100 protein-coding genes, 1 rRNA gene and 1 pseudogene (1 of these 102 cut by a window edge) are annotated in these 114,367 nt (G+C 72.2%); 50 read left to right on the forward strand and 52 right to left on the reverse strand.

Features of this window, described 5'->3' with window-relative positions:
* Window positions 1-20 precede the first annotated feature (20 nt).
* Window positions 21-137: ribosomal RNA gene (gene rrf / locus AC1DUE_RS06290) — 5S ribosomal RNA — on the forward strand.
* Between the two features lie 46 nt (window positions 138-183).
* Here rrf and AC1DUE_RS06295 read toward each other — a convergent pair.
* The 8 genes from AC1DUE_RS06295 to AC1DUE_RS06330 all read right to left on the reverse strand — a co-directional run bounded on the left by AC1DUE_RS06295 (window position 184) and on the right by AC1DUE_RS06330 (window position 9,546).
* A complete protein-coding gene (locus tag AC1DUE_RS06295; RefSeq protein WP_477038547.1) occupies window positions 184-639 on the reverse strand; it encodes an AAA family ATPase in 456 nt (151 codons plus the stop codon).
* A 13-nt stretch (window positions 640-652) separates the two neighbouring features.
* Window positions 653-2,836: a 1,4-alpha-glucan branching protein GlgB gene (glgB, locus tag AC1DUE_RS06300; protein WP_477038548.1), complete on the reverse strand. Its 2,184-nt coding sequence runs from the start codon at window positions 2,834-2,836 to the stop codon at window positions 653-655.
* Between the two features lie 62 nt (window positions 2,837-2,898).
* Complete coding sequence (locus AC1DUE_RS06305; protein ID WP_477038549.1) at window positions 2,899-3,750, reverse strand: LacI family DNA-binding transcriptional regulator; 852 nt, start codon at window positions 3,748-3,750, stop codon at window positions 2,899-2,901.
* 10 nt (window positions 3,751-3,760) lie between these two features.
* Window positions 3,761-3,919 (reverse strand): hypothetical protein, encoded by a 159-nt coding sequence (locus AC1DUE_RS06310; protein WP_477038550.1) that lies wholly within the window; start codon window positions 3,917-3,919, stop codon window positions 3,761-3,763.
* The gene (locus AC1DUE_RS06315) at window positions 3,916-6,387 is read right to left on the reverse strand and encodes a glycoside hydrolase family 2 protein (RefSeq protein ID WP_477038551.1); all 2,472 of its coding nucleotides are present in this window, start codon (window positions 6,385-6,387) and stop codon (window positions 3,916-3,918) included. The genes AC1DUE_RS06310 and AC1DUE_RS06315 overlap by 4 nt, the downstream gene beginning before the upstream one ends.
* A 15-nt stretch (window positions 6,388-6,402) precedes the next feature.
* Entirely contained in the window at window positions 6,403-7,224 is an 822-nt protein-coding gene (locus tag AC1DUE_RS06320; RefSeq protein WP_477038552.1) for a carbohydrate ABC transporter permease, read from the reverse strand.
* On the reverse strand, window positions 7,221-8,174 hold the full coding sequence (locus AC1DUE_RS06325) for a carbohydrate ABC transporter permease (RefSeq protein WP_477038553.1): 954 nt from the start codon (window positions 8,172-8,174) through the stop codon (window positions 7,221-7,223). The genes AC1DUE_RS06320 and AC1DUE_RS06325 overlap by 4 nt, the downstream gene beginning before the upstream one ends.
* A 76-nt stretch (window positions 8,175-8,250) precedes the next feature.
* Window positions 8,251-9,546 (reverse strand): ABC transporter substrate-binding protein, encoded by a 1,296-nt coding sequence (locus AC1DUE_RS06330; RefSeq protein ID WP_477038554.1) that lies wholly within the window; start codon window positions 9,544-9,546, stop codon window positions 8,251-8,253.
* A 220-nt stretch (window positions 9,547-9,766) separates the two neighbouring features.
* Between AC1DUE_RS06330 and AC1DUE_RS06335 the strand changes: the two genes are divergently transcribed.
* Complete coding sequence (locus tag AC1DUE_RS06335; protein WP_477038555.1) at window positions 9,767-10,993, forward strand: ROK family transcriptional regulator; 1,227 nt, start codon at window positions 9,767-9,769, stop codon at window positions 10,991-10,993.
* Between the two features lie 28 nt (window positions 10,994-11,021).
* Window positions 11,022-12,434 (forward strand): glycoside hydrolase family 28 protein, encoded by a 1,413-nt coding sequence (locus AC1DUE_RS06340; protein WP_477038556.1) that lies wholly within the window; start codon window positions 11,022-11,024, stop codon window positions 12,432-12,434.
* Here AC1DUE_RS06340 and AC1DUE_RS06345 read toward each other — a convergent pair.
* The 5 genes from AC1DUE_RS06345 to glgX form a co-directional block, all read right to left on the reverse strand.
* On the reverse strand, window positions 12,424-13,650 hold the full coding sequence (locus AC1DUE_RS06345; RefSeq protein ID WP_477038557.1) for a maltokinase N-terminal cap-like domain-containing protein: 1,227 nt from the start codon (window positions 13,648-13,650) through the stop codon (window positions 12,424-12,426). The genes AC1DUE_RS06340 and AC1DUE_RS06345 overlap by 11 nt on opposite strands.
* Complete coding sequence (gene treS / locus AC1DUE_RS06350; protein WP_477038558.1) at window positions 13,647-15,401, reverse strand: maltose alpha-D-glucosyltransferase; 1,755 nt, start codon at window positions 15,399-15,401, stop codon at window positions 13,647-13,649. The genes AC1DUE_RS06345 and treS overlap by 4 nt, the downstream gene beginning before the upstream one ends.
* Window positions 15,398-17,407, reverse strand: coding sequence for an alpha-1,4-glucan--maltose-1-phosphate maltosyltransferase (locus AC1DUE_RS06355; RefSeq protein WP_477038559.1), 2,010 nt, complete (start codon window positions 17,405-17,407; stop codon window positions 15,398-15,400). Before AC1DUE_RS06355 ends, treS begins: the two co-directional genes overlap by 4 nt.
* Window positions 17,408-17,470: 63 nt before the next feature.
* A complete protein-coding gene (locus AC1DUE_RS06360) occupies window positions 17,471-19,117 on the reverse strand; it encodes an FAD-binding dehydrogenase (protein WP_477038560.1) in 1,647 nt (548 codons plus the stop codon).
* Window positions 19,118-19,155: 38 nt separating this feature from the next.
* Window positions 19,156-21,342, reverse strand: coding sequence for a glycogen debranching protein GlgX (gene glgX, locus AC1DUE_RS06365; RefSeq protein ID WP_477038561.1), 2,187 nt, complete (start codon window positions 21,340-21,342; stop codon window positions 19,156-19,158).
* Window positions 21,343-21,445: 103 nt separating this feature from the next.
* Between glgX and AC1DUE_RS06370 the strand changes: the two genes are divergently transcribed.
* Both AC1DUE_RS06370 and AC1DUE_RS06375 read left to right on the forward strand, forming a co-directional pair.
* Window positions 21,446-22,240, forward strand: coding sequence for an electron transfer flavoprotein subunit beta/FixA family protein (locus AC1DUE_RS06370; RefSeq protein ID WP_477038562.1), 795 nt, complete (start codon window positions 21,446-21,448; stop codon window positions 22,238-22,240).
* 23 nt (window positions 22,241-22,263) lie between these two features.
* Window positions 22,264-23,250 (forward strand): electron transfer flavoprotein subunit alpha/FixB family protein, encoded by a 987-nt coding sequence (locus tag AC1DUE_RS06375; protein ID WP_477038563.1) that lies wholly within the window; start codon window positions 22,264-22,266, stop codon window positions 23,248-23,250.
* Here the strand turns inward: AC1DUE_RS06375 and AC1DUE_RS06380 are convergent.
* Complete coding sequence (locus AC1DUE_RS06380; RefSeq protein WP_477038564.1) at window positions 23,240-24,685, reverse strand: outer membrane protein assembly factor BamB family protein; 1,446 nt, start codon at window positions 24,683-24,685, stop codon at window positions 23,240-23,242. The two genes, AC1DUE_RS06375 and AC1DUE_RS06380, sit on opposite strands and share 11 nt — an antisense overlap.
* A 98-nt stretch (window positions 24,686-24,783) precedes the next feature.
* Entirely contained in the window at window positions 24,784-25,776 is a 993-nt protein-coding gene (locus tag AC1DUE_RS06385) for a phosphotransferase family protein (RefSeq protein WP_477038565.1), read from the reverse strand.
* 94 nt (window positions 25,777-25,870) lie between these two features.
* Here AC1DUE_RS06385 and AC1DUE_RS06390 point away from each other — a divergent pair, with 94 nt between their 5' ends.
* The 7 genes from AC1DUE_RS06390 to AC1DUE_RS06420 are packed head-to-tail and all read left to right on the forward strand — an operon-like array spanning window position 25,871 to window position 33,621.
* Complete coding sequence (locus AC1DUE_RS06390) at window positions 25,871-27,046, forward strand: cysteine desulfurase family protein (protein WP_477038566.1); 1,176 nt, start codon at window positions 25,871-25,873, stop codon at window positions 27,044-27,046.
* Window positions 27,046-28,164, forward strand: a complete 1,119-nt coding sequence (gene mnmA / locus AC1DUE_RS06395) for a tRNA 2-thiouridine(34) synthase MnmA (RefSeq protein WP_477038567.1) — start codon at window positions 27,046-27,048, stop codon at window positions 28,162-28,164. The genes AC1DUE_RS06390 and mnmA overlap by 1 nt, the downstream gene beginning before the upstream one ends.
* Complete coding sequence (locus AC1DUE_RS06400) at window positions 28,161-29,189, forward strand: uroporphyrinogen decarboxylase/cobalamine-independent methonine synthase family protein (RefSeq protein ID WP_477038568.1); 1,029 nt, start codon at window positions 28,161-28,163, stop codon at window positions 29,187-29,189. The genes mnmA and AC1DUE_RS06400 overlap by 4 nt, the downstream gene beginning before the upstream one ends.
* On the forward strand, window positions 29,189-29,551 hold the full coding sequence (locus tag AC1DUE_RS06405) for a hypothetical protein (protein ID WP_477038569.1): 363 nt from the start codon (window positions 29,189-29,191) through the stop codon (window positions 29,549-29,551). Before AC1DUE_RS06400 ends, AC1DUE_RS06405 begins: the two co-directional genes overlap by 1 nt.
* 46 nt (window positions 29,552-29,597) lie before the next feature.
* The gene (gene ligA, locus AC1DUE_RS06410) at window positions 29,598-31,817 is read left to right on the forward strand and encodes an NAD-dependent DNA ligase LigA (RefSeq protein ID WP_477038570.1); all 2,220 of its coding nucleotides are present in this window, start codon (window positions 29,598-29,600) and stop codon (window positions 31,815-31,817) included.
* 46 nt (window positions 31,818-31,863) lie between these two features.
* Entirely contained in the window at window positions 31,864-33,165 is a 1,302-nt protein-coding gene (locus AC1DUE_RS06415) for a GNAT family N-acetyltransferase (RefSeq protein ID WP_477038571.1), read from the forward strand.
* A 42-nt stretch (window positions 33,166-33,207) separates the two neighbouring features.
* Window positions 33,208-33,621, forward strand: a complete 414-nt coding sequence (locus tag AC1DUE_RS06420) for a hypothetical protein (protein WP_477038572.1) — start codon at window positions 33,208-33,210, stop codon at window positions 33,619-33,621.
* A 6-nt stretch (window positions 33,622-33,627) separates the two neighbouring features.
* Here AC1DUE_RS06420 and AC1DUE_RS06425 read toward each other — a convergent pair whose 3' ends face one another.
* Window positions 33,628-34,293, reverse strand: coding sequence for a ThuA domain-containing protein (locus AC1DUE_RS06425; protein WP_477038573.1), 666 nt, complete (start codon window positions 34,291-34,293; stop codon window positions 33,628-33,630).
* Window positions 34,294-34,303: 10 nt separating this feature from the next.
* Window positions 34,304-35,488: an ROK family protein gene (locus AC1DUE_RS06430; protein WP_477038574.1), complete on the reverse strand. Its 1,185-nt coding sequence runs from the start codon at window positions 35,486-35,488 to the stop codon at window positions 34,304-34,306.
* Window positions 35,489-35,597: 109 nt separating this feature from the next.
* Between AC1DUE_RS06430 and AC1DUE_RS06435 the strand changes: the two genes are divergently transcribed.
* The 14 genes from AC1DUE_RS06435 to AC1DUE_RS06500 all read left to right on the forward strand — a co-directional run bounded on the left by AC1DUE_RS06435 (window position 35,598) and on the right by AC1DUE_RS06500 (window position 56,791).
* Window positions 35,598-37,127 carry a sugar ABC transporter ATP-binding protein gene (locus AC1DUE_RS06435; protein ID WP_477038575.1) on the forward strand — a complete coding sequence of 510 codons (1,530 nt, stop codon included), beginning with the start codon at window positions 35,598-35,600 and terminating at the stop codon, window positions 37,125-37,127.
* Window positions 37,124-38,191, forward strand: a complete 1,068-nt coding sequence (locus AC1DUE_RS06440; RefSeq protein ID WP_477038576.1) for an ABC transporter permease — start codon at window positions 37,124-37,126, stop codon at window positions 38,189-38,191. Before AC1DUE_RS06435 ends, AC1DUE_RS06440 begins: the two co-directional genes overlap by 4 nt.
* 62 nt (window positions 38,192-38,253) lie before the next feature.
* Window positions 38,254-39,309: a substrate-binding domain-containing protein gene (locus AC1DUE_RS06445; protein ID WP_477038577.1), complete on the forward strand. Its 1,056-nt coding sequence runs from the start codon at window positions 38,254-38,256 to the stop codon at window positions 39,307-39,309.
* A 70-nt stretch (window positions 39,310-39,379) separates the two neighbouring features.
* Entirely contained in the window at window positions 39,380-40,552 is a 1,173-nt protein-coding gene (locus tag AC1DUE_RS06450) for a Gfo/Idh/MocA family protein (protein ID WP_477038578.1), read from the forward strand.
* Between the two features lie 2 nt (window positions 40,553-40,554).
* Window positions 40,555-41,556, forward strand: coding sequence for a sugar phosphate isomerase/epimerase family protein (locus tag AC1DUE_RS06455; RefSeq protein WP_477038579.1), 1,002 nt, complete (start codon window positions 40,555-40,557; stop codon window positions 41,554-41,556).
* A 304-nt stretch (window positions 41,557-41,860) separates the two neighbouring features.
* Window positions 41,861-50,566 carry a hypothetical protein gene (locus AC1DUE_RS06460; protein ID WP_477038580.1) on the forward strand — a complete coding sequence of 2,902 codons (8,706 nt, stop codon included), beginning with the start codon at window positions 41,861-41,863 and terminating at the stop codon, window positions 50,564-50,566.
* The gene (locus AC1DUE_RS06465) at window positions 50,563-50,973 is read left to right on the forward strand and encodes a pilus assembly protein CpaE (RefSeq protein WP_477038581.1); all 411 of its coding nucleotides are present in this window, start codon (window positions 50,563-50,565) and stop codon (window positions 50,971-50,973) included. Before AC1DUE_RS06460 ends, AC1DUE_RS06465 begins: the two co-directional genes overlap by 4 nt.
* Before the next feature lie 112 nt (window positions 50,974-51,085).
* Window positions 51,086-51,601, forward strand: coding sequence for a VOC family protein (locus tag AC1DUE_RS06470; protein ID WP_477038582.1), 516 nt, complete (start codon window positions 51,086-51,088; stop codon window positions 51,599-51,601).
* 44 nt (window positions 51,602-51,645) lie between these two features.
* Window positions 51,646-51,945 carry an Asp-tRNA(Asn)/Glu-tRNA(Gln) amidotransferase subunit GatC gene (gene gatC, locus AC1DUE_RS06475; RefSeq protein ID WP_477038583.1) on the forward strand — a complete coding sequence of 100 codons (300 nt, stop codon included), beginning with the start codon at window positions 51,646-51,648 and terminating at the stop codon, window positions 51,943-51,945.
* A complete protein-coding gene (gene gatA, locus AC1DUE_RS06480) occupies window positions 51,942-53,459 on the forward strand; it encodes an Asp-tRNA(Asn)/Glu-tRNA(Gln) amidotransferase subunit GatA (RefSeq protein WP_477038584.1) in 1,518 nt (505 codons plus the stop codon). The genes gatC and gatA overlap by 4 nt, the downstream gene beginning before the upstream one ends.
* Window positions 53,456-54,952, forward strand: a complete 1,497-nt coding sequence (gene gatB / locus AC1DUE_RS06485; RefSeq protein ID WP_477038585.1) for an Asp-tRNA(Asn)/Glu-tRNA(Gln) amidotransferase subunit GatB — start codon at window positions 53,456-53,458, stop codon at window positions 54,950-54,952. The genes gatA and gatB overlap by 4 nt, the downstream gene beginning before the upstream one ends.
* 52 nt (window positions 54,953-55,004) lie before the next feature.
* Window positions 55,005-55,553, forward strand: coding sequence for a GNAT family N-acetyltransferase (locus AC1DUE_RS06490; protein WP_477038586.1), 549 nt, complete (start codon window positions 55,005-55,007; stop codon window positions 55,551-55,553).
* Window positions 55,554-55,735: 182 nt separating this feature from the next.
* Complete coding sequence (locus AC1DUE_RS06495; RefSeq protein ID WP_477038587.1) at window positions 55,736-56,296, forward strand: TetR/AcrR family transcriptional regulator; 561 nt, start codon at window positions 55,736-55,738, stop codon at window positions 56,294-56,296.
* Between the two features lie 33 nt (window positions 56,297-56,329).
* Entirely contained in the window at window positions 56,330-56,791 is a 462-nt protein-coding gene (locus AC1DUE_RS06500) for an ester cyclase (RefSeq protein WP_477038588.1), read from the forward strand.
* 61 nt (window positions 56,792-56,852) lie between these two features.
* Here the strand turns inward: AC1DUE_RS06500 and AC1DUE_RS06505 are convergent, their stop codons facing one another.
* Window positions 56,853-58,175 (reverse strand): cryptochrome/photolyase family protein, encoded by a 1,323-nt coding sequence (locus AC1DUE_RS06505; protein ID WP_477038589.1) that lies wholly within the window; start codon window positions 58,173-58,175, stop codon window positions 56,853-56,855.
* A gap of 74 nt (window positions 58,176-58,249) precedes the next feature.
* Here AC1DUE_RS06505 and AC1DUE_RS06510 point away from each other — a divergent pair, with 74 nt between their 5' ends.
* Together AC1DUE_RS06510 and AC1DUE_RS06515 are read left to right on the forward strand one after the other, a co-directional pair.
* Window positions 58,250-59,770 (forward strand): peptide MFS transporter, encoded by a 1,521-nt coding sequence (locus tag AC1DUE_RS06510; RefSeq protein WP_477038590.1) that lies wholly within the window; start codon window positions 58,250-58,252, stop codon window positions 59,768-59,770.
* A gap of 37 nt (window positions 59,771-59,807) precedes the next feature.
* Window positions 59,808-60,473: a 4a-hydroxytetrahydrobiopterin dehydratase gene (locus tag AC1DUE_RS06515; protein WP_477038591.1), complete on the forward strand. Its 666-nt coding sequence runs from the start codon at window positions 59,808-59,810 to the stop codon at window positions 60,471-60,473.
* On the opposite strand, the gene AC1DUE_RS06520 is transcribed toward AC1DUE_RS06515, so the two are convergent.
* Genes AC1DUE_RS06520 through AC1DUE_RS06530 form a run of 3 tightly spaced genes read right to left on the reverse strand, consistent with a single transcriptional unit; the run spans window position 60,470 to window position 62,624 of the window.
* Window positions 60,470-60,991: an AAA family ATPase gene (locus AC1DUE_RS06520; protein ID WP_477038592.1), complete on the reverse strand. Its 522-nt coding sequence runs from the start codon at window positions 60,989-60,991 to the stop codon at window positions 60,470-60,472. The two genes, AC1DUE_RS06515 and AC1DUE_RS06520, sit on opposite strands and share 4 nt — an antisense overlap.
* 38 nt (window positions 60,992-61,029) lie before the next feature.
* Window positions 61,030-61,644: a polysaccharide deacetylase family protein gene (locus tag AC1DUE_RS06525; RefSeq protein WP_477038593.1), complete on the reverse strand. Its 615-nt coding sequence runs from the start codon at window positions 61,642-61,644 to the stop codon at window positions 61,030-61,032.
* On the reverse strand, window positions 61,641-62,624 hold the full coding sequence (locus AC1DUE_RS06530) for a LacI family DNA-binding transcriptional regulator (protein ID WP_477038826.1): 984 nt from the start codon (window positions 62,622-62,624) through the stop codon (window positions 61,641-61,643). Before AC1DUE_RS06530 ends, AC1DUE_RS06525 begins: the two co-directional genes overlap by 4 nt.
* A 191-nt stretch (window positions 62,625-62,815) precedes the next feature.
* Between AC1DUE_RS06530 and ilvD the strand changes: the two genes are divergently transcribed.
* Window positions 62,816-64,549, forward strand: a complete 1,734-nt coding sequence (gene ilvD, locus AC1DUE_RS06535) for a dihydroxy-acid dehydratase (RefSeq protein ID WP_477038594.1) — start codon at window positions 62,816-62,818, stop codon at window positions 64,547-64,549.
* A 43-nt stretch (window positions 64,550-64,592) separates the two neighbouring features.
* On the opposite strand, the gene AC1DUE_RS06540 is transcribed toward ilvD, so the two are convergent.
* Together AC1DUE_RS06540 and AC1DUE_RS06545 are read right to left on the reverse strand one after the other, a co-directional pair.
* The gene (locus AC1DUE_RS06540; RefSeq protein WP_477038595.1) at window positions 64,593-65,687 is read right to left on the reverse strand and encodes a TolB family protein; all 1,095 of its coding nucleotides are present in this window, start codon (window positions 65,685-65,687) and stop codon (window positions 64,593-64,595) included.
* 67 nt (window positions 65,688-65,754) lie between these two features.
* Window positions 65,755-66,261, reverse strand: a complete 507-nt coding sequence (locus AC1DUE_RS06545; RefSeq protein WP_477038596.1) for a hypothetical protein — start codon at window positions 66,259-66,261, stop codon at window positions 65,755-65,757.
* Between the two features lie 59 nt (window positions 66,262-66,320).
* Here AC1DUE_RS06545 and AC1DUE_RS06550 point away from each other — a divergent pair, with 59 nt between their 5' ends.
* From AC1DUE_RS06550 to AC1DUE_RS06590, 9 genes are all read left to right on the forward strand, one after another.
* Window positions 66,321-68,000: a glycoside hydrolase family 13 protein gene (locus tag AC1DUE_RS06550; RefSeq protein ID WP_477038597.1), complete on the forward strand. Its 1,680-nt coding sequence runs from the start codon at window positions 66,321-66,323 to the stop codon at window positions 67,998-68,000.
* Window positions 68,001-68,053: 53 nt separating this feature from the next.
* Window positions 68,054-68,773, forward strand: a complete 720-nt coding sequence (locus tag AC1DUE_RS06555) for a DUF2306 domain-containing protein (RefSeq protein ID WP_477038598.1) — start codon at window positions 68,054-68,056, stop codon at window positions 68,771-68,773.
* A gap of 50 nt (window positions 68,774-68,823) precedes the next feature.
* Window positions 68,824-69,414: a pyridoxamine 5'-phosphate oxidase family protein gene (locus AC1DUE_RS06560; protein WP_477038599.1), complete on the forward strand. Its 591-nt coding sequence runs from the start codon at window positions 68,824-68,826 to the stop codon at window positions 69,412-69,414.
* Window positions 69,415-69,653: 239 nt separating this feature from the next.
* Window positions 69,654-71,516, forward strand: a complete 1,863-nt coding sequence (locus tag AC1DUE_RS06565) for an acetolactate synthase large subunit (RefSeq protein ID WP_477038600.1) — start codon at window positions 69,654-69,656, stop codon at window positions 71,514-71,516.
* Window positions 71,517-71,518: 2 nt separating this feature from the next.
* A complete protein-coding gene (gene ilvN / locus AC1DUE_RS06570) occupies window positions 71,519-72,043 on the forward strand; it encodes an acetolactate synthase small subunit (protein ID WP_477038601.1) in 525 nt (174 codons plus the stop codon).
* A 47-nt stretch (window positions 72,044-72,090) separates the two neighbouring features.
* Window positions 72,091-73,119, forward strand: a complete 1,029-nt coding sequence (gene ilvC / locus AC1DUE_RS06575; protein WP_477038602.1) for a ketol-acid reductoisomerase — start codon at window positions 72,091-72,093, stop codon at window positions 73,117-73,119.
* Window positions 73,120-73,435: 316 nt separating this feature from the next.
* Window positions 73,436-73,984 carry an ASCH domain-containing protein gene (locus AC1DUE_RS06580; RefSeq protein WP_477038603.1) on the forward strand — a complete coding sequence of 183 codons (549 nt, stop codon included), beginning with the start codon at window positions 73,436-73,438 and terminating at the stop codon, window positions 73,982-73,984.
* 53 nt (window positions 73,985-74,037) lie between these two features.
* Window positions 74,038-75,102 (forward strand): 3-isopropylmalate dehydrogenase, encoded by a 1,065-nt coding sequence (locus AC1DUE_RS06585; RefSeq protein WP_477038604.1) that lies wholly within the window; start codon window positions 74,038-74,040, stop codon window positions 75,100-75,102.
* A gap of 110 nt (window positions 75,103-75,212) precedes the next feature.
* Window positions 75,213-76,322 (forward strand): branched-chain amino acid aminotransferase, encoded by a 1,110-nt coding sequence (locus AC1DUE_RS06590; protein WP_477038605.1) that lies wholly within the window; start codon window positions 75,213-75,215, stop codon window positions 76,320-76,322.
* A 64-nt stretch (window positions 76,323-76,386) separates the two neighbouring features.
* Here the strand turns inward: AC1DUE_RS06590 and AC1DUE_RS06595 are convergent, their stop codons facing one another.
* Entirely contained in the window at window positions 76,387-77,046 is a 660-nt protein-coding gene (locus AC1DUE_RS06595; protein ID WP_477038606.1) for a DUF6069 family protein, read from the reverse strand.
* A gap of 374 nt (window positions 77,047-77,420) precedes the next feature.
* On the opposite strand from AC1DUE_RS06595, the gene cimA reads away from it, so the two are divergent.
* From cimA to AC1DUE_RS06610, 3 genes are all read left to right on the forward strand, one after another.
* Window positions 77,421-79,046, forward strand: a complete 1,626-nt coding sequence (gene cimA, locus AC1DUE_RS06600; protein ID WP_477038827.1) for a citramalate synthase — start codon at window positions 77,421-77,423, stop codon at window positions 79,044-79,046.
* 91 nt (window positions 79,047-79,137) lie between these two features.
* Window positions 79,138-80,013, forward strand: a complete 876-nt coding sequence (locus AC1DUE_RS06605) for a hypothetical protein (RefSeq protein ID WP_477038607.1) — start codon at window positions 79,138-79,140, stop codon at window positions 80,011-80,013.
* Window positions 80,014-80,039: 26 nt separating this feature from the next.
* Window positions 80,040-81,098 carry a lipoate--protein ligase family protein gene (locus AC1DUE_RS06610; protein ID WP_477038608.1) on the forward strand — a complete coding sequence of 353 codons (1,059 nt, stop codon included), beginning with the start codon at window positions 80,040-80,042 and terminating at the stop codon, window positions 81,096-81,098.
* On the opposite strand, the gene AC1DUE_RS06615 is transcribed toward AC1DUE_RS06610, so the two are convergent.
* From AC1DUE_RS06615 to AC1DUE_RS06635, 5 genes are read right to left on the reverse strand one after another with little or no spacing between them, the layout of a single operon-like run.
* Complete coding sequence (locus AC1DUE_RS06615; protein WP_477038609.1) at window positions 81,095-81,397, reverse strand: DUF202 domain-containing protein; 303 nt, start codon at window positions 81,395-81,397, stop codon at window positions 81,095-81,097. The genes AC1DUE_RS06610 and AC1DUE_RS06615 overlap by 4 nt on opposite strands.
* Window positions 81,394-81,768 (reverse strand): YidH family protein, encoded by a 375-nt coding sequence (locus AC1DUE_RS06620; protein WP_477038610.1) that lies wholly within the window; start codon window positions 81,766-81,768, stop codon window positions 81,394-81,396. Before AC1DUE_RS06620 ends, AC1DUE_RS06615 begins: the two co-directional genes overlap by 4 nt.
* A 7-nt stretch (window positions 81,769-81,775) precedes the next feature.
* Window positions 81,776-82,201, reverse strand: a complete 426-nt coding sequence (locus tag AC1DUE_RS06625; RefSeq protein ID WP_477038611.1) for a hypothetical protein — start codon at window positions 82,199-82,201, stop codon at window positions 81,776-81,778.
* Window positions 82,188-82,382: a helix-turn-helix transcriptional regulator gene (locus AC1DUE_RS06630; protein WP_477038612.1), complete on the reverse strand. Its 195-nt coding sequence runs from the start codon at window positions 82,380-82,382 to the stop codon at window positions 82,188-82,190. The genes AC1DUE_RS06625 and AC1DUE_RS06630 overlap by 14 nt, the downstream gene beginning before the upstream one ends.
* Complete coding sequence (locus AC1DUE_RS06635; protein ID WP_477038613.1) at window positions 82,379-83,128, reverse strand: CPBP family intramembrane glutamic endopeptidase; 750 nt, start codon at window positions 83,126-83,128, stop codon at window positions 82,379-82,381. The genes AC1DUE_RS06630 and AC1DUE_RS06635 overlap by 4 nt, the downstream gene beginning before the upstream one ends.
* 137 nt (window positions 83,129-83,265) lie before the next feature.
* Between AC1DUE_RS06635 and AC1DUE_RS06640 the strand changes: the two genes are divergently transcribed.
* On the forward strand, window positions 83,266-83,430 hold the full coding sequence (locus AC1DUE_RS06640; RefSeq protein ID WP_477038614.1) for a hypothetical protein: 165 nt from the start codon (window positions 83,266-83,268) through the stop codon (window positions 83,428-83,430).
* On the opposite strand, the gene AC1DUE_RS06645 is transcribed toward AC1DUE_RS06640, so the two are convergent.
* Entirely contained in the window at window positions 83,427-84,140 is a 714-nt protein-coding gene (locus AC1DUE_RS06645) for a YggS family pyridoxal phosphate-dependent enzyme (protein WP_477038615.1), read from the reverse strand. The two genes, AC1DUE_RS06640 and AC1DUE_RS06645, sit on opposite strands and share 4 nt — an antisense overlap.
* Before the next feature lie 41 nt (window positions 84,141-84,181).
* Here AC1DUE_RS06645 and AC1DUE_RS06650 point away from each other — a divergent pair, with 41 nt between their 5' ends.
* On the forward strand, window positions 84,182-84,580 hold the full coding sequence (locus AC1DUE_RS06650; protein WP_477038616.1) for a YccF domain-containing protein: 399 nt from the start codon (window positions 84,182-84,184) through the stop codon (window positions 84,578-84,580).
* Here AC1DUE_RS06650 and AC1DUE_RS06655 read toward each other — a convergent pair.
* The 4 genes from AC1DUE_RS06655 to AC1DUE_RS06670 form a co-directional block, all read right to left on the reverse strand.
* A complete protein-coding gene (locus AC1DUE_RS06655; protein ID WP_477038617.1) occupies window positions 84,577-84,963 on the reverse strand; it encodes an MmcQ/YjbR family DNA-binding protein in 387 nt (128 codons plus the stop codon). The two genes, AC1DUE_RS06650 and AC1DUE_RS06655, sit on opposite strands and share 4 nt — an antisense overlap.
* Window positions 84,963-85,463, reverse strand: coding sequence for a Cys-tRNA(Pro) deacylase (ybaK, locus tag AC1DUE_RS06660; RefSeq protein ID WP_477038828.1), 501 nt, complete (start codon window positions 85,461-85,463; stop codon window positions 84,963-84,965). Before ybaK ends, AC1DUE_RS06655 begins: the two co-directional genes overlap by 1 nt.
* 4 nt (window positions 85,464-85,467) lie before the next feature.
* Complete coding sequence (locus AC1DUE_RS06665) at window positions 85,468-88,020, reverse strand: DEAD/DEAH box helicase (RefSeq protein WP_477038618.1); 2,553 nt, start codon at window positions 88,018-88,020, stop codon at window positions 85,468-85,470.
* Between the two features lie 208 nt (window positions 88,021-88,228).
* Window positions 88,229-88,999, reverse strand: a complete 771-nt coding sequence (locus AC1DUE_RS06670; RefSeq protein ID WP_477038619.1) for an MBL fold metallo-hydrolase — start codon at window positions 88,997-88,999, stop codon at window positions 88,229-88,231.
* A 201-nt stretch (window positions 89,000-89,200) separates the two neighbouring features.
* Between AC1DUE_RS06670 and AC1DUE_RS06675 the strand changes: the two genes are divergently transcribed.
* A complete protein-coding gene (locus tag AC1DUE_RS06675) occupies window positions 89,201-90,076 on the forward strand; it encodes an oxygenase MpaB family protein (RefSeq protein ID WP_477038620.1) in 876 nt (291 codons plus the stop codon).
* On the opposite strand, the gene AC1DUE_RS06680 is transcribed toward AC1DUE_RS06675, so the two are convergent.
* The 10 genes from AC1DUE_RS06680 to AC1DUE_RS06725 all read right to left on the reverse strand — a co-directional run bounded on the left by AC1DUE_RS06680 (window position 90,073) and on the right by AC1DUE_RS06725 (window position 101,195).
* Entirely contained in the window at window positions 90,073-91,236 is a 1,164-nt protein-coding gene (locus tag AC1DUE_RS06680) for a VWA domain-containing protein (RefSeq protein WP_477038621.1), read from the reverse strand. The two genes, AC1DUE_RS06675 and AC1DUE_RS06680, sit on opposite strands and share 4 nt — an antisense overlap.
* A complete protein-coding gene (locus AC1DUE_RS06685; RefSeq protein ID WP_477038622.1) occupies window positions 91,233-93,452 on the reverse strand; it encodes a DUF5682 family protein in 2,220 nt (739 codons plus the stop codon). Before AC1DUE_RS06685 ends, AC1DUE_RS06680 begins: the two co-directional genes overlap by 4 nt.
* Window positions 93,449-94,546 (reverse strand): ATP-binding protein, encoded by a 1,098-nt coding sequence (locus AC1DUE_RS06690; protein WP_477038623.1) that lies wholly within the window; start codon window positions 94,544-94,546, stop codon window positions 93,449-93,451. The genes AC1DUE_RS06685 and AC1DUE_RS06690 overlap by 4 nt, the downstream gene beginning before the upstream one ends.
* Window positions 94,543-95,934, reverse strand: a complete 1,392-nt coding sequence (locus AC1DUE_RS06695) for a DUF5691 domain-containing protein (RefSeq protein WP_477038624.1) — start codon at window positions 95,932-95,934, stop codon at window positions 94,543-94,545. The genes AC1DUE_RS06690 and AC1DUE_RS06695 overlap by 4 nt, the downstream gene beginning before the upstream one ends.
* A complete protein-coding gene (locus AC1DUE_RS06700) occupies window positions 95,931-97,232 on the reverse strand; it encodes an SWIM zinc finger family protein (protein WP_477038625.1) in 1,302 nt (433 codons plus the stop codon). Before AC1DUE_RS06700 ends, AC1DUE_RS06695 begins: the two co-directional genes overlap by 4 nt.
* 42 nt (window positions 97,233-97,274) lie before the next feature.
* Window positions 97,275-97,460, reverse strand: coding sequence for a hypothetical protein (locus tag AC1DUE_RS06705; RefSeq protein ID WP_477038626.1), 186 nt, complete (start codon window positions 97,458-97,460; stop codon window positions 97,275-97,277).
* Between the two features lie 163 nt (window positions 97,461-97,623).
* Entirely contained in the window at window positions 97,624-98,289 is a 666-nt protein-coding gene (locus tag AC1DUE_RS06710; RefSeq protein ID WP_477038627.1) for an NUDIX hydrolase, read from the reverse strand.
* Window positions 98,286-99,365: an AAA family ATPase gene (locus AC1DUE_RS06715; RefSeq protein WP_477038628.1), complete on the reverse strand. Its 1,080-nt coding sequence runs from the start codon at window positions 99,363-99,365 to the stop codon at window positions 98,286-98,288. The genes AC1DUE_RS06710 and AC1DUE_RS06715 overlap by 4 nt, the downstream gene beginning before the upstream one ends.
* On the reverse strand, window positions 99,362-100,063 hold the full coding sequence (gene pnuC / locus AC1DUE_RS06720; RefSeq protein WP_477038629.1) for a nicotinamide riboside transporter PnuC: 702 nt from the start codon (window positions 100,061-100,063) through the stop codon (window positions 99,362-99,364). Before pnuC ends, AC1DUE_RS06715 begins: the two co-directional genes overlap by 4 nt.
* Before the next feature lie 88 nt (window positions 100,064-100,151).
* The gene (locus AC1DUE_RS06725) at window positions 100,152-101,195 is read right to left on the reverse strand and encodes a 3-methyladenine DNA glycosylase (protein ID WP_477038630.1); all 1,044 of its coding nucleotides are present in this window, start codon (window positions 101,193-101,195) and stop codon (window positions 100,152-100,154) included.
* A gap of 26 nt (window positions 101,196-101,221) precedes the next feature.
* Here AC1DUE_RS06725 and AC1DUE_RS06730 point away from each other — a divergent pair, with 26 nt between their 5' ends.
* Window positions 101,222-101,605: a DUF1304 domain-containing protein gene (locus AC1DUE_RS06730; protein ID WP_477038631.1), complete on the forward strand. Its 384-nt coding sequence runs from the start codon at window positions 101,222-101,224 to the stop codon at window positions 101,603-101,605.
* A 529-nt stretch (window positions 101,606-102,134) separates the two neighbouring features.
* Here the strand turns inward: AC1DUE_RS06730 and AC1DUE_RS06735 are convergent.
* Window positions 102,135-102,623 (reverse strand): annotated as a pseudogene (locus AC1DUE_RS06735) (heparan-alpha-glucosaminide N-acetyltransferase domain-containing protein); the annotation flags it as partial.
* Window positions 102,624-102,726: 103 nt separating this feature from the next.
* On the opposite strand from AC1DUE_RS06735, the gene AC1DUE_RS06740 reads away from it, so the two are divergent.
* Window positions 102,727-103,548 carry a methyltransferase domain-containing protein gene (locus AC1DUE_RS06740; protein WP_477038632.1) on the forward strand — a complete coding sequence of 274 codons (822 nt, stop codon included), beginning with the start codon at window positions 102,727-102,729 and terminating at the stop codon, window positions 103,546-103,548.
* A 10-nt stretch (window positions 103,549-103,558) separates the two neighbouring features.
* Here the strand turns inward: AC1DUE_RS06740 and AC1DUE_RS06745 are convergent, their stop codons facing one another.
* Complete coding sequence (locus AC1DUE_RS06745) at window positions 103,559-105,658, reverse strand: DUF7507 domain-containing protein (protein ID WP_477038633.1); 2,100 nt, start codon at window positions 105,656-105,658, stop codon at window positions 103,559-103,561.
* Window positions 105,659-105,817: 159 nt separating this feature from the next.
* On the opposite strand from AC1DUE_RS06745, the gene AC1DUE_RS06750 reads away from it, so the two are divergent.
* The 4 genes from AC1DUE_RS06750 to AC1DUE_RS06765 all read left to right on the forward strand — a co-directional run bounded on the left by AC1DUE_RS06750 (window position 105,818) and on the right by AC1DUE_RS06765 (window position 109,770).
* Entirely contained in the window at window positions 105,818-106,603 is a 786-nt protein-coding gene (locus AC1DUE_RS06750) for a fumarylacetoacetate hydrolase family protein (RefSeq protein ID WP_477038634.1), read from the forward strand.
* Window positions 106,604-106,885: 282 nt separating this feature from the next.
* Complete coding sequence (locus AC1DUE_RS06755; protein WP_477038635.1) at window positions 106,886-107,437, forward strand: DUF2510 domain-containing protein; 552 nt, start codon at window positions 106,886-106,888, stop codon at window positions 107,435-107,437.
* 52 nt (window positions 107,438-107,489) lie between these two features.
* Window positions 107,490-109,004, forward strand: a complete 1,515-nt coding sequence (gltX, locus tag AC1DUE_RS06760; RefSeq protein WP_477038636.1) for a glutamate--tRNA ligase — start codon at window positions 107,490-107,492, stop codon at window positions 109,002-109,004.
* Between the two features lie 13 nt (window positions 109,005-109,017).
* Entirely contained in the window at window positions 109,018-109,770 is a 753-nt protein-coding gene (locus AC1DUE_RS06765) for an HAD family hydrolase (protein WP_477038637.1), read from the forward strand.
* Between the two features lie 50 nt (window positions 109,771-109,820).
* Here AC1DUE_RS06765 and AC1DUE_RS06770 read toward each other — a convergent pair whose 3' ends face one another.
* The 6 genes in view from AC1DUE_RS06770 to AC1DUE_RS06795 are tightly spaced (at most 35 nt apart) and all read right to left on the reverse strand, a layout consistent with a single transcriptional unit that may run on beyond the window.
* Window positions 109,821-110,567 (reverse strand): class I SAM-dependent methyltransferase, encoded by a 747-nt coding sequence (locus tag AC1DUE_RS06770; RefSeq protein ID WP_477038638.1) that lies wholly within the window; start codon window positions 110,565-110,567, stop codon window positions 109,821-109,823.
* Window positions 110,568-110,571: 4 nt separating this feature from the next.
* Window positions 110,572-111,375, reverse strand: a complete 804-nt coding sequence (gene hisN, locus AC1DUE_RS06775) for a histidinol-phosphatase (protein WP_477038639.1) — start codon at window positions 111,373-111,375, stop codon at window positions 110,572-110,574.
* A 35-nt stretch (window positions 111,376-111,410) separates the two neighbouring features.
* Window positions 111,411-112,478 (reverse strand): ribosome small subunit-dependent GTPase A, encoded by a 1,068-nt coding sequence (gene rsgA, locus AC1DUE_RS06780; protein ID WP_477038640.1) that lies wholly within the window; start codon window positions 112,476-112,478, stop codon window positions 111,411-111,413.
* Window positions 112,478-113,779, reverse strand: coding sequence for a 3-phosphoshikimate 1-carboxyvinyltransferase (gene aroA, locus AC1DUE_RS06785; protein WP_477038641.1), 1,302 nt, complete (start codon window positions 113,777-113,779; stop codon window positions 112,478-112,480). Before aroA ends, rsgA begins: the two co-directional genes overlap by 1 nt.
* A 10-nt stretch (window positions 113,780-113,789) precedes the next feature.
* Window positions 113,790-114,290 (reverse strand): DoxX family protein, encoded by a 501-nt coding sequence (locus tag AC1DUE_RS06790; protein ID WP_477038642.1) that lies wholly within the window; start codon window positions 114,288-114,290, stop codon window positions 113,790-113,792.
* Between the two features lie 13 nt (window positions 114,291-114,303).
* A protein-coding gene (locus AC1DUE_RS06795; protein ID WP_477038643.1) for a ferritin crosses the window boundary here: on the reverse strand, window positions 114,304-114,367 show its 3' end. Its footprint extends 482 nt past the window's final position; the window shows 64 of its 546 coding nt (coding positions 483-546); its start codon lies beyond the right edge, outside the window — the gene reads right to left on this strand; it ends in the stop codon at window positions 114,304-114,306.

Raw genomic sequence — 114,367 nt, forward strand, 5'->3', positions numbered from 1 at the left:
GTTTGACAACTCGACAACGTTACGGCGGTCATAGCGAAGGGGAAACGCCCGGTCCCATTCCGAACCCGGAAGCTAAGCCCTTCAGCGCCGATGGTACTGCACTCGCCAGGGTGTGGGAGAGTAGGACGCCGCCGGACATCATTCAGGAAAGCCCACCCCTTCGGGGGTGGGCTTTTCCTGTTTCTACGGGTGTTTGTCGCCCAGCAGAAGCGCCTCGACCTCGTCGGCAAGGGACTCCACCGGACGCCGGCCGTCCAGCTCCAGGTTGGCGCCGTTGCGCAGGAGCGGTTCGACGGTCGCGGTGTAGTGCGCGATCTCGGCACGGTCGGCACTCGTCGAGCCGTACGGGTTGTTCGTGCGCGAGCCCACCCGCTCCAGAAGGACGTCCAGCGGTGCGCTGAGCAGGATGACGTGCTCGAAGCGGTCGTAGAAGCGGCCCTGGTTCTCGACTGTCCCGTCGACGACGATGTCGGGGTACTCGTCGAGAAGCCGGGCTACCCTCGGCTCGTCCCAGGTGCCGTCGGCGAGGATCCAGCCGTCGACGTCGGTGTCGACCGTGCGGTGGCCTCGCCGGCGCAGCTCCTCGAGCAGGGTCGTCTTGCCCGCGCCCGACATCCCGGTGATCAGGATGCGCGGCACGGGCGGTCCGGCCTCAGGACGTGGCTTCGAAGACCACGACGCCCAGCGGGGGGACGCGGATCGAGGCGGAGGCCGGGCGACCGTAGTGCTCGACGTCCTCGGCGTGGATCTCTCCGAGGTTGCCGACGCCGGAGCCGCCGTAGGCCACGGAGTCCGAGTTGTAGATCTCGCGCCACGTGCCGCTCTTGGGCAGCGCGAGCCGGTACTCCTCGTGCGGGACGCCGGCGAAGTTGACGACGACCGCCACCGGGGGCACGTCGACGCCCTTGCGCAGGTAGGCGAGGGTGTTGCGGAACGCGTCGTCGGATTCGATCCACTCGAACCCGTCGGGGCTGTGGTCGAGCTGCCAGAGCGCCGGCGTCTCGCGGTACACGCGGTTGAGGTCGGTGACCGAGCGCATGACGCCCTGGTGCGCCGGGTCGTTCAGGGCGTGCCAGTCGAGGGAGCGAGACTCGGCCCACTCGGTCTGCTGGGCGAACTCGCTGCCCATGAAGAGCAGCTGCTTGCCGGGGTGGGTCCACTGGTAGCCGAGCAGCAGTCGGACGCCGGCGAGCTTCTGCCAGTGGTCGCCGGGCATCCGCTCGTAGAGGGAACCCTTGCCGTGCACGACCTCGTCGTGGCTGATGGGCAGGACGAACCGCTCGGAGTACGCGTAGACCATCGAGAAGGTGATCTCGTTGTGGTGGTAGCGCCGGTGGATCGGCTCCTCCGTCAGGTAGCGGAGGGTGTCGTTCATCCAGCCCATGTTCCACTTCAGGCCGAAGCCGAGGCCGTTGCCGTCGGTGGGGGCCGTGACACCGGGCCAGGCGGTGGACTCCTCCGCGATCATCATGATCCCCGGGGTCCGCCGGTAGGCCGTGGCGTTGGCCTCCTGCAGGAACGAGATGGCGTCCAGGTTCTCGCGGCCGCCGAACTGGTTGGGCCGCCACTGGCCGGCCTTGCGGGAGTAGTCGAGGTAGAGCATCGAGGCGACGGCGTCCACACGCAGCCCGTCGACGTGGAACTCCTCGAGCCAGAACGTGGCGTTGGCGACGAGGAAGTTGCGCACCTCGGCACGGCCGAAGTTGAAGACGTACGTGCCCCAGTCGGGGTGCTCGCCCAGCAGCGGGTCCGGGTGCTCGTAGAGCGAGGTGCCGTCGAACTGCGCCAGGGACCACTCGTCCTTGGGGAAGTGCGCGGGCACCCAGTCGACGATGACGCCGACGCCGGCGCGGTGCAGGGTGTCGACGAGGTAGCGGAAGTCGTCGGGGTGGCCGAACCGGGAGGTCGGCGCGAAGTAGGAGGACACCTGGTAGCCCCACGAGCCGCCGAACGGGTGCTCGGCGACGGGCAGCAGCTCGACGTGCGTGAACCCGAGGGCCAGGACGTGCTCGGTGAGCTGGTGCGCGAGGTCGCGGTAGGACAGGCCGACGCGCCAGGAGCCGAGGTGGACCTCGTAGACGCTCATGGCCGCGGTGTGCGGGTCGCGGGCGGTGCGTCCGGCGATCCAGTCCTGGTCGCTCCAGACGAAGCCCTCCTCGACGACGACGGACGCGGTGGCGGGCGGGACCTCGGTGCCGCGGGCCAGCGGGTCGGCCTTCTGCCGCCAGGAGCCGTCCTGGCCGAGGACCTCGAACTTGTAGCGGGCACCGGCGCGGACGCCCGGGGCGAAGATCTCCCAGACACCGCTGTCGCCGAGCGAGCGCATCGCGTGCGACGCACCCTGCCAGTAGTTGAAGTCACCGACGACGCGCACCGCGCGGGCGTTCGGCGCCCAGACGGCGAACGACGTGCCGCTGACCTCGCCGAGCTCGCCGGGGTAGTGGCGCACGTTGGCGCCCAGCACGGTCCACAGCTGCTCGTGCCGACCCTCGCGCACCAGGTGGCGGTCCAGCTCCTGCACGGTGGGCAGGAAGCGGTAGGGGTCGTCGGCGGTCGTGGTCAGGGCGTTGTACGTGACCTCGAGGCGGTAGTCGGGCACGTCGGCGACCGGGAGGACGGCCACCCAGATGCCGTCCTGCTCGTGCCGCGCGGGGATCCGACCGGTCGCGGTGACCACCACGACGGCGTCCGCGAGCGGCCGCAGGGTGCGGATGGTGATGCCACTGCCGCCGGCGTGTGGACCCAGCACGTCGTGCGGCGCGTACGACGTGCCATGCGCGACGCTGCGGAGCACGTCTGTGTCGACAGGGACCGGGGACGGTGCGGCCGGGCTCATCCCCCTACCCAACCACCCGGGAGACGTTTGCGCAGGTCCGTCGCCTGAGTGACCTGTGACACCTACGCGCTGATCGGGGCCCGGGAGGTCGAGCGGCGGGCCTGCAGGCGGGGCAGGGGAGCCATGTAGGCGGTGACCGGACCCCCCGCGAGCATGTTGAGCAGGCAGTCCGCCACCTGCATGCCCATGGCCTGGACGTCGAGGCTCATCGCGGAGATCGTCGGGTTGGCCAGCCGGCACAGCGCGGAGTCGTCCCAGGCGAGCAGCGAGAGCTGGTCGGGGACGGCGACGCCCATCTCGGCGGCGACCCCGACGGCGGCGACTGCCATGACGTCGTTGTCGAACACGATGGCAGTCGGGTTGGCGCCCCGGCCCAGGAGAGCGCGGGTGCAGCGCTCGCCGGACGTGTCGGTGTAGTCGCCCTCGACGATCGTGCCGTCGACGCCGAAGCGGGCGCACTCCTCGACGAAGGCCCCGCTGCGCAGCCGGGTGTGCTCGAACGCGGCCGGTCCGCTGACGCGGGCCAGGCGGCGGTGCCCGAGGTCGACCAGGTACCCGACCGCGTCGCGCATCGCCTGGGCGTCGTCGATCCACACGTTGGAGAAGCCGAAACCGCTGCGCGGGCCGCCGACCACGACGGCGGGCAGCCCGAGCTCTTCGACGACGGCCAGCCGGGGATCGTTCTCGGTGAGGTTGACGATCACCACGGCGTCGACCATCCCGCCCGCGGACCAGCGGCGGTAGGCGGCGATCTCGGCGTCCATGTCCTTCACGACGTGCAGCAGCAGGGACCGGCCGTCGGTGGCCAGGACCTCCTCCATGCCCGCGATGAGCTCCATGAAGAAGGGCTCGAGGCCGAGCATCCGCGCCGGCCGCGCGAGCACGAGCCCGACGGCGTCCGCGCGATGAGTCATGCGCGCGAGCCTAGCCGCTGACCCGCGCGACCAGGGCCGCCCGCGACGCGTGGACCAGCGAGCCCACGCATCGGAGCGCCAGGTGCGCGACGAGGCCGGCCGGGTCGGGCGGCCGCTCGGTCCGCACGACGAACCGGTGCTGCTCGCCGGGCAGGCGGGTCGTGCTCACGAGGCCGCGGCCCGGGTGCGCGACGCCTCGTTGGCCGAGCGCAGGACCGGCGCGCGGGTCAGCGACTCGGCGAGGTCGGTCCGGTCCGTGCGCACGAGGAACGTGGTGGACGCACCCGCGGGGAGCGTGACTAGGGCCTCGTCGACGGTCGCGGCGGCGTCCGCACGGTCCGCGAGGAGGGTCACGTCGCGGGCGAGCGAGGTCGCGGTCACCGTCACCTCGTAGCCGTCGGCGACCTTCTCGACGTGCGTCCGCACGGGGTTCGGGTCGAGGTCCAGCTCGACGTCGTCGAGCCAGGTGTGCGCGGTGCGGATGTCGTCGAGCTCCGCGACGAGCACCTCGGCCCGCGGGTCGAGCGGCGCACGGACGTCGGTGGGGAGGGACAGCAGCGCGACCGACCGCGGCATGACGTCGACCGCGAGCACGGCGTCGGCGAGCAGCGTCCCGTCGAACCGCTCACGGCGGACGGACACGGATCCGGACCAGCGCCGGTCGGAGTCGTTGACCACGGAAAGCACCTCGAGGCCGTCGCGCACCTGCACCGTGAGGATCCGGTCGGCGAACGAGGCGCGCAGCGCGTGCCACAGCGGCTTGCGCCGCTCGTCGCCGTCGACGGCGGCCCAGGACGTCACCGGCCAGCAGTCGTTGAGCTGCCAGACGATCGCGCCGGCCGTGCGCGGCCACCACGAGCGGTAGTGCGTCACCGCGTACGCGACCGCGCGCGCCTGGTTGAGCTGCGTCGTCCAGTGCCAGTCGGAGAAGTCGGCGGGCACCCCGAGGTGGGGCGCCATGCCCCGGTCGAGCTTGCCGTTGCCGTCCTCGGCCTTCTGGTGCAGCAGGAAGACCGGGTCCTCCTTCTCGAGCGGCGACCCGTCGGCGTTGCGGACCGCCCGCGCGAGGGTTGCCCAGGCGGGCGGGCCCTGGAAGCCGAACTCGGAGCAGAATCGGGGGATGTCGGCGCGGTAGGCGGTGTAGTCGACGCGGTTCCACACCTCCCACTCGTGGTGCGTGCCGTGGTCGGGGTCGTTGGGGTGGATGCCGACCGGCGAGGACGGGCTGCCGGGGGAGTAGGGGCGTGTGGGGTCCAGCTCGGCGACGATCGACGGGAACAGCTCGTCGTAGTAGCCGGACCCCCAGGTCCGTCCCTCGAGGTCGTCCTTCCACCCCCAGTCCTCGAAGCCCCAGAGGTTCTCGTTCCCGCCGTTCCAGATCACCAGCGACGGGTGGGCGGACAGGCGAGCGACGTGCTCGCGGGCCTCCGCCTCGAACTCCGAGCGGTGCGGCTCCTCCTCCGGGTACGCCGCGCAGGCCAGCGGGAAGTCCTGCCAGACCATGATGCCCGCGGCGTCGCACACGTCGTAGAAGTCCTCGGACTCGTAGACGCCGCCGCCCCAGACGCGCAGGAGGTTGAGGTTGGCGCCGACGGCCTGGTCGATCCGACGGGCCAACCGCTCGCGCGTGATGCGGGTGAGCAGGTGGTCGTCGGGGATCCAGTTGGCACCGCGGGCGAACACCGGCGTGCCGTTGACGCTCAGGACGAAGGCGGAGCCGGACTCGTCGGCGGACGTGTCCAGCTCGACGGTCCGCAGGCCGATGCGGCGGTGCCAGCTGTCCAGGCGCTCGACGCCGGCGGTCAGCTCGACGTCGATCTCGTACAGCGGCTGCTCGCCGTAGCCCACTGGCCACCAGAGCTTGGCGTCGGGGACCTCGGCCACGAGCACCGCGCTCGTCGTGCCGGGCGGCAGCGTGCCGGTCACGACGACGTCGCCCACGCGTGCGCGCAGCCCGAGCGCGCTCTCGGACGCCTCGAGACCGGAGCGCTCGACGTCCACGTGCACCGACACCGTGGCCTCGGTCCCGGCCACCGTGACGAGCGGGCGGACCGAGGACAGCCGGGCGGTGCGCCACCGCTGGACCGACGCGGGCTTCCAGAGACCGGCCGTCTGCAGGTCGGGTCCCCAGTCCCAGCCGAAGCTGCACGCCATCTTGCGGACCATGTTCAGGGGAGCAGGGTAGGCGCCGGGGCGGCCGCCGATGCGCAGCGCCTCCTGCTCGGCGTGGGTCAGGGCGCTGGCGAAGTCGACGGCGAGCGTCGTGTCACCGGTGGCGAGCGCACGGACGTCGAACCGATAGCTGCGGTGCATGTTCGCGGTGCGCGCGACCTCGACACCGCCCAGCGTGATCGTCGCGACCGTGTCCAGGCCTTCCAGGACGAGGTCGACCCGCTCGTCGGGCTCGGCGGGGTCGAGCGTCAGCGGACGCTCGTAGCGCCAGTCGACGCGGTGCATCCAGGCGAGCTCGGCCTCGGCGAGGTCGACGTACGGGTCGACGATCAGGCCGGCCGTCAGCAGGTCCGTGTGCACCGTGCCGGGCACCTGTGCGGGCACGACCTGGCCGACGAGGTTGTCGGGCACGGGACCGGCCGTCGCACGCAGCGTCCAGCCCTGGTCGAGGGTGGTGATGAACATTGAGAAAGCTCCTAGTTACTTGACCGCGCCGGCGGACAGGCCGTTGTAGATGAACCGCTGCAGCAGCAGGAAGACGATCAGGGTCGGGATGATCACAATGATCGCGCCGGCCGACAGCACCTCCCACTGGGTCCCGAACGGTCCCTTGAAGCGGAACAGGGAGGTCGAGACGACGCCGAGCTGCTGGGACGGCATGTAGAGGAACGGGATGTAGAACTCGTTGTAGATCGCGATGCCCTTGATGATCACGACGGTCGCGATCGCGGGCTTCAGCAGGGGGAAGATGATGCGCCGGTAGATGGTGAAGTGGTTGGCGCCGTCGAGCGTGGCCGCCTCGTCCAGCGACACCGGGATCGAGCGCATGAACTGCACGAAGATGTAGATAGACACGATGTCGGTGCCCATGAACAGCGCGATCGGCGCGAGCCGGGTGTTGTACAGCCCGAGGGTGTTGACCACCTGGAACGTCGCGACCTGCGTGGTCACGGCCGGCACCAGGGTGGCCAGCAGGAACAGCGCCACGATGAGCTTCTTGAACCGGAACTCGAACCGGTCGATGGCGTACGCGGCCATGGTGCCGATCACGATCGTCCCGAACACCGAGACGACCAGGATGATCGTCGTGTTCACGAACGCGGTCGCCATCCCCGCCTCGGTGAACGCCTTCGTGAAGTTCGAGAACGTGATGCTCGTCGGCAGGTCCAGCGGGCCGCTCGTCGCGTAGTCCTGCGCCGTCTTCAGGGAGGTCAGCAGGAGCACGACGAGCGGGATGAGAGCCGCCGCGCAGGCCACCACCAGGCTCGTGTACTTGCCGGTCCCGGCGAGTGCAGCCTTCATGTCAGGTCCACCTTCTCGTCGGGCACCAGCACGCGTTGCAGCCAGGTGATCAGCAGGATGAGGATCAGCAGGATCACGGCCATGGCCGACGCGAGGCCGACCTTGTTGAAGTTGAACGCCGTCTTGATCGTCTGGATCACGAACGTGGCCGAGCCGTTGGCGCCGTCGAGCATCACGAACGGGATCTCGAAGACCCCGAGGCTGCCCGCGATCGCGAGGATGAACGACAGGCTGATGATCGGCTTGATGCCCGGCGCGATGATGTAGCGGAACATGTGCCAGCGGCTCGCACCGTCGAGCTCGGCGGCCTCGTAGATGCCCCGCGGGATCGACTGGATCGCGCCCAGGAAGAGCACGAAGTTCAGGCCCATGTACCGCCAGACCGACGTGCTGGCCAACGAGTAGTTGACGAGGTCCGGGTTGCCGAGCCACTGCGGGGTGGAGTCGATGCCGACCACCCCGAGCAGCGAGTCGAGCGTGCCGCCGGGCCGGAAGAAGTACAGGAACACGAACGAGACGGCGACCCCGTTGATGAGGTTGGGGAAGAAGAGCACGCCCTTGAACACGCCCTTGAACCTCGTCCTGAAGGTCAGGAGCGTCGCGAAGTACAGGGCGAGCGCGATCTGCACGACCGAGGCGACGATGTAGTAGAGGCTGACGAAGAAGACCTTGAACAGCTCGGGCCGCGTGAAGAACTCGACGTAGTTGTCGAGGCCGACGAAGTTCTTCGTCTTGCTCAGGCCGTTCCAGTCGGTGACCGAGTACCAGAACATGTTCACGACGGGGATGTACGTGAACACGACCAGGAACAGGATCGGGACGATCAGGAACAGCCACGGCGTGATGCGCCAGCCGTGGGACGTCGCGGCCTGCTTCGGTGCACGCTCCTGACGGAGCTTGAGGCGCGGGCGTCGCGCGGGCGGCGCGGGTGCGTCGACCATGCCGGTCATGGGGACTCCTCGGGTGCTGCGGGCAGGAGGGGGCAGGTGCCGGGCGGCGCGAGGGGCCGCGCCGCCCGGCGTCTTCTCACATGGCCCCGTTGGCCCACTTCGAGTTGAGCTGCTCGAAGATCTGCTCCTTGGTCTGGCCCGAGGCGCCGCGGGCGGCGTCGATCAGCTCGCGGTAGTAGTCGGGCTGGTCGATGCCGACCTCGGAGTTCTTGCTGCGGTCCGACAGCTCGGGCGACGGCGTCATCTCGAGGTACTCGACACCGGTGGCCTCGAAGTCCTTGAGGTTGTCGGACGGCGGGTCGGCCTTGACCGTCGGCAGTCCGCCGGCCACCTGGTAGAAGCCCGACTCGTCGATGAACCAGTCGAACCACGCGCGAGCAGCGGCCTTGTGCTTCGAGTTCACGTTGATCGCGAGCTGGCGGTCACCGCCCACGGGGGAGTGCAGCTTGCCGTCGACCTCGACGGGCGCCGGCATGAAGCCGATGTCCGCGGGGTCGGTGCCGGCGGTCGTGGCGGCGTCCTGCATCTGCGGGACGGCCCAGGAACCGAGCACCATCGCGCCGATCTTGCCCGTGGCCAGGAGGTTCTTGGAGTCCTCCCAGTTGGTCGTCGTGGGGTCGTCCTCGATGAGGCCGGCTGCGGCGATGTCGTAGAGGAGGGAGTCGACCTCGTACTTCTCGCTGCCCTCGGTCCACGGCGCGTCGTCCTTGGCCATCTTGACCAGGGCGTCCTTGTCGCCGGAGTACGCGCCCATGAGGCCCTGCGGCCAGGTGAGCGGCCAGCCGTCCTTGTAGTTGGTGTAGAGCGGCACGGCGTCGCCCTTGTCCTTGATCGCCTGCAGGTCGTCCATGAACTCCTTGGTCGACGTCGGCTCGCCTGTGATGCCCGCGTCGGCGAAGACCTTCTTGTTGTAGACGATGCCGTTGGCGTTGCCGAAGGTGGCCAGCGCGTAGACCTCGCCGTCGGCGGCCTGCTCGTTGACGAACCGGTACTTCTGGCCGAGCTCGTCGGTGGTGCCGAGAGGCTCGAAGAAGGACGACAGGTCGGCGTTCGCCACGCCCGTGGGCATGATGAGGACGTCGCCGTAGTCGTCGGTGTTCATGCGGGTCTTGACCTCACCGTCGTAGTCGGTGACGGCCTCGAACGTGACCTTGACGTCCGGGTACTTGGCCTCGAACGTCTTCTTGTAGTCGGCGAACGTCGTGTCGACGAGGTCCGTGCGGTTGGTCAGGACCGTGATGTCGCCGGACGGCGTGCCGTCGTCGGCGGAGGAGTCGTCGCTGCTGGAGCCGCTGGAGCAGGCGGCGGTGAGGGCGAGGAGCGTTGCGGTGGCCGCGGCGGCCATGATCTTCCTGCGTCGGAAGGGGGACATCGATGTTCCTCTCGGCTGGACGGCACGTCTGCGTGCCGGCGCGGGGTGGGGAGGGCCCCGGGGGGTTCGGCGCTGCTCCCTTGCCACATTCTTAGTTCGGTGAATAAAGTAAGTCAAGAGCGCACGGCGAACCCGTTGACCGTGGCTCGACCGCTACCGTGTGAGGCGTCCGTGACCTGGGGAGCTCTCCGCGAAACGGCCCAGGCGACAAGGAGGACCCGTGAGTCACCCCGCAGGTGTGGGCACTCCTCACGTCTCCAGCCGCGCCGCGCTCCTCGACGTGATCCGGGCCGCTGGACAGATCAGCCGCGTGGACCTCGCCCGGGAGACCGGCCTCACGGGAGCGACCGTCTCCACCGTGGTCCGACGTCTGATCGACGACGGCCTCGTGGTGGAGGTGGGCCGAGCGGAGTCGACCGGTGGCAAGCCCGCCGTGCTGCTCTCGCTCGAGCCGGAGGCGCGGTACGCCGTCGGCGTGCACCTCGACCACGGTGGCATCACGTACGTCATCGCCGACCTCGGCGGCGCCGTGGTCAGCCGCTGGCGTCGACCCGGGGCCGGCGCGGACGCGCCGGAGGCCGTGGTCGAGCGGGTGGCGGCCGAGCTGCGCGCGCTCGTGTCGCAGGCGGGCATCGACCCCGACCGGATCCTCGGGCTCGGCGTCGTGTCGCCGGGTCCGATCACGCAGGCCACAGCGGTCGCGCTCACGCCGCCGGTCATGCAGGCGTGGACGGACTTCCCGCTCGCCGACGCCCTGCAGACCGCCGTCGGCCTGCCCGTGCTGCTCGAGAACGACGCGACCGCAGCCGCCGTCGGGGAGTACTGGGGCGGTCAGATCGACGCGTCCAGCTGCTTCGCCGCGCTCTACATGGGCACCGGCGTCGGCGCGGGGGTCATCGTGAACGGCGACGTCTTCCGTGGGTCCAGCGGCAACACGGCCGAGATCGGGCACATCTGCCTCGACGTCGACGGTCCGCCGTGCTGGTGCGGCGCCGTCGGCTGCGTCGAGGTGCTGGCCGGTCCCGCGGCGGTGGTCGCCAAGGCCCGTGCCGCCGGGATCGAGCTTCCTGGGGTGGGGGTCGCGGAGGACTTCGCGGCCGTGTCCCGGGCCGCGATGCGGGAGGAGGGGGTCGCGCGGGACATCGTGCAGTCCTCGGCCCGCTACCTCGCCGTGGCGGCGCAGGCCCTCGCGAACATCCTCGACCTCGATCAGATCGTCCTGACCGGGCCGTCCCTGGCCATCGCGGGCTCGCTGTACGTCCCCGCCATCCGCGACCACCTGAACCGCACGTTCTTCGGTCGGGCGAGCCACCCGGTCGACGTGGTCATCTCCCCGCACGCCTCCGAAGCGGCCGCCATCGGTGGCGCCGCGCTGGTGCTCAAGAGCGAGCTCGCTCCGCGGCACTCCTTCCAGCGGGCAGCAAGCGCCACGGCGCGGCTCGCCTGAACGTTCCCTCGAGGAAGAGGACTTTGCCATGCCTGTTTACGACATCCGCGAGCACGGCGCCGTCGGTGACGGCACGACCAACGACGCGGCGGCGATCCAGTCGGCGATCGACGCGTGCCACGGCGCGGGCGGAGGGACCGTCCTGGTCCCGGCCGGCGCGACCTTCCTGACAGGCTCGATCGAGCTGCGGTCGAACGTCGAGCTGCACGTCGAGCGCGGGGCAACCCTGGCGGGCAGCGGCGACGTGGCCGACTACACGGCCAGGCTCGAGGTCGGGGCACTCTCGGGCGGCGTGGTCGACGACGAGAACGACGCCGCGCTCATGCTCATCACCGCCCGCGACGCGACGAACATCGCGATCACCGGCGCAGGCACGATCAACGGCGCGGGTCGGCACTTCATCCGCGAGGACCTGGGCACCATCTACCGCTGCCCGAACCAGCGTCCGTTCACGCTCTTCCTGATGGGCTGCGACCGCCTGGTGATCCGGGACGTGCGCATCGAGGACGCGGCCCTGTGGTGCGTGCGCCTCAGTGGATGCGAAGACGTGCTCATCCACGGGGTCACCATCGACACGGACCTGAAGTACCCGAACGCCGACGGGATCGACCTCGACCGCTGCCGCCGCGTGCGGATCAGCGACTGCGAGATCTCCTCCGGCGACGACGCCATCTCGCTCAAGACCTGCGAGGAGTTCCCCGACTACGGGATCACGTCCGACGTCGTCATCACCAACTGCACGCTCCAGTCGACGTCCAGCGCCGTCGTCGTCGGGGTCGACGCCGTGGCGGACATCCGCAACGTCATCGTCACCGGCTGCGTCATCCGCTCGTCGCACCGCGGCCTGGCCGTCAACCTCGGCCAGGAGGGCAACTTCGAGAACATCCTGTTCTCCGACTGCGTCGTGGAGACCCGGCACTTCGCCGGCGGCTGGTGGGGGCACGGCGAACCGATCTACGTCAACGTCGGCGCCTGGCACGACGCGGTCGGACGGCTGCGCAACGTGCGGTTCCGCAACATCTTGGCCCGCGCCGAGAACAGCGCGTACATCGGCTCGGACGCGCCGGGACTCATCGAGGGTGTCGTGCTCGACGGTGTGCGGATCGAGCTGGACCGCTGGTCGAGCTGGCCGGCCGGCGAGTACGACCGGCGCCCGACCACCGACGGCCCGCAGGTCTACGCGCACCCCACGTCGGGCATCCATATCGACACGGCAACGGACGTGACGCTGCGCAACTGCGAGGTGGTGTGGGCCGGCACCGACGAGCACTTCGCGCACGCGGTCGAGGCGATCGACGTCGACGGCCTGGTCATCGAGGGTCTGCGCGGGGCAGCGGCCCGGCCAGGGCTCGAGGCGGTGGCGATCCGCCGCCGCGAGCCCGGCGAGGTGCGCTACCCCGTCGCCGTACCCGTGCCGGTGATGATCCCCGCTAGCTCGTGAGGCGCTCGAGGCCGGCCACCGCGATCGGCAGCCAGTCGGGGCGGTTGCGGGACTCGTACACGGCCTCGTAGAGGGTCTTGTCCAGCTCGAGCGCGCGCACCAGCGTCGCGTGCTCGTCGAGGCCGTAGCCCGCGAGCAGGCCGTCGCGCGCCGCCGTCGTCCACTCCCGCGCGGGCGGCCCGGTCAGGCCGCCGACCGCCGCCGCGTAGTCGATGGACCGCAGGAGCCCGGCCACGTCGCGCACGGCGAGGTCGGGCTTCGTGCGCTGCGCGAGCGGGGCCAGCGGCTCGCCCTCGAAGTCGGTGATGTACCAGGTCCCGTGCGAGCGCAGCACCTGGCCGAGGTGCAGGTCACCGTGCACGCGCTGGCGCGGCGGAGCCGCACCCAGCGACCGGACCTCGGCGGCCACGGCGGCGACCCCGTCGGCGAACCGCGCGAGCGACGGCACGGCGGACAGGGCCCAGGAGAACCGGTTCTCGACGGCCCGGGCCACCTCCTCGGTGCCCGACGAGGTGACGCCGTACGACGACACGAGCGCCTCGTGCATCCCGCGCGTGACGGCACCGAGGTCGGTCGCGGGAGCTGCGAACGACTCACCCCGGCCGGCATAGGCGCAGGCCAGCTCGAACCCGTCCTCGGCCTGGTCGACGAAGGCGGCGATCACGCCGAGGTACCCGGGCTCGTCGGCACCCGGCCAGGTCGCCTGGAGCCAGGCCAGCGGTGCGGGGACGTTCTGCCAGCCGACCGAGACGAGGTGGCGTGGCACGTCGACGTCGGGGTTCTCGCCGGGCGCCACGGCCCGCAGGACCTTGAGGATCCCGGTGCCGAGGATCACGGAGGTGTTCGACTGCTCGCCGGTGATCATCCGGGCGGTCGAGACGTCCGCCTGCAGACCCGGCCCGTCGGCCGCAGCGAGCCACGCCCTCAGGAACGCCGGGTGCGCCGCGCCGTCGCAGACCGGACGGCCGTCGAACGACCCGATGACGTCGCCCTCGGACGAGCCCAGGACCAGCGGCACCTGCAGGACCACGTCGATCGACCCGGCGTGCACGCGCACCAGCAGGATGCGCACGTCGTCGGCAAGATCGATGCTTCCGACCACCGACAGGTCGGCCGCGACGCCCTTGGCCGGGTACCAGCGCCGCCCCGGCAACCACCCCCGGACCACCTCCAGGAGGCGGTCGTCGTCGGAGGAGGTGCGGGCGGTCAACGTCACGGGGCGGTCAGCTCCAACCAGTAGAAGTCGCGCGAGCCGAGCGTGAACGAGCAGATGCCGTCCGGGCCGACGGGGAGGAAGTCCGCGCCGCCGAACACGTCGTGCATGCCCCAGCCCTCACGGCCGGGCAGGCTGATCGTGGCGGCGCGCGCGGTGGAGGCCATGTTGGCCACGACGAGCAGGGTCTCCGACGGGGTCCGTCGGCAGAACGCCAGCACCGAGTCGTTGTCGCAGGTCAGCACCTCGAACTCGCCGGCGCCGAGGGCCGGGTGCTGGCGCCGGACGGTCAGCATGCCGCGCACCCAGTGCAGCAGCGAGGTCGGCTGGGCCAGCTGCGCCTCGACGTTGGTGTGGCTGTAGTGGTGCACGAGCGACTGGACCAGCGGGAGGTAGAGCTTGCCCGGGTCGGCGGTGCTGAACCCCGCGTTGCGGTCGGGCGTCCACTGCATCGGGGTGCGGACCGAGTCGCGGTCGGGCAGCCAGATGTTGTCGCCCATGCCGATCTCGTCGCCGTAGTAGAGGCACGGGCTGCCGGGCAGGGACAGCAGGAGCGCGTGCGCGAGCTCGATCTCCTTGCGCGAGTTGTCCAGCAGGGGGGCGAGGCGTCGTCGGATCCCCACGTTGGCGCGCATCCGGGAGTCCGGCGCGTACCAGCCGTACATCGACGCGCGCTCCTCGGTGGACACCATCTCGAGCGTGAGCTCGTCGTGGTTGCGCAGGAACGTGCTCCACTGCGCACCGTTCTTCGGGATCGGCGGGGTGTCGGCAAGGATGTCGATGATCTGCGTCGCGCGCTGGTCCCGGATGCCGTAGTAGATGCGCGGCATCACAGGGAAGTGGAAGCACATGTGGCACTCGGGCTCGGCCTCGGAGCCGAAGTAGTGCACGACGTCCTCGGGCCACTGGTTGGCCTCGGCCAGCATGATCCGGCCGGGGAACTCCGTGTCGATCATCTTGCGGACCGTGCGCAGGAACGCGTGCGTCTCGGGCAGGTTCTCGCAGTTGGTGCCCTCGGCCTCGAACAGGTACGGCACCGCGTCCAGCCGGAACCCGTCGACGCCGATGCCCAGCCAGAACCGGCCCACGTCGAGCATCGCCTCGACGACGCGCGGGTTCTCGAAGTTCAGGTCCGGCTGGTGGCTGAAGAACCGGTGCCAGAAGTACTGCCGGCGCACCGGGTCGAAGGTCCAGTTGGACGTCTCGGTGTCGACGAAGATGATGCGCGCGTCCTGGTAGCGCGTGTTGTCGTCGGACCACACGTAGAAGTCGCCGTAGGGGCCCTCGGGGTCGGACCGGGACGCCTGGAACCAGGGGTGCTGGTCGCTCGTGTGGTTCATGACGAGGTCGACGACGATCCGCATCCCGCGGGCGTGCACCTGCTCGATGAGCTCCGTGAAGTCGGCCATGGTGCCGTACTGGCCGGCGATCGCGGTGTAGTCGGCCACGTCGTAGCCGCCGTCGCGCAGCGGGCTCGGGTAGAACGGCGGCAGCCACAGGCAGTCGATGCCCAGCCACTGCAGGTAGTCGAGCCTGTCGATCAGCCCGCGCAGGTCGCCGCTGCCCGCGCCCGAGGAGTCGGAGAACGTGCGGAGCATGACCTCGTAGAACACCGCGGTCCGGTACCACTCCGAGTCCTCGACCAGGCCCGTCTGCTCCGACGAGGCGGGCACGGACGGCTGGCGTCGGCTCGGCAGGGAGAGCTGCGCCGTCGTGGGCGCAGGCTCGCGGGAGTGCCGGCCGACGGCGGTCACGGCGAGACCAGACGGATCACGTGCGCGGCGCGGACCACGGGATCGAGCCGGACGAACGCGGGCGACGACCACTCGTACGCGTCGTCGGACAGCACGTCGTGCGCGACGACCGGCCTGCCGTGCTCCAGCCCGAGGGCGTCGAGGTCCAGCTCGACCCACCCCTCCCGCGCGTTCGCCGTGTCCAGGTTGACGATGACGAGGATCGTGTCGTCGCGCCCGGTCGGGGAGTTCTCGGCCGACAGGTGCCGGGAGAACGCGATGAGCGCGTCGTCGGACGTCGGGTGGATGTGCAGGTTGCGCAGCTGCTGCAGGGCGGGGTGGTTGCGCCGGATCTCGTTCAGCCGCCCGAGCAGCCGGTTGATGCCGATCGGGTCCGCGACGGCCCACATCCGGGGCTTGAACTCGTACTTCTCGTTGTCGATCTGCTCGTCGACACCCGGCCTCGGCACGTTCTCGACCAGCTCGTAGCCGGAGTAGATGCCCCAGGTCGGTGCCCCGAGCGCCGCCAGGACAGCGCGCACCGCGAAGCCCCGCACGCCCGTGGCCTGCAGGTACGGCGGGAGGATGTCGTGCGTCGTCGGCCAGAAGCTGGGGCGCATCCAGGAGCCCTGCTCGCCGGACACCTCGGACAGGTACTCCGCGATCTCGTCCTTGGTGTTGCGCCAGGTGAAGTACGTGTACGACTGGTGGAACCCGACCTTGGCCAGCGTCTGCATCATGGCCGGCCGCGTGAACGCCTCGGACAGGAAGATGACGTCGGGGTGGTCGGCCCGGACCGAGGCCAGGATCCGCTCCCAGAAGTCGAGCGGCTTGGTGTGCGGGTTGTCCACGCGGAACAGGGTCACGCCGTGGTCGATCCACACCTGCAGGACCCGACGGATCTCGTGGTAGATGCCCTCGGGGTCGTTGTCGAAGTTCAGCGGGTAGATGTCCTGGTACTTCTTGGGCGGGTTCTCCGCGTAGGCGATCGTGCCGTCCGCGCGCGTGGTGAACCACTCCGGGTGCGCCGAGACCCACGGGTGGTCCGGCGAGCACTGAAGCGCGATGTCGAGCGCGACCTCCATGCCGAGCGCACGGCTCTGCGCGACGAAGAAGTCGAAGTCGTCGAAGGTGCCCAGCGACGGCTCGATCGCGTCGTGGCCGCCGTCCTTCGAGCCGATGGCGTACGGGGAGCCCGGGTCGCCCGGCTCGGCGTGCAAGGAGTTGTTGCGGCCCTTGCGGTACGTGGTGCCGATCGGGTGCACGGGCGTCAGGTAGACGACGTCGAACCCCATGCCCGCGATCCGCGGCAGGTCGAGGGCAGCGGTGCGCAGCGTGCCGGTGGTCCACTCGTTCGTGTAGTAGTCGTACGTCGCGCCCGAGGAGCGGGGGAAGAGCTCGTACCAGGAGCCCGCGAGCGCGAGCGGCCGGTCCACGACCAGCGGGTAGGACGGCGACCTCGTGACCACGTCGCGGATGGGGTGCTCGTCGAGCGCGGCCCGCACCTCGCGGGTCAGGCCCGCGGCCAGCCGGTCGTTGGGTGGGCGGGTGTGGTCGCGCAGGCCCTCGACGGCCTCCTTCAGCACGGGTGCGACGCCCTTGGTGCCCTTGCGACGGGCCGCCTTCTCCAGCAGGAGCGCGCCCTCGGTGAGCATGAGCTCGACGTCGACGCCGGCCTCGACCTTGATCGACGCGTCGTGCGCCCAGGTGCCGTACGGGTCGGACCAGCCCTCGACGCGGAACGTCCAGGTCCCGGTGCTGGTCGGCACCACGCGCGCCTCGAACCGGTCGAGACCGGGGGCGATGTCGACCATGCGCGCGCTGGCGCGGTCGACGCCTGACGGGTCGGTGAGCACGGCGGTCGCGCCGACGGCGTCGTGCCCCTCACGGAACACCGTCGCGCGGATCGGGACGGCTTCGCCGACCACCGCCTTCGCCGGGAACCGCCCGGCCTCGGCGACGGGGGAGACGTCGACGACGGGGATGCGGCCGATGGTCGGGCTTGTCTCGCCCGGGGAAGTCGTCACAGTCCCGAACCTAGCCGTAGGTCCAGGTGGCGGGCATCTGGAGGCGAGATGTGGGACGGATGTTCAGCGCAGCGTCGTCGCCAGTGCACGTCCGGTGGTGCGTCCGGTGAAGAGGCAACCGCCCAGGAAGGTGCCCTCGAGGGCGCGGTGGCCGTGCACGCCGCCGCCGCCGAAGCCGGCGGCCTCGCCCACGGCCCACAGCCCCGGCAGGACCTGGCCGTCGGGTCGCAGGACGCGGCCCTCGAGGTCGGTGTGCAGGCCGCCGAGGGTCTTGCGCGTGAGCACGGACAGGCGCACCGCGAGGAGCGGGCCGTGCGCCGGGTCGAGCAGGCGGTGCGGCTTGGCCACGCGGATCAGGCGGTCGACGACGAAGCGGCGGGCCATGGCGGTCGCGACGACCTGCGGGTCCTTGCCCAGACCGGTGGCGACCTGCTGGTCGCGGGCCTCGATGGTCTGGGCCAGTGCCTCCGCGGAGATCCGGGACGTGCCCGAGAGGGCGTTCATCTTCGCCGCCAGCTCGGCCGGGGTGTCCGCCCAGAGGAACTCGTCGGACTTCTCCGCGAACTTCTCCACGGGACCGACCGCGCCCGGCTTGACGCGTTCGAGCAGCAGGCGCAGGTCCTTGCCGGTCAGGTCCGGGTTCTGCTCCGAGCCGGACAGCGCGAACTCCGCGCCGAGGATCGTCTTGTCGAGCACGAACCACGAGTGGTCGTCGCCACGCGACGTGATGTGCTGCAGCGCGCCGAGGGCGTCGAAGCCGGGGAACAGGGGTGCGGGCAGCCGGTTGCCGTCCGCGTCGAGCCACAGGCTGCTCGGGCCCGCGAGGATGCGGATGCCGTGCCGGCTCCAGACCGGCGAGTGGTTGGTGATGCCCTCGGGGTAGTGCCACATGCGGTCCTCGTGCACCACGGCGGCACCGCCCGCGCGCGCGGCCTCGATGCCGGAGCCGTCCACGTGGTCGGGCACGCCGGACAGCATCCGCGCGGGCAGGGTGCCGGCCTCGGACGGCCAGGTCGCGCGCACGCGGTCGTGGTCGGCGCCGATGCCGCCGGTCGCGATCACGACTGACTCCGCCGCCAGTTCGAACGGGCGCACGACGGTCCGGGTGCTCGGCACGGCGCGGTCGACGCCGTCGGAGGCCAGCACGTCGCCGCGCACGCCGGTCACGACCCCGTCGGTGGTGACCAGGCCGGTGACGCGGTGCCGGAACCGCACGTCGACCTGGCCGGCGCGGCGGGCGTCGAGCAGGGCGCGGACGAACGGCTCGAGGATCCCCGGGCCGGTGCCCCACGTGACGTGGAACCGGGGGACCGAGTTGCCGTGCCCGCCGGCCTCGTAGCCGCCGCGCTCGGCCCACTGCACCAGCGGGAACCACTTCACGCCCTGCCCGGCGAGCCAGGGGCGCATCTCGCCGGCGGCGAACGACACGAACCCCTCGGCCCAGGCCCGGCCCCAGCGGTCGTCGGGGCCGAACTGCGCGGAACCCAGCCAGTCGGCGAGCGCCAGCTCGGCGGAGTCCTTGACGCCGAGGCGCCGCTGCTCGGGCGAGTCGACGAGGAACAGGCCGCCGAACGACCAGAACGCCTGACCACCGAGGCTCGCCCCGTTCTCGGCGTCCAGGAGGGTCACGTGGCGGCCCGCGGCGAGCAGCTCGGCGGTGGCGACGAGCCCGGCCAGGCCCGCGCCGACGACAACGACGGTGTTGTTCATGCCCGTACGGTACGCCTGCTGGACATGTGTCCAGAAGGTCAGACCAGCACGTACACCCGCATGCTCATCGGCTCGATCACGGACGCCTCGCCGGGCTCGGCGTGCAGCCCGCCCTCGATCGCCACCGCGGACTCCTCGTTCGGGTGCTCCCAGACCGAGTCCCACGCCAGGCGCCACTTGCCGCCGTGGTCGTCGGCCAGCACCAGGTGCATGGCGTCGAGCGAGCCGTTGATGACCAGCAGGACGGTGTCCTTCTCCGGCAGCGCCGCGGTGCGGACCATCTGGAGGGTGCGCACCGACGGGTCGTGCCAGCGGTCGTGGTCGAACGGGACGCCGAGGGCGTCGAACCAGGCGAGGTCCGGCCGCTTGTCCTGCTTGACCGGCCGGCCCGTGTAGAACTGCTCGGTCCGCAGCGCCGGGTGGTCGCGGCGCAGGGTCAACAGCCACCGGGCGGTCGCGAGCATGTCCTTGCGCCACGGGCTCAGGTCCCAGCGCATCCACGAGATCTCGGAGTCCTGGCAGTAGGCGTTGTTGTTGCCCTTCTGCGACCGCCCCATCTCGTCGCCCGCGGTGATCATCGGCACGCCCGCCGAGAGCACGAGGGTGGCGAACAGGTTGCGGATGGAACGCCGGCGCAGCGGCACGAGGTCGACCGCGGGGGACTCCCACGTGACCGGTCCCTCGATGCCGTGGTTCCAGGACCGGTTGTCGTCGGACCCGTCGCGGTTCTGCTCGCCGTTGGCCGCGTTGTGCTTGTGGTCGTACGCGACGAGGTCGGCCATGGTGAAGCCGTCGTGCGCGGTGACGTAGTTGACCGACGCGATGGGGCCGCGGACCAGCGGGGGGTCGCTGTGCCCGAACAGGTCGACCGAGCCGGACAGGCGTGTGGCCAGGTCGCGCACGCGGTGCCCCGGCAGGCCGTGCGCGGCGCGCGCCGGGTCGGCCAGCCAGAACGAGCGCACCGCGTTGCGGAACCGGTCGTTCCACTCGCCGAACGGCTCGGGGAACTGGCCCGTGCGCCAGCCGCCGGGACCGACGTCCCACGGTTCGGCGATGAGCTTGAGGCCGTGCAGGCTCGGGTCGATCGACATCGCGACGAGCGCGGGGTGGTCGGGGGAGTAGCCGCCGCCGTCGCGCCCCAGGGTCACCGCGAGGTCGAACCGGAAGCCGTCGACCCCCACGACGTCGGCCCAGTAGCGCAGGGAGTCCATCGTCATCCGGACCACCTCGGGGCGCCGGAAGTCGAGCGTGTTGCCCGTGCCCGTGACGTCGTCCAGCGCGGCCGGCGCACCGCCGTTGTGCCGGTAGTAGGAGGCGTTGTCCAGGCCGCGCCACGAGAGGTGCTGACCCGGCAGGCCGCCCTCGCACGTGTGGTTGTAGACGACGTCGAGGAGCACCTCGAGCCCCGCCTCGTGCAGCGCGTGGACCGCCGTGCGCAGCTCGTCGAGGACCGCCGCCGGACCCGCCTCGCGAGCGGCGGCCGTGGCGAACTCCGCGTGCGGGGCGAAGAACCCGAGCGTGCTGTAGCCCCAGTAGTTGGTGAGGCCCTTCTCGACGAGGTGCGGCTCCGACGCGAAGGCGTGCACCGGCAGCAGCTCGATCGCCGTGACGCCCAGCCCGAGCAGGTGGTCGACCACCGACGGGTGCGCGAGCCCGGCGTAGGTGCCGCGCAGCTCTGGCGGCATCCGCTCGTTGAGCAGGGTCAGCCCGCGCACGTGCGCCTCGTAGACCACCGAGTGCGACCAGGGCACCCAGGGGCGGTTGGTCGTGGGGTCGGGGCTGCCGAGGTTCTCGGTGTCGACGACCACGGAGTGCGGGACGAACCGCGCCGAGTCGGCGGTGCTCGCCGGACCGTACGGGTCGCCCGCCAGCAGCTCGTCGACCACGTGGCCGTACGTCTCCGGCCCGTAGCCGAGCTCGCCCACGAGGCCGCGCGCGTAGGGGTCGACCAGCAGCTTCGCCGGGTTGTAGCGGTGACCCGCGGCGGGCTCCCACGGGCCGTGCGCCCGGAACCCGTACTCCTGCCCGGCCTGCACGTCCGGCACGCTCGCGCTGAACACCCCGTGCACCGGGCCGTCGAGGCGGACCCGGCGTTCCTTGCGTCCGTCGAACAGGCACAGGTCCACGGCGGTGGCGTGGGCGGCGTACACGGCGACGTCCGCACCGTGGTCGGTCAGGTGCACGCCGAGACGCGGGGCGCGACGGCGTGGGTTGGTCGAGGTCACCTCGACATTGTGGGGGAACGTGCGCGCTCCTGTGCGAACGGCGTGTTTCCGGCTGGCGACACAGGCGTCGGTCGGGGGCGCTGCGGCGGGTAACCTTCCGCGGGTGAGGATCGTCGTGTGCGTGAAGCATGTCCCGGACATCCAGTCGGAGCGGGCCATCGGCCCGGACCACCGCGTGGTGCGGGACGGGGGTGACGGCACCATCAACGAGCTCGACGAGAACGCGCTCGAGGCGGCCATCGCGCTCGTCGAGGCCTCGGAGGGTTCCGTGGTGGCCCTGACGGTGGGTCCGTCCGACGCCGCCGACGCGGTGCGCCGCGGCCTGCAGCTGGGCGCGCAGGAGGCCGTGCACGTGGTCGACGACGCGATCGGCGGCTCCGACGCGATCGGCACCGCGCGCGTGCTCGCGGCCGCGATCCGGCACCTGGACGCGCAGGAGCCGGTGGACCTGGTCCTCACCGGCATGGCCGGCCTCGACGCGCTCACGTCGCTGCTGCCGACGGCGATCGCCGAGCTGCTCGACCTGCCCGCGCTGCCGCTCGCCGCGGAGCTCACGGTCGACGCCGATGCCCGCACGGTCCGCGTCCGGCGCAACCTTGACCACTCCTCCGAGGTGCTCGAGGCGTCGCTGCCCGCGCTCGTCTCCGTGACCGACCAGGCCAACGAGCCGCGCTACCCGGGCTTCAAGGGCATCATGGCGGCCCGCAAGATCCCCATCACGACCCTGACGCTCGCGGACCTCGGCCTGGACGCCACGCGCGTCGGCGCCGCCGGGGCCCGGACCGAGGTGCTCGAGGCCGCCGCGCGCCCGACGCGCGAGAACCGCGTGCTGATCAACGACACCGGCGACGCCGGCGCTCGTCTGGCCGCGTTCCTCGTCGACAACCAGCTCGTCTGACTTCCAGCAGAGGACTTCCTGCCGTGACTGCATCTGCACCCGTGCTCGTCCTGCTCGACCACACCGAGGCCGGCGCCCTGCGCGCGCCCGTCCGCGAGCTGCTGACCCTGGCCCGCTCGCTCGCCGGCGACGAGGCCGTGCACGCCGCCTGGCCGCTCGACGGCGTCGAGCCGTCCGCCGCGGTCATCGACGAGCTCGCCTCGCTCGGCGTCACGCACGTCCACCGGCTCTCGGCCGACGCCGACCTGCACCTGTCGGCCGTGCTGGCCGAGTCGCTCGCGTCGCTGCTCGACGCGACCGGCGCCGGGCTGCTCCTGCTGGAGTCGTCGTTCGAGAACAAGGAGGCGGCCGCGCGCCTCGCCGTCGCCACGGGGGCCGGCGTCATCACGGACGCCGACACGCTCTCGCTCGTGGACGGCCGGTTCGTCGCCGCCAAGACTGTCTTTGCCGGCACGTGGAACACGGCGTGCGCGATCACCGCGCCGCTCGCGATCGTCACGGTCAAGCCGAACAGCGTGGTCGTCTCGACGGTTCCCCCGGTCGCGCCGATCGTGTCCGAGCACGCCGTGTCGGTCAGCGACAAGGCGCGCAGGGTCACGCTGGTCGAGCGGACCGTGCGCCCCGAGAGCGGCCGCCCCGACCTGTCCAGCGCGTCGGTCGTCGTGGCCGGCGGCCGCGGCACCGAGGGCGACTTCTCGCTCGTCGAGGAGCTCGCCGACGTCATCGGCGGCGCCGTCGGAGCCACGCGCGTGGCCACCGACGAGGGCTGGATCGGCCACGACGCCCAGATCGGCCAGACCGGCGTGACGATCGCCCCGAAGCTCTACGTGGGCGTCGGCGTCTCCGGCGCGGTGCACCACCGCGGCGGCATGCAGGCCGCCGGCACGATCGTCGCGATCAACTCCGACCCCGACGCCCCGATCTTCGAGATCGCCGACTTCGGCGTGGTCGGCGACCTGTTCACGGTCCTCCCGCAGGCCGTCGCAGAGCTGCGCCGCCTCAAGGGCTGACGAGCGCGACGAGGGACTGGTCCGCCCGCTCGCCGTACAGGCGACCGCCGATCTGCTCGATCGTGCGGACGTCGAGCGGGTACGGCACCGACCACCGGGGTCGGCCGGTGGACATCTCGTACGCCGCGAGCGTGCGCGTCGCCGACGACGCGACGAGCACCAGCCGGCCGTCGGTCGCCAGCAGGTCGGGCGACGACAAGGCGCTCTCCCAGAGCGTCCGGCCGGAGCGTCCGTCGACCGCGACGACGCCCGAGGCCGTCGGCACGTACACCGTGCCGTCGAGAACGACCCCTGCGGCGTGGCCCGGGCGGACGCCGTCGGCCCGCCACCGTGGCGTGCCGGTGCCGGCGTCCCAGGCGCGCAGGCCCGCTCCGGCCGTGAGCACGATGTCCGGCAGGCTGCCGTCGTCGACGTCGCCGATCCGCACCGGGACGCCCGCCACGGTGACGTCGGCCGGCTCGTCCGCGGCGACCAGGGTGGTCGTCGCCCAGGAGCCGGCACCGTCCTGGAGCTGGAGGAGGTGGTCCCGGACCGCGAAGCCGCCGTCCGTCGACCCGCGCCCCACGTCGTCGCGGACCAGCCTCCCGTGCCCGTCCAGGACGACCCTCGTGCCGAACGTCTCCACCGCGATGTCCGACCCCGACCGGACCAGGCTCGTGGTCCTGCCGCGCAGGCTCCCGGGCTCGGGGACGGCGAGCGGGATGCCGAGGGTCCAGCGCGGATCCCCGTCGAGGCTGTAGGCGGACACCTCGAGACGGCTCGACGTGCTCCCGGCGACGACGACCTGGCCCCGGCCGGACAGCAGCAGGGCCGAACCCCCGACGGGCCACTGCGCCGCGATCGAACCGTCCTCGCCGTCGATGACCTCCACGTGCGTGCGGGTCGGGGTCGTGGTGATCGACTGGCTCGCAGCCGCGACGCCGAGCTGCGGGTTGAGCCGCATGAACCCGTCGGTGACGAGGCAGACGACCTCCGGTGGTGCGCCGGAGCCGCCTGGCGAGACCGCACAGGTGCTGTCGCCGAAGATCCGTGCGCCCGTGGCGCGCGCCGCGGCCGACGCCGGTGAGGGGTCGGTCAGCGTCGAGGTCCACAGCGGCTCTCCGGTCGTCGCGCTCCTCGCCGAGAGCTGCTGCGAACCGTCGTCGACGATCCGGAGCTCCACGAGGCGCTCGTCCTCGAGCGGCCCCCGCCACAAGGGCGAGCCCTGGGCGGAGTCCGCCCACAGGACGTGTGGCGGCGACGCGAGGTCGTCGAGCAGCCCGGCGACCCCGGCCGTGGCGGCGCGCTCCCGGGCGTCCACCACGAGCTGTCCGCCGACCAGGGCGACGACGGCGGCGACGCCGACCGCGATGAGGAGGCGGGTGTGCCGGCGACGGGGTGGACCGGCCGGCACCGCCGGGGTGTCGTCGAGCTCCACCTCGCGCATCGCGCCCATCCAACGAACGTACCCAACCCCGTTCGGCCGGAGGGGTGAAACCACCCACCGCCGCTGCGCGAGCGTGAGGCGAAGCTGAAGGAGAAGGACGAACCGCCTCAGGACAGGTCGCGCAGCCAGCGCAGCGTCGCCACGGCCTGCGCTGCCTGGAAGCGGCGCAGGTTCGGGATGCCGAGCGGGGGCGGCTGTCGCGAGCCCCACGCGAAGTAGCCCGCGAGCCCGGCCAGGCCCGCGCGCAGGTCGTCGTCGTGCACGCCCTCGGAGACGGCGTGGCCGCGGAAGTTCGTCGCGGCGTCGCCGCCGCCCTGCAGGGCGACGCTCGGGAGCATGAACGCGAGGTCGAGCCAGGGCGCCCCGACGCTCGCGTGCGGCCAGTCGATGAGCCAGACGCGGTGGTCGTGGTCCGGGTCGATGAGCACGTTGTCGGCGCGCAGGTCGCCGTGCACGAGCGCGTCGCCGGAGCAGACGCGCAGGGCCTCCTGCTCCCAGAGCACGAGCTGCTCGCGGTTGTCGTACGCCCACCGGCCGAGGTCGCCGGCCACCTCGGCGTACCGCTCCTGGTCCGAGTCGTCCAGCGCCGTCAGCCTGCGCCAGCCCGTGAAGTCGTCGGCCAGCAGGTCGTCCGTGCGGGGCAGCTGGTGACCGGGCAGGGGCTCCGCGTCCGCGAGCGCGCCGAGCGCGTCGGCGACCGCGTCCAGGTCCGCACGCTTCCACGGCAGCTCGGGCGAGCGGCCGTGGATCACCTCGAAGCCGAGGATCACCCAGTCGTCGTCGTCCGACGACCACAGCAGCCGGGGCGCCGGCACCTGCGGCGGCAGGCTGCGGGCCACGCGGATCTCGGCGCGGGCCAGGTCGGGGGACAGCGGGTTCTGCTCGCCGGAGACCGCCTTGACGAAGACGCCGCGCCCGTCGGCCAGCTCGAGGACCGCCGCGAAACCGGGGCTGAAGCCGCTGGTCGCGCTGATCTCGGCGGTGACCTGGGAGCCGGCCAGCTCGGCGATCCGGGTCCGGATGTGCCGCGGCAGGTCACGCCAGTCCAGCCGCTGGCCGCTGAAGGCGAGCGGGAGGGCAATGACGTCGTCGGCACTCACGCGGCACATCCTGCCAGGGAATGTCGAGACCCTGACGGGTGATCCCACGGACCGGCGGACGGATGCGCTCTCATCGGTTCGTAGACTGGGCCGGGTGAGCGTGTATCTCGACCATGCGGCGACCACGCCCATGCTCCCGGAGGCCTCGCGAGTGCTCGTCGAGCACCTCGCGCGCACCGGCAACCCCTCGTCGCTGCACGCGTCCGGTCGGGCTGCGCGACGGGTCGTCGAGGAGTCGCGCGAGCAGCTCGCCGCGTCGCTCGGCGCACGGCCCAGCGAGGTCCTGTTCACCGGCGGCGGGACCGAGGCGGACAACCTCGCCGTCAAGGGTCTCTTCTGGGCACGACGGACGCACGACCTGCGACGACGCCGGATCCTGGTGTCGGCCGTCGAGCACCACGCGGTCCTCGACCCGGCCTTCTGGATGGCCGAGCACGCGGGCGCCGAGCTGGTGCTCCTGCCGGTGGACTCGGACGGCGTGCTCGTCGTCGAGGCGCTCGCGGAGGAGCTGGCGCAGCACGGCGACGAGGCGGCGCTCCTGTCGGTCATGTGGGCCAACAACGAGGTCGGGGCCCTGCAGCCGATCTCCGAGGTCGTCGCGCTCGCGCACCAGCACGGGGTCCCCGTGCACGCCGACGCGGTCCAGGCCGTGGGGCAGGTGCCGGTCGACTTCGGTGCGTCCGGGCTGGACGCCCTCACGATCTCGGGGCACAAGGTCGGCGGCCCGGGCGGTGTCGGGGCGCTCCTCGCGCGCCGGGGGCTCGAGCTGACGCCCGTGCAGCACGGCGGCGGCCAGGAGCGTGGGGTGCGGTCCGGGACGCTCGACGCGGCCCTGCTCGCCTCCTTCTCGACGGCGGTCTCCTCGGCCGTGTCGTCGCAGGCCTCCTTCGCCTCGCGCGTCGGTGCCCTGCGGGACTCCCTGATCGACGGCGTCCTCGCGGCCGTCCCCGGCGCGGTGCTGCGCGGTCCGCGGTCGGATCGGCTGGCCGCGAACGCGCACTTCACTTTCGGGGGCTGCGAGGGCGACTCGCTGCTGTACCTGCTCGACTCGGCGGGTGTCGAGGCGTCGACCGGTTCCGCGTGCCAGGCCGGCGTGCCGCGGCCCAGCCACGTCCTGCTGGCCATGGGCGTCGACGAGCTCGAGGCGCGGGGCGCGCTGCGGTTCAGCCTGGGCCACACGTCCGTCCCGTCGGACGTGTCCACCCTGCTCGAGGTCCTCCCCGGGGTCGTCGACCGCGCCCGCGCCGCCGGCCTGGCGGCGGTGTCCTGATGCGCGTCCTGGCAGCTCTCTCCGGTGGCGTCGACTCGGCGGTCGCGGCCGCGCGCGCGGTCGACGCCGGGCACGACGTCGTCGGCGTGCACATGGCCCTGTCGCGCACGCGGGACCAGTTCCGCACCGGCTCGCGCGGCTGCTGCTCGATCGAGGACGCCGGCGACGCCCGACGCGCCGCCGACGTGCTGGGCATCCCGTACTACGTATGGGACCTCTCGGAGAAGTTCGAGGACACCGTCGTCGCCGACTTCGTCGCCGAGTACGAGGCCGGCCGCACCCCTAACCCGTGCGTGCGCTGCAACGAGCACATCAAGTTCGCGACGCTGTTGGACAAGGCCGTCGCTCTCGGCTTCGACGCGGTGGCCACCGGGCACTACGCGCGCATCGCGCTCTCCGACGACGGCACGCGCGAGCTGCACCGGTCCGTCGACCCCGCCAAGGACCAGTCCTACGTCCTCGCGGTCATGGGGCCCGCCCGCCTCGAGCGGTCGCTGTTCCCGCTCGGCGACGTCGTCTCCAAGGAGGAGACCCGTCGGGAGGCGGCCGCACGCGGGCTGTCGGTGTCGGCCAAGCCCGACTCCTACGACATCTGCTTCGTCGCCGACGGGGACACCCAGGGGTTCCTGCGCTCGCGGCTCGGGTCGCAGCCGGGAGAGATCGTCGACGAGTCCGGCGCGGTGCTCGGCACGCACGACGGCGCGTACGCGTACACCGTCGGGCAGCGTCGGGGGCTCGCCATCGGCAGGCCCGCGCCCGACGGGAAGCCGAGGTACGTGCTGTCGGTGGAGCCGGTCAACAACCGGGTGGTCGTCGGATCGGCGGTCGACCTCGCCGTCGACGTCGTGCAGGCCGACCGGGCCGTCTGGTTCGCTCCGGTCTCGTCGACCTTCGAGTGCTCGCTGCAGGTCCGGGCGCACGGTGCGGCCGTGCCTGCGCGCGCCTCCGTGCTGCCCGACGGGTCGGTGTCCGTCGCGGTCGACGGCGCGCTGCGCGGCGTCGCGCCGGGGCAGTCCGCGGTGCTCTACGACGGCACCCGCGTGCTCGGTCAGGCGACCGTGACCGCGGCCGTGCGTTCCGCCGCCTCCGCCGCAGCTCCTGTCGGCGTCTCCCGGTGAGCGGCAGACCGTCCGTCACCGGGACCGGGCCGTGGCCGGGCACCGACGTGCTCGAGGCGCAGACCGTCGTCGTCGGCGACCTGCTCGACACGCCGTCCGAGGTGGCCGGGGTGCCGTTCACGGTGTCCTTGGCGGCACGCGGGCCGTGGGGAGATCCGGTGGGGCGGGCGTCGTCGTTGCTCGCCGACCTGCCCACCGAGCTCGGCGCCCACGGCTGGAAGCTCGCGGACCGTCCGGGCCGGGACCTGGCGCGCGCGCAGGCGCTCGGGCGCGAGGACCTCGACGCGCTCGCGGTCGCCGCGCACGGGTACGCCGGGCCGCTCGTCGTGCCCGTGCTCGGGCCGCTCACGCTCGCCGCGTCGCTCTACCTGGCACGCGGTGACCGGGTCCTGTCCGACACGGGAGCCGTGCGCGAGCTGGCCGCGTCCTTGTCCGACGGGCTCGCCGAGCACCTCGCCGCGCTCGGCCGTGCCGTGCCGGGGGCGGTGCCGACCGTGCTCCTGCACGAGCCGCTGCTCGCCCAGGTGATGGCCGGGGTGCTGCCGTCCTTCTCGGGCTACTCGGCGCTGCGCTCGGTCCCGGGCCCCGTCGCGGCGTCGCACCTCGCGACCGTGGCTTCCGCCCTGCGCGCCGCCGGAGCGGCGTCCGTGGTCGTGCACGGCGGGACGGCGTGGTCGTCGATCGGCGCGATCCGGGCGTCCGAGGCCGACGGGTTCGCGCTCGCCGTCACGGCGCTGGACGACCGGTCCTGGGAGCGCGTCGCCGAGACCGTCGAGGGCGGGCTGGCGTTCTGGCCCGAGCTGCCCCCGCAGGCGTCGTCGCAGTGCGCCGGACCTGATGTCGCCGGGCAGGCCGACCTCCTCCTGCGGCCGTGGCGCTCGGTCGGCCTGCCGTCGGTGGGGCTGCGCGACGTGGTCCTCCTGGCCGGCGACGCCACGGGCGTCGGCTCGCCCGACGACGCGCGCGCGGTCCTCGGCGGGCTGGTGCGCGCCGCGCGGCTCGTCGCCGAGCGGGCGGAGTCCTGATGCGTCGCCCGCTGGTCCTGCTGATCGCCTCCGCCGCCGCTCTCGTGGGCCTGGTGATGCTCGCGGCCGCCTTCATCGGCCTCGGCACCAAGACGCTCGAGGTCTCGGAGACCGGCGACTCGCCCTGCCTCCAGGCGGTCGCGCAGGAGCTGCCGGGATCGAAGATCCACTACACGGTCGTCCCGCCGCAGAGCATCTGCACCTTCGAGGACTCCGGGACGTCGACCTCCGTGGTCGTCGCAGCCGCGTCGCCCGGCACCGCCGGCCTCGGCGCGGCCCTCGCGGTCGGCGGCGCGGCCGTGTGCGTCGGCGTGCTCCTCGCACCCCGGTTCCGTCGGGAGCGTGACCGGTCACGCGAGTGACGCGGCGGAGCGTTCGCGTGTGGGCGGCGCACGCCATGATGGGACCGTGAGCGAAGAGATCGACGACGCCCCCGCACCTGTGAGCGCCTCCGCGGACCGGGAGATCCCGGCCGAGGCCCGGCACCGGTGGACCGAGCTGGCAGACCTGATCGACGCGGACCAGTTCGCGTACTACATCCGCGACGCCCCGGTGTCGTCGGACAAGGAGTACGACGAGCGGCTGCGCGAGCTCCAGGCGCTCGAGGACGAGCACCCCGGCCTGCGGACGCCGGACTCCCCGACGCAGCGGGTGGGCGGCACGTTCTCCACGGAGTTCGCCTCCGTCAGCCACGTGGAGAGGATGCTCTCGCTCGACAACGCCTTCTCCGACGAGGACATCGCCGCCTGGGCGGACCGGGTGCACCGCGACCTGGAGGCGGACGCGCAGCTGCACTACCTGTGCGAGCTGAAGATCGACGGGCTCGCCATCGCGCTGCTGTACGAGAAGGGCCGGCTGACGCGGGCCGCGACGCGGGGGGACGGTCGCACGGGGGAGGACGTGACGCTGAACGTCCGGACCATCTCGACGATCCCGGACACGCTGGGCGGAGACCTGGCGACGCACCCGGAGCTGATCGAGATCCGCGGCGAGGTGTTCCTGCCCGTCGAGGCGTTCGCGCAGCTCAACGCCTCGCAGGTCGCGGCGGGCAAGGCGCCGTTCGCCAACCCCCGCAACGCGGCCGCGGGCTCGCTGCGGCAGAAGGACCCGCGGGTGACGGCGTCGCGTGACCTGCGGATGTACGCGCACGGGATCGGCGCCCTGCGGTGGGCCCCGGGCGGCGGCGTCGGGATCGAGCGTCAGTCGCAGGTGTACGACCTGCTCGCGTCCTGGGGTGTCCCCGTCTCCGGCCACACGAAGGTCGTGCAGGGTCTGCCCGGGGTGCGGGAGATGATCGCCTACAACGGCGAGCACCGGCACGACGTCGAGCACGAGATCGACGGCATCGTCGTCAAGGTCGACGAGATCGCGCTGCAGCGACGCCTCGGCGCGACGAGCCGCGCACCCCGGTGGGCGATCGCCTACAAGTACCCGCCGGAAGAGGTGAACACCAAGCTGCTCGACATCCGCGTGAACGTCGGACGCACGGGCCGGGTCACGCCCTTCGGCGTGATGGAGCCGGTGTTCGTGTCGGGTTCCACGGTCGAGATGGCGACGCTGCACAACGCCAGCGAGGTGAAGCGCAAGGGCGTCCTGATCGGGGACACCGTGGTGCTGCGCAAGGCGGGCGACGTCATCCCCGAGATCGTCGGGCCCGTGGTGGACCTGCGGGACGGCACCGAGGTCGAGTTCGTCATGCCGACGCAGTGCCCGTCGTGCGGGACGACGCTCGCGCCGAGCAAGGAGGGCGACGTCGACATCCGCTGCCCCAACACCCGCTCCTGCCCCGCCCAGCTGCGCGAACGCCTCTACCACGTGGCCTCGCGCGGCGCGTTCGACATCGAGGCGCTCGGCGAGCAGGCCGCCAACAGCCTGCTGGCGGCGGGCGTCGTGACGGACGAGGGCGACCTGTTCGCCCTGGGTGCCGACGACCTGCGCAAGGTCCCGCAGTTCACGCTCTCGACCAGCTCGAAGGTGGCGGGCCGGCAGCGCGAGGCGGGAGACCTGAACGCGATCGGTCAGGCGCTGCTCACCAACCTCGAGAAGGCCAAGGAGCAGCCGCTGTGGCGGGTCATCGTCGCCCTCTCGATCCGGCACGTGGGACCGAGCGCCGCCCGCGAGCTGGCCAAGCACTTCGCGACGCTGGACGCGATCCGCGAGGCCGGCCAGGACGAGCTGGCCTCCGTCGAGGGTGTCGGGCCGACCATCGCGACGGCCGTCCGCGCGTGGTTCGACCAGCCCGAGGACGACGACAAGTGGCACGCGGAGATCGTCCGGAAGTGGAAGGACGCGGGCGTCCGGATGCAGGACGAGCGCGACGAGTCGATGCCCCGCACCCTCGAGGGCCTGACCGTCGTGGTCACCGGCGGGCTCGAGCGGCTCAACCGCGACGAGGCCAAGGAGGCGATCCTGGCGCGCGGTGGCAAGACGTCGAGCAGCGTCTCCAAGAAGACGGACTACGTGGTGGTCGGGGAGAACGCGGGGTCGAAGGAGACCAGGGCGCGCGAGCTCGGCCTGCGGATCCTCGACGAGGCCGGCTTCGAGCGTCTGCTCGCGGAGGGCCCCGCCGGGGTCGGGGAGGCGCCGGCCGACGAGAGCGACGGCGCACCGGACGAGGCGGGCGAATGAGCAGGGGCCCCACCCACCCGGTGGCGGTGCCGTGAAGGTGGCACAGGTGACCGGGCCGACCGTCCGGCCGGCGCGGCACGACGAGATCGCGGGCGCCGGGGCACTGACCGCCGAGGCGTACCTGGCGGACCGGCTGCTGGACGAGGACGACGAGTACGAGGCCCAGCTGCGGGACGCCACGCGGCGAGCCCGCGAGGCGATGCTGCTGGTCGCGACGATCCCGTGCGAGGAGGCGGACGGCAGCGAGACGGTCGTCGGCACGGTCACGCTCGCGCCGTACGGCACGGAGTACGCCGAGATCGCGGAGCCCGGCGAGCTCGAGGTGCGCATGCTCGCAGTCGCCCCGCGCGCACGTGGCCGTGGCATCGCGGAGGCTCTGATGCGTGCGGCGCTCGGCTACGCGGTCGCGTCCGGCGCCCGGCGGGTGGTGCTCTCGACGCTGGACTCGATGGTCACCGCGCACCGGCTCTACGCCCGGCTCGGCTTCGTCGCTGTCCCGGAGCGCGACTGGGGCCACGAGTACGTCCACCTGCGGGTCCAGACCTGGACCCCGCCCGAGGCGCCGGGTGCGCTGGCGGAGACGCGGACGTGGCCGCCGCTGCGGGTCGTCGAGGTCGACGGGTGGCGCGTGGGCGTCTCCGACGGGCTGACGCGGCGCGGCAACAGCGCCCTGCTGACCGGCAGGCCGACCGATCCGGTAGCCGCGCTGGACCAGGTCGAGCAGGTCTACGCGGACGCGGGTCTGCTCAGCACCGTGCGTGCGCCGCGCCCGCGGCTGGTGGAGGCCGGCGGGACCGATCGGGTCGATGCGGAGCGCACGTGCACGGAGGTCGCCGGCCTGCTCGACGCCCGCGGCTACCGCAGCGTCTCGGAGACCGACGTGCTGGTCCGGTCCCTCGTCGACGAACCTGCGCTCCCCGGCCGGCTCGCCCTCCCGGGCCTGCAGATCACCGCCCGCGACGAGCCCGACGACGACTGGCTGGCCCTCTGGCTCGGAACCAAGGACGACACCGCAGACCGCGAGACGGGCCGGGCGATCCTCACGGGCGCCCCGGCGAGCTACCTGTCGATGACGTCGACCTACGACACCACGCCGGTCGCGGTGGTCCGGGTGGCGCGCGTCGACGACTGGGCTGCCCTGTCGTGCCTCGTGGTGCACGGCTCAGCCCGCCGTCGTGGCCTGGCGCGGGCCGTCACGCTGAGCGCGCTGCACGACGGTCGTGAGGCCGGGGCGCGGCGCGCGTTCCTTCAGGTGGAGGCGCACAACGCGGCCGCGGCGGCGCTCTACTGGGGCCTGGGCTTCCAGCCCGCCGACCGCTATTCCTACCGGGTGCGCGACCCGCGCTGACCGGCCCCTCAGCGCGGCGCCCTTCTGATCGATAGAAGGGGTGTGACCCACCGCCCGACACCCTCCGCCAGCAGCCCGGCCCGCAGCGCATCCGCGCGCAGACGCCGGGTCGCGGGAGTCGCCCTCGCCGCGGTCCTCACGGTCGCGGCCCTCGCGGGCGCGGCTGCGACCGGCGTCATCGCCGTGGCACCGGGCGGGGCGACCGGCCCAGTGCCGACGCACGCGACGACGACCCACGACGCGGTCCCGGCACCGGCGACGAGCGCGCCGCGGGGGACCCAGACGATCGTCGTCACTGTCCCCGACCTCCAGCAGGAGGTGCGAGAGATGGGCGCGGCAGCGCCGTACGGCCTTCGTCGGGCCGCGTGCCACCAGGAGACCGCGATGGATGACGAGAGCAAGGAGCCGCTCGCGACGTGCCTCGCGGACATCCCGCAGGACGCCCCGCGCCCCTGAGGCCGGTCAGGCGCTCGGTCGGGCCGCCCAGAGCAGTCCGCGCTCGATGATCGTGCGGACGGCCGGCAGCTCGAGGTCCGCCAGCTGGTGCCCAGGCGCGCAGACGAACACCCGCCCCTGACCCCAGCGACGCGTCCAGACCGCTGGCGAGACCACCGGGCCGTGCCAGTGGTCGTCGGGACCGGGGGAGATGGTGGTGGTCGCGAGCACGTCGTTCAGGTCGTCGGCGAGCAGCCAGTACTGCTCGGACCGGAGGGCGAAGTCGGAGATCCCCGCGACGAGCGGGTCGTCCGCGCGCGACGGGAGGATGTTGACGGTGTGGTCCACGATCCCGCCGGGGTGCGCCGCGAACTGGGCACCGACGAGCTGCAGGTAGTCGGTGGCCATCCGGAACGAGTCGACGATCCCGCCGTGCCACCCGGCGAACCCGGTCCCGGCGGCGACGGCGTCGCGCAGCCCGTGCAGCTCGTCGGCGAGGATCTCGCCCATGGTCCAGCACTGCACGATCAGATCGGTCGCAGCCATCGTCGAGGCGTCGGCGTAGACCTCGAGCGACCCCTCGACGGTGACGTCGAAACCGCTGTCGCGCAGGAAGGGCAGGAAGAGGTCGACGGCCTCAGCGGGGGCGTGCCCGTCCCATCCGCCGCGGACGACTAGGGCGTTCTGGGTCACAACACTCTCCTCAGGAGATCAGGGAGTCGATGGCGGCGGCGGACAGGACGTGGTCGGACGCCATCGCCGACGCGCCGAGCACGCCGGCGCGGCCCTTGGTGCGGGACGCGACGATGCGCAGGTGCTGCGTCGCCAGCGGCAGAGATCGACGGTAGACGACCTCGCGTATGCCGGCCAGCAGGTGCTCCCCGGCTTCGGCAACGATGCCACCGATCACGATCACGGACGGGTTCAACATGCTCACGCAGGCGGCGAGCACGTCGCCGATGCGCCGGCCGGCCTCGCGGACCTCACGGCTGGCGTCGGGGTCGCCGGCCCGCACGAGGGCGACCACGTCGGCGCTCGTCGTGGCGTCCACGCCGAGCGCCCGCAGCGCGTCGGCGATCGCCGGCCCGCTCGAGACGGCCTCCAGGCAGCCGAAGTTCCCGCAGCGGCAGGGCAGGTCGGGCCCGCCGGGGACGGCGATGTGCCCGAGGTCCCCGGCCGCGCCCTGGGCCCCGCGGCGGATCTGGGCGTCGGAGATGATCCCTGCGCCGATCCCGGTGGCCACCTTGACGAACAGGAGGTGGTCGACGTTGGGCCACTGCGACGTGTGCTCGCCGAGGGCCATGACGTTGACGTCGTTGTCGACCAGGACGGGCACGTGCAGCAGCCGCCGCGACAGGTGGCCGGGCACGTCGGCGTCGTCCCAGCCGGGCATGATCGGCGGGTTGATCGGCTTTCCGGAGGAGTGCTCGACGGGCCCGGGCAGCCCGACCCCGACGCTCACGAGGTCGGTCAGGGGGCGACCGGCGTCCTCGAGCAGCTGGTGGCCGAGCGACACGACGCGGTCGAGCACGACGGTCGGACCCTCGGCGATCGCGATCGGTTCCCCGATCTCGGCGAGCACGGTCCCGACGAGGTCGGTCAGCGCGAGACGCGCGTGCGTGGCGCCGAGGTCGACCGCGAGGACGACACGAGCGGCGGGGTTGAACGCGAACGTGGCAGGCGGCCTGCCTCCGGTCGAGGTGGCCTCTCCAGCCGGCGCGACGAACCCCGAGGAGAGCAGGAGCTCGACGCGCGCAGCGATCGTGGAGCGGGCCTGACCGGTGAGAGTTGCCAGGTCGGAGCGGGTGCGCGGCTGCCCGTCGCGCAGGAGCTGGAACATCTCCCCGGCGCCGGTCGGCTTGGGGGCGAACTTGAGGAGCTCGTCCATGCGCACAGTGAATCATCTCGCCTTGTGTAGGTCACGTTCGCGTAACTCTGACACATAATCGTCGACTTTTGCTTGACGGACGACAGAAGTCAGTCCTACGTTTTCCGACATGGTCAGTGCAGACCCCACGCCCGACACCCCAGTGCTTCTGCAGATGCGCGGCATCGTGAAGCAGTTCCCCGGCGCCCGGGCGCTCGACGGCGTCGACCTCGAGATCCGTGCCGGCGAGGTCCACTGCCTGCTCGGTCAGAACGGTGCCGGCAAGTCCACCCTCATCAAGGTCCTGGCGGGCGCCCACCAGCCCGACGAGGGCGAGATCCTCGTCGACGGTCGGCCCGTCACGATCCCGCACCCGGTCGCCGGCCTGAAGCTCGGCATCGCGACGATGTACCAGGAGCTCGACGTCGTCGACGGCCTGACGGTCGCCGAGAACATCTACCTCGGCCACGAGCTCTCGGTCGGCGGCTTCTCGCAGCGACGCGCGGTGACGGCGAGCACGCGGGCGATCCTCAAGCGGCTCGGCCACGGCGACATCTCGCCCCACCGCGAGGTGGGCCAGCTGTCCGCCGCCGGCAAGCAGATCGTCAGCATGGCCCGCGCCCTGTCGCACGACGCCCGGGTGATCGTGATGGACGAGCCGTCGGCCGTACTCGACTCGGAGGAGGTGGAGAACCTGTTCCGGGTGGTCCACGAGCTCACGAGCTCGGGCGTCGCCATCGTCTACATCTCCCACCGGCTCGACGAGATCCGGCAGATCGGTGACCGGATCACAGTGCTCAAGGACGGCCGGACGGTCGCGACGAGCCTGTCCGTCGCCGAGACCCCGACGACCGACCTCATCCGGCTGATGACCGGCCGCAACGTCGAGTACGCGATCCCCCCGCGGCCGCAGGTCCCCGACGACGCGGCGACGCTCCTGCACGTCGAGGGTCTCAGCCTCGCAGGCTCGTTCAGGGACGTCTCGTTCGACGTGCGCGCCGGTGAGGTCGTCGGCCTCGCCGGGCTCGTCGGCTCCGGCCGCACGGAGATCCTCGAGACGATCTTCGGTGCGCGCAAGAGGACCGCGGGCACCGTCTCGGTCGGGACCGAGACGCTGCGAGCGGGCTCGGTGAGCGGGGCGGTCAAGGCGGGCATCGGGCTCTGCCCCGAAGAGCGCAAGAGCCAGGGCCTGATCCTCGACGAGCCCGTCTACCGGAACATCACCCTCTCCACCTTCGCGCGCACGGCGAACGCGTCGTTCCTCGACGAGGCCTCGGAGCGCCGGGTCGCCAAGGAGCAGATCGACGCGCTCGACGTCCGGCCGTCCGACCCCGCTCGCGCTGCGCGGACGCTGTCCGGTGGCAACCAGCAGAAGGTGCTCCTCGCGCGCTGGCTGGTGCACGGCTGCCGGGTCCTGCTCCTGGACGAGCCCACCCGGGGCGTCGACGTCGGCGCCCGGTCCGAGATCTACGGCCTGATCGCGGAGCTCGCGAAGGGCGGCGCCGCGGTCGTCGTGGTGTCGAGCGAGATCGCGGAGGTGATCGGTCTGTCCGACCGGATCCTGGTGGTCTCCGAGGGTCGCGTGGTCCACGACGGGCCGGCGGCCAGCATCGACGAGCACCGCGTGCTCGACCTCGTCATGGAAGGAAGTGCCGCGTGAGTGAGCAGACGACCCCGGGGGCAGCCGTTCCGGGCCGCTCCATGACCGACGCCGTCGACGCGCCCGCGCCGGCCGACGGTCCCGCGAAGCCGCCCCGCAGAGGGATCCTGCACGGCCCGGCCGGACGGAACCTCGGCCTGGTGATCGCCCTCCTCGCCATCTGCATCTTCGGTGTCGCGACGGCGGGCGAGCGGTTCGCGAGCGTCGAGAACGCGCTGACCATCCTGCGCCTCGCGTCGGTCACCGGCGTCGTGAGCATCGGGATGACGTTCGTCATCATCGGCGCGGGTATCGACCTCTCGGTCGGCTCGGTGATCGGGCTGGCGTCCGTCTGGGCGTCCACGCTGGCGACCCAGACGATGGCGCAGAACCTCAACTGGGGCGTGATGGTCATCACCGCGCTCGCGGTGGGCCTCGCAGCAGGTCTGATCAACGGGGTGCTCATCGCCTACGGCAAGGTGGTCGCGTTCATCGCGACGCTCGCCATGATGGTCTCCGCCCGCGGCCTCGCCGAGATCATCGCCCAGCGCAAGACGCAGGTGGTCTCGGTCCAGGGGTTCCTCGACTTCTTCCGCGGCGACCTCATCGGTATCCCGACGCTCGTCTGGATCTTCGTCCTGGTCTCCGTGGCCGGGTGGATCCTGCTCAACCGGACCACGTTCGGGCGCCGCACCATCGCTGTCGGTGGCAACCCTGAGGCGGCCCGCCTGGCGGGCATCAAGGTCAAGCGCCACACGATGTACCTCTACGCCCTCTCCGGCCTCGGGGCAGGCATCGGCGGCGTGATGATGCTCGGCCGCACCACGGCGGGCAGCTCCACGAACGGCTTGTTCCTCGAGCTCGACGTCATCGCTGCCGTCGTCGTCGGCGGCACGCTCCTGGTCGGCGGCCGCGGCACGATCGTCGGCACCGTCCTCGGCGTCCTGATCTTCACGACGCTCTCCAACGTCTTCACGCAGAACAACTTGTCCAGCTCGGCCCAGGCCGTGGCCAAGGGCGTGATCATCGTCGTCGCCGTGCTGCTCCAGCAGCGCATCGCAAGTCGCTCCCCAGCAAGAACCTGACGACACCCCCGTCGTCGACAAGCAGCACCTCACCCCGCACGTCCGATCAAGGAGGATCAGTCATGTCCGCACCTCTGCGTCACCGGTGGCTCGCCATTGCCGGCGCCACCGCAGCCATCGCGCTCATCGCCGCGGGTTGTACGTCCAACACGCCCGAGGAGACCGAGGACACCGGCGCCGCGGAGGCGCCCGCCGCTGCCCCGGGTGGGAACGACGAACCGGGCGACCAGGTCACCATCGCGTTCTCCGGCCCCGCGGCCGACCACGGCTGGCTCGGCGCGATCAACTCTGCCGCCAAGGCCGAGGCCGAGAAGTACTCCGACGTCGACTTCGTCATGGCCGAGGGCACCAACGACGTCAGCGTGCAGATCAGCCAGATCGAGCAGTTCATCAACGACGGCGTCGACGCGATCGTGCTCCTGCCGAGCGACGGCGCGGCACTGACCGAGGTCGCCACGAAGGCGATGAAGGCGGGGATCCCCGTGGTCAACGTCGACCGCGAGTTCAGCGACCCGAACGCGGCCCGCACCACGGTGCTCGGCGACAACTACGGCATGGGCGTCAGCGCCGGCGAGTACATCTGCGAGCAGATCGGCGGCACGGCCGGTGCCAAGGTCGCCGAGATCGCGGGCATCGACTCGCTGCCGCTGACGCAGGACCGCAGCCGGGGCTTCAAGGACGCACTCACCAAGTGCGGTCTGAAGGTCGACGCCCGCGTCGCCGCGGACTTCACCGTCCAGGGTGGCGAGGAGGCGGCCGCCGAGCTGCTGCAGGCTCAGCCGAAGCTCGACGCCATCTGGAACCACGACGACGACCAGGGCATCGGCGTGCTGGCGGCGATCGACGCCGCCGGTCGTGACGAGTTCTTCATGGTCGGCGGTGCCGGCTCGAAGAACGCGATGGACGCCATCAAGGCGGACAACACCGTGCTCAAGGCGACGGTCATCTACCCGTCGACGCAGGGTGCCGACGGCGTCAAGCTCGCGCGGCTCCTCGCCCAGGGCAAGGGCATGAGCGACCTGGTGGACGGCGAGGCTCCCCGCACGGTCCAGCTGTACGCGCCCATCGTCACCAAGGAGAACGTGGACCAGTACCTGCCCATCGGCTTCGCGTCCTGACCTCCGACCAGTCTCTGCCGGGCGGGCCGTCCGCGGTCCGCCCGGCAGCACCGACAGAAAGGCAAGAGACATGACAGACCGTCTCGGCGTCGGCATGGTCGGCTACGCCTTCATGGGCGTCGCGCACTCGCAGGCCTGGCGCAACGCACCGCACTTCTTCGACCTGCCGCTGCATCCGGACATGGCGGCGATCGCCGGTCGCGACGAGGCCGCGGTGACCGCTGCGGCGACGCGGCTCGGATGGTCGAGCGTGGAGACGGACTGGAAGGCGCTCGTCATCCGCGACGACATCGACCTGGTCGACATCTGCACGCCCGGCGACACGCACGCCGAGATCGCCATCGCGGCGCTCGAGGCCGGCAAGCACGTGCTCTGCGAGAAGCCGCTGGCCAACAGCGTGGCCGAGGCCGCGGCGATGGCGGAGGCGGCCGAGGCTGCCCGCGCCAACGGTCAGCTCGCGATGGTCGGCTTCACCTACCGGCGCGTGCCGGCGATCCAGCTGGCCCGCCAGCTCGTGGCCGACGGCCGGATCGGCACGGTGCGGCACGTGCGCGCGCAGTACCTGCAGGACTGGATCGCGGACGCCGACGCACCGCTGTCCTGGCGCCTGGACAAGCAGAAGGCCGGCTCGGGGGCACTGGGAGACATCGGCGCGCACATCGTCGACCTCGCGCAGTTCGTCACCGGCGAGCGGGTGACCGGGGTGTCGGCGATCCTCGAGACGTTCGTGCACGAGCGGCCCGTCGCCGCCGCGCACAGCGGCCTGCACGGCACGGCCGGCACCTCGATGGGTCCCGTGACGGTGGACGACGCCGCGATCTTCCTGGGCCGGATGTCCGGCGGGGGAGTGGCGACGTTCGAGGCGACCCGGTTCGCGTGGGGCCGCAAGAACGCGATCCGACTCGAGATCAACGGCTCGGCCGGCTCGCTCGCGTTCGACTTCGAGGACATGAACGTCCTGCACTTCTTCGATGTCGCGCAGCCCGCCGTCGAGGCCGGCTTCCGGCGCATCGTCGTGACCGAGCCCGAGCACCCCTACGTGGGAGCGTGGTGGCCCGCGGGGCACGGGCTCGGGTACGAGCACGCATTCACGCACCAGGCCGTCGACCTGGTGACCGCGATCGCGGAGCGGCGCCAGCCGGAGCCGAGCTTCGCGGACGGCCTGCGCATCCAGCGCGTGCTCGACGCCGTCGAGCGGTCGGCTGCTGACCGCAGCACCTGGACCCCGGTAGAGGAGAGCTGACGATGTCCCGACCGATCACGCTGTTCACCGGCCAGTGGGCAGACCTGCCCTTCGAGGAGGTCGCACGGCTCGCCTCCGGCTGGGGCTACGACGGCCTCGAGATCGCCTGCTGGGGAGACCACCTGGACCCCTGGCGCTGGGACGACGACGAGTACGTGGCCGGCAAGCTCGCGCTGCTGGAGAAGTACAACCTCAAGGTGTGGGCGATCTCGAACCACCTCAAGGGCCAGGCCGTCTGCGACGACCCGATCGACCAGCGGCACCGGGACATCGTCTCGGACCGCGTCTGGGGCGACGGTGACCCCGAGGGCGTCCGGCAGCGGGCGGCCGAGGAGATGAAGCACACCGCGCGGCTGGCGGCGAAGCTCGGCGTCGACACCGTCGTCGGCTTCACCGGGTCGAGCATCTGGAAGTACGTCGCGATGTTCCCGCCCGTCGGCGCGGACACCATCGAGGCGGGCTATCAGGACTTCGCCGACCGCTGGAACCCGATCCTCGACGTGTTCGACGAGGTCGGCGTCCGGTTCGCGCACGAGGTGCACCCCAGCGAGATCGCCTACGACTACTGGACCACCGTGCGCACGCTCGAGGCGATCGGGCACCGGCCCGCGTTCGGGCTGAACTGGGACCCCAGCCACTTCGTCTGGCAGGACCTGGACCCGGTGGGCTTCCTCTGGGAGTTCCGGGACCGGATCTACCACGTGGACTGCAAGGACACGAAGAAGCGTCTGGGCAACGGCCGCAACGGCCGCCTGTCCAGCCACCTGCCGTGGGGCGACCCGCGGCGCGGGTGGGACTTCGTGTCCACCGGCAACGGGGACGTGCCGTGGCAGGACTCCTTCCGGGTGCTCAACTCGATCGGCTACTCAGGACCGATCTCCGTGGAGTGGGAGGACGCCGGGATGGACCGGCTCGTCGGGGCGCCGCAGGCCCTGGAGTTCGTCCGTCGCAACGCGTTCGACGCGCCGGCTGCGTCGTTCGACGCGGCCTTCAGCAACCGCTGACGACCGGCGGAAGAACAGCTGAAGACCCACTGAACAGACCCGCTCAGGCGGGGCCGCGCGCGTATGGGAGCACGCGCGCAGCTCGGGGGAGACGGAGCGAGCGTCGTCCGGGACCGTGGTTGAGGGGCCACGACGGACGATGCTCGCTTCGTGCGTGTTCGCGTCGGGTCGGACCCTGACCCTGTCGGATCGTGTCCGATCGTGAATGAATGATGGGTCACGTGTGACGGGTGAGGCAGGTGTTGTCGCGGGTGAGATCCGGTCAAATGGGGCCGAACAGCACGGAATCAGGCACCATACGAGGATGACTGGCGCCCACGCGGTCCAGGACGTACGTGCTCCGTGGGTGCGTGCGTCGGTGCTGACCTGCGTTCTCGCGCTCGTCGCGGTGCTGTTCGGGCCGATCACTGCGGCCGTCGCGGCACCCGGGATCCTGCTGTCCAAGGACGCACCCGGCGAGGTCCTGGCGGGGCAGCCGATCACCTTCACGCTCACGGCCACGAACCCGCCGAGCAACCCGGACGCGGCGCCGGAGTACAACCTCGCGTTCCGTGACGTCATCCCGTCGGACGTGACCTACGTCGGCGGCTCGACGACTCCAGCGGGCGCCGGCGACCCGGTGCAGTGGACCGACCCCGACACCGGCATGACGACGCTGACGTGGACCAACGTCACGGACCTGTCGGTGAACGGCGCGACGACCCTGACGTTCCAGGTGATGCCCGACCCGGTGGTCTACCCGGTGGGCACCACCGTCGAGAACACGGCCGACGTCTACAGCAGCACCGATCCGTTCGTCGCGCCGGAGTTCGACGAGCTCGGCGTTCTCGTGCCCGGCACCGCGACCGAGACCGCGACCTCCAACCCGACGACGACCCTCATCTCGGCGCTCCAGATCACCAAGGACGAACCGAGCCCCGAGGGCGAGCTGCTGCGCGGGGTTCACGACAACGACACCGTGTACTCGCTCACGATCGAGTCCGCCCCGGCGGCGGGCAGCACCGGGCTCGTCGTGACCGACTACATCCCCGCGCGGCTGGAGTACCTCGGCTGCGGTGGCGTGGACAACTCGGCGACCCCGGAGTTCCCGGGTGCGCCCTCGCTGACCGCGACGCCGACGCCGGCCGACTGCCTGACCCCGACGTCGGTGACGACGGTCCAGGACCCGCCGCCGAACGGCACGACCACCTACCCGCCGGGCGTCTACACGCGCGTGGAGTGGTCGATCCCGGACATCGCGGCGTCGAGCACCTTCACGCTCCGGTACGCGGCCGGAGTCCCGCTGCGCGCCAACGTCATGTTCCCGGACCCGGCTCCGGGCGGGCTGCTCCAGACCGCCAACCTCGACAACAACACGGGCGCGTCGACCCGCGAGACCGCCACGGAGCTCGGCGCGACGAACGTCGCCCAGGTGACCGGCACCTTCCAGGGCACGACGGCACCCGGCGTCCCGGCGACGGTCTCGGCCTCCGACACGCTGACGGTCTCGATCGAGGACGTCCGGATGCGCAAGACCGCCGACCGCTCGGAGTTCCTCTCCGGCGGCACGGTGCGCTACACCCTCACCGTCGAGTCCAGCGAGTACGTGAGCGCCGCCGACATCGTCCTGGCCGACACGCTTCCCAACGGCACCTGCCCGCTCGGCGGTCCGGGGACGAACTACTCGCCCGGCGCCAACCCCTTGTGCGACGGCGGGCGCGCACCGGCGCCGTCCGTGCCGATCGCGACGGCCACGTTCAACGTCGACGGCACCTTCGACATCACGTTCGACGCGCTGGCCGAGGGGCCTGACGCGACGACGACGGTCTCCTACTCGGCCGCGATGCTGCCCACCTACCTGGGTGGCGCGCTGGTCGGGCAGGCGACGGCGACGGGCGACTCGTTCACCAACGACGCGTCCCTCACGGCGACGACCACCCCGGTCGCCGGCACGGGCGAGACGGGCACCGTGACGGTGGAGGACGAGTCCGAGTGGACCCTGACCACCGGCTCGGAGTCGATCGACAAGCTCATCGCGCCGCGCTCGATCTCGGGTGGCACGTGCCCGACGGACGCCGGCGTCTACGGCGAGCCGGCAGCGTTCGCGCCCGAGGAGACCCTGTTCCTCAAGGGTGACCGCGTGTGCTACCTGCTGACGGCCAACTTCTCGCCCCTGACCGAGACGCGCAATCCTCAGGTCACGGACTTCCTGCCCCCCGGCATGACGTACGTGAACGGGTCGGCGACCGCCGCGGCCACGAACGCCGATGCTCCGTTCACGGTGACCTCGAGCACGAGCGCGGTGCAGTTCCTGATCGGCACGCCCGGACCGGCGGGCAACCGGTTCGTCGACCCGGGCGCCGTGTTCGCGGTGGTGATCCAGGCGAACGTGACGAGGGCCGCGCCGGGCACGACGGCGCTGACCCGGTCGAACCTCATGAAGCTGCGGGCGGAGAACTCCGCGGGCATCACCGAGACGCTCCGCGACAGCCTCGTCATGCAGGGGGCGCCGGTCCCGCCCGTCCAGGTGGTCAAGGGCGTCGAGTCGGTCGACGCACCCGCCAGCGGCCCGAACCCCGCGAACAGCAACGTCGACGGCTCCGAGGTGCGTGCCGGCTCCGTCGCCACCTTCCGGATCGACCTGACCAACGGCGGCGTTGCGGGTACCGCCAACGGCTACGAGGTCGGCGCGCTGGACGTCTGGGACAAGCTGCCCGTCCAGCTCACCTGCGACGACATCGACGAGAGCACGGTGCGGTACGAGCCTGCGCAGGCCGTGCCGCCGACCGTCGTCTGCACCGACCCGGGCGAGCCCGGGCACCCCGCGTTCCTGGGTTCGGCCGACCTGAGCCTGCTGCGAGTCACGTTCCCGATCGACGGCACGCAGCCGGACCTGTCGGGCCAGGGCATCGGGCCGGGCGCGACGCAGTCGATCCTCTACGACACCACGATCCCCGACCCGGCGGGCGTCGGGACGGTCTACACCGACACGGCCTACGTGAGCAGCTACCAGGCGCTGACCAACGTCCCGGGTGGCGGCACGGTCACGTTCTACCCCCGGCAGAACGTGAACCTGGCGGTCCTCCCGACACAGTGGGACGCCCCGGCCGCCTCCGACCCGTCGAACGTGCGGGTCCCCGGGCCCGAGGTCGACAAGTCCGCGACGACGTCGGTCGTCGAGACGAACAACGACCTCGAGAACGAGGCGACGATCGGGGAGCTCGTCACCTACACCTACGGGGTGCGGATCCTCGCGGGTACGGCGGCGTACGACGGTGTGCTGCAGGACCCGCTGCCGACGGGCTTCGTGCAGGTCGGACCGGCCACGCTGACGTACCACCCGGACGCCGACAGCGCGGCGACCGCGCCGGTCCCGGCGGGGGTCACGATCGACCCGGACACGGGCACGGTGACGTTCCCGTCCACGTACAACAACGCGACCGCGGTGGACCAGCGGTTCGAGGTGGTCCTGCCGGCCCAGGTCACGGGCGCCGCGATGAGCACGGCGCAGAACAACCTGCAGGTGATCAACACCGCCCGGTTCGTCAGCCTGGAGACCCTCGGCGGCTCGGCACTGCCGCCGGCCACGGCGTCGTGGACCATCACGGTCCGCCAGCCGCGCCCGGACGTGACGAAGGCGAACGACTCCGACGGGCCTGTCCCCGGCGGCACCACCGTCGCATACACGGTGAGTGCGCGGAACGTGAACACGGACGGCTCGGGCGCCACGCGCACGCCGCTGCACGACACGTTCCTCGTCGACTGCCTGCCCGCGGGAATGATCTTCGACGCCTACGGCGCCGACCCCGGTGCGGCGCCGGCGGCGGGTGGTACGGCCAACGGCTGCGTCGCGGGCACGACCGCGCTCGTCTGGAACGTCGGCACGATCGAGCCCGGGGCCACGGCGACGCGCACCTACACGGCGATCGTGCCGCTCGACGCGATCGCCGGGACGACGTACGTCAACAACGTGACGCTCTCGGGGTCCACGCTCGACGACGGCAAGGCGAGCCCGACCGACCCCGACAACCCGGACGAGCGCGTGGTCACCGACACCGCGTCGTCGACGGTGCCGATCGTCGGTGCGGACATCACCAAGTCGGTCACCCCGGACCGGGCGACCATCGGCCAGGAGGTCACCTGGCGGGTGGACGTCGAGATCTCACCGAACACCACCTACTTCGACGCCACCCTCGTCGACCACCTGCCGGCGGGTGTGGACGACGTCGCCATCACGGACTACGGGTGCCAGGTGCTGACCACCCCGGCGACGGACTGCACGATCGTGCCGGTCCGGCTGAACGACGCCGCCGGGCCGGGAGGCTCGACCCTCGTCGCCTGGAACTACGGCGACCTCCCGCCGAGCGTCGACATCCGCATCGTCTCGGTCACCTACACCGGCAAGATCGCCGACGTGCCGGGGAACGTCGCCGGCGTCACCCTGACCAACACGGCGCACACCGCGTGGAACGTCAGCCCCGACAGCCCGAACGACGACCCGCAGTCGGCCGACGCGCCGTTCGACACGACCGGGCCGTCGGCGAGCGCGACGGTGACCGTCATCGAGCCGCAGGTGACGGTCGACAAGGCGGTCAGCGACGCGACGCCCGGTCCGGCCGACTCGTTCGAGTACACGATCACCGCGCACAACTCGCCCGACCCCACCTCGAGCGACTCGTGGAACGGGGTCCTGCAGGACGTCGTGCCCGTGGGCGTCGTGGTCGACCCCGACAGCATCGCGTTCGGCGGCGTGCTGACCGGGGACGACCCGGTCCGTGGTGGTGGCCTGATCACGTGGGACACGCGCGGCCTGGCCATCGCCTACCCCCCCGGCGCCGACGTCACGGTGACCTACGAGGCGACGCTCGCGCCGTCCGAGGACATCGACGCGACACCGCTGGTGAACACGGTGACCGTCACCAACTACGAGTCGCTCGAGTCGGGCGGGCGTGTCTACAGCGGACCCAGCGCGACCGCGCAGGTCGTGCCCGCGTTCCCGCAGCTGACGACCGTCAAGACCGCCGTGTCGCCGGCCCCCGCCTACATCGGCTCGCCCTTCACCTGGCGCGTCGCGACCACGAACACCGGGACGGCGCCGGCGTTCGGCATCGACATCACCGACACGCTCCCGGCGGGCTGGGAGTACGTCCCGGGCAGCTCGCAGCTGACGGCCGCGACAGGCACCACGTCCGCGCACGCCGACCCGCTGGTCGCCCTCGGGGTCGCGGTGTGGTCGGACCTGGGCACCCTGCAGCCGGGTCAGAGCGCCAGCATGACGTTCCAGCTGCGGCCCACGACCGCGGTCCTGCCCAACGTCGGTTCGACGGTGCCGCAGCTCAACCAGGCCCGCACGATCGGTGAGGACGCCACCGGTGCCACGGGGAACCTCGACGGCCCGTACGACAACGGCCAGGTGACCGCCCAGACGCGCATCGACTCGGCCGACGTCCAGGTCACCAAGACGCACGCGTCGCCGGTCGTGGCGGGCGCCAACGCCCGATGGACCCTGACCGTGCGCAACAACGGCGCGGATCCCGCCGTCGGCCCGTTCACGGTGACCGACACCCTGCCCCCGGGCACGGGCTTCGTCTCCGCGTCGGGAACCGGCTGGACCTGCGGTGCGCCCGTCTCGGGCGTCGTCAGCTGTGCGCGGACGACCCCGCCGGGGACCCTGGCCTCGGGCGCGTCCTTCCCGGTGATCACCGTGGTGACGTCGATCCCCGCCGCGACGCCCAGCGGCACGACGTTCACCAACGGCGCGACGGCGAACGCCCGGACGTACGACGCGAACACCGCGAACAACTCCACGACCGACGCGGTCACGATCACGACGAGCGCCGACCTGGCGATCACCAAGACCCATGCGGGTCCGGGGGTCGCGGGGCAGGACACCGCGTGGACCATCGGCGTGCACAACAACGGGCCCTCGGACTCGCAGCCGACCATCACGGTGAGCGACACGCTGCCGGCCGGCACGACGTTCGTCTCGGCGGTCGGCGTCGGATGGTCCTGCGCCCCGCCGGTCGGGCAGACGTTCAGCTGCACGCGGTCCACGGTGCTGGCCTCGGGTGCGGTCGCGCCGCAGATCCTCGTGGTCGCCCACATCTCGTCCGGCCTGACCGGGACCCTCACCAACTCGGCGACCGTGACGGGGACCACGCCCGACCCGGTGCCCGCGAACAACACCGCGACGAGCCCGTTGACGATCACGACCTCCGCCGACCTCGCCATCCAGAAGACGCACACGGGCGCGTTCACGCCGGGCACCCAGGGCACGTACACGTTCGCCGTCGTGAACAACGGACCCTCCGACGCCGCCGCACCCGTCACGATCACGGACACGCTGCCCGACGACCTGACGTTCGCCTCGACGGTCGACCCCACGGGGACGTGGACCTGCTCGGCGGCCGGCCAGCTGGTGACCTGCACCCTGGCCGGGTCGCTGGCCCTGAACGCGTCGACGACCGTGAGCATCGTCGTCGACGTGGACCCGGCCGCCGGCGCCGGCTCGTTCGAGAACACCGCGACCGTCGACTCGCCGACGCCGGACCCGAACCCCGTCAACAACACCGACACGGACGACACGTCCTTCAGCTCGATCTCGGACCTCGCTCTGGACAAGTCGCACACCGGGCCGGTCGACGCCGGAGCGAACGTCGTCTGGACCCTCCAGGTGTCGAACCTCGGCCCGTCGGCGACGGTCGGGCCGATCACGGTCGCGGACGGACTGCCCGACGACGTCGACTACGTCTCGGCGACCGGCGTCGGATGGACGTGCTCCGCCGTCGACCAGGTGGTCACGTGCACGACGCCGGACGGCATCGCCGGCGGTACGCCCGGCTCGCCGGCGCTCGCCGAGCCGATCACTCTCACCGCGTTCGTCCACGCGGACGCCGGGCCGTCGATCATCGTCAACCAGGCGTCGGTGGACGGGCCGCAGGCGGACCCGGACCTGAGCAACAACGACGCGAGCGACCCGGTGATCGTGCGCGACGAGGCCGACGTGAGCGTGGTGAAGACCGTCACGAGCCCGGCACCGTATCTCGCGGGCACCCAGGTGACGTACACCCTCACGGTCGGGAACGCCGGCCCGTCGTTCGCCGACGACCTGCACGTCGTCGACACCCTGCCGCCGGGGATGAGCGGGGTGAGCGGATCGGGTCCGGGCTGGACCTGCGTGGTGTCGACGACCGAGATCGTCTGTGACCGTCCCGTCCTCGCCGCGCCCGTCGCATCGCCCGTGAACACCAGCGTCATCACGGTGACCGGGCAGATCGGGGCCGACGTGCTCGACGGGACGACGCTCACCAACACCGCGGTCGTCGGGACGGCGACCACGGACACCGACCCGAGCAACAACCAGGACGACGAGTCGATCTCGGTGGCCGCCGCGGCCGACCTCGCGATCACCAAGTCGCACCCGGCCGGTCGGTTCGACGCCGGCCAGGAGGTCCCGTTCACGATCGTCGTCACCAACAACGGGCCCTCCGACGCCCTGGCGCCGATCGAGGTCACGGACACGCTGCCGCCCGGGTTCACCTACGTCTCCTCGTCGGGACCCTGGACGTGCACACCGAACGGTGCCGGCACGACCGTCGTCTGCGACCTGGACGGCGTCACGTCGCTGGCCGCGGGTGCGACGGCGCCGGACCTCGTGGTCACGACGCAGATCGACCCGTCCGCGTCCGCGGGACCCGTGCTCAACACGGCGACCGTCGACTCCCCGACGACCGATCCCGACCCCGGCAACAACACGACGACCGACCCCGTGCTCGTGCAGCAGGCGGCCGACGTACGCATCCTCAAGACCCACACCGGCGCGGTCCGGGTCGGCGACGACGTGACGTTCCACCTCACCGTGTTCAACGCCGGCCCGTCGGACGCCCAGGACGTCGTCGTCAACGACCCGCTGCCGCGAGGCCTGACCTACGTCTCGGCGACCGGAACCGACTGGACCTGCACCACGATCCTCACCGTGGTCCGGTGCGCGTACGACCTGCCGCTGCCCGCCAACCGGTTCGCACCCCAGATCGACCTCGTCGTCACGGTCGGCCCCGAGGCGTTCCCGACGGTCCGGAACATCGCCGACGTCGACACGAGCACGGACGGCGACAACCGGGACGACAACATCGCCACGGACGACCTCGGAGTCCCGGCGCAGGTCGACCTCTCGATCACCAAGACCCACGCGGCGGACTTCGTGGTCGGGAGCAGCGGCGCCTGGGCGATGCTCGTCAGCAACGCGGGCCCCACCGACGACCCCGGTCCCGTCACGGTGACCGACACCCTCCCGGCCGGCACGACGTTCGTGTCGGCGAGCGGACCGGGCGCGACGTGCACCGCGGCCGGTCAGACGGTCACGTGCGTGCTCGCGGACGGCGTCACCATCGCCACGCCGGTCACGATCACCCTGGTGGTCTCGGTGCAGGCCGACGCCTACCCGAGCGTGACCAACGCGGTCACGGTGGGCACCGACGCCGAGGACCTCGACCCGGACAACAACACCGCGACCGACGACGTGGACGTCCTCGGGCTGTCGAAGCTGGCGATCGTCAAGGACGTCGTCGGCATCCCGGGCACGCAGCCGGTGTTCGACCTCACCGTCACCAACCTCGGGCCCAACGCGACCACCGCACCGGTGACAGTGACCGACCAGCTGCCCGTCGGCCTGACGTACGTGAGCGCCACGGGAGTCGGCTGGACCTGCAACGCGGTGTCGAACGCCGTGACCTGCACGTACTCGGCGTCGCTCGCGGTCAGCCAGTCCGCGCCGTCCGTCCGGGTGCAGACGACCCTGACCGCGCCGCCGGGAACGAGCGTCGTCAACGTCGCGACCGCGACCGGCGGACAGCCGCTGTGCCCCGACTGCGTCCCGGTCTACGTGCAGGACGACGCCACGGTCGTCGCACCCGACGACTCGACGCTGTCGGCCACCGGCACGGACGCCCTCGCCTGGGCGATCCTCGCGTTCGTCCTGCTGGGCGGCGGCATCGTGATGGTCGGCGTGTCCCGTCGGAGGTGGATCACATGATCAGCGTCGCGCGTGCCGAACAGCTGCACGGGGCCGGACTGACCTGGCACCCGCGGCCCGGGGACGCGTTCGCGGTCCGCGTGCTCGAGGACCAGGTGTTCACGATCGCGGACATGGTGGTCGAGCCGCGCGAGTACCCGACCGGCACGGTCCTGGGTTTCAACGGGACGACCGAGTGGGCGCTCGACTCGGTGCGCCAGGAGGACGCGCTGTGGCTGCCGCGCGAGGACCAGCTGCGCGAGCTCCTGGGCGGCACGTTCCGCAGCCTGGCGCGCTCGACCTTCGGGGGCTACCAGGTGCTCGTCGAGCTCGCCGGCCGTCCTGAGCAGGTCTTCTCGGCCGACGACGCCGCCGACGCGTACGCCCAGGCTGTGCTGGCCCTGGTGACCGCCGCGGTGGGCGGCTGACCCGGAGAACTTTCTCGGTCGTCGGTGTCGAGAACGTCGCGGCGGCTCCGACCTCCTCGTGAACGACGGCGCGGGCACCGGGCCACGCGTCGCACACACCGGAGGTACCGAGATGTCCATCACGCCGTTCCTGTGGTTCGACGACGAGGCGGAGCAGGCCGCCGAGCGCTACGTGTCGATCTTCCCCAACTCCCGCATCGTCTCCGTCGCCCGCTTCAACGCGGACGCGCCGCAGCCGGCCGGTCCGGCGATCAACGTGACCTTCGTGCTCGACGGGCTCGAGATCCAGGCGCTCAACGGCGGACCCGGGCACCCGCACTCCGACGCCTTCTCGCTGCAGATCATCGTCCCCGACCAGCAGGAGACCGACCGCGTGTGGGACGCGCTCCTCGAGGGAGGGGGCACCCCGGGTCCCTGCGGGTGGCTGACGGACCGGTGGGGGCTGTCCTGGCAAGTGATCCCCGAGGCCCTGCCCGAGCTCATCTCCGACCCCGACCCCGAGCGCGCCAACCGCGCCCTGAACGCCATGTTCACGATGACCAAGATCGACGTCGCCGCGCTGCAGGCGGCCGCCGACGGCGCGTCGACGGTCGGGGCGGGCGCGGGGACGTCGGCCGGACGCGACTGAGGGGTGGGGGGAGCGGGTGAGCCGACCCGTCTAGACTTCGGAGCATGTCCACCCTCTCTCGCGACGAGGTCGCGCGCGTGGCGGGCCTGGCACGGATCGACCTGACGCCGGCGGAGCTCGACCGCCTCGCGGGCGAGCTCGACGTCATCGTCGAGTCGGTCGCACGCGTGAGCGAGATCGCCACGTCCGACGTGCCGGCCACCAGCCACCCCCTGCCGCTGACCAACGTGTTCCGCGCCGACGTGCCCGAGGCCCCGGTGGACCGGGACCTGGTGCTGGCGTCCGCGCCGGCGTCGATCGACGGCAAGTTCGCGGTCCCGCAGATCCTGGGGGAGGACGCGTGAGCAGCGCTGACCTGACGCGGCTGTCCGCCTCGGCGCTGGCCGAGCGCCTCGCCGCCAAGGACGTCTCGAGCGTCGAGGCGACCCAGGCGCACCTCGACCGGATCGCCGACGTCGAGCACGCGGTGCACGCCTTCCTGCACGTGTCCGGCGACGAGGCCCTCGCGGTCGCGGCCGACGTCGACGCGCGCCGCGCCGCGGGGGAGGACCTCCACGTGCTGGCGGGCGTCCCGATCGCGGTCAAGGACGTCGTCGTCACCAAGGGTCTGCCGACGACGGCCGGCTCGAAGATCCTCGAGGGCTGGGTCCCGCCGTACGACGCGACCCTCGTCGAGAGGATCAAGGCCGCCGGTCTGCCGATCCTGGGCAAGACCAACATGGACGAGTTCGCGATGGGCTCCTCGACGGAGCACTCCGCGTACGGCAACACGCACAACCCGTGGGACCTCGACCGGATCCCCGGCGGCTCCGGCGGTGGCTCGGCCGCGGCCGTCGCGGCCTACGAGGCACCGCTGGCGATCGGCACCGACACCGGCGGCTCGATCCGTCAGCCGGGTGCGGTCACGGGCACCGTCGGCGTCAAGCCGACCTACGGCTCGGTGTCCCGGTACGGGCTCATCGCCATGGCGTCCTCGCTGGACCAGGCCGGTCCCGTCACGCGCACCGTGCTCGACGCCGCGCTGCTGCACGAGCTCATCGGCGGTCACGACCCCCGCGACAGCACGTCGATCGACGAGCCTCTGCCCGGCCTCGTCGCCGCGGCTCTCGAGGGCGCGTCCGGCGACCTGACCGGAGTGCGCGTCGGCGTCATCACCGAGCTGCAGGGCGAGGGCTACCAGCCCGGCGTCCTCGCGCGGTTCCAGGAGTCCCTGGAGATCCTGCGCGGCGCGGGTGCGCAGATCGTCGAGGTCTCCTGCCCGCACTTCGAGTACGCCCTGGGCGCGTACTACCTGATCATGCCGAGCGAGGCGTCCAGCAACCTGGCGAAGTTCGACGGCATGCGGTTCGGCCTGCGGGTCGTCCCGGAGGACAACCCGACCGCCGAGCGCGTCATGTCCGCCACGCGCGGCCAGGGCTTCGGCGACGAGGTCAAGCGCCGCATCATCCTGGGCACCTACGCGCTGTCCGCGGGCTACTACGACGCCTACTACGGCTCGGCGCAGAAGGTCCGCACGCTGATCCAGCGCGACTTCACCGCCGCGTTCGAGCGGGCCGACGTGCTCGTCTCCCCGACCGCGCCGACCACCGCATTCAAGCTCGGCGAGAAGCTCGACGACCCGCTGGCGATGTACCTGAACGACGTCGCGACGATCCCGGCCAACCTGGCCGGCGTGCCCGGCCTCTCGTTGCCGGCCGGCCTGTCCGACGACGGCCTGCCCGTCGGGTTCCAGGTGCTGGCGCCGGCGAAGGCGGATGACCGGCTGTACCGGGTCGGGGCGGCGCTCGAGGCGCTGCTGGAGAGCAACTGGGGTGGGCCGCTGCTGGCCAAGGCTCCCGAACTGGAGATCGCACGATGAGCACGCTGGTGGACTACGACGACGCCGTCGCGCGCTACGACACGGTCATCGGCATCGAGGTGCACGTCGAGCTCGGCACGCGCACCAAGATGTTCGACGGCGCCGAGGTGACGTTCGGTGCCGAGCCGAACACGCAGGTCACGCCCGTGTCGCTGGGCCTGCCCGGCGCGCTCCCGGCCGTCAACGCCACCGCCGTCGAGTACGCGATCCGCATCGGCCTCGCGCTGAACTGCTCGATCGCGGAGTCCTGCCGGTTCGCGCGGAAGAACTACTTCTACCCGGACGTGCCCAAGAACTTCCAGACGTCCCAGTACGACGAGCCCATCGCCTACGAGGGCTGGGTCGACGTCGAGCTGGACGACGGGAGCATCTTCCGCGTCGAGGTCGAGCGCGCGCACATGGAGGAGGACGCCGGCAAGAACACCCACATCGGTGGCGCCGACGGCCGCATCCACGGTGCCGAGTACTCGCTCGTCGACTACAACCGCGCGGGCATCCCGCTGGTGGAGATCGTCACCAAGCCGATCACGGGCGCCGGTTCACGGGCACCCGAGGTCGCCCGTGCGTACGTGCAGACGCTGCGGGACATCTTCCGCGCGCTGGGCGTCTCCGAGGCGAAGATGGAGCGCGGCAACGTCCGGGCGGACGTCAACGTCTCCATCCGCCCGACTCCGCAGAGCCCGCTGGGCACCCGCACCGAGACCAAGAACGTCAACTCCTTCCGGTCGGTCGAGCGGGCCGTCCGCTACGAGGTCAGCCGCCAGGCGGGCGTCCTCGACGACGGCGTCGCGATCATCCAGGAGACGCGCCACTGGCACGAGGACACCGGCACCACGGCGTCCGGCCGCGTGAAGTCGGACGCGGAGGACTACCGGTACTTCCCGGAGCCCGACCTCGTCCCGATCGCCCCGGACCGCGCGTGGGTCGAGGAGATCCGCGCCGGGCTCCCGGAGCTGCCCGCCGCGCGCAGGCGACGGCTGCAGACCGAGTGGGAGTACGCCGACGCCGAAATGCGCGACGTCGTCAACGCCGGCGCCGTGGAGCTCATCGAGACCACGATCGCCGCGGGCGCCAGCCCGGCCGCCGCGCGCAAGTGGTGGATGGGCGAGCTGGCCCGCACGGCCAAGCAGCAGGACGTCGAGCTCGAGGCGCTGCCGGTGACGCCCACCCAGATCGGCCAGCTGCAGAAGCTGGTCGACGACGGCGCGATCAACGACAAGCTGGCCCGTCAGGTGCTCGAGGGCGTCCTGGCCGGCGAGGGCGACCCGGCCGACGTCGTGGCCGCCCGCGGCCTCGGTGTCGTGTCCGACGACGGCCCTTTGCTCGACGCGATCGACGCCGCGCTCGCCGCGCAGCCGGACATCGCCGAGAAGATCCGCTCGGGCAACCTGGGTCCGGTCGGCGCGATCATCGGTGCCGTCATGAAGGCCACGCGCGGTCAGGCCGACGCCGGCCGCGTCCGGGAGCTGCTGCTGGAGCGGATCGGGTCGTAACACCACGTCCACAAACCCGCCGTAGTCTCGGCGGACGCGAGAGGAGCGGACGATGGAGAAGCCCACGCTGCAGGGCGAGATGATCGTGCTCCGACCGATCCGCGCGAGCGACGCGGACGCGATGTGGGAGATGCTCGGCGACCCCGAGGGCAACCGCCTGACGGGGACGACGGCCACCTTCACGCGCGAGGAGATCGACGCCTGGTGCGCCAGCCGGGCGACCGCGCAGGGCCGGTACGATTTCGCGGTGACGGTCGAGGGCGACGACACGTTCCGCGGCGAGATCGTGCTGAACGAGGTCGACGAGGTGGTCCGGTCCGCCAACCTGCGCCTCGCGATGGGTCCGCAGTACCGCGGCCGCGGCTACGGCACCGAGGGCATCCAGCTCGTGCTCGGGCTCGCCTTCGACGGTCTCGGCCTGCACCGGGTCGAGCTCGACGTGCTGAGCCTCAACGCCCGCGCCAAGTCGCTGTACGAGAACATCGGCTTCCGCGTCGAGGGTCGCAAACGCGACGCCTACCGGGACGGCGACGGCTGGTGCGACGCGATCATCATGGGCATGCTCGAGGACGAGTACCGAGCGGCCCAGATCCCTTCCTGACTGCGAGCCGTTCCGAGGCTCGGGGTCACGAGTTCCTGCCGATAGCTCTAGCGGGACTCGCTGCGGGCTGCGACTGGCTATTGACTATAGCTAACTAGTGGTGTTTATTAGCCGAATGGCAACAACAACTACCTGCTGCGGGACGCCGGCCCGTGGCTAGGGCCGGTCTGAACCGCGACCGGGTGGCCGAGCAAGCCGCCGTGATGGCCGACGAGGTCGGCCTGAGCAACCTCACGCTGACCGGGCTCGCGCTCCGGCTGGGCGTGCGACAGCCCTCGCTGTACAAGCACATCGACTCGCTGGCGGGGCTGCACCGCGACATCGCGGTGCACGCGAAGCGAGACCTGGGCGAGGTGCTGGCGCGAGCCGCGGTCGGTCGCTCCGGTGCCGACGCGATCTCCGCGATGTCCCACGCCTACCGGCACTGGGCGCTCCGGCACCCCGCGCGGTACGAGGCGTCCAACCTCATGCCCGCTCCGGGCGACGTGGAGGACGAGGCAGTCTCGCTGGCGGCGATCCAGGTGATCGCCGACGTCCTGACGGCCTACCACCTGGAGGGTGACGACGCGGTCGACGCGATCCGAGCCTTCCGCTCCACGCTGCACGGGTTCGTCTCCTACGAGACCGCCGGGGCGTTCGCCTGGAGCGCCGACGTCGACCGCAGCTTCGAGCGACTCGTCCGCGGGTTCATCGTCGGGCTCGCGCACTGGGTCGACACCGCCGCCCCGCACCCCACCGCCTAGACCATCCGCCACCACCACCACAAGGAGAGCACCATGGACGACGCCAGCACCAGCACGACGAGCTCCGCCCGGGACGCCGCAACGACTCTGGTCACGCACTGGATCGCCCTGTGGAACGGCGAGTACGCGATCGCGGAGGAGATCATCTCGGAGAACAACCGCGTCCATGCGGCGATGCTCGACGGCGGGGACGGCAGCGCCGCCGGCGGGGTCTCCGGCATGGTGGGCTTCGTCAGCCAGGGGCGCTCCCTGGCGTCCGACCTGACCTTCTCGGTCGAGGTCGGGCCGATCGTCGATGGCGACTACGTCGTGGTCCGGTGGGTGGCGACCGGCACCTACGAGGGCGGGATGCCTGGTGCCGGGGCGCCGGCGGGCACGGTCGTCACCTTCCACGGCACCGACATCCTGCGCGTGGCCGACGGGCAGATCGTCGAGTACTGGCTCAACGGAGACACCCTGGACCTCATGACCCAGCTGCAGGTAGGCGCCGGCTGACCGGCTCACCACGGAGAGACGGCCGCGAGACCCGAGGCAGGCCCCGGGTCTCGCTGCTGCGTCAGCCTCCGCGGTGGAGGTCGTCCAGGGCGACCCTGCGCTCGGTCGCGTGGTCGACCATCGGGGCCGGATAGTCGGCCGGAGCGTCCAGGCCCAGCTTCCACGGTTCGTGCACCTCGGGGCCGTCGATGCCGCGCAGCTCAGGCACCCACGCGCGGACGTAGGCGCCGGACGGATCGAACTTCTTGCCCTGGGTCACCGGGTTGAACACGCGGAAGTACGGCGCGGCGTCCCGGCCGGTGCCCGCCACCCACTGCCAGTTCAGCTGGTTCTGGGACACGTCGCCGTCGACGAGCCACGCCATGAAGTGCTCCGCACCGCGCTGCCAGCGCACGTGCAGGTCCTTGACCAGGAACGACGCGACGACCATGCGGACGCGGTTGTGCATCCACCCGAGCGCCCGCAGCTGGCGCATGCCGGCGTCGACGATCGGGTAGCCCGTGCGCCCCTCGGCCCAGGCCGCGAACGACGCGAGCTCGGCACGCCCGCTCGCCCAGGAGTCCTCCGGCACCACGGTGCGCAGCGAGGTGTGCGCGGCACGCGGGTGGTGCCAGAGCACGTCCGCGTGGAACTCGCGCCAGGCCAGCTCCGAGCGGAACTTCGCCGCGGCGTCGCCCGCGGGCAGGTCCGCCAGGAGCGTGCGCGGGTGCAGCTCGCCGTACTTGAGCGGGATGGACAGGCGCGAGGTGCCGTCCAGGTCCGGGCGGTCGCGATCGGTCGCGTAGGACGCCAGACCGTCGCGCAGGAACTCCTGCCAGCGTCGCAGGGCCGCCGCCTCGCCCGCGGCGGGCAGGCGGACATCGGTGGCCGCCGCGGGGAGACCGTCCGAGCGCAGGTGGGCCCACGGGCTGCCGGTAGGTCGGGGTGCCGGCGCAGCCCAGCCGTGGTCCAGCCACGCTCGGCGGAACGGTGTGAACACCTGGAACGGCGTTCCGCCCTGGGTCTGCAGGAGCCCCGGGCCGACGGCATAGGGAGATCCGGTTCGGATCAGCGGGAGGCCCTCGTCGCGACGACGCCCGTACGGCTCGGTCGCGGCGGTGACGTGGACGGCGTCGGCCCCGACCTCGGCCATCACGGCGGGAACCACGTCCCGCGCGCGGCCGTTCCGCACCACGAGCCGCCCGCCCAGGGACTCGTCGAGCGCGCGCAAGGACTGCGCGAGGTAGGCCAGCCGGGGCGCGCCCGACGACGCCCACAGCGTGGGATCGACGACGAACAGCGGCACCACCGTGTCGTCGTCGACCCGCGCGGCCTCGACCGCGGCGAGCAGCGACGGGTTGTCCGCGAGGCGCAGGTCTCGGCGGAACCAGTGGATCGTCGGCACCCCGCGACGGTACCGGCGCTGTTTCTCGCCCGCGCGGTCTCGCGCTCGGTGCGGGTTCCTGCCACGGTAAAGCGATGAGCGGCATCGACGAGGTGGCTCCGAAGCGGGACACCCTGCCGCGCGACCGCGGGTTCTTCGGCCATCCGTTCGGGCTGTTCACGCTCTTCAACACCGAGCTGTGGGAGCGGTTCAGCTACTACGGCATGCGCGCCATCCTGCTGTACTACCTGACCGACCAGGTGGCCGACGGCGGGCTCGGCATCAAGGAGGCCTCGGGCGAGGCGCTCGTCGCCGTCTACGGGTCGTCCGTGTACCTGCTCTCGGTGCTCGGTGGCTGGCTCGCGGACCGCATGATCGGCGCCCGCCGCTCGGTCCTCTACGGCGGCATCGTCATCGCGGCGGGGCACGTCTTCCTGACGATCCCGGGTACCGGGTTCTCGTTCGGCGGCATCTGCCTGGTCGCCCTGGGCACCGGCCTGCTCAAGCCGAACGTGTCGAGCATGGTGGGCGAGCTCTACGACCGCGACGACCCGCGCCGCGACTCGGGCTTCTCGATCTTCTACATGGGCATCAACATCGGCTCGCTCGCCGCGCCGTTCCTGGTCGGCATCGCCCGCGAGTGGGGTGGCTACCACGCGGGCTTCGCCGTGGCCGCGGTGGGCATGGCCATCGCGCTGGTGTTCTTCGTCGCGGGCCGCAAGTACCTCGGCGGCGCGGGCGACGCCGTGCCCAACCCGCTCACCGCGGCCGACCGGCCCGGTCTGGTCCGGCTGGCGCTGCTCATCCTGGGCGGCATCGCCCTCGCGGTCGCGATCGCCGTGTGGGTGCGGGGTGGCTTCGGGCTCGCGACGATGGTCGACGCGATCTCCTACCTCGCGTTCGCGGCCCCCGTCGTGACCTTCTTCGTCATGTTCCGATCACCCAAGGTCACGTCGCACGAGCGCTCGCGCCTGACCGCCTACATCCCGCTGTTCGTCGCGGCGATGCTGTTCTGGATGATCTTCGAGCAGGCCGCCAACACGCTCGCCTCCTTCGCCAAGAACCGCACCGACCTGCACATCGTCGGGATCGCCATCCCGCCCGAGTTCTTCCAGTCCGTCAACCCGGCGGCGATCATCATCCTGGCGCCGGTCTTCGCGTGGCTCTGGATGCGGCTCGGCGACCGGCCACCCACGGCGGTGAAGTTCGCGCTGGGCCTGATGTTCGCCGCGCTGAGCTTCGTGTTCCTCTCGGTGGCGTCCGCCGTGGTGGGGGACGAGAAGGCGCCCGCGTGGGTGCTGATCGTGGTCTACGTGGTGCAGACGATCGGTGAGCTGTGCCTGTCGCCGGTCGGCCTCGCGGCCACCACCCTGCTCGCCCCGAAGGCGTTCCGAGGACAGGCGATGGCGCTGTGGTTCCTGGCGCCCGCCGCCGGCAACGCGATCACCGCGCAGCTGATCCAGAGCACCGAGGACGTGAGCGACACCTTGTACTTCGGCGTGATCGGGCTCGTCGCCCTCGCGTTCGCCGGCGGGATGTTCGCGCTGGCGCCGTGGGTGACGCGGCACATCGTGGCCGGCGCCGAGACACAGGGCGAGGCGGCCCGGCAGCACTGACGCGCGGTTGTCGGTGCCCGGTGGAAGGGTGGTGCGCATGGCTGAACGACTGAAGTGGTCCGTCGTGACCGACCGGGTGGACGAGCGGCACTGGCGCGTCATCGGGGGTCGGCTGCGGGCGACGTTCGGTGCCGACGACTTCGCCGCCGCCGCCGCGTTCGTCGCGCGCGTCGCCGAGGCCGCCGAGGCGGCCAACCACCACCCGGACGTGCTGCTGCGCTGGGGTGAGGTCGCGGTGACGACCGTGAGCCACGACGCGGGCGGCCTGACGCAGCGGGACGTCGACCTCGCAGCCGCGATCAGCGCCCTGGCCGACGAGCTGGGCCTGACGGGCACGCCGCCCAAGAGCGAGGCGGTCGAGATCGCCATCGACGCGATCGACATCCCGGGCGTCCGACCGTTCTGGCAGGCCGTCCTCGCCTACGACGTGCGTCCGGTCGGCGACGACAGCGAGCTCGCGGACCCGGCCGGTGTCGGGCCCACCTTCTGGTTCCAGCAGATGGACGAGCCCCGTCCGCAGCGCAACCGGATCCACCTCGACGTGCTGGTGCCGCACGACGAGGCGCAGGCCCGGATCGAGGCGGCCATCGCGGCCGGCGGGCACATGGTCAACGACGGGTTCGCGCCACGGTTCTGGGTCCTGGCCGACAAGGAGGGCAACGAGGCCTGCGTCTGCACGTGGCAGGGGCGCTCCCACAGCTAGTGCGGGCTGCGCGGGTCCTGCTCCACGGTCCGGCACCGACGGAGGATCTCGTCCACCACGTCCTCGAGTGGCGCGGTGGCGTCGATGACGATGCCGTGCGCCGGAACGCCCTCCCTCGTCCCGTGCCATCGCTCGATGCGTGAGCGCGCCGTCGGCAGCCCGCCGCCCCACTCGTCGTCGGGACGCTCGTCCAGGCGGCGGTTCAGCGTGCCGAGATCGACCTCGAGGACGAAGACGGCGTCGAACAGGTCGATGAACTGCGGGTAGTTCCGGGAGCCCCCGCAGAAGAACGTCGCGTCGCTGTCGCGGTCGGCAACCAGGGCCCTGACCCTGCCAACGTCCCAGATGTGGTGCTCGTGCTGGACGCTCGCCGTCGGCTCGCCGGTCTCCGGGTCGCCCTGGTACGCCAGCTCCCGGTCGCCGTGGACGACGTGGTGGCCGCGCCGCTGCAGCTCCTCGGCGACCGAGGTCTTCCCGGTGCCGGACAGACCCTCGACCAGATAGTTCCTCCTGCCCATGCGCCGCAACCTAGCCAGCGCAGGGGCGGCGTTCGACCCTATTGATCGGCGGGGAGCGTGAACGACCAGCCCGCCTCGAGCCGTTCGGTGACCACGGCGGTGACCGCGGCGAGCGTGCCGTTGCGGTGGTCGCCGCCACCGTCGTGCGCGAGCACCAGCTCACCGGGACGCATCGCGGCCCGCAGGTTCTCGGTCAGCGTCCCCACGTCCTGCGTGGCCCAGTCGTCGATGGTGTTGAGCACGCCGAGCGGTCGCATGCCGAGCGACACGGCGACCTCGGCGGAGACGCCCCAGCTGCCGTACGGCGCGCGGTAGTAGGGCACCGGTGCGTCGGGTGCGGCCTCGTGGATGATCCGCAGGTTCTCGACGAGGTCGGCCCGGACGCGGTCGGCCGGCCACTGCCCGAGGTCGTCGTGGCGCGTCGTGTGGTTCCCGATCAGGTGCCCCTCGCGCACGATGCGCCGGAGCACCTCGGCCCCGCCGGGTGCGGTCACCTGCCGCCCGATCACGCAGAACACGGCGCGGATGTCGTGCGCGAGCAGGAAGTCCAGCAGCGCCTCCGTGGTCGCGCCGTTCGGGCCGTCGTCGAAGGTCAGCGCGGCGACCGGACCGGAGCCGGAGCCCGCGGCGCCGGTGACGTGCTCGGCGGTCACGCGCGGGGCGGGGCGCAGGACGCGCGCACGACGAGCTCGGTGGGCAGCCGCACGTGCGCGGGCCGCTCGCGTCCGTCGATGAGGTCGACCAGGAGTCGCAGCGCCTCGGCGCCCATCTGCTGCAGCGGCTGGTTGATCGTCGTCAGCGCGGGGGAGGCGAGCACCGACTCGGGGACGTTGTCGAAGCCGATCACGGACAGGTCGGCGGGGACGGACAGGCCGAGCTCCCGGGCGACGGCCAGCACCTGGATCGCGGACAGGTCGTTCGTCGCGAACAGGGCCGTCGGCGGGTCGGGACGGTCCAGGAGGGCCCGCGCCGGCTCGTCGGCGCTCTCGCGCCGGTACCCGCCGACCCCGACGAGGGACTCGTCGACGGCGACCCCGGCCGCCGACATCGCCGAGCGGTACCCGGCCTCGCGCAGCCGGGAGGACTCGAGGTCGGGCCGGCCGCCCAGGAAGGCGATGCGCCGGTGCCCGAGGCCCAGCAGGTGCTCGGTGGCCAGGACCGCGCCGCCGAAGCTGTCGGAGTCGACCGTCGGCAGACCTGTCGGCCCCGTGTGCGGGTCCACGGCGACCACGGGGATCCCGGGGTTGGCCTCGACGACCGTCGGCGTGACGATGATCGCGCCGTCGATGAGCGTGCCCGACAGGCGCGACAGGTAGCGCCGCTCCCAGCCGACGTCCGCCCCGGGGGCGCCGCCGCCGGAGTACGCCAGGAGCTCGTAGCCCGTCGGGCCCACCGCCGAGGACGCGCCCTTGAGCAGCTCGGTGCTGAACGGCTCGAACTCCGCCACGAGGATGCCGATGACGTTCGTCCGGTGGCTGCGCAGGGAGCGCGCGCCCAGGCTCGCCTCGTACCCGAGCTCCTCGACGACGGCCTGGACCTTCGTCTGCGTGCTCTCGGCGACGCCGTACCGGCCGTTGACCACCTTGGACACGGTCGCGACCGACACTCCCGCCGCGCGGGCGACGTCTTCCATCTTCACGCGGTGCGTCGGGTACACGTGCGGATCTTATGGCATCCATCCGATAACGATTTCGACCCCGCGTGGCGCGTTGTCGAGGAAACCCGGACGGCCGCAGCGGCCCCGTCGGCGGGCGTCCAGCATGTGGTTATCCGCAGGGTGACCCCCGCTCGGAGCAACGGGGCTGCGGTCATACACTCGCGAGCATGACCGTGACGTCGGACCGATCGAACTCAGCCCCCACCTCCAACGGCGTCGACATCAAGCCCCGCTCCCGGACCGTCACGGACGGTCTGGAGGCGACGGCCGCGCGCGGGATGCTCCGCGCGGTCGGGCTCGGTGACGACGACTTCGCCAAGCCGCAGATCGGCGTCGCGAGCTCGTGGAACGAGATCACGCCGTGCAACCTGTCGCTGCAGCGGCTCGCGCAGGCCGTCAAGAGCGGCGTGCACGCGGGCGGCGGCTACCCGCTGGAGTTCGGCACCATCTCGGTCTCCGACGGCATCTCGATGGGCCACGAGGGCATGCACTTCTCCCTGGTGAGCCGCGACATCATCGCCGACTCGGTGGAGACCGTCATGCAGGCCGAGCGCCTCGACGGCTCCGTCCTGCTGGCCGGCTGCGACAAGTCCCTGCCGGGGATGCTCATGGCCGCGGCCCGCCTGGACCTGGCGAGCGTCTTCCTCTACGCGGGGTCGATCGCGCCGGGCTGGGTCAAGCTCTCGGACGGCACCGAGAAGGACGTCACGATCATCGACGCCTTCGAGGCCGTCGGCGCCTGCGCCCGCGGGCTGATGAGCCGCGAGGACGTGGACCGCATCGAGCGCGCCATCTGTCCCGGCGAGGGCGCCTGCGGTGGCATGTACACCGCCAACACGATGGCCTCCGTGGCCGAGGCGATGGGCATGTCGCTGCCCGGCTCGGCCGCGCCGCCCAGCGCCGACCGTCGTCGCGACGCGTTCGCCCACAAGTCCGGCGAGGCCGTCGTCGAGCTGCTGCGCCGCGGGATCACCGCGCGCCAGATCATGACCAAGGAGGCGTTCGAGAACGCGATCGCCGTGGTCATGGCGTTCGGCGGCTCGACCAACGCGGTCCTGCACCTGCTCGCGATCGCGCACGAGGCCGAGGTCGACCTCACGCTCGCCGACTTCTCCCGCGTCGCCGCCAAGGTGCCGCACCTGGGCGACCTCAAGCCGTTCGGCCGCTACGTCATGAACGACATCGACCGCATCGGCGGCGTCCCCGTCGTCATGAAGGCGCTGCTCGACGCCGGCCTGCTGCACGGCGACTGCCTGACCGTCACCGGCAAGACCGTGGCGGAGAACCTGGCCGACGTGAACCCGCCGGACCCCGACGGCAAGATCCTGCGCGCGCTGTCCAACCCGATCCACAAGACCGGCGGAATCACGATCCTGCACGGGTCGCTGGCTCCCGAGGGTGCGGTCGTGAAGTCGGCCGGCTTCGACTCCGACGTGTTCGAGGGCACCGCCCGCGTGTTCGAGCGCGAGCGCCACGCGCTCGACGCCCTCGAGGACGGCACGATCGTCGCCGGCGACGTCGTCGTCATCCGCTACGAGGGCCCCAAGGGCGGCCCCGGCATGCGCGAGATGCTCGCGATCACGGGCGCGATCAAGGGCGCCGGCCTGGGCAAGGACGTGCTGCTGCTCACCGACGGGCGCTTCTCCGGTGGCACGACCGGCCTGTGCGTCGGCCACGTGGCCCCCGAGGCCGTCGACGGCGGCCCGATCGCGTTCATCAAGGACGGCGACCGGATCCGCCTCGACATGGCCAACGAGCTGCTCGAGGTGCTGGTCCCCGCCGAGGAGCTCGAGGCCCGCAAGGTCGGCTGGGAGCCGTTGCCCGCCAAGTACACGCGCGGCGTCCTGGCCAAATACGCCAAGCTCGTGCAGTCCGCGTCGAAGGGCGCCGTGCTGATCTGATCGTCCGCCCCGAGACGGCGCGGACCCGCGAAGGTCGGGGCCGTCACGGGGCGGCGAGGCTCAGCTCGGGCTGGACGAACTGCTCGTCGGCGAACGTCAGCCACGGGCGGACGTCGCCCGAGCCAGGGTCGAGGAGGCAGAGCGTGCTCGCGCAGGGCGGGGATCCCTCTCCCCGGCGGACCAGCGCCAGGCCGTCGACGAAGCCGAGCCCGCTCAGCGTCGGGAGGCCCTCGACCGTGCCGTCGGTGAGGTCGGCCTCCAGCACGAACGGCTCGCCGCCCTGGGAGCCGAGCTCGTTGCCCAGCATGAGCCGGGTCCCGTCGCGCCACGCGTGCCCGCGCGAGACGAAGGTGTTCGGGTACTCGGCGGCGGGCGAGCCGTCGAGCGCGACCACGCGGGTGACGTAGCTGTAGGAGTCGATGAAGTCCGGCTCCTCGTAACGGATGAGGGAGTAGGCGATGTGCGCTCCGTCGGGCGCCCACGACACCGGCTCCGAGCTCTCGTCGTGGATCCCGAGCTCGTCGAGCAGGTTCGCGGAGCCGGTATTCGAGTCGACCGCGTACAGCCGGGTCCCGAGCTCCCAGCATCCCGAGGCGACCGCGAGCAGTGCGCTGTCCGGAGACCACGCGAGCTCGTGGGGTGTGCACTCGTCTGCCTGCCCGGGTGACGGCACGACCTGGACGGTGCCGGTAGCGAGGTCGACGACCTGGATCTGCGGCACGCCGCCGGGCTGGACGAAGACCTGGGCGATCCGCCGCCCATCCGGCGCCAGGGCGACCGACCAGCTGATCGGAGGGACCGTGGCGCGCACCCACTCCCGCGTCTCGGCGTCGAACGCCAGAAGGGCGAGCACCGGCGCGGTTGCCGACTCCGCCTGCGGGGGAGTCCACAGGGCGACCGCGAGCGCTCGCGGGACCGCGCGCTCCGGCAAGGCTGCCGGATCGATCGTCCCCGCGGGGATCTGTTCCGACAGGGGAGGGGTGTCGACGGGACCCGCGGACGCAGCAGCGGTCGGGAGCGCGAGGCCCGGCGCCTGATCGGCCCGACGGTCCGAGCCGACGACGAGCGCCACGACCGCGGCCACCGCGCCGAGCACCACGAGCACGAGGATGGAGTGCGTGGCCAGGCGCGAGGTCATAGCGGAGCATCGGCGCCGGACGACGGACGACTTGAGCCGGTCAGCCGTGGTGCTCGCGGCGGACGCGTCAGACGGGGTACTCGATGAGCCGTCGTACCGCCGCCGTGAGGGCCGCAGAGTCCCGCACGACGACGAGGTAGGTGCGGCCGGTGGAGGTCTCGATCTCCGTCGCCGGACCGGCGCCGAAGAGCAGCGCGACGCGGTTGCCGGTGGCGAACCGCAGACCCGTCCCGCCGCCGACCATGCTGGGCGTCAGGCGCGGCTCGTCGCGGACGGACACGAGGTCGGGGACGGTGAGCCGCTTGCGGTAGACCGGCCAGAAGGCGACCAGCACGTCGGTCGCCCCGACCGTGACGGTGATCCGGCAGACCAGCAGCAGCACCCCCGCGGCGATGCCGAGCAGCAGGGCCAGGACGGTCAGCAGGGCCGCTACGGGCCCGGACGACGGCTCGGTGCTGAAGATGAGCACGGCGGCCGCCGCCATCGCCACGAGCAGCAGGATCCCGCCGACCCGCAGCAGCCGCGGTGCGGGCTCGTCGGCGACATAGGGCTGGAAGGTCGTCTCGTCGTCCATGGACGTCACGATAGGAGGCCCCGGAGGCGGGACTCGACCCGGGGCGCGACGATGGGCCCGTGAGCTGGAGCGTCGAGGATGCGCCGTGGTGGACCCGGGCCGTCGTCTACCAGGTGTACCCGCGGTCGTTCGCCGACTCCGACGGTGACGGGATCGGCGACCTGCGCGGGGTCCTGCAGCACCTCGACCACCTCGTCGAGCTCGGCGTCGACGTCGTCTGGCTCTCGCCGATCTACGCGTCCCCGCAGGACGACAACGGCTACGACATCAGCGACTACCAGGCCGTGGACCCGATGTTCGGCACGCTGCAGGACCTGGACGAGCTGATCGCGGCCCTGCACGAGCGCGGCATGAAGCTGCTGATGGACCTCGTCGTCAACCACACCTCCGACGAGCACCCGTGGTTCGTGGAGTCGCGGGACCCGACGAGCCTGAAGCGCGACTGGTACTGGTGGCGGCCGCCTCGTGCTGGCCTCGCGGCGGGGGCGCCGGGCGCCGAGCCGACCAACTGGGGCTCGTTCTTCTCGGGCCCGGTCTGGGAGCTCGACGAAGCGAGCGGCGAGTACTTCCTGCACCTCTTCAGCCGCAAGCAGCCGGACCTCAACTGGGAGAACGACGAGGTCCGCCACGCCGTCTACTCGATGATGCGCTGGTGGCTCGACCGCGGCGTCGACGGCTTCCGGATGGACGTCATCAACCTCATCTCCAAGGACACCGCGCTGCTCGACGGACCTGTGCACGGGGGCCTCTGGGCCGACGGCTCGGCGTCGTACGTCTGCGGCCCGCGGATCCACGAGTTCCTGGCGGAGATGCACCGGGAGGTGTTCGCGGGGCGTCCGGACCGGCTGCTGACGGTGGGGGAGATGCCCGGCGTCACCGTCGAGCAGGCCCGTGCCTTCACCGACCCGGCTCGCGCCGAGGTGGACATGGTGTTCCAGTTCGAGCACGTGGGCCTCGACCACGGGCCGGGCGGCAAGTTCGACGTGCGCCCGCTACGGCTCACCGACCTCAAGGCGTCGTTCGGCCGCTGGCAGGCCGGCCTGTCCGACGTGGGCTGGAACAGCCTCTACTGGGACAACCACGACCAGCCGCGGGTGGTGTCGCGGTTCGGCGACGACGGCCACTTCCGACGAGAGTCCGCGACCATGCTCGCGACGGTCCTGCACCTGCACCGCGGCACGCCGTACGTCTACCAGGGCGAGGAGCTCGGGATGACGAACGCGCACTTCACGCGGCTCGACCAGTACCGGGACATCGAGACGCTGCGCCACGTGGAGGCGACCGGGTCGCTCGCGGGCGTCGCCCAGATGGGTCGCGACAACGCCCGCACACCGATGCAGTGGTCCTCCGAGCCGCACGGCGGGTTCACCACGGGCACCCCGTGGATCGGCGTGAACGAGAACTTCCGCATGATCAACGCTGCCGCGGAGCGCGCCGAGCCGGAGTCGGTGTTCCACCACTACCGCCGCCTGATCGCCCTGCGGCACGAGGACCCCGTGGTGGCGCTCGGGGACTTCACGATGCTGCTGCCCGACCACGAGCACGTCTACGCGTTCACGCGCTCCCTCGACGGCGTCACGCTGACCGTGCTCGGCAACTTCTCGGGGACGCTGCAGGAGGTGGGTCTCGACGAGGACCCGGGGGAGCTGATCCTCTCGAACTACTCGGCCCCGGCGACCGCGCTGCGCCCGTGGGAGGCGCGCGTCCACCGGCGGTCCGGGGGTCTGCCACCGTCGTAGGCCGTGGGGCGGCCCCAGAGACTCGGCCGGGCGGCGAAACCTAGCGTCGAACCATGACGACGACCGCCGCCCCGCCGGCCCCGCAGGTCACGGCCGTCCGTCGCAGCCGGGTGGGCTGGCTCGCGGTCGTGCTCACGTCGCTCGGCATCGTCGCGTTCGCCGCGGTGCCGTACGCCACGGCGTCCCTGGAGGACCTGGCCGCCAAGGACAGCGGGCTCGCGTCCGCGTACGCCGGTCAGCCGGCTTTCGTGCAGGCCGCGCTCTACGTCCACATCACCGCCGCGGCGCTCGCGCTGCTGCTCGGCCCGTTCCAGTTCTGCGCCCGGCTGCGCCACCGTCACCGCCGCCTGCACCGCTCGGTCGGGCGCACCTACCTCCTGGCGGTCGCCGTCGGGGCCGTCGGGTCCCTGGTCATCGCCCCGTTCAACAGCGCCGGCATGGTCGGCTTCTTCGGTTTCGGCGCGCTCGGTGTGCTGTGGCTCTGGACCGGGTGGCGCGCCTACCGGGCGATCCGGTCGGGCGACGTGCCCGCCCACCAGTCGTGGATGATCCGCAGCTTCGCGCTGACGTACGCCGCGGTCACGCTGCGCCTGCTGACGATCACTCTCGTCGCGGTGCAGCTGGCGGCCGACCCCGACGCCTCCTTCGACGCCGCCTTCGACAACGCCTACAACGCGGTCCCCTTCCTGTGCTGGCTGGTCAACGTCGTCGTCGCGGAGTGGCTGATCCGCCGCCGCGGCCTGCCGTCGTTCCGCCTGGTGACCCTGTCCTGAATCGTGTGGACGCCCGGACGTAGGGTCGGAGGCAACCGAGAGGGGTGGCCGTGGGCAAGGTGCACGAGAAGATCGACGGCCGGCTGCGCGCGTTCATCGAGGCGCAGCCGATGTTCTTCGTCGCGACCGCCCCGAGCGGTCCGGACGGTCACGTGAACGTCTCGCCCAAGGGGATCGGCGGCACGTTCGTGGTGCTCGACGAGCACTCGGTGGCGTACCTGGACATCACGGCGAGCGGGTCCGAGACCATCGCGCACCTGCGCGAGAACGGCCGCATCACGATCATGTTCTGCGCGTTCGCCGGCCCGCCCAACATCGTCCGGCTGCACGGCCGCGGCCGCTTCGTCACGATCTACGACGAGGGTTTCGACGAGCTGTCGGCGCTGTTCCCCCCGACGGCCGGTGCCCGTGCGGTCATCGTCGTGGACGTCGAGCGCGTCTCGGACTCGTGCGGCTACGGCGTCCCGCTGATGACCGTCGACGGCGAGCGTGACCTGCTCCCGCCGTACATGGAGCGCAAGGGTCCCGACGGGCAGGCCGAGTACCGGCGGCTGAAGAACCGCACGAGCATCGACGGACTGCCCGCCTTCGACATGGACCCGGAGCCGACCGTGCAGGGCGAGAGCATGTCCGCCCACTGATCACGTAAACCACGATGTGAGACGGCGTGACACATCGGAGACGTGGGCGTACTGTCGTCTCCGTGCAGATGATTCTCGTAGTACTTCCTGAGCGCGCCGGCTGAAGCCACCCGCACAGGCCTCGTCAGCGCGCTCGCCCCTCGTCCAGCCCGTTCCGTGGCTCGAGGGGCTTTTCTGTGTTCAGCACCAGTCCGGTTCGAGACGCACGACCCACGCAGCACCACCTCAGGGAGACATCGATGGTCCAGGGTCCACACCCGGCACCGCCGCGAACGCCCACGACCGCCCCGACGGCGGCCGCCCCCGTGAGCAGCCCCCGCGTTCCCGTCGCCACGACGAGCGCGATCGGTCCGGAGCACGTCACGGGTGCGAAGTCGATCGTCCGCTCCCTCGAGGAGGCCGGCGTCGAGGTCGTGTTCGGCATCCCCGGCGGTGCGATCCTGCCCACCTACGACCCGCTGATGGACTCGACGCGGCTCCGCCACATCCTCGTGCGCCACGAGCAGGGCGGCGGCCACGCGGCCGCCGGCTACGCCGCCGCGACCGGTCGGGTGGGCGTCTGCATGGCGACGTCCGGCCCGGGTGCGACGAACCTCGTGACCCCCATCGCCGACGCGCACATGGACTCGGTGCCGATGGTCGCGATCACCGGGCAGGTGGGTGCGTCGCTCATCGGCACGGACGCGTTCCAGGAGGCCGACATCGTCGGCATCACGCTGCCGGTGACCAAGCACAACTACCTGGTCACCAACCCGGACGACATCCCGCGCGTCATCGCCGAGGCGTTCCACATCGCGTCCACCGGTCGTCCCGGCCCGGTGCTCGTCGACATCGCGAAGTCGGCGATGCAGGCCAACACCACGTTCTCGTGGCCGCAGGACCTGGACCTGCCGGGCTACCACCCGGTGACCAAGCCCCACGCCAAGCAGATCCGCGAGGCGGCGCGCCTGATCGCGACGTCCCGCAAGCCGGTCTTCTACGTGGGCGGCGGCGTTATCCGCGCCCGGGCGTCGGCCGAGCTCAAGGCCCTGGCGGAGGCCGCGGGCGCTCCCGTCGTGACGACCCTGATGGCCCGGGGTGCGCTGCCCGACTCGCACCCGCAGCACCTGGGCATGCCCGGCATGCACGGGACCGTGGCCGCGGTCGCGGCTCTGCAGAAGGCCGACCTGGTCGTGGCGCTCGGCGCCCGGTTCGACGACCGGGTGACCGGCCTGCTGTCGAGCTTCGCGCCGAACGCGACGATCGTGCACGCGGACATCGACCCGGCCGAGATCGGCAAGAACCGCACGGCGGACGTGCCGATCGTCGGTGACCTCAAGGAGGTCATGGCCGACCTGCTGCCCGAGCTCGCCCGCGAGCACCTCCAGCACGGCAAGCCGGACCTCGAGGCCTGGTGGCAGCAGCTGGACGAGTGGCGTGCGACGTTCCCGCTCGGGTACGACGAGCCCCTCGACGGGCACCTGTCGCCGCAGTACGTCATCTCGCGGATCGGCGAGCTGTCCGGGCCGGAGTCGATCTTCGCCGCGGGCGTCGGTCAGCACCAGATGTGGGCCGCGCAGTTCATCAAGTACCAGCGGCCCAACTCGTGGCTGAACTCCGGTGGCCTGGGCACCATGGGCTACGCGGTGCCGGCGGCCATGGGCGCCAAGGTGGGCGACCCGTCGCGCACCGTGTGGGCGATCGACGGCGACGGCTGTTTCCAGATGACCAACCAGGAGCTGGCCACCTGCGCGATCAACGACATCCCGATCAAGGTCGCGATCATCAACAACTCGTCGCTCGGCATGGTCCGCCAGTGGCAGACGCTGTTCTACGAGTCCCGCTACTCGAACACCGACCTGAACACGGGGCACGGCACCGTGCGCATCCCGGACTTCGTGAAGATGGCCGACGCCTACGGATGCGCCGGCCTGCGCTGCGAGACGGCGGCCGACGTCGACGCCACCATCAAGCGCGCGCTCGAGATCAACGACCAGCCCGTGGTCATCGACTTCACCGTGTCGCGCGACGCGATGGTGTGGCCGATGGTCGCGGCAGGCGTCAGCAACGACGACATCCAGTACGCACGCGGGATCAGCCCCGCGTGGGACCGCGAGGAGTGACCATGTCCCGCCACACGCTGTCGGTCCTCGTCGAGAACAAGCCCGGCGTGCTCACGCGCGTCGCCGGCCTGTTCGCGCGCCGGTCCTTCAACATCCACTCGCTCGCGGTCGGTCCCACCGAGCACGACGAGATCTCGCGCATCACGGTGGTCGTCGACGTCGACGCCCTGCCGCTCGAGCAGGTGACCAAGCAGCTGAACAAGCTGATCAACGTCATCAAGATCGTCGAGCTCGAGGACACCGCCTCCGTGCAGCGCGAGCTGCTGCTGGTCAAGGTCAAGGCCGACACCGCGCAGCGCACCAGCGTGCTCGAGGTCGTCCAGCTCTTCCGCGCACACGTCGTCGACGTCGTGCCGGACACCGTCGTCATCGAGGCGACCGGTGGGCCGGGCAAGCTCGACGCCCTGCTCGCCGCGCTGGAGCCCTTCGGGATCCGCGAGATCGTGCAGTCCGGCACGGTGGCGATCGGGCGCGGCTCGCGCTCCATCACCGACCGCGCCCTGGAGCGGGTCAACCGCTCCGCCTGACGCTTTTCCCGTTAGAAGAGAACCCTTTACACCGAGGAGATTTCACCGTGGCCGAGCTGTTCTACGACGACGATGCCGACCTGTCGATCATCGCCAACAAGAAGGTCGCCGTCATCGGCTACGGCAGCCAGGGGCACGCGCACAGCCTCAACCTGCGCGACTCCGGCGTCGACGTGACGGTCGGCCTGCGCGAGGGCTCCGCGTCCCGCGCCAAGGCCGAGAACCAGGGCCTCAAGGTCGCCTCGATCGCCGATGCCGTCCGGGACGCCGACGTCGTCGTCATCCTGGCGCCCGACCAGTTCCAGCGCATCGTCTACCGCGAGGAGATCGAACCCAACCTGAAGGACGGCGCCGCGCTGGTCTTCGGCCACGGCTTCAACATCCGGTTCGGCTACATCAAGCCGGCTGCCCAGCACGACGTGCTCATGGTCGCCCCCAAGGGCCCGGGTCACCTTGTCCGTCGCGAGTACGTCGACGGCCGCGGCGTCCCCGTGATCGTCGCCGTCGAGCAGGACGCGTCGGGCGAGGCGTGGCCGCTGGCCCTGTCCTACGCCAAGGCGATCGGTGGCCTGCGTGCCGCCGGCATCAAGACCACCTTCACGGAGGAGACCGAGACCGACCTGTTCGGCGAGCAGGCCGTCCTGTGCGGTGGCGTCTCGCAGCTCATCCAGTACGGCTTCGAGACCCTGACCGAGGCCGGCTACCAGCCCGAGGTCGCGTACTTCGAGGTCCTGCACGAGCTGAAGCTGATCGTCGACCTCATCTTCGAGGGCGGCATCACCAAGCAGCGCTGGTCCGTCTCCGACACCGCCGAGTACGGCGACTACGTCTCCGGCCCGCGCGTCATCACGCCGGACGTCAAGGCGAACATGCAGGCCGTCCTCGCCGACATCCAGTCCGGCGCGTTCGCCGAGCGGTTCATCAACGACCAGGACGCCGGCGCCCCCGAGTTCAAGGCGCTGCGCGAGAAGGGTCAGAACCACCCGATCGAGCCCGTCGGCCGCGAGCTGCGCAAGCTGTTCGCCTGGGTGAAGCCCTCGGACAGCGACTACGTCGAGGGCAGCGCGGCGCGCTGACGGAGGTACGGGCCTGCCCGAAGGGTGGCCTGTGCCGGAGGCAGCGCAGAGCGCGGCCCGACCACAGGTCCGAGGGCAGCGCGGCGCGCTGATCGCCCACCTCACCATGACGAACGGCACCGCATGGCGCGGTGCCGTTCGTCATTCGAGCGTCACCGAACGCTGTGTCGCGTCACCGAGCGCTGAGGCGTGGTGCCAGCGCCGGGCGACGCGCGGGAGCGCTCGCGGACGAGCGGCCGCGCTCGCCGTGCTGGGTGGGTAGGGTCTGGCCCGTGGCGTGCGCGACGATGGGCGTACCGACGACGGAGGGACGACGATGACCGACGAGCAGGCACCGACGCAGGACGTGGCCGGGGAGGTCGAGGATCTGCGGATCACGGCGTTCTGGCAGGCAGCCCGCGGTCACGTCGGTCTCGGCAAGATGGACTCGGTCATGGGCGGCACCCCCGACGACGTCGTGCCGCCGCCCTCGTGGTCGTACGGCGAGGGGCCCGAGGCGGAGGACCTGCTCGGCCGCGTGCTCGACGGCTCGCGCACCGGCACGGCGACCGTGCTCGCGCAGCTGACGTCCGCGGGCCTCGACGTCCCGCGGGTCGGGGACCTGTCGATCGTCACCGACGCCGGCGGCGAGCCCAAGGCGGTCCTGCGGACCACCGAGGTCGAGGTCGTGACGTTCGACGAGGTGACGGCCGAGCACGCCGCCGCCGAGGGTGGCGCGGACGCGACGCTCGAGTCGTGGGTCGCCGAGCACGAGGCGTCCTTCGGCGCGGTGCTGGGGGACGACTTCTCGCCGGCGTCCGAGGTCGTGCTCGAGCGGTTCGAGATCATCTACCCGACGACTGGCCCCACGCCCGCGGTCGACTGACCGTCCTTTGAGACACCCGTCCCGACCGGTGGGACGGGCGTTAGGCTCGGACCATGGTCGACACCACCGCTGCCCAGCACATCAACCTCGCCGTCGTGGCCGGGGACGGCATCGGCACGGAGGTCGTGGAGCAGGGCCTGCTGGCTCTCGACACGGCGCTGCACGGGGGACCTGTCACGGTGTCGACGACGGACTTCGACCTGGGCGCGCGCCGCTGGCACGCGACCGGCGAGACGCTGACGGACACCGACCTCGACGCGATCCGCACGCACGACGCGATCCTGCTGGGCGCCATCGGGGACCCGAGCGTGCCGTCAGGCGTCCTGGAGCGCGGGCTGCTGCTCAAGCTGCGCTTCGCGCTCGACCACTACGTCAACCTGCGCCCGAGCCGGCTGTACCCGGGTGTCGCCTCCCCGCTGGGCAACCCGGGCGAGATCGACTTCGTCGTGGTCCGCGAGGGCACCGAGGGTCCGTACGTGGGCAACGGCGGCGCGATCCGCGTCGGCACGCCGCACGAGGTGGCCAACGAGGTGAGCGTGAACACCGCGTTCGGCGTCGAGCGCGTGGTGCGCGACGCGTTCGCCCGCGCCGCGGCCCGCCCGCGCAAGAAGCTGACGCTCGTGCACAAGCACAACGTGCTGGTCCACGCCGGCCACCTGTGGCGCCGCACGGTCGAGGCCGTGAACGTCGAGTTCCCCGACGTCACCGTCGACTACCTGCACGTGGACGCGGCGACCATCTTCCTGGTGACCAACCCGTCGCGGTTCGACGTGATCGTCACCGACAACCTCTTCGGCGACATCCTCACCGACCTCGCCGCCGCGATCACCGGCGGCATCGGCCTGGCCGCGTCGGCGAACATCAACCCGGACCGCACGGCCCCGAGCATGTTCGAGCCGGTGCACGGTTCGGCCCCGGACATCGCGGGCCAGGGCAAGGCCGACCCGACCGCCACGGTGCTGTCGGTCGCGCTGCTGCTCGAGCACCTCGGCCTGACGGACGCCGCGGCCTCCGTCGAGAAGGCCGTCGCCGACGACATCGCGGAGCGCGGCACGAGCGAGCGAGTACGGTCGACGGCCGAGGTGGGCAAGGACCTCGCCGCGCGCATCGCCGGCTGACTCGTCCTGCTCCGCGGCGACGCGGTCCGTCGAACGGCACCGTCTCGCCTGTCCACCCGGCCGTCCTCACCGGTACCGTCGTTTCCGACTCTGGTGAAAGGCCCCCGAACATGAGCACCCTCGCACACCCCACGTCCACGGACCTCTTCGAGATCACGCGGACGGACACGCCCGTCCCCGACGCCCAGCGCGAGGCCGCCCTCGCCGCGCCGAAGTTCGGCACCGTGTTCACCGAGCACATGGCCCGCATCTCCTACTCGCAGGAGACGGGCTGGTCGAACCGGCGCGTCGAGAAGTACGGCCCGCTGCAGATGGACCCGGCGACGGCCGTCCTGCACTACGCGCAGGAGATCTTCGAGGGTCTCAAGGCGTACAGGCACCCCGACGGCTCGGTCTGGACGTTCCGACCGCAGGCCAACGCCGCACGGTTCGCGCGCTCCGCGCACCGCCTCGCGCTGCCGCCGCTGTCGGAGGCGGACTTCCTGGGCGCCATCCAGGCCCTCGTCGCGACGGACCTGGCCTGGGTGCCCGGCGGGGAGGAGACGAGCCTGTACCTGCGGCCGTTCATGTACGCGTCGGAGACGTTCCTCGGGGTGCGCCCGTCACTCGAGGCCGAGTTCCTCGTCATCGCGTCGCCCGTGGGTCCGTACTTCGCCGGCGGGGTGCGACCGGTGTCCATCTGGGTCGCCGAGGACTACCACCGCGCCGGCGCGGGCGGCACGGGCGACGCCAAGTGCGGCGGCAACTACGCCGCGAGCCTGCTCCCGCAGCAGGAGGCCTACGCCAAGGGCTTCGAGCAGGTCTGCTTCCTGGACGCGTCGACCAACACCTACCTCGAGGAGCTCGGCGGCATGAACGTCTGCGTCGTGTACTCCGACGGCAGCGTCGCGACCCCGCCCGTCTCGGGCTCGATCCTCGAGGGCGTCACGCGCTCGTCGATCCTGCGGCTCCTCACGGACGCGGGCCACGAGATCTCCGAGCGCCCGATCACGCTGGCCGAGCTCAAGAGCGGGCTGGCCGACGGATCCGTCAGCGAGGTCTTCGCGTGCGGTACGGCGGCCGTGATGACCCCGATCGGCCGGCTGGCGGGCGAGGGCTTCGACCTGACCGTCGGCGACGGCACGGCCGGCCCGATCACCACCCGGATCCGCGCTGAGCTCACCGACATCCAGTACGGCCGCGCCGCCGACCGGCACGGCTGGCTGCACCGGCTCGCGTAGCCCCGGACAGCCGAACGGCCGGTCACCCGAGAGCGGGTGGCCGGCCGTTCGTCGTGGAGCGCGACTACTCGACGACGGTGCCGGGCCTCAGCGTCCGGGACAGCACGCCGGACAGCAGCGACCAGATCGCGATGCCGACGACGAGGTTGAGCGCTCCCGACGTGAGCGCCGACTTCGTGGAGTCGGTCCAGGTCAGGGGGATGAGCGCCGCGACGACGAGGGCCAGGAACATGATCCAGCCGAAGAAGGCGCGGGGGCGTGGCGTGGTCATCACGAGGAGCTGCAGCAGGGCGCCGGCGACGATCGCCGACAGGACGCCGCCCACCACGTAGGCCGCGCTGACCGAGTCCGTGCCGAACAGGTCCTTGACGACGAGGTCGATCTTGAGGATCTGGTCGATGATCAGCACGCCGACCAGCCCCACGAGGGCGGCGACGAGCGCGGTCGCGGCGACGCCTGCCCAGTACCGGCCGTTGTCCACGGACGGAGAGGTGGAGCGCGGCGCGGCGGCAGCCACGGGGACCGCGGCGACGGCCGGCGCGACGGACGGTGGCACGGCCACGGGTTGGGCGACCACGGGCTCTGCGGCCACCGGAGCGGCGACCGGAGGGAACGCGGTCGTCGGCGGGGCCGGCGCAGGCGGTGGGGCGGACGCGGCGTGCTGGCCGTGCGGCGGCTGCTCGTAGGCCGACTGTCGCTCGGGCGGCGGGTTGGGGATCGACATGCGGTCTCCTGGGTGCTCTTCCCACGTGTGGCCGGGCAGCCGCACAGGACCCACGCTAGCGAGGAGGGGACAAACCGTGCGTTCTGGCACGCGACGGGGATGGACGCGATGTCCAAGGGGTGGAACGCGTGACCGCGGGACGTGACGTGTGCCACGATGCGAGGGTGAACAGCAGCACCCTCATTATCGAGTAGCGCGTCGGCCCACCCGCTGACGCGCAGACCTCCCGTACCCCGGGGGGTCTTTTTGTTGGTCGAGGCACCACCTCCGCCCCGGCTACCGTCGACTGCACCGGCACACCCCCGCCGGCCGTACTGAGCACGAACCGAAGTCGCAGCACGACGAAGAAGATCCCAGCACGACAGAGAGAGCACATCGTGTCCGTCCCCGCACTGAACTCGTTCCAGGTCTACGACACGACCCTGCGCGACGGCGCCCAGCAGGAGGGCATGAACCTCTCGGTCGCCGACAAGCTGCTGATCGCGCCGTTGCTCGACGAGCTGGGGGTCGGGTTCATCGAGGGCGGCTGGCCGGGCGCGGTGCCGAAGGACACGGAGTTCTTCAAGCGCGCGGCCAAGGAGCTGGACTTCCGCAACGCCGAGCTCGCGGCGTTCGGCAGCACCCGCAAGGCCGGGACGCGTGCGGTCGACGACGCCCAGGTGAGGGCGCTCGTCGACTCCGAGGCGCCGGTCGTGGCGATCGTCGCGAAGCACGACCTGCGGCACGCCGAGCGCGCCCTGCGCACGACGGGCGAGGAGAACATCGCGATGATCGCGGACACGGTCGCGTTCCTCGTGCGGGAGGGGCGCCGGGTCGTCGTCGACGCGGAGCACTTCTTCGACGGCTACCGGTTCGACCCGGCGTACTCGCGCGCGGCCGTGCTGGCCGGGTTCGAGGCGGGTGCCGAGGTCGTCGCGCTCTGCGACACCAACGGGGGCATGGTGCCGGCGTGGGTCGCCGAGATCGTGCACGAGATCCGCGGTGCCGTAGGGCCCGACGCGATCCTCGGGATGCACGCGCACAACGACTCCGGCTGCGCCGTCGCCAACACCCTGGCGGCGGTCGAGGCCGGCTGCTCGCACGTACAGGGGACCGTGAACGGGTACGGGGAGCGCACCGGAAACGCCGACCTGCTGGCCGTCGTCGCCAACCTCGAGCTCAAGTACGACCTGCAGGTGCTGAAGACGACCGAGGGGCGCCCCGGCGGCCTGCGGGACCTGACGCGCATCGCGCACGCGATCAGCGACATCACCAACATCTCGCCGTTCGCGCGCTCGCCGTACGTGGGTGCCAGCGCGTTCGCGCACAAGGCCGGGCTGCACGCCTCGGCGATCCGCGTGGACCCGGACCTGTACCAGCACACCGACCCCGCCAACGTGGGCAACGACATGCGCATGCTCATCTCGGACATGGCCGGCCGTGCGTCGATCGAGCTGAAGGGCCGCGAGCTCGGCTTCGACCTCGCGGACCGCCCCGACGTGCTCGGCCGGGTGACCGACCGCGTCAAGGACGCCGAGGCCAACGGGTACACCTACGAGGCGGCGGACGCCTCGTTCGAGCTGCTGCTCCTCGAGGAGCTCAACGGGCAGCGGGCCCAGTACTTCACCGTCGAGTCGTGGCGCGCGATCGTCGAGCGGCGCGGACCGCGGGGGACCCCGGCGACCGCCGAGGCGACCGTCAAGCTGCACGCCGGCGGCGAGCGCATCGTGAGCACCGGCGAGGGCGTCGGCCCCGTCAACGCGCTCGACCACGCGCTGCGCCAGGCGCTGCTCAAGGTGTACCCGGAGCTCGAGGAGTTCGAGCTCATCGACTTCAAGGTGCGCATCCTCGACTCGATGTACGGCACCGACGCGGTCACGCGCGTGCTCATCGAGATGAGCGACGGCCAGGACTCCTGGAGCACGGTCGGCGTCGGCCCGAACCTGCTGGAGGCCTCGTGGGAGGCGCTCACGGACTCCGCCATCTGGGGGCTCTACCACCACGGCATCGCGCCGCGCTGAGCTTTTCATCCCTGCGCCGGTCACCGGCGCGGCTAACCTCGGGATCTGACGGACGCGCGTGGCGGCCGATGCGGCGAGAGGGGGAGCGGTCGTGTCCGGCTCCGCCCCGCCCGCCTCCGATCCCGACGGTCCCGAGGGCGTGGAGACCGCCCCCCGGACCCCGACAGCGCGCGGTTGGTGGTGGCTCCTGGCGGCCCTCGGCGCGCTCGCGGTCCTGATCCTGCTCGTCGCCGAGCCGTGGTCGGTCGAGACCGAGCCGACGCCGACCCAGACGTACGTGCCCACGCCCACGCAGACCGCCCCTTCGCCGTCGCCGTCCCCGTCGATCTCCGTCGCGCCGCCCGGCTCCGACGCGGTGTTCGACGCGACGACGAGCCTCGGCCTGTTCGTCACGGCCGCGGACCTCGTGGCCGACGTGCCCGCCGCCGACCCGGGCGTCGAGGAGCGGATCACCTCCGGGCAGAAGGGCTGGGGTCTGCCCGTCGGGACCGTGGTCGAGCCCGACTCCTGCGTGCTGGCGGTGACCGTCGTCGCCGCGCCGCCCGCGTTCTACGACGTCCGCAGCTGGGGCAACGAGGCGATGGACTTCCAACAGGAGGTGACCGTCCTGACCGACCCTGCGGCGGCACGGGAGGCGTTCCGCGAGCTCGTCACGACGATCGACGCGTGCCCGACCTACCGCGAGGTGGACACCGGCGTCGAGGGGACGAGCTGGACCGCCCAGCCGGCCATCGAGGGCCAGGGCGTGTACCCGTCGATCGTGCTGGAGGTCGACCGGACCGTCGGGGGGACCACCATCCCCGCGTACGAGGGGCAGATGCTCGTCGGCAACACCATCGTGTCGTGGACGGCGCAGGCGCTGTCGGGGGGCACGTCCGAGACCGCTCTGGCGACGCTGGGTGACCCCGAGTCTCTGTCCGCGATGGTGCAGGGACGCGCCCAGCTGGCGGTCCGCGCGCTCGGATGACGCGGGAACGTGCATAGGCTCGTCGGGTGCACGGTGAGTACAAGGTCCCCGGCGGCAAGCTCGTCGCGGTCGACCTCGACGTGGTGGACGGGCTCCTGCGTGACGTGAGCGTGAGCGGCGACTTCTTCCTCGAGCCTGACGAGGCCTTCGACGTCCTGTCCGCGGCGCTCGATGGGCTCCCGCGGGACGCGAGCTCCGCCCAGCTCGCCGGTGCCGTGACGGACGCGCTCGAGCGGTACGTGCTCCCGGTGACGATGGTCGGCTTCGACGCCCGTGCCGTGGCGTCCGCGGTCCGTCGGGCGCTCGGCTACTCGACGACGTGGGCCGACCACACCTTCGAGCTGATCCATCCCGGACCGCTCCCGCCCGCGTTGCACGCTGCCCTCGACCAGGTGCTCACCGAGGAGCTCGCGTCCGGCCGTCGCGGGCCCACGCTGCGGTTCTGGGAGTGGGTCGAGCCGGCGGTGATCATCGGGTCGTTCCAGTCGCTGCGCAACGAGGTCGACCTGGCGGCCGCGGAGCACTACGGCATCACGGTCGTGCGACGGATCTCCGGCGGCGGCGCGATGTTCATGGAGGCGGGCAACTGCATCACGTTCTCGCTGGTGGTGCCCTCCTCGCTGGTCGACGGCATGACGTTCGAGGAGTCCTACGCGTTCCTCAACCAGTGGGTGCTCGGCGCGCTCGCGGACGTCGGGGTGCATGCCACGCTGACCGGGCTCAACGACATCTCGTCGCCCGCCGGGAAGCTCGCCGGCTCGGCGCAGAAGCGCGTGGTCGGCGGGGCCGTGCTGCACCACGTGACCATGTCCTACGACATCGACGCGGACAAGATGCTGCAGGTGCTGCGGATCGGGCGCGAGAAGCTGTCGGACAAGGGCACGGCCAGCGCCGCCAAGCGCGTCGACCCGGTGCGCTCCCAGACGCAGCTGCCCCGCGAGGCGGTCATCGACGCGTTCGTCGCCCACTTCCGGCGGCAGTACCCGACGGTCGACGGCGCGCTGCGGCCCGAGGAGCTGGCGCGGGCGGGCGAGCTGGTGGAGACCAAGTTCGGCGACCCGGTCTGGACGGCTCGAGTCCCCTAGGGGCCCTGGAGCAGGACGAAGGCGAGGGCGCCGACCCCGAGCAGCAGCAGCCCGCAGGAGCAGACGGCGACGAGGCGTCCGTCGATCTGGCTCCCGGAGCGGTTGCGCCGTCTCGAGCTGACCGCGAGGGCGGTGGCCACGATGGCACCGGCCGCGGCGATGCTCCACGCGGCGCCGCCGGCGAACGCCTGCAGGAAGTGCGCGGCGGCGACCCCGCCGGCGGTGAGGCCCAGCGCCGTGCGCCGCCAGGCCAGGTGCGTGCGCTCGGCGGCGAGGGTCGTCGGGGCCGGGTCGGTCACGCCGCGACCAGGCCGACGAGCACGAGCAGGCCGGCCACGAACACGCCGACGACGAGCAGCCCGAACGCCGACGGGGACGGCAGGCGGGTGCCGAGCCGGACGGCGCGCTCGGCCTGCGCCCAGCCGATCCAGGCGGTCACGGGCGCGACGAGCCCGACGACGACCAGGACGAGGGCCGCCGAGAACCGCAGGTGCTCCTCGATGGGCAGCTCGAGCGCCTCGAGCGCGACCCCACCGGCGAGGAGTGCCAGCGAGGTGCGGATCCAGGCCAGGAACGTGCGCTCGTTGGCCAGGGAGAACCGGGCGTCGGGCTCGGTGCCGACCCCGTACACCCAGCGCGGGAACCTCTTGTCGTCGGCCACGTATCCCATCTTCGCGTCACGTGCGGCGGCTGAGCACCACGAACGCGCCGACGAGCACGACGTAGACCACGAGCATGATGAGCTGGAGCACCAGCAGGGGGTCTGCGCCGAACGTCACGGCGACCGTCGCGACGCCGATCGCGAGGACGGCCGCGATGCCGGTCCACGCGAACGCGCCGGTCACGATCGCCCGGTCGCGCTCGTCGGGCTGGCCCGACAGGGTGCGGCCCGCGGTGCCGCTCGACCCGGGCCGGCGCCACGTGCGCCAGAGCGCGACGCCCGCCAGCACGAGGAAGGGCAGTCCGCCGACCACGGCGCCGGCCGCGGTGTCCGGCTCCCCGATCGCCAGGAAGTACGCCGAGATCGCCACGACGGCGACCCCGGCCGCCAGGAGGGGGATAGCTGCCCGCAGGGGGCTGCGGCGCTGGTCAGTCGTCGACATGGAAGATCTCCTCGATCGTGAGGTCGAAGTGGCGGGCTATGGCGAAGGCGAGCGGCAGGGACGGGTCGTAGCGGCCGGTCTCGAGGGAGTTCACGGTCTGCCGGGACACCGCGAGCGCCTCGGCGAGCGCCGCCTGGGACAGGCCCGACTCCTCGCGCAGCCGGCGGATCTCGTTCCTCATGCGGGCGCCGGCTCTGTGACGGGTGCGAGGCGGGCCAGGACGGCCAGGTCGATCAGCACGTGCACGACCATCGGGATCAGCAGGGAGCCGGTGCCGAGGTAGAGGCCGACCAGGACGGCGCCGAGGATGCCCGTGCTCACCATCCCGAGGACGCCCTGGTACCAGTGCGCGAGGCCGAACGCGGCCGCGCCGACGACGACCACCACGGCCGGGTCCGTGCCCGGCAGCACCGTGGCGAGCGCCAGGACCACCAGACCGCGGAACGTGACCTCCTCCGTCACGCCGGCGCTGAGCGACAGCCAGGCCCAGCCTCGGCGGTCGGCGGCGGTCACCGGGTGCATCGGGTGCGGGGCCGGCCGCGGGTCGGCGGGGAGGCGGTGGCGCAGCAGGAACCCGGCGACGGCGACGATGCCGAGACCGATCAGCCCGCCGACGAGGACCGACGGCGCCCCATGGAGCCCCGACGGGTCCGGCAGGCGCAGGCCGAGATCGCGGGGTGCGACCCCGGGGAGTGCGAGCACCAGCGCGAGGACGGCGGTGCCGAGGAGCCAGCCCTGCCGCGTCCAGCGACGGTAGAAGCGGACCCGGGCGGTCGGATCGGTCTCCAGGCGCGTGAGGAAGGCACGGTACGAGCGGCGTCCTGCGACCGGGTCGAGCACGACCAGTGCGAGGGCGGCGCCGACGAGCACGACGGCGCTGACCGTCGGCAGGTCGAGCCCCTGCAGCGTGGCGAGCGTGGTGTCCATCGAGCAGCCCCCGGGTCCGTGGTGTGTCAAGCGACCTTGACGTGACAAGGGTGCTTGACATGGCAGGCAGGTGTCAAGGGACCTTGACGTATCAGGGTCCGGGTTGGCGGCTCCTCCTTGCGACGAAGGAGAACGAGATGACCACCGACACCGGCCTCGACCGCGAGATCCGCCGCATGAGCCTGCTGCACGCGCGCGAGCTGGCGAGCGCCCGACGGCGCGCGTCCGGTGCGCGGGCGAGCGCCACGCGCGTGGTGCTGCTGCGCGGCGGAGCGCGACCGACGGCCCGCCGCGGCGCCTAGGCCGGACGCGCCCCGAACAGGGCGCTGCCGACACGCACGACCGTCGCGCCCTCCGCGATGGCGAGCTCGAGGTCGCCGCTCATCCCCATCGACAGCTCGTGCGCGTCCGCCGTGCCCGGTGCACCCGACGCGACGATCGCGTCTCGCAGCCCGCGCAGCAGTGCGTAGCCCGCGCGCACCACGGAGGCGTCGGGCGAGTTGGCGCCGACCGTCATGAAGCCGGTGAGGCGCAGGCCGTCCAGCGCACCGATCGCGCGCGCCAGGCCGGCCGCCTCCGACGGTGCCGCACCGTGCTTCGTCGGCTCGCCCGAGACGTTGACCTGGACATACACCTCGAGCTGCGGCGCACGCTCCGCGAGGCGCTCAGCCAGGTCGAGTGACGCGACCGACTCGATGCACGACGCCCAGCGCAGCGCCGCGTTGACCTTGTTGGACTGCAGCGGGCCGATGAGGTGCGTCGTCACGCCCAGGTCCGCGAGCAGGGGGCCCTTGGCGACGAGCTCCTGCACCCGGTTCTCGCCGACGAGCAGCGGGTGCGGGCTCCCGGTGTCGGACTCGACCGCGGCCCGGATCATCGACGCGTCCTGGGTCTTGGTCGCCAGCAGCAGCCGCACGGACCCCGGGGGACGACCGGCCGCGATCTCGGCGGCGGCGATCCGGGCCCGCAGCGCGGCGAGCCGGTCGGCCACCGCGGCGGGGTCGACGGTCATGGGAGGCAGACTATCCGGCCGCCGTGGTGCACCCTGGACCAGTGAAGACGCTGCTCAACCTCATCTGGCTCGTGCTCGCCGGCTTCTGGCTGGCGCTGGGCTATGTGCTCGCGGGGATCATCTGCTGCATCCTCATCATCACGATCCCGTTCGGCATCGCGTCGTTCCGGATGGCGAGCTACGCGCTGTGGCCGTTTGGGCGGACCGTCGTCGACAAGCCGACCGCGGGCGCGTGGTCGGTGATCGGCAACGTCATCTGGATCATCGTCGCCGGCTGGTGGCTGGCGCTCATGCACATCGTCACGGGCATCCTTGAGGCGATCACGATCATCGGGATCCCGCTGGCGCTGGCCAACTGGAAGATGGTGCCGATCTCCCTGGTGCCGCTGGGCAAGCAGATCGTCCCGTCGGACCGCGTGATGGCCGCCTACGGGCACTAGAGGCCGTGCGGATGCTCGGCGAGCCACTGGTCGGCAAGCGTCTTCGGCGCCGTCCTCAGCCACGCCTCCACGATCGCGTCCGACAGCTCCTCGACGTCGATGTCGTCGAGCCGGACGAGGACCGCGGGGTAGCCGTGGAAGTGCGGCGTGACGAAGTAGGCGTCGGGCCGCCGCGCGAGCATCTCGTCCTTGGTGACGAGGTCGCCGGTGTGCACCATGAGGACCGGCCCCTCGGGCACCGCGTCGCCCAGCGCCTTGAGGTCCGCCGGTCGCAGCCGTCGCTCCTTGACCACGACCTTGCCCCGCACCGACCAGACGAGCTCGTCCTGGGTCGTCTCGGGCAGCGCGAGAGCCACCGCGGCGACGTCCTCCCAGGTGGCCATCAGTCGCGCGCGATGTCCGCGACGGTCGCGGCGGTGAGCCGGACCAGGTCGTCGGGCGACAGCTCGACGTCGAGACCTCGTCGGCCCCCGGAGACGAACACCGTGTCGAAGAGCCACGCGGTCTCGTCGATCACCGTGGGGTGGGCCGCGCGCTGCCCGAGCGGGGAGATGCCGCCGACGACGTAGCCGGTGGCCCGCTCGGCGGCGTGCTTGTCCGCCATCGCGGCCTTCTTGCCGTCCACGGCGTGCGCGAGGGCCTTGAGGTCGAGCTGGCCGGTCACCGGGACGACGGCGACCGTGAGCGTGCCGTCCACGGTCGTCATGAGCGTCTTGAACACCTGCTCGGGCGGGACGCCGATCGCCGCGGCCGCCTCGAGGCCGTAGCCGAGGTCGGAGGCCGGGTCGTGCTCGTACGCGTGCGCGGTGTGCTCGACCCCGGCGGCGCTCAGGGCGACGAGCGCGGGGGTGCCGGTCGGTGCGTGCTTGGCCACGAGGGCCAGCCTGTCACAACGGTCCGACGGCCGTGATCCGCAGCTGGACCTCGCTCGTCTCGTCGGAACCCACCAGGTCCACCACCGCGTCGATGCGCCAGTCGTGGTCGCCCTCGGGGTCGTCGAGGAGCTGCCGGACGGTCCACGTGCCGCGTCCGGGCGTGACCTGGAAGAGCGCCGGACCGCGCGCGGGCGAGCCCGTGAGGATCTCGTCGTGGTCGTCGTAGAACGGGTCCAGGGCGTCGCGCCACCGGTCGACCGTCCACGGCTCCCCGTCGGCGTCCAGGTCCCCGAGCTGCGCGAGCCCGCCGTAGTACTCGCGGGCGGCCAGCTCGACGCGGCGGAACATCGCCCCGCGGACGAGGGCGCGGAACACCCGGGGATTGGCGGTGATCGGCTCCGGCACGTCCTCGTCCACACCGCCCGGGGCATCCGCACCGTGCTCGTCGAGCGGGTTGGAGAGGCGCTCCCACTCGTCGAGAAGGCTGGAGTCGGTGCGGCGGACCAGGTCGCCCAGCCACTCGATGAGCTCCCACAGCTCCTCCGTGCGTGCGTCCTCCGGCACGGTCTGACGCAGGGCGCGGTAGGCGTCGGCGAGGTACCGCAGCAGCACGCCCTCGGTGCGGTCCAGCTGGTAGTAGGCGACGTACTCGGCGAAGCTCATGGCCCGCTCGTGCATGTCGCGGACCACGGACTTGGGGGACAGGGCGAGGTCGGCGACCCAGGGGTTGGTCTGCCGGTAGGTGACGAACATGGCCTCGAGCAGCTCGGCGAGCGGCTTGGGGTAGGAGACGTTCTCCAGCAGCGCCATGCGCTCGTCGTACTCGATGCCGTCGGCCTTCATGGCCGCGACCGCCTCGCCGCGCGCCTTGTTCTCCTGCGCGGAGAGCACCTGGCGCGGGTCGTCGAGCGTCGACTCGAGCACCGAGACCACGTCGTGCGCGTAGGCCGGGTCCTCCTGGTCGAGCAGGTCCAGGGCCGCATACGCGAACGGCGACAGCGCCTGGTTGAGCGCGAAGTTGGGCGGCAGGTCGGTCGTGAGGTTCAGGCCCCGGTGCCGGTGCCCGTTGCCGTCGTCGATCCACGGGCGCTCGATCACCCCGGCGGCCTTGAGCGACCGATAGACCGCGATGGCACGGCGGACGTGCCGGCCCTGAGCCCCCGGCGGCTCGTGGTTGTCGGTGAGCAGCCTGGTCATGGCGGCCACGGAGTCGACGCCGCGTGCCTGACGCGCCAGGACGTTCAGCACCATCGCGTGCGACACCGCGAAGCTGCTGGTCAGGGGCTCGGGCGGGGCATCGCGCAGGCGCTCGAACGTCTTGTCCGTCCAGTTGACGTGCCCCTCGGGCGCCTTCTTGCGGACGATCTTCTTGAGCTTCTTCGGGTCGTCGCCGGCGCGCTCGAGCAGCTTGCGGTTCTCGATCACGTGCTCCGGCGCCAGGATGATGACCTCGCCGACGGTGTCGAAGCCGGCCCGGCCCGCACGCCCGGCGATCTGGTGGAACTCGCGCGCGGACAGGTGCCGCATCCGGACGCCGTCGTACTTCACCAGGCTGGTCAGCAGGACCGTGCGGATGGGCACGTTGATGCCGACGCCGAGCGTGTCCGTGCCGCAGACCACCGGCAGAAGACCCTTCTGCGTCAGGCGCTCCACGACTCGCCGGTACTTGGGCAGCATCCCCGCGTGGTGCACGCCGACCCCGTGCCGCAGCAGCCGGTTCAGCGTCTTCCCGAAGCCCGGACCGAACCGGAAGCCCGCGATCTCGTCGCCGATGCGGTCGCGCTGCTCGCGGCTGGCCAGGGGGGTCGAGAGCAGGGACTGCGCGCGCTCGACGGCCTCCTTCTGCGTGAAGTGCACGACGTAGACGGGGGCGCGCCGGGTCTTGACCAGCTCGTCGAGGAGCTCGTGCAGCGGCTCGATCGCGTAGGTGAACGTCAGCGGCACCGGGCGCTCGGCGTTCGCGATGACGGCCACGGGCTGGTGCGTCCGCCGGGTCAGGTCCTCCGCGAAGAACCCCACGTCGCCGAGCGTCGCGGACATGAGCACGAACTGGACCTTGCTGAGCTCCAGCAGCGGCACCTGCCACGCCCAGCCACGCTGCGGGTCGGAGTAGAAGTGGAACTCGTCCATGATCACCTGGCCGACGTCGGCGTCGTCGCCGTCGCGCAGGGCGACGTTGGCCAGGATCTCCGCCGTGCAGCAGATGATCGGCGCCGTCGGGTTCACCGCCGAGTCGCCCGTCATCATGCCGACGTTCGCCGACCCGAACGCCTCGACGAGCGCGAAGAACTTCTCGCTGACCAGGGCCTTGAGCGGCGCGGTGTAGTAGGTGCGGCGGCCCTGCGCCAGCGCGACGAAGTGGGCGGCGACCGCGACGAGCGACTTCCCGGACCCCGTCGGCGTCGACAGGATCACGTGCGCACCGGTGACCAGCTCGAGCAGCGCCTCGTCCTGGTGCGGGTAGAGCGCGAGCCCCTGGTCCTCGGCCCAGCCGGTGAACGCCTCGTACAGAGCGTCGGGGTCGGTCGGGTCGGCGGGGATGCGTTCGGCGAGGCTGGCGGGCACGCCCGATCCTCGCACGCGCGGTCCTCGTCGCGACTCCGCCTGCTGTGCACGCGACCCGGCCCGTGCCTACCTAGCCGCACCTGGGACGGGACTGCACGGATGAGGCGCCGGACGCGTCACTGTGGTGCACACCTGTCACAGGTGCGGCTGGGTGCGCGCGGTCGGGACTGCCGACGAGGGGACGCTGCGACATGTCGCCGCCGCGTGGTCAGTCGACGGGCGTCGCGGTGCCCGGCGTGAGCCAGCGGACGTCCGCGCCCGTGTCGGCCAGGGCGGGCTCGAACACGTCGCGGTTCTCGCGGAAGTGGGACCAGCCCTCGTAGTGCACCGGGACGACGACGCGGGGCTTGAGCAGGTCCACCACCTCGACGGCCTCGGTCGTGTTGAACGTGAAGCGCACGGGACCCGTGATCCCGAACTTCACGGCGCCCAGGTGCAGCACGGCGATGTCGACGTCCATCCGGTCGATCGCCTCGCGCAGGGCGTCGAACATCACGGTGTCGCCCGAGACCCACACGGCGACGTCGTCGGAACCCTCCACCCGGATGGCGAAGCCGACGGCGTCCCCGACGATCGGGTGGCTGAACCGCGGGCCGTGCCGCGCCGGGGTGGCCGTGATGGTGAGCGTCGGGCGCCCGGGTGCCTCCAGGACGTGGGTGTCCCCGGCCGTGAGCCCGACCGCGCCGGCACCGAGGCGGCGCGCGCCCGAGACCGTGGTGAGCACGCGGCCCGCGGACGGCAGGAACGCGCGGCCGGCGTCGTCCAGGTTGTCGGCGTGGTGGTCGTGGGAGAGCAGGACCGCGTCGACCGTGCCGAGGTCCGACGGCTGCAGGGCGGGGCCTGCGACCTTGCGCGAGCGCGCACCCCAGCCGAAGGAGTAGGTGCGACCGGGTGCCTCGAACGTCGGGTCGGTGAGCAGCCGCCAGCCCTCGATCTCGATGAGCAGGGTCGGTCCGCCGATGTGGGTCAAGGTGGGCATGGCGGCATCGTCCCAGGTGAACCGCGGAAAAGGACAGGCCCGCTGGCTGGCGTGGGCCCGTGGGCCGCCCGGTCGGGCGGGCCCGATGCACGCCGAGCCTCCGTCTGACTCCGCCGGTGCGCGCGACGACGGTCGGCGACCTAGCATCGAGCGGTCGGACCGAGCCAGTGCTCCGACCCGGGCACGAGAGGCGGTGGGCCGATGCTGCAGGGACTGTCGCGTCTGCGTGACCGCGCCGGGACCGAGCTCTTCCTGCGCGTCGCGGGTCCGGACGGCATCGCCCAGCGCGAGCGGATCCACCTCACGCCCGGCCCTCGCTGGTACCTGCCCGGCTCACCGATCCGCGCGGTGCACGGCGACGCCTCGATGTTCGTCGGCGGGATGCGTGCGCTGCTCCTGCAGTCCCTGCACCCGGCGGCCATGGCAGCCGTCGCGGCGCACTCCGGGTACAAGGGCGACCCCTGGGGCCGGCTCGCGCGGACCAGCACCTTCCTGGCGGTCACGACGTTCGGCACCGCCGACGACGCGCAGGCCGCCATCGACCGCGTCCGGGCCGTCCACGAGCGCATCAGCGGCACCACGCCCGAGGGCATCGCGTACGCGGCAGCCGACCCCACGCTGCTGCGCTGGGTCCACGTCGCCGAGGTGGACAGCTTCCTGCGGTCCTACCGGCTCTACGGCCAGCGGCACATCGACGCGGTCGACGCCGACCGGTACGTCGAGCAGGCCGCGCGGGTCGCGGTCGCCCTGGGGGCCGAGAAGGTCCCCACCTCCGTGTCCGAGCTGGCGATCGCGCTGCGGGAGTTCCGACCGGTCCTCGGCCCGTCCACCGCCGCCCGCGAGGCCGCCGACTTCCTGCTCCACGAGCCGCCGGTGCCGTGGACCCTGCGGCCCGCGTACGCCTCGCTCGCCCGTGCCGCCGTCGCGTCGCTGCCCCTGTGGGCCTGCGAGCAGCTCGGCGTCCGGCACCCCGGACCCGTGCGCCGCGCCGGTGCCCGCCTCGCGGGTGAGACCGTGACCCGCACGATCCGCTGGATGCTTGGTCCGGACGACGCGCGCCGCGTGTCCGGGGTCTAGGACTTCGCGGCCGCCGCGTCCCGGCGCTGTGCCCACGCTCCGACGTCGCGACGGGACAGGGCCACCGAGAGCAGGTCCGGGAAGGCGTCGGGGGTGCACGCGAACGCCGGCACGCCCAGCTCCGCAAGCGCCGCGGCGTTCTCCCGGTCGAACGCGGGCGTGCCGTCGTCCGAGAGGGCCAGGAGCACGACCACCTGGACGCCGGAGGACTTCATCGCGGCGATCCGCCGGAGCATCTCCTCCTGGACCCCGCCCTCGTACAGGTCGCTGATCAGCACGAACAGTGAATCTGTGGGCCGGGTGATCAGGCTCTGGCTGTACGCGATGGCCCGGTTGATGTCCGTCCCGCCGCCCAGCTGCGTGCCGAACAGGACGTCGACGGGGTCGGACAGCAGTTCGGTCAGGTCGACGACCGCGGTGTCGAACACGACGAGCGACGTCCGCAGCGAGCGCATCGAGGCGAGCACGGCGCCGAACACGGACGCGTAGACGACCGACGACGCCATCGACCCCGACTGGTCGATCGCGAGCACCACGTCGCGGGCCACGACGTGGTTGCGGCGCGAGTGGCCGACCAGCCGTTCCGGGATCACGGTCCGGTACTCCGCCAGGTAGTGCTGGAGGTTGGCGCGGATGGTGCGGTCCCAGTCGATGTCGGCCGGGCGGGGGCGGCTTGTCCGTGACGACCGGTCGAGCGCGCCGGTCACGGCCGAGCGGGTGGCGTCGGCGATGCGGCGCTCGATCTGCTCGACCACACGGCGCACGACCTCGCGGGCCGTGGCCTTCGTCGTCTCGGGCATGACCTTGTTCAACGAGAGCAGGGTGCCGACGAGGTGGACGTCGGGCTCGACGGCCCCCAGCAGCTCGGGCTCGAGCAGCAGACGGGTCAGCCCGAGCCGGTCGACGGCGTCGCGCTGCATCACCTGGACGACGGTGCTCGGGAAGTACGTGCGGATGTCACCCAGCCAGCGGGCGACCCGTGGTGCCGACGCGCCGAGGCCCGCGGACCGGTCACCCGCGTCTCCGGCCGGTCGGTCGTAGAGGGCCGCGAGCGCGGCGTCCATCGATCCGTCGCCTCCGGCGAGCGTCGCCTGCCCGCCGCCCTCGCCACCGAGCAGCAGCCTCCACCGGCGCAGCCGGCCGGTCTCGTCGACGGTCATGCGGTCACCCCCAGGAGCAGCGCGGCGGTGCGCAGGGCGGGCAGGGCCAGGTCGTCGTCGAGCTCGGTCGTGGGCGCCGCGCCGGCCCGGGCCGAGCCGGGAGACCGTCGCACGGCGTCGCCGATCGCGCGCCGCKCGGGCGGCGCGAAGGCCCCGAACGTCCGACGCACCAGCGGCAGGACATCGGTGAACTCCTGTTCCGGCAGCTCGACCACCCACCCGTCGAGCAGCGCGAGCAGCTCCGCGTCGCGTGCCAGCAGGAGGCCCCCGCCGTCGAGGAATCCCTCGATCCACGCCGCCTTCGCGGGGGCGTCCGCGCCGACCGAGAGCGCTCGGCCGAGCCGTCGGGCGGCCTCGGCGGGCTCCATCCGGCTCCCGTCGCGCAGGAGCCGTGTCGCGCGGCCGACCAGCACTCCCGACACGTCGTCGCGGTCCGACAGCCCGTGCAGCGCGGCCGTCCACCGTTCCGTGTCGGTCGGGTCCTCGCCCAGCAGGACGGCCGAGTGCACGGCGTCGAGCGCCTCGCGCAGGAGGCGGGCGGCGTCGTCGTCAAGCCCCGTGGCCGCGGCCGGGAGCCCGGCGCAGATCCGGATCAGGAGCGCGTCCGCGACGACCGCGAGCTCGTCGGCGTCCGTCCCGCGCACGTCGGAGTACCGCTGCGCGCGGACCAGGGCCGGGAGCGCCGACATCAGGTGGGTGACGTCGAGCTCGCGTGCGGCCCGCTCGCGCAGGGCGTCCAGGAGCGTCGGCATCGCCTCGGGGAGGTCGGCGAGCAGGACCCGCGAGACCAGCTGGGTCAGTCCGGCGAGCGTGGCGGTGGACGCCTGGTCGCGCACCGCGGCCGTGGCGGCGGCCGGCACCGTGGTTCCCCAGACGGCGGCCTCGATGATCGCGACGGACAGGCCGGGATCCCACTGGACCGACCACGTCTCCCGGAACGTCCCGGTGCTGCGTCGGGTGTCGTGGGTGGGCCGGCCCCAGTCGATGCCGAGGAGCGCGAGCCGGTGCAGCAGCCGTGAGCGCTGCAGATCGGTGTCCTTGCGCAGGTCCAGCTCGACCGTGCGCTGCAGCGGGTCCGGGGCGAACCGCAGCCGCCGGGCGGTCGCGCGCAGGTCGGCCTCGAGGGGGACGGTGGGGACCGACTCCGGGACGTGCCCGAGCGACTCGCCGACGACGAGTCGCCGCGTGACCAGGTCGAGCGCGGTGTCGTCGCCGTCGCAGAGCACCGCGCGGGTGGCCTGCTGCACCTCGTCGAGGCCGGCAGCCGGGCGGCCGCGGATGCCGGCCAGCGTCTCGGCGAGCCGCACAGCCTCGATGACGTGCGCGGACGAGACCGGCAGGTCCTCGGCACGCAGGACTCCCGCGACGCGGGTCAGCCAGCGGGCGACGGCGTGGTCGGGTGCGGTGAACAGGTGGTGGTACCAGCCGGGGGACACGATGCCGGCGCCGTACCCGGACGCGCTGGCCAGCCGCGACGAGGTCCACGGCACCCAGGTGATCGACGACGCAACCTTGGGCAACCCCTTGAGGACGCGGGCGTCGGCCGTCGCCGGCGGCAGCCTGCCATCCAGGGCCGGTGCGTGCCAGGCGCCGCAGACGACCGCGACACGCTCCGCACCGCCCTTGAGCACGGACCGCAGCGTCTGTCGCATGAAGGCCTCGCGGGCCTCCTCGCGCTGCGCCTGCGGCCCGGCGAGGGGGCCGGCCGCGTCGCGCAGCTCGGCCATGGCTGCCGTGATGGCCGGGAAGACTCTCGGGCCGTCGGTGCGCGACTCGACGACGTCCTCCCACCAGCGCTCGGCGTCGTCATACCCGGCGGCCTGGGCGAGTGTGCCGAGCGGGTCGTGGCGGAGCAAGGGCTGCTCCTCGTCGGGACCCTCCTCGGGGGTTCCGACCGGGACCAGGGCGGCGGAGGACGGCAGGTCGCAGAACCGGACCTCCACGCCGTGCTCCGTTGCCCACCGCAGGGCCTGCCACTCGGGGGAGAACACGGCGTACGGCCAGAAGGCAGCCAGCCCCGGCACGGCGGTCGACCAGGCCAGGAGAGCGACCGGCGGCACCAGCTCGGGGTCGCCGGCGACCAGCGTGAGGGGGTCGGCGTCCGCGGGTCCCTCGATCAGGACCACGTCGGGCTGTAGGCGGTCGAGCGCGGCGACGACGGCGCGGGCGGACCCGGGGCCGTGGTGCCGGATGCCGAGAACCTCGACCTGCGTCACCCGCTGACCTCGCGGCACGCGCTGTAGAACTCGTGCCAGCCGTCGCGCTCGCGCACGACGGCCTCGAGGTACTCGAACCACACCGCGGAGTCCGCGACCGGGTCCTTGACGACGGAGCCGACGATGCCCGCGGCGATGTCCTCGGGCCGGAGCACCCCGTCGCCGAAGTGGGCGGCGAGGGCAAGGCCGTTGGTGACCACCGAGATCGCCTCAGCCGTCGACAGGGTGCCAGACGGGGACTTCACCTTGGTGCGGCCGTCGCTCGTCTGCCCGGAGCGCAGCTCCCGGAACACGGTGACGACGCGACGGATCTCCGCCTCGGCCACCGGTGCGGCGGGCAGCTCGAGGGAGAGGCCGAGCTGCGCGACCCGCCGGGTGACGATGTCGACCTCGTCCTCCTCGCTGGCGGGCAGGGGCAGAACCACGGTGTTGAACCGTCGCCGCAGGGCGGACGAGAGCTCGTTGACCCCCCGGTCGCGGTCGTTCGCGGTCGCGATGACGTTGAAGCCCTTGGCCGCCTGGACCTCGGTGCCCAGCTCGGGCACCGGAAGGGTCTTCTCGGACAGCACCGTGATCAGGGCGTCCTGCACGTCCGACGGGATGCGCGTCAGCTCCTCGATCCGGACGATGCTGGCGTCCTGCATCGCCGTCATGACCGGGGAGCGCACGAGCGCAGCGTCCGACGGGCCTTCGGCGAGCAGGCGCGCGTAGTTCCAGCCGTACCGGACCGCCTCGTCGCCGGTGCCGGACGTGCCTTGCACGAGCAGGGTCGAGCGCCCGCAGACCGCCGCGGCGAGGTGCTCGCTGACCCAGGTCTTGGCGGTCCCGGGCACGCCGAGCAGCAGCAGCGCCCGGTCGGTGGCCAGGGTCGCCACCGCGACCTCGATCAGCCGTCGCGGCCCGACGTATTTCGGGGTGATCACCGTGCCGTCGGCCAGCGTCCCGCCCAGCAGATAGGTGACGACCGCCCACGGCGACAGGAGCCACGCGGGCGGGCGCAGGCGGTCGTCGACGGCGGCCAGTGCCGCCAGCTCGCCCGCGAAGGCCTGCTCGGCGTGCGGTCGCAGAAGGGCCGGGGTCGGTGTGGTGGTCAACGGAGCTCCTCGAGCATCTGGCGGCGGGTGAACAGGAGGTCGGCGGTGCGTTGCAGCGCGGAGTGCCAGGGGTCGCTGTCGAACCGGCGCAGCGCGGCCGCGCGGACGGCCGCCTCGGTGCGCTCGTCGTCCGGGAGCACTGCGGCAAGCTGTCCGTGCACCTGGGTCGCGTACCAGGTCTTCCACGGCTCGCCCGTGCTGATCGCGGTCAGTGCGGCGTCGACGAGGCTGGTCGGCCACGGCGCGGGCACGATCGCGACCGCGAGGTCGAAGGCGGTGGTCAACGAGGCGTGATCGGAGGCACGCAGTGCCGCGAGCAGCCGATGGACGCGCTCGTCCTCCGGCAGGACGTCCAGCAGGAAGCGGTCGAACGGGCTGGCGGCGAGCAGTGCCCGCGCCCACGGCCGATTGCCCTGCCGGGCCGCCGCCTGCAGCCAGCCCGCGCGGACCGCCGGGTGCAGGTCGTCCGCGACGGGGAGGTCGACCAGGTCCTGAGGGGTCGTCCCCGTCGCCCGTTCCCAGTGGTCGAGCGGGGTCGCGCCGATCAGGTTCTGCAGCAGCCACGCGCCGCGTCCCGTTCCGGTGGGGGTGGCCGGGAACGGGTCGGGCTTGCGCACCGGCACGTCGGCGTCGGGCAGGGTCACGACGAGGGTCCGGCGCAGCCGCTGCCGCTCGATGCGCAGCGCGGGGGCGGCGCGCAGGACGACGTCACGCGTGAAGGCGCTGTCGGGGAGCCGGCCGAGCAGGTCGACAGCCACGGTCCGGACCTCGACCGACCGGTCGGCCAGAGCCGCCTCGAGGGTCGCCTCGTCCTGCGTCGCGGACGCACGGAGCCTGCGCGCACGGTCGGCGGCCGTCTCGCGGGTCTGGTCGGACGGCGCCTCCGGCGTTTCCCCGAGCGCGTCCGCCCAGTCCGCCCGCTGAGCGGCGAGCCACCGACCGCGCGCACCCAGCACGGCGCGGACGCCGTCGGCGTACCGACGCTGCGTGCGCGCGAGCTCGAGGAGCCCGGGCAGGCACGCCGGCGGTGCGACCAGCCCGCGCTCGGCGGCTGCCCGGAGCCAGTGCGTGAGCAACGTGGCGCCCTCGCCGTCCGCGCGGCTGAGCAGACCGTCCAGCCGCGCCCGTGCAGCCGGACCGGCGACCCGCCCGGTCTCGGGAGGCGACGGTTCGGGTGGTGCGACCGCGGGCGACGCGAGCGCGGAGCCGGCCCGCGCGGCCACCGTCCACAGGGCGGCCGCCCCGAGCAGCCGGCCCGGCGCGTCCGACGCGGGCAGCTCGGCGCCCAGGCGCCCCACCTCGCCCGGTAGCAGGCCCGGATCGAGCATGCGGCGGTCCGTGCCCAGGAGGGCGGAGGTCACCACGTCGTCCCACGCCGCCGTGCTCACCAGGTCACCCACCCGTCGTCGGTCCGGGCCCCGCCGATGTCGAGCCCGGCCGGGGTCCGCACGGCCGAGACGGTCACGGGCAGTCCGCCGGACAGGGACAGGACGGTCCAGAGCCTCTCCGACGAGACCAGCGGCTGGACCTGCCCCGACGCGTCGACGACGTGCCACGGGTCGCCAGGTACGGCGCGCACGCCGGTCAGCAGGAGCGGCAGCTCGGTGGTCCACGGATCGGCGGCCACGGCCGCGGCCCAGGCTGTCGTCGCACCGGCAAGGTCAAGCCCGGCGACGGTGCCCGTGGGCTCCGGTTCGCCGTGGCGCGTGCCCACGGCGGCGCGGACCGGGTGCGCCCCGGGGTAGAAGTGCACGTCGGCGTCGAGGCGTGTGCCGGGCACGAGGGACGCGTCGAGCGGCTGGCCGGCGACCCCGAAGGACAGGACGAGGGCGTCACGCCCGGTGCTCGTCCCGTGCAGGTGGACCCGCCGGGTGGTCAGGCGGCCGTCGTTCCCGTCGCGCAGCCCGACGACCTCCCACCGGTCACGCACGCCGGCCGTCGCGAGGACGTCGTCCACCCGCACGGGGTAGCCGACGCGGGTCCGGACGGTCGCGGCCAGGGGTTCCGGCAGCTCGGTCAGCCTCGCGTGCCCGTTGACCAGGAGGTGCAGCAGCGCGTACTCCTCGACCAGCCGGCTGGCCCAGCCCTCGCCGCTGGCCGCGACCGATGCGAGCCTGCGCACCGACCCCGCGAGCCCGGGAGCCTGCGCGTCGACCAGCCGCGCGGCGACCCCGTCGAGCTGGGCGTAGCCGGCGCGCTCGGCACCGGCCAGCCCGGTGCGCACCCCGTCGCGAAGCCAGCGGTCCAGGTCCTGCACGCCGGCCGTGACCTTGGCAGCCCGGTCCTCGCTGCGCCGGGCGGCCGCGACGGGGTCCGGCGTCGACGGGCGCTCCGCCGCCTTGGTCGCGCGGGCCCCACGAGCCTCGAGCCACGAGGTCACCGCGTCGCTCGGGGTCGACGCGTCCGGGACCTGCCCCGCCGACCAGAGCAGGAGCAGGCCGAGGGCGTGCTTGCAGGGGAACTTCCGGCTCGGGCACGAGCACTTGTACGCGGGGCCGGCCAGGTCGACGACGGTCTGGTATGGGTTCTTGCCCGAGCCCGCGCACGAGCCCCACAGCGCGGCGGGGTCCGCCGTGCTGCCGGTGTCCGACCACGGCCCAGGAGCGGCCAGCTTGCGCCCGGCCGCCGCCGAGGCGGCATCGGGGGCGACCGCGAGCACCTGCTCGGCGGTCCAGCGGGCTGGCACGAACGTCACCGTACCCAGCGGGTCGGACACGGCGGGGGAGTTTCAGCTGCTGTCGCCCGGTCGGCCCTCGACGACCTCGTCGCAGACCGTGACCAGCCGGGCGCGCAGGACGTTCCCGCGTTCGGCGAAGCCCTTCTGCGCCGCGGCGTAGGCGGCCTTGCCGTCGGGCGTCTCGATGGCCACGGGCTCGAGGCCGTAGGAGGAGACGTCGTTCGGCGACGCCCGCATGTCGAGGGTGCGGATGTCGCGCGCGAGCTCGAAGGAGTCCAGGAGCAGGTCGCCGGGGCACGACGGGATCGAGCTTCGTTGCCCACTTGTAGACCTCCATTAGTGCGTGCCGCCAACATGCATGTCGTGTGCTCCGGCCTGTCGACGCGGTGGACATGGACCCTCAGTTGACTCGTCTTTGGAACAGTTCTGCTGGCTTCCCGCGTCGCCCTTGGCTCCGCCGTCCGGTCTCGACGAGAGACGTGCGCATCGCGCGGCGGAAGGTGTCGGGCAGCAGGCGATGGCCGGCGACCGCCTCGTGGACCGCTCGCAGTTCCAGCAGGGTGAATGCGCCGTCGGCTTCTGCGTGTTCGACGAGCGAGAACGGGTCGGCCGAGGACTCATAGCGGCTGCGAAGCTCGGCGACTGCGAAGTCGATGATGGAGCGGTGGTCGAACGGCAGGTCGGGAACCTCGCTGACAGGCACGAGCCGGCTCTCGGGTCGGGACGGGATGCGGTCAGCACGTACGACATCGAGGTGGGCGACCGACAGCACCCACCCGCGGTCGTCACGGCGAGGGTCGTCGAATACGTGGAGCTGCTCCGGTCGAAGACCGGTGACTCCGGCCTTGACCGTGAGCGAGCGCACGACCGCGTCCGACAACGTCTCTGCGGGGTGCAGGAACGTACCGGGGAGCCGCCACGCCGCAGCCGGCTCGGAGCTGGTCGGCCGAACGAGCAGGACGCAGAGCAGTCCCCGATCGACGGTGAGGACGGCGGTGTCCACGGCGACCGACGGGCGCGGGTAGTCCTCAAGCGCCCGGCCCGAGGCGTCGCGAGCGAGCGTCATGCCCGACCGCCTGCGGCCTGGTACTCGCGCCCTCGGCGTCGATAGGTGAGCGGGGCACCGAACGTGCGACGGAGCTCTGCCACGACCCGCTCCTCGCGCGCGGCGACGGTCGTGTCCTCGACGAGCACCCAGTTCAGATCGGCGCGTTCGCACAAGTCGACCCAGAAAGCGTCGCTGGACTCCCGCCGGTCGCCGCCGTATCGGAGCGGATCGGACTCGAAGGGCACGGCGTCCTGGCCGAGGATGAGGTACAGGTCGCTGGCGTTCTGGGTGGCGTCGGCCCAGAGCGCGGGTGGCACCTCGGGCTCGCCGAACTCGGCACCCTTGAGCAGCCAGTACCCGACCGTGGAGAAGAGGTCGGTGTCCTGGGCGATGAACGGCCGGCCGCGCCGGGTCGCGATCGCCTCCGCGGCTAGCTGCTGGGCGAGCTGGCCTTGCCAGATCGTGTACATCTTTTCGCGAGTGACCTCGGGCCCGACGACGTCGAGCTCGAGGTACGGGCGGGCCCACTCGGGGAGCGCCACGGCGAGACCGAGTTCGTCCATGCGTCGCGTCATCGTCGTTTTGCCGACCGACTCGGCACCGAACACCGTGACTCGCTTGCGCAGGTACGGCTGGAACTCGGGGAGCAGCTCGGAGAACGCGTCGATCGGGTGGTCGCGCACCCGGGTGGCCTTCGCCGGGTTGACCAGGCGGCACGGGTCGTAGGGCAGGAACCGGCCGCCGATCGCTGCCGCGAGGTCGGCGCCGTAGGCCTCCGAGGTGACGACCAGGTCCCCGTCCTGTGCACCGAGGCCGCGAAGGAGGCCGCGCCACATCGGCCAGAAGTCGGCCGCGTCGGCCGGTTCCTGTGGCAGCTCGTCGTGGATGCGGTGCACGACGACGGCACCGCCGAGCTCGGGCCGGCGTGCCAGCGTGAGAAGTGCGGCATGACGCTCGTCGGCGAGCGGCTCGCTCGGCTGCGTGCACAGGACCACGTGGACGGTCCGGGCCGCCCGGGTGGCGAAGGAGATCAAGTCGCCGTGACCCGTGGTCGGTGGGAGTGCCGTCAGGAGAACCCACGCGCGCTCGCTCATCGCATACTCCGGCGCCAGGCGGCGAAGCCGAGCACGGCCGTCGCGATGAACAGGACGTACTGGATGCCCGCGACGACGAGTCCCGACGCCATGTAGGTCCAGACGGCGATGACGTTCACGGCGATCCACACGAACCAGGTCTCGATGCGCTTGTTGTCGAGTAGGAACTGGGCGAGGAGGGAGCCGGCGAGGATCGCCGAGTCCGCCCAGGCGAGGTGCCCGCTGAGGACGCCGACGAGCCAGACGCCGCCGGCGTACGCGGCGATCGTCACCCCGACGTACGCCGGGATCCATCGACGTTCCTTGACGAGCCACGTGACGGGCCGCGTGTCGGCGTCCCGGCGCCAGCGGAACCAGCCGTAGACGAGCTGCGGGGTCAGGTACACGTTGAGCAGCGCCGAGGCGATCAGACCGTGCCGAAAGAACAGCGCCGCGTACAGGACCGTGCTCACGGCTCCGAAGACATAGTTGAACCGACGCTGGAGGATGCAGAGCGCGGTGCTGGCGTACGACGTCGCCACCGCGAGGACCTCGAGCCACTCGACCTCAGAGGTCCAACCGAGAAGATGGCCGAGCACGTAGCTGGCGGGCGTGAGGAGTGCGGCCGCACCGATCGCCATCACCATGTCGCGCTCGGCGGAGTGCGACCAGCCGGTGCGCCCACCGGCCGCCGTGTCGATGTCCGTCTGCACAGCCATACTCGTCGGCCTCCGTTCGGTGCATCGCGCTCCGCGATGACCTCACTCTAGGATATTTAACGCAGTTCTGCGTTAAATATCCTGCGATTCACTCGTCCGCGACGGAGGGCAGAACGATCCGGCAGGCCGCCAGCAGTCGCCTGCGCAGCGCGTTCGAGCGCTCGGCATAGTCGCGCTGGCGCCGCACGTACTCGGACTTGCCCTCGGGGGTCTCGATCTTGATCGGTGCCAGGTCGTAGGACGTGAAGTCGTACGGGGACGCCGCCATGTCGGTGTAGCGGATCTCCATCGCGAGCTCGAAGCAGTCGAGCAGCAGCTCGCCCGGCACGATCGGGCCGAGCTTGCTCGCCCACTTGTAGCAATCCATGGCTGCGTGAAGACATCCCGGCTGCTCGTAGTCCGCCTGCGTCTCGCGGGTCAGCGGCAGCAACGTCCTGACGCCGTCGTCGCTGGTCAGCGAGACATCACCAGCAAATTGAGCGCTGCCTGTTTCACCTACAACCAGGTCCATGCCGGCGTGCAGGCAGCCCGGCTGCTCCAGGTCGACCTGGTTGGCGCGGGTGGGACGCAGCGTGTTGCGCTCGACGGCCTCGGGCGTGAAGAACCGGTAGGCGTCGAAGTGGGTGCAACGGATGCGGTGCGACTCCACGACGGCGTCGGTGCCGGCCGCGCCGAGCCGCAGAGGCAAGGGGTGTCGGTGCTCGTCGTCGCCCTCGCGGTAGACCATCGCCCACTCGTGCAGGCCGAAGCAGCCGGTGAACGCGGGCCGGGAGAGGGTCGATCCGAGCAGTCCCGCGATGAACCGCAGTGACTCCCCGCGTTCGGCCAGGTACGCCTCGACGTCGAGGCTGACGACGCCGTCGCCGTCGGTCGCGTACCAGCGCCACTGGGTGTGCGGGACCGGACCGGGGGCGAGCGCGACGCCCGCACCGGGGTGCCAGCGCCGCAGGGCGGCCGGCGAGACGGGGTAGTACTCGAACAGGAAGTCCTCGATCGCGTGCTTCTCGTGCCTCGACCGGCGCTCGCGTCGTCCCGCGGTGAAGTCGTCGGCGCGGACCGCGTGCCGGTCGGAGAGTGCCTGCCACGTGGCCCGGTCGAGGACGGATCCCCGGAGTGGCGTGGTGGTGGTCATCCGACAAGGGTAGGCAGACTGGCCCGATGCTCATCGCCACCGCAGTCTTCGCCGTGCTGGCCGCCGTTCTGCACGTCCTGTTCTTCGCGTACGAGTCGGTCATGTTCGAGCAGCCGGCGGTGCACGCACGGTTCCGGACGCGCACGCAGGACGTGCCCGCGGTGAAGCCGTGGGCGTACAACCAGGGCTTCTACAACCTGTTCCTGGCGATCGGGACGGTCGTCGGGGTCGTGCTGGCCCTCGTCGGCCCCGAGGACGTCGGCCTGGCCCTGGTCCTGTTCGGCTGCGGCACGATGCTCGCGGCGTCGCTGGTCCTGGTCGTGACCGACCGCCGCATGGCCCGGGCAGCCATGACCCAGGGACTGTTTCCCGCGCTGGCGGTGGTCGGGGCGATCCTCGTCCTGGCCTGAAGGCCCTACGGGCTCGGCTGTCGCACGGGCGGCTGCACGACGCTCGTCGAGACCTCGTGCATGACCCGTTCCAGGGGTCCGCGCCCCAGGAAGTGGGCCCAGGTCCAGCAGGCGGCGGTGGTGACGCCCAGGAACGCGAGCCAGCCGGCGACGGTCGGCTGCCAGACGACGGTGTCGCCGATGTCGCGATCACCACGATGTGCACGGTGTAGGCCGTGAGGGCGAGGCTGCCGACGGCAGCGACGGGGGAGACCGCGCGCGGCCAGTGCTCGGCCGCGAGCAGCGAGGCGATGATGACGAGGAAGGCGACGCCGGTGTTGCCCATCAGCTCGAACGTCGACGAGGCGTGCGGCTCGCTGCTGGTCAGCTCGGTCGGCCACGAGGTGGCCCGCTCGACGACCCACGAGCCGCCGTGCCCGAGGAGGACCAGGCCGATCCCGACGAGCAGACCGGCCTGCCGCAGCCGCGGAGAGCGCAGGTCGCTGCGCCCGACGGCGAGGCCGGTGAGCAGGTAGGACATCCAGATCAGGCCCGGATAGTGCTCGCCGACGAGCAGGCCGAGGGGCGTGTTCTGCTGGACCGGCTCGTCGACGATCCAGAGGGCGAGCGGCGGGCCGAGCACCGCGAACAGCGCGGACGCGACCAGGAGCGCGCGGCGCGACCAGCCCAGGACGAGGCTCCCCGCGACGAACAGGACGGCGTACGTCGGCAGGATCACCACGACGGGCGTGCCCAGCGCGACGAGGAAGACGCCGAGGACCAGGACCAGGAGCGCGCGGACGACGACGCGACCGCGCGCCTGCGACATCGCGCTGCCGGTCACCGGGGACGCTCCGCCGGAGAGCAGGGCGAGCGAGACGCCGGCGAGGACGACGAACAGGGCCGACGGACGCCCGTCCGCGAGCTGCGCGAAGCCGCCGGGCGGCACCGGGCCGTGGTCGTCCGGTCCGACGTGCGCGGTCATCATCCCGAGCACGGCGATGCCCCGCGCCACGTCGATGCCCACGATCCGCCGCATCCGTGGATGGTAGGACAGCCGACCGGGCGACGAAAATCTCGCATGTCGAAACGGTTCGTTCCGATTGTTGAAATCTGACCCGCTGGGATGATTACAGTTCGACGTGAACTCTCCGGCGCACCCCGACGTCTACACCCATGGACACCACGAGTCCGTGCTGCGTTCGCACCGTTGGCGCACCGCGGAGAACTCCGCCGCCTACCTGCTCCCGGCGCTCGTCCCGGGCGCGCGTCTGCTCGACGTGGGCTGCGGTCCGGGGTCGGTGACCATCGACCTCGCCACCCGCCTGAGCACCGGCGCGGTCGTCGGCGTGGACTCCTCGTCGGCCGTCATCGAGATCGCGCAGAAGGCCGCCGCGGACGCCGGGGTGTCGAACGCGACGTTCCAGGTGGCCGACGCGTACGAGCTGCCGTTCGAGGACGACTCGTTCGACGTCGTGCACGCCCACCAGGTCCTGCAGCACCTCACCGACCCGATCGCCGCACTGCGCGAGATGCGCCGGGTCGCCCGTCCCGGCGGGCTCGTCGCGGTGCGCGACGCGGACTACGCCGGCATGACCTGGTACCCGCAGTCCGCCGGTCTCGACGACTGGCTCGCGCTCTACCACGAGGTCACGCAGGCCAACGGCGCCGAGGCCAACGCCGGGCGCCGTCTGCTCGCCTGGGTTCGCGAGGCCGGGTTCGAGCCTGAGGGCATCGTGCCGAGCGCAGGCGTGTGGTGCTACGCCACGCCCGAGGACCGCACCTGGTGGGCCGGCCTGTGGGCCGATCGGTCGGTCGCGTCGAACTTCGCGGCGCAGGCCATCGCGCACGGGCTTGCCGACGAGGTCGGTCTGGAGCTGCTCGCCGACGCCTGGCGCGAGTGGGGCGAGCAGCCCGAGGGCTGGTTCGCCGTGCTGCACGGCGAGGTGCTCGCCCGCGCCTGACCGGGGTCGGTCAGGCGTCGCGACGTCGGCGGGAGACCGCGACGAATGCCCCGCCGAGGAACAGTGCGCCGAGCCCGAGGATCCCGATGCGCAGGTCGCTGCCGGTCATGGCGAGCTCGGGGGTCGGCGTCGCCGGCGTGGCCGACGCCGCGGGGACCGTGGCCTGCGGTGCCGAGGGGACGATCACGCCGACGGGGGTGACCGGAGACGGCGTCGCGGGAGCCGAGGGTGGAGTCGGTGGTGTCACGCCCGGCGGAGCGGGAGCCGGCGGGGCCGGAGCAGGGGGCGCCGGGGCAGGCGCCACGGGGACGGTCGCCGCGCTCGGTGCCGTGGTGACGGTCGTACCGTCGACGTCCACGCCGCGCGCCAGGGCCGTGGTCGACACGCTTCCGACGGACACGTCCGATGCGGAGACGACCGTGACCAGCGACGGGTCCTGGCAGAGGTGCACCGCACCGGCGGGCAGGACGAACGTGCCGCACGCGACGACCGCGCCGGACGGCGTCTCGACCGTGACGTCGTGCAGGTCGACGACGGGGTCGCCGGTGACCTCGTAGCTCCAGTGCACCGTCTCGCCGACGTCGGCCAGCCCGTCGTTGTCCAGGTCGTCGAGCGTGGCGATCGAGCGGATCGTGCCGACCGGTGCCTTGAGCCGGACGGGCGCCGTCGACGGGGCGGACGCGAGCGAGGCGCCGGCGACCAGGCCGTGGGCCGTCGCGGGGCGTGAGTAGACGAGCGGCTGGCCGGGCGCGGTGGCGGTGACCAGGTCCTGGAGGTCCTGGACCGTCACCACGTGCATCCCCGTGCAGACCGTCGAGCCGCCGGGGTCGAGGTGGTCCGTCGGGCACGTGGCCGGGGCGTCCAGCGACGGGTCGGTGATGTCCAGGCCGGCCAGCGTGCGGTTCCCCGTGTTGTAGACGACGTACTGGTACGGCACGGACTCGCCGACGACGTAGCCGGCGACCCGAGCACCGGCGGCCGGCACCTGCTTGATCAGGGTGAGCTCGGCGAGCGGCGTGGTGGTGTCCACGTGCACGTTCCGGACCAGGTGCACGTCGGACGACCCGCCCGTCGACGCCGCGAAGCCGAACTTGTACGTCGGGGGCGCGGGCTCCGGCATGGTCGCGCTGAGCACCGTCTGGTAGCCGGCCCCGAAGTCGATCTCCACGACGACCTGCGGCCCGACCGTGGTGCTGGCGGGCTGCGGGGCGATCGACACCCGCACGTGCCGCTGCATGGCGGCCGTGGTGGTCGCGTCGGGGGCGAGCGTCGACGTGCTCCGCAGGGTCAGGCCGTTCAACGGGTTCGACGCCAGCAGGCAGTAGCCCTCGACCCAGTCCGCACGGGGGTACGTCGAGGTCGCGGTCCACGCGGGCTGCACCCCGAGACGCCCAGGTCCGCGCAGGGCGACCGCGTCGATCGTCCGTCCGGTCGCGGTGGAGGGGGTCGCGCACCCCCGCCCGCGCGCCTCCTCGTCGTTCGTGTAGTTCCCGTACGCGTCCAGGCCGACGCCCAGGTAGCCGCCGGCGACGCCGGGCTCGATCCGGCCGGCAGCGGGGTTCGCGCCGGTGCCGCGCTGCGCGTACCCGAGCGAGCCGCCGAACGCACCGGTGTCGTCGAGGTCGTAGGTGCCGTCGGACAGGAAGAACGCGATGCCGTCGGCGCCCGTGCCGCCGTACTGGACCTGGTCGAACGTCACCACGAGCCCCGCGGACGCGGGCACCGGGACGTCGTACAGCAACGAGCCCGCGACGCCGCCCCAGCTAGGCCCGGTCGAGGCGTTCGTGAGCTGCAGCCAGCCCGGTGCGACGCCCTGCGCCGGCACGGGGCCGACCGTCTCGCCCGCAGGCGTCAGGCACTCGCGCGCCGTGGCAGGCGCTGCCGCGGTCAGGCAGGCCCGGCCGAGGAAGCTGTAGCCGGCCGGTGCCGTGGCCGTCGTGAACGACCAGTCGATGAGCGGCGTGCCGCCGGCCGCCACGGCGGGGCCCGCAAGGCCTGTGCCGACGACGAGGGCCACGACCGCGAGCGCGGCCGTGGCGATCGCCTTCGTCGCCGAGCCGCGGTGCGTGCGGGGTCGACGAGGCTGTCGGGGTCCTGCGGGCGTCATCATGACTGTTCCTGCCTGTTCGACCCGGCATCCGTTCCGGGCCTGACGAGCGTAGGTCCTAGCACCTAGACGACTGTCCAGGACTCACTCGATCGCGTGGGGTGAGATCTCCGGGCATCCGGGCGAATCTCGAACACTTCGGTCGCCCGACTACCCTGAGGCGTGCGCATCGCAAGGTTCACCACCGGGGGAGACCCCCGCTACGCCCTGGTCGACGGTCCCGCCGGATCCGAGGAGCTCGTGGTCATCACGGGCGACCCGCTCTACACGCCGGTGCAGCCCACCGGGGAGCAGATCCGGCTCGACGACGACAGCGTCCGGCTGCTCGCCCCGGTCATCCCGAGGTCCAAGATCGTCGGTGTCGGCCGCAACTACGCCGAGCACGCCGCCGAGATGGGCAACGAGGTACCGGCGGCGCCGCTCCTCTTCCTCAAGCCCAACACCTCCGTGATCGGTCCCGACGACCCGATCGTCCTGCCCGACTGGACCGAGCACGTCGAGCACGAGGCCGAGCTGGCCATCGTCATCGGCAAGGTCACCAAGGACGTGACCGCCGACCGCGCCCTGGACCACGTGTTCGGGTTCACGGTCGCCAACGACGTCACCGCCCGTGACGTGCAGCGCGCCGACAGCCAGTGGACCCGCGGCAAGGGCTTCGACGGCTCGTGCCCGATCGGGCCGTGGATCGTCCCCGGCCTCGACGTCGACGACCTGTACGTCCGCGCCCGCGTCAACGGCGACCTCAAGCAGGACGGCCGCACGTCGCAGATGATCTTCGACGCCGCCTACCTGGTGTCGTACGTCTCCGAGGTGTTCACGCTCCTGCCCGGCGACCTCATCCTCACCGGCACCCCGGCGGGCGTCAGCCCGATCGTGGACCGCGACATCGTCGAGGTCGAGGTGGAGGAGATCGGCGTCCTGAGGAACCCGGTCCTGCGCCGCCACTGATGGTCATCGACCACCACTCGCCGAGACCCCGATCCTGGCGAGGGTCTTCGTGCCGCGCGGAGTCGGCAACGGGTCGCTGACGACCGGCGGGTGGTGACGCACGTCAGGCGTTCGGCCGGCAGGCGTCACGACGAGTCGCGGGCGGCTCGCGTTCCGGATGGGGTGAAGTGCGCGGCGCAGCGTGCCGATAGGGGGTTGGGGGCGCCGACTCGGCGTACGGGCAGCGCACGTGGTCGGCTGCCTCGTCCTGCGTCGGAGATCACCTGAGCCAAGGATGAACGAATGAGCGTGCCGTACGGCCAGACCGAACCTTCCGTCGCTGCGGGCTGGTACCAGGACCCGCAGGGTGTGGCCGGGCACCGGTGGTGGGACGGGGCGCGCTGGACCGAGCACACGCAGCCGGCTGTGGCGCCTGCGCCCGAGCCGTGGACCGCCCCGATGGTCCCGGGCGGCTACGGGCACCCGGGCCACGCGAATCAGGTGTCGGCCTTCCCGGCGTCGGGGTACGGGTCTGCCCCGGCCTACCCGGGAGCCGTGACCGGATACCCGACCGCCGGCTGGTCCGGCCAGGCGGCAGGCCCGCTCACCAAGCCGAAGAACGGCCTCGCGACCGTGGCGCTGGTCCTCGGCATCCTCGTGCTCGGCGTCCTGCTCTTCCTGGGCTACGCGATCATCTCGGCCATCGCGATCCTCGTGGCGGTGCGCGCGATCAAGAACGCCCGTGGCATCAAGGCGGAGGGCTACCCGACGGCTGTCGGCATGGGTCGCGCCGTCACGGGGCTGGTCCTGTCGGGCATCGGAGCTCTTCTCTTCCTGCTGTCGTACCTGGGCTGATCGGTCCTGCGCCGCCACCGACCACCGAGGCAGCCCGACTAACCTGGAGCCTGTGACCTCCTCTGCTCCCGCGAGCGCTGCCGTGCGCGTCCGCTTCTGCCCCTCGCCCACCGGTACGCCGCACGTCGGCCTGATCCGGACGGCACTGTTCAACTGGGCGTACGCGCGCCACACGGGCGGCACGTTCGTGTTCCGCATCGAGGACACCGACGCGGCGCGCGACTCGCAGGAGTCGTACCTGCAGCTCCTCGACGCGCTGCGCTGGCTCGGCCTGGACTGGGACGAGGGCGTCGAGGTCGGCGGCCCGCACGAGCCGTACCGGCAGTCGCAGCGCTCGGACCTGTACGCCGACGTCGTGCGTCGGCTCGTCGAGGGCGGGTACGCGTACGAGTCCTTCTCGACGCCCGAGGAGATCGAGGCCCGTCACCGGGCGGCGGGTCGCGACCCGAAGCTCGGCTACGACGGCGCGGACCGCGACCTGTCCGACGAGCAGAAGGCCGCCTACCGGGCGGAGGGCCGCGAGGCCACGCTGCGGCTGCGGATGCCCGACGACGACATCACGTTCACGGACCTGGTCCGAGGCGAGATCACGTTCCAGCCGGGCTCGGTGCCGGACTTCGTCATCGTGCGCGCCAACGGGCAGCCGCTGTACACGCTGGTCAACCCGGTCGACGACGCCCTCATGGGCATCACGCACGTGCTGCGCGGCGAGGACCTGCTCTCGTCGACCCCCCGCCAGATCGCGCTCTACCGCGCACTGCTGGAGCTGGGTGTCGCCACCGTGATGCCCACGTTCGGTCACCTGCCGTCGGTGCTCGGCGAGGGCAACAAGAAGCTGTCCAAGCGCGACCCGCAGGCGGACCTCTTCCTGCACCGCGACCACGGCATGACGCCCGAGGGGCTGCTCAACTACCTCGCGCTGCTCGGCTGGTCGATCGGACCGGACCGCGACATCTTCACGATGGACGAGATGGTCGCCGCGTTCGACGTCGCGGACGTGAACCCGAACCCCGCGCGCTTCGACCAGAAGAAGGCCGAGGCCATCAACTCGGCGCACGTCCGCCTGCTCGCGCCCGACGACTTCCGCGACCGCCTGGTGCCCTACCTGCACCGCGCGGGCCTCGTGCCGGCCGACTCGTACGCGGACCTGTCGCAGGAGCACCGGGCGCTCCTCGACGCGGGTGCCCCGCTGATCCAGGAGCGGATCACGCTGCTCGGCGAGGCCGTGGGCATGCTCGGCTTCCTGTTCGTGGCGGACGACGCGCTCGAGATCGCCGACGACGCCCGCGGGGCGCTGCGCGAGGAGACCCCGGCCGTCCTGGACGCCTCGATCGCGGCGCTGGAGCAGGTCCCCGCCGACGCGTTCACGACGGAGGCCACGCAGACCGCCCTGCAGGCTGCGCTGGTCGACGAGGGCGGCCTGGCGCTCAAGCCGCGGTTCGCGTTCACGCCGCTGCGCGTGGCGATCAGCGGCCGCCGCATCTCGCCGCCGCTGTTCGAGTCGATGGAGATCCTGGGCCGCGACGCGACCCTGGCCCGGCTCACCGCACTGCGCGCGACGGTCTGAGCAGCCCGTCGCCGTGAGCCTGCACCCCATCGACGGAATCCTGTTCGACATCGACGACACTCTGGTGGACACCCGGGGAGCGTTCGGCACGGCCCTGGCGACGATCGCCCGGCGCTACCTGCCCGACGTGACACCCGACCGGGACGCCGACCTGGTGACGTTCTGGCGGGCCGACGTGAACGACCACTTCGGTCGGTACACGCGGGGCGAGATCGGTCAGGTCGAGCAGCGGATGTCCCGCGCCAACGAGCTGCACGCCGAGTTCGGCGGCCCGGTCCTGGACGACGCCGCCTACGCCGCGTGGGACGACGTGTTCGACGCGAGCTTCCGCGACGCCTGGGCGGCCCACGAGGACGTGGACGGCGTCCTGGCTCGGCTGGTCGACGCGGGCCTGCACGTCGGCGCCCTGACCAACGCCGCGCTCGCGTACCAGACCGACAAGCTCGAGCGCACGGGCCTCGCCGACCGCGTCCCGCTCCTGGTCGGCGTCGACACCCTCGGGTTCGGCAAGCCCGACCCTCGCGTGTTCGAGGAGGCGTGCCGGCGGCTCGGCACCGAGCCTGCCCGGACGGCCTACGTGGGCGACGAGCTCGACGTCGACGCGCGCGCGGCGCGGGCGGCCGGCCTCGTCGGGATCTGGCTGGACCGTCCGGGCGCACGGCGGCTGCCGGTGCTGCCGCAGGACCTGGCCGCCGCCCAGGAGGCGGGCGTGCGCGTCATCGCGTCGCTCGACCAGCTGCCCGAGGTGCTGACGCTCAAGGCGTAGTGCCGTCGTCCAGGTCAGGACCGATCGCCACGGCGCCGAGCGATGATGGCCTATCGCAGGCGCGACCGGTAGCACTCCGTGCGGTACGGCACGTCGATCACGTCGCGTCCGCGCAGGTCGGGATGGGTCGCGACGAGGTCGTCGACCTCGTCGAGCAGCGCGTCGCGCTCGTCGTCGGGAAGCAGGAGAAGGTGGCTGCGGCTGTTGGCGAGCAGGCGCAGGTCGCCCGGGCGCAAGGGCTGCGTCCAGTGGAACGTCGCCCGCTCGACGTCGGTGAACGACGACCCGAAGACGGGGTCCCCGTACTTGAGCCCGGGTCCGAGGGTGTCGCCGCGGTGCACGATCTCCGTCCAGCGACCGACCCAGTCGACCGTCGTGTCGCGGATGTTCCAGATCGCGGCCACCTGCCCGCCGGGCCGCAGCACGCGGGCGATCTCGGCGGACGCCGCGGGCTCGTCGACCCAGTGCCAGGCCTGCGCGATCGTCACCGCGTCGACGCACGCGTCGGGCAGGTCCATGGCCTCGGCGGTACCCGCGTGCGACTCGACGGACGGCAGGAGCGTGGTCAGCTCGGCTCGCATCGCGTCCGACGGTTCGACGGCGACCACGTGGTACCCCAGCGCGACGAGACGCTCGGTCAGCTTGCCGGTGCCCGCCGCCAGGTCGAGCACGTCGCGCGCGGACGCGGGCACGGACCAGCGGACGGCCTCGTCGGGGTACGACGGACGCGTCGCCCGGTACACGGCGGCCCCGGACTCGAAGGAGGACGCTCGGGCGCTGCGGTCGTCGGTGCTCACACGGTCAAGCCTGCGGCAGCGGGTCCAGCACGTCGAGCGCAGCCTGGTGCAGGCGGCCGTTGGACACGAGCGCGGACCCACCGAACGGGCCGGGCACGCCCCGGATCGAGGTGAACGTGCCGCCGGCCTCGGTGACGATGGGGACCAGCGCGGCCATGTCGTGCAGCGCGAGCTCCGGCTCGGCGGAGAGGTCCACGGCGCCCTCCGCGACCAGCACGTGCGACCAGAAGTCGCCGTACGCGCGGGTGCGCCACGTGCGGCGCGTGAGGTCGAGGAACGGGTCGAGCAGACCCTGCTCCTCCCACCCCGACAGGCTCGAGTACGACAGGGAGGCGTCGGCGAGGCGGTCGACCTTCGACACCTGCAGCCGGCTCGCCGCGGCGAGCGACTTGCCGGTCCAGGCGCCCGACCCGACGGCGGCCCACCAGCGCCGGCCGAGCGCCGGCGCGCTGACCAGGCCCAGCACCACCTGGTCGCCGTCGAGCAGCCCGATGAGCGTGGCCCACACGGGCACCCCGCGGACGAAGTTCTTGGTGCCGTCGATGGGGTCGACCACCCACCGCCGCGGCCCGTGACCGGTGTCGCCCATCTCCTCGCCGTGCACCGCGTCGCGCGGGCGCGCCCGGGACAGCTGGCCGCGGATGACCTCCTCGGCCGTCTTGTCCGCGTCGGACACCGGCGTCAGGTCCGGCTTGGTCTCCACGTGCAGGTCGAGGGCCTTGAAGCGGGCCATCGTGATCGAGTCCACCTGGTCGGCGATGACGTGGGCGAGGCGCAGGTCGTCGTCGTACCCCGGGCGGATGCTCATGCCCAACACGGTATCGGCTGGCCCGTCGTCGCACGTCAGGGGCGCGCGGTCTCCCGCTGCTCGGGTTCGGCCGACCCCAGCCTGCTCGCCAGGAGCCGCCGGAACGACTCGAGGCGGGCTCCCCGCGCGGCCTTCGTGACCTCGTCCGGCGAGTCCTGCACCCACTCGTCGAGCGCGCAGTCGGGGGCGTCGTCCGCGTGCGTGCAGCCACGCGGGCACCCCTCGGCCACCGCGGCGAGGTCCGCGAACGCGCCCAGCAGGTGCTGCGGGTCCACGTGTGCCAACCCGAACGAGCGCACGCCGGGGGTGTCGATGACCCACGTGGGCTCGCGTGTGCCGGGCACCCGCAGCGCGACCGCGGAGCTGGAGGTGTGCCGGCCGCGGCCGGTCACGTCGTTGACGACGCCGACCGCGCGCCCCGTGCCCGGGACCAGCGCGTTCACCAGCGTCGACTTGCCCACGCCGGAGTGTCCGACGAGCACGGACGTCCGCCCGTCCAGCGCGTCGCGGATCTCGTCCAGCCCCTCGATGACGCTCTCGTCCCCCCGGCTGCTCACGACGACCTGCACGCCGATCGGTGCGTACATGTCGACGAGCGTCGCGGGGTCGGCGAGGTCGGCCTTGGTCAGCGCGAGCAGGGCGTCCATGCGCGCGTCGTAGGCGGCGGCGACGCAGCGGTCGATCATGCGGGTGCGTGGCTCGGGGTCGGCCAGGGCGGTCACGATCACGAGCTGGTCGGCATTGGCGACGATGATCCGCTCGACCGGGTCGGTGTCGTCGGCGGTGCGGCGCAGCACGGTCCGGCGGTCCTGGATGCGCACGATCCGCGACAGCGAGCCCTCGGCGCCGGACGTGTCGCCGACGATGTCGACGCGGTCGCCGGGAACCACGCGGTCGCGGCCCAGCTCGCGGGCCTTCATCGCGATGGCGACGCGCTCGTCGGGCCCGTCGGGGTCGACGAGGATCGCGTACCGGCCGCGGTCGACGGCGGTGACGAGGGCGACCTCGGCGTCGGCGTGCTCGGGGCGCTGCTTGGTGCGGGGGCGCGAGCCGCGACCGGGACGGATACGGACGTCCCGCTCGTCGTAGCGCCGTTGAGCCATCAGGCGGGCGTCCGGGTCCCCAGCAGCATGTCCGACCACAGGCCGACGAAGTCGGGCAGCGTCTTGGCCGTCGTCGCGACGTCCTCCACCTCGATGCCCGGCACCCGCAGGCCGATGAGCGCACCCGCGGTGGCCATCCGGTGGTCCTCGTACGTGCGCCACACGGCACCGGTCAGCGGCCGGGGCGTGATGACCAGGCCGTCCGACGTCTGCTCGGCCTGACCGCCGACGCGCGTGATCTCGGCCGCGAGGGCGGCGAGCCGGTCGGTCTCGTGCCCGCGCAGGTGCGCGATGCCACGCAGCCGGGTGGGCGAGTCTGCCAGGGCGGCCAGCGCGGCGATGGTCGGGGCGATCTCGCCGGCGGCGTGCAGGTCCAGGTCCAGGCCGTGGATCGCGCCGGTCCCGCTGACGGTGAGCCCGTCGCCGTCCAGGCTCGTCGTGGCGCCCATGCGCTCGAGGATCCCCGGGAGCAGCCCGCCGGGCTGCGTGGTGTGCGACGGCCAGCCCGGGACGCTCACGGACCCGCCGGAGACGAGCGCGGCGCACAGGAACGGCGCGGCGTTCGAGAGGTCGGGCTCGACGCGCACGTCGCGACCGGCGATGGGGCCCGGGGCGACCTGCCAGATGAAGGGCCGCGAGTCGTCCACCTCGACGCCGGCATCGCGCAGCAGGGCGACGGTCATCTCGATGTGGGGGAGGCTCGGCAGCGTGCGCCCCGTGTGCCGCAGCGTGAGGCCGCGCTCGAACCTTGCCGCCGCGAGGAGCAGCCCGGAGACGAACTGGCTGGACTCCGACGCGTCGATGTCCACCTGGCCGCCGGTGAGCCGACCGCGCCCGTGCACCGTGAACGGCAAGTGCCCCGGCTCGCCGTGCTCCTCGACGCGGACGCCCAGGGCGCGCAGCGCGGTCAGCACCGGACCCATCGGGCGGGCCAGCGCGGCCGTGTCGCCGTCGAACCGCACCGGGCCGTCGGCCAGCGCCGCCACGGCGGGCAGGAACCGCATGACCGTGCCCGCCAGGCCGCACTGGATCGTCGCGCCGCCCGTCAGCGGCGCGGGCGTGACCAGCCAGTCGCTGCCGTCCTCGTCGACACCCGTGCCCAGCGCGCCGACCGCGGCCGCCATGAGGAGCGTGTCCCGCGACCGGAGCGCACCGCGCAGGCGTCCGGGACCGTCGCCGAGCGCGGCCAGCACCAGGTAGCGGTTGGTCAGGGACTTCGACCCGGGGACCTCGACGAGCGCGTCGAGGGGTCCGGCGGTGACCGGCGCCGACCAGAGGTCGACGGAGGGGGCGGATGTCATGGCACCCAGGTTAGTGGGCCTCCGACCGCTCCAGGCGCGCCCGCTGGACCCGCCAGGCGATGCCCGGGCGACCCTCGTAGTCGGCCGCCGCGAGCACGGCCCCGGCGGTGAAGGCCAGCGCCCGCACGAACCGCTCGCGCCGCGCCCTGCGCTCCAGCTTCGTCTCGGTGCCCTTCTTGCGGGGCAGGTTCACCAGGACCAGCGGCGCCGTCAGCGCGGCGAGCGCGAGGGCGGCGATCCGGGGCGCCTTGTTGAGCGAGAGCAGGATGCCCGCCCCCGCCAGCGCTGCGCCGTGCACCTGCACGACGGTCGTCAGCTGTCGGTCGGACAGCTCGTAGCCGATCACCTCGCCCGCGGGCCCCTGCCGCACCGAGGCCGGCAGGCGACCGAGCAGCGTGGTCAGGGCGCCCCGCGCCTCGTCGGCGTGGGCGGACGGATGGCGCACGACGTCCAGACCCTCCGAGACGAACCACGAGGCGAACAGCGGACGGGCCACACGGCGCAGCAGCACGGTCGTCTCCTTCTCAGAGGGCCCCGCCGGCGGCGGTCGGTGCGTCGGCGGACACGCCGCCGTCACCGATCTGCTCG

This window comes from Cellulomonas sp. P4_A2, from assembly GCF_056402515.1.

Excerpts from the sequence above, each read along its gene's own strand:
- glgB (WP_477038548.1), bottom strand. The coding sequence starts at position 2,836 with ATGAGCCCGGCCGCACCGTCCCCGGTCCCTGTCGACACAGACGTGCTC.
- AC1DUE_RS06305 (WP_477038549.1), bottom strand. The coding sequence starts at position 3,750 with ATGACTCATCGCGCGGACGCCGTCGGGCTCGTGCTCGCGCGGCCGGCG.
- AC1DUE_RS06315 (WP_477038551.1), bottom strand. The coding sequence starts at position 6,387 with ATGTTCATCACCACCCTCGACCAGGGCTGGACGCTGCGTGCGACGGCC.
- AC1DUE_RS06320 (WP_477038552.1), bottom strand. The coding sequence starts at position 7,224 with ATGAAGGCTGCACTCGCCGGGACCGGCAAGTACACGAGCCTGGTGGTG.
- AC1DUE_RS06325 (WP_477038553.1), bottom strand. The coding sequence starts at position 8,174 with ATGACCGGCATGGTCGACGCACCCGCGCCGCCCGCGCGACGCCCGCGC.
- AC1DUE_RS06330 (WP_477038554.1), bottom strand. The coding sequence starts at position 9,546 with ATGTCCCCCTTCCGACGCAGGAAGATCATGGCCGCCGCGGCCACCGCA.
- AC1DUE_RS06340 (WP_477038556.1), top strand. The coding sequence starts at position 11,022 with ATGCCTGTTTACGACATCCGCGAGCACGGCGCCGTCGGTGACGGCACG.
- AC1DUE_RS06360 (WP_477038560.1), bottom strand. The coding sequence starts at position 19,117 with ATGAACAACACCGTCGTTGTCGTCGGCGCGGGCCTGGCCGGGCTCGTC.
- AC1DUE_RS06380 (WP_477038564.1), bottom strand. The coding sequence starts at position 24,685 with ATGGGCGCGATGCGCGAGGTGGAGCTCGACGACACCCCGGCGGTGCCG.
- mnmA (WP_477038567.1), top strand. The coding sequence starts at position 27,046 with ATGCGCGTCCTGGCAGCTCTCTCCGGTGGCGTCGACTCGGCGGTCGCG.
- AC1DUE_RS06405 (WP_477038569.1), top strand. The coding sequence starts at position 29,189 with ATGCGTCGCCCGCTGGTCCTGCTGATCGCCTCCGCCGCCGCTCTCGTG.
- AC1DUE_RS06430 (WP_477038574.1), bottom strand. The coding sequence starts at position 35,488 with ATGGACGAGCTCCTCAAGTTCGCCCCCAAGCCGACCGGCGCCGGGGAG.
- AC1DUE_RS06435 (WP_477038575.1), top strand. The coding sequence starts at position 35,598 with ATGGTCAGTGCAGACCCCACGCCCGACACCCCAGTGCTTCTGCAGATG.
- AC1DUE_RS06445 (WP_477038577.1), top strand. The coding sequence starts at position 38,254 with ATGTCCGCACCTCTGCGTCACCGGTGGCTCGCCATTGCCGGCGCCACC.
- AC1DUE_RS06450 (WP_477038578.1), top strand. The coding sequence starts at position 39,380 with ATGACAGACCGTCTCGGCGTCGGCATGGTCGGCTACGCCTTCATGGGC.
- AC1DUE_RS06455 (WP_477038579.1), top strand. The coding sequence starts at position 40,555 with ATGTCCCGACCGATCACGCTGTTCACCGGCCAGTGGGCAGACCTGCCC.
- AC1DUE_RS06460 (WP_477038580.1), top strand. The coding sequence starts at position 41,861 with ATGACTGGCGCCCACGCGGTCCAGGACGTACGTGCTCCGTGGGTGCGT.
- AC1DUE_RS06465 (WP_477038581.1), top strand. The coding sequence starts at position 50,563 with ATGATCAGCGTCGCGCGTGCCGAACAGCTGCACGGGGCCGGACTGACC.
- AC1DUE_RS06470 (WP_477038582.1), top strand. The coding sequence starts at position 51,086 with ATGTCCATCACGCCGTTCCTGTGGTTCGACGACGAGGCGGAGCAGGCC.
- gatC (WP_477038583.1), top strand. The coding sequence starts at position 51,646 with ATGTCCACCCTCTCTCGCGACGAGGTCGCGCGCGTGGCGGGCCTGGCA.
- gatB (WP_477038585.1), top strand. The coding sequence starts at position 53,456 with ATGAGCACGCTGGTGGACTACGACGACGCCGTCGCGCGCTACGACACG.
- AC1DUE_RS06490 (WP_477038586.1), top strand. The coding sequence starts at position 55,005 with ATGGAGAAGCCCACGCTGCAGGGCGAGATGATCGTGCTCCGACCGATC.
- AC1DUE_RS06500 (WP_477038588.1), top strand. The coding sequence starts at position 56,330 with ATGGACGACGCCAGCACCAGCACGACGAGCTCCGCCCGGGACGCCGCA.
- AC1DUE_RS06510 (WP_477038590.1), top strand. The coding sequence starts at position 58,250 with ATGAGCGGCATCGACGAGGTGGCTCCGAAGCGGGACACCCTGCCGCGC.
- AC1DUE_RS06515 (WP_477038591.1), top strand. The coding sequence starts at position 59,808 with ATGGCTGAACGACTGAAGTGGTCCGTCGTGACCGACCGGGTGGACGAG.
- AC1DUE_RS06520 (WP_477038592.1), bottom strand. The coding sequence starts at position 60,991 with ATGGGCAGGAGGAACTATCTGGTCGAGGGTCTGTCCGGCACCGGGAAG.
- AC1DUE_RS06530 (WP_477038826.1), bottom strand. The coding sequence starts at position 62,624 with ATGGAAGACGTCGCCCGCGCGGCGGGAGTGTCGGTCGCGACCGTGTCC.
- ilvD (WP_477038594.1), top strand. The coding sequence starts at position 62,816 with ATGACCGTGACGTCGGACCGATCGAACTCAGCCCCCACCTCCAACGGC.
- AC1DUE_RS06540 (WP_477038595.1), bottom strand. The coding sequence starts at position 65,687 with ATGACCTCGCGCCTGGCCACGCACTCCATCCTCGTGCTCGTGGTGCTC.
- AC1DUE_RS06545 (WP_477038596.1), bottom strand. The coding sequence starts at position 66,261 with ATGGACGACGAGACGACCTTCCAGCCCTATGTCGCCGACGAGCCCGCA.
- AC1DUE_RS06555 (WP_477038598.1), top strand. The coding sequence starts at position 68,054 with ATGACGACGACCGCCGCCCCGCCGGCCCCGCAGGTCACGGCCGTCCGT.
- AC1DUE_RS06565 (WP_477038600.1), top strand. The coding sequence starts at position 69,654 with ATGGTCCAGGGTCCACACCCGGCACCGCCGCGAACGCCCACGACCGCC.
- ilvN (WP_477038601.1), top strand. The coding sequence starts at position 71,519 with ATGTCCCGCCACACGCTGTCGGTCCTCGTCGAGAACAAGCCCGGCGTG.
- AC1DUE_RS06580 (WP_477038603.1), top strand. The coding sequence starts at position 73,436 with ATGACCGACGAGCAGGCACCGACGCAGGACGTGGCCGGGGAGGTCGAG.
- AC1DUE_RS06585 (WP_477038604.1), top strand. The coding sequence starts at position 74,038 with ATGGTCGACACCACCGCTGCCCAGCACATCAACCTCGCCGTCGTGGCC.
- AC1DUE_RS06590 (WP_477038605.1), top strand. The coding sequence starts at position 75,213 with ATGAGCACCCTCGCACACCCCACGTCCACGGACCTCTTCGAGATCACG.
- AC1DUE_RS06595 (WP_477038606.1), bottom strand. The coding sequence starts at position 77,046 with ATGTCGATCCCCAACCCGCCGCCCGAGCGACAGTCGGCCTACGAGCAG.
- AC1DUE_RS06620 (WP_477038610.1), bottom strand. The coding sequence starts at position 81,768 with ATGGGATACGTGGCCGACGACAAGAGGTTCCCGCGCTGGGTGTACGGG.
- AC1DUE_RS06625 (WP_477038611.1), bottom strand. The coding sequence starts at position 82,201 with ATGTCGACGACTGACCAGCGCCGCAGCCCCCTGCGGGCAGCTATCCCC.
- AC1DUE_RS06630 (WP_477038612.1), bottom strand. The coding sequence starts at position 82,382 with ATGAGGAACGAGATCCGCCGGCTGCGCGAGGAGTCGGGCCTGTCCCAG.
- AC1DUE_RS06635 (WP_477038613.1), bottom strand. The coding sequence starts at position 83,128 with ATGGACACCACGCTCGCCACGCTGCAGGGGCTCGACCTGCCGACGGTC.
- AC1DUE_RS06640 (WP_477038614.1), top strand. The coding sequence starts at position 83,266 with ATGACCACCGACACCGGCCTCGACCGCGAGATCCGCCGCATGAGCCTG.
- AC1DUE_RS06645 (WP_477038615.1), bottom strand. The coding sequence starts at position 84,140 with ATGACCGTCGACCCCGCCGCGGTGGCCGACCGGCTCGCCGCGCTGCGG.
- AC1DUE_RS06655 (WP_477038617.1), bottom strand. The coding sequence starts at position 84,963 with ATGGCCACCTGGGAGGACGTCGCCGCGGTGGCTCTCGCGCTGCCCGAG.
- AC1DUE_RS06670 (WP_477038619.1), bottom strand. The coding sequence starts at position 88,999 with ATGCCCACCTTGACCCACATCGGCGGACCGACCCTGCTCATCGAGATC.
- AC1DUE_RS06675 (WP_477038620.1), top strand. The coding sequence starts at position 89,201 with ATGCTGCAGGGACTGTCGCGTCTGCGTGACCGCGCCGGGACCGAGCTC.
- AC1DUE_RS06680 (WP_477038621.1), bottom strand. The coding sequence starts at position 91,236 with ATGACCGTCGACGAGACCGGCCGGCTGCGCCGGTGGAGGCTGCTGCTC.
- AC1DUE_RS06705 (WP_477038626.1), bottom strand. The coding sequence starts at position 97,460 with ATGCGGGCGTCGCCGAACGACGTCTCCTCCTACGGCCTCGAGCCCGTG.
- AC1DUE_RS06710 (WP_477038627.1), bottom strand. The coding sequence starts at position 98,289 with ATGACGCTCGCTCGCGACGCCTCGGGCCGGGCGCTTGAGGACTACCCG.
- AC1DUE_RS06715 (WP_477038628.1), bottom strand. The coding sequence starts at position 99,365 with ATGAGCGAGCGCGCGTGGGTTCTCCTGACGGCACTCCCACCGACCACG.
- pnuC (WP_477038629.1), bottom strand. The coding sequence starts at position 100,063 with ATGGCTGTGCAGACGGACATCGACACGGCGGCCGGTGGGCGCACCGGC.
- AC1DUE_RS06725 (WP_477038630.1), bottom strand. The coding sequence starts at position 101,195 with ATGACCACCACCACGCCACTCCGGGGATCCGTCCTCGACCGGGCCACG.
- AC1DUE_RS06730 (WP_477038631.1), top strand. The coding sequence starts at position 101,222 with ATGCTCATCGCCACCGCAGTCTTCGCCGTGCTGGCCGCCGTTCTGCAC.
- AC1DUE_RS06745 (WP_477038633.1), bottom strand. The coding sequence starts at position 105,658 with ATGATGACGCCCGCAGGACCCCGACAGCCTCGTCGACCCCGCACGCAC.
- AC1DUE_RS06755 (WP_477038635.1), top strand. The coding sequence starts at position 106,886 with ATGAGCGTGCCGTACGGCCAGACCGAACCTTCCGTCGCTGCGGGCTGG.
- hisN (WP_477038639.1), bottom strand. The coding sequence starts at position 111,375 with ATGAGCATCCGCCCGGGGTACGACGACGACCTGCGCCTCGCCCACGTC.
- rsgA (WP_477038640.1), bottom strand. The coding sequence starts at position 112,478 with ATGGCTCAACGGCGCTACGACGAGCGGGACGTCCGTATCCGTCCCGGT.
- aroA (WP_477038641.1), bottom strand. The coding sequence starts at position 113,779 with ATGACATCCGCCCCCTCCGTCGACCTCTGGTCGGCGCCGGTCACCGCC.